General features: G+C 46.5%; 95 protein-coding genes and 1 riboswitch (1 of these 96 running past the window's edge). Of the genes, 69 read left to right on the plus strand and 26 right to left on the minus strand.

The window, feature by feature from the left end; all coding sequences use genetic code 11:
* Positions 1 to 296: 296 nt before the first annotated feature.
* Complete coding sequence (locus tag BLS69_RS29340; RefSeq protein ID WP_091038770.1) at positions 297 to 1,802, plus strand: alpha/beta hydrolase family protein; 1,506 nt, start codon at positions 297 to 299, stop codon at positions 1,800 to 1,802.
* 339 nt (positions 1,803 to 2,141) lie between these two features.
* Positions 2,142 to 3,149 (plus strand): ketoacyl-ACP synthase III, encoded by a 1,008-nt coding sequence (locus BLS69_RS29345; protein ID WP_091038771.1) that lies wholly within the window; start codon positions 2,142 to 2,144, stop codon positions 3,147 to 3,149.
* Between the two features lie 173 nt (positions 3,150 to 3,322).
* Here the strand turns inward: BLS69_RS29345 and BLS69_RS29350 are convergent, their stop codons facing one another.
* Positions 3,323 to 5,257: an amidase family protein gene (locus BLS69_RS29350; RefSeq protein ID WP_091038772.1), complete on the minus strand. Its 1,935-nt coding sequence runs from the start codon at positions 5,255 to 5,257 to the stop codon at positions 3,323 to 3,325.
* Between the two features lie 372 nt (positions 5,258 to 5,629).
* On the opposite strand from BLS69_RS29350, the gene BLS69_RS29355 reads away from it, so the two are divergent.
* The 25 genes from BLS69_RS29355 to BLS69_RS29470 all read left to right on the plus strand — a co-directional run bounded on the left by BLS69_RS29355 (position 5,630) and on the right by BLS69_RS29470 (position 35,254).
* Positions 5,630 to 7,759: a DNA topoisomerase III gene (locus BLS69_RS29355; RefSeq protein WP_091038773.1), complete on the plus strand. Its 2,130-nt coding sequence runs from the start codon at positions 5,630 to 5,632 to the stop codon at positions 7,757 to 7,759.
* A gap of 165 nt (positions 7,760 to 7,924) precedes the next feature.
* On the plus strand, positions 7,925 to 8,062 hold the full coding sequence (locus BLS69_RS32355) for a hypothetical protein (RefSeq protein ID WP_017690703.1): 138 nt from the start codon (positions 7,925 to 7,927) through the stop codon (positions 8,060 to 8,062).
* Between the two features lie 125 nt (positions 8,063 to 8,187).
* Positions 8,188 to 8,451: a DUF1294 domain-containing protein gene (locus BLS69_RS29360; RefSeq protein ID WP_017690702.1), complete on the plus strand. Its 264-nt coding sequence runs from the start codon at positions 8,188 to 8,190 to the stop codon at positions 8,449 to 8,451.
* Between the two features lie 178 nt (positions 8,452 to 8,629).
* Positions 8,630 to 9,064 carry a universal stress protein gene (locus BLS69_RS29365; RefSeq protein ID WP_047840488.1) on the plus strand — a complete coding sequence of 145 codons (435 nt, stop codon included), beginning with the start codon at positions 8,630 to 8,632 and terminating at the stop codon, positions 9,062 to 9,064.
* Positions 9,065 to 9,334: 270 nt separating this feature from the next.
* A riboswitch (purine riboswitch) is annotated at positions 9,335 to 9,436 on the plus strand.
* Positions 9,437 to 9,629: 193 nt separating this feature from the next.
* On the plus strand, positions 9,630 to 10,115 hold the full coding sequence (gene purE / locus BLS69_RS29370) for a 5-(carboxyamino)imidazole ribonucleotide mutase (protein WP_017690699.1): 486 nt from the start codon (positions 9,630 to 9,632) through the stop codon (positions 10,113 to 10,115).
* On the plus strand, positions 10,112 to 11,314 hold the full coding sequence (purK, locus tag BLS69_RS29375; protein ID WP_091038775.1) for a 5-(carboxyamino)imidazole ribonucleotide synthase: 1,203 nt from the start codon (positions 10,112 to 10,114) through the stop codon (positions 11,312 to 11,314). Before purE ends, purK begins: the two co-directional genes overlap by 4 nt.
* A complete protein-coding gene (gene purB / locus BLS69_RS29380; protein ID WP_036668399.1) occupies positions 11,311 to 12,609 on the plus strand; it encodes an adenylosuccinate lyase in 1,299 nt (432 codons plus the stop codon). Before purK ends, purB begins: the two co-directional genes overlap by 4 nt.
* Positions 12,610 to 12,845: 236 nt before the next feature.
* The gene (locus BLS69_RS29385) at positions 12,846 to 13,718 is read left to right on the plus strand and encodes a phosphoribosylaminoimidazolesuccinocarboxamide synthase (protein WP_091038777.1); all 873 of its coding nucleotides are present in this window, start codon (positions 12,846 to 12,848) and stop codon (positions 13,716 to 13,718) included.
* Between the two features lie 562 nt (positions 13,719 to 14,280).
* Positions 14,281 to 14,526 (plus strand): phosphoribosylformylglycinamidine synthase subunit PurS, encoded by a 246-nt coding sequence (gene purS / locus BLS69_RS29395; RefSeq protein ID WP_017690695.1) that lies wholly within the window; start codon positions 14,281 to 14,283, stop codon positions 14,524 to 14,526.
* A gap of 4 nt (positions 14,527 to 14,530) precedes the next feature.
* On the plus strand, positions 14,531 to 15,220 hold the full coding sequence (gene purQ, locus BLS69_RS29400; RefSeq protein ID WP_036606071.1) for a phosphoribosylformylglycinamidine synthase subunit PurQ: 690 nt from the start codon (positions 14,531 to 14,533) through the stop codon (positions 15,218 to 15,220).
* The gene (gene purL / locus BLS69_RS29405) at positions 15,198 to 17,441 is read left to right on the plus strand and encodes a phosphoribosylformylglycinamidine synthase subunit PurL (protein ID WP_091038780.1); all 2,244 of its coding nucleotides are present in this window, start codon (positions 15,198 to 15,200) and stop codon (positions 17,439 to 17,441) included. The genes purQ and purL overlap by 23 nt, the downstream gene beginning before the upstream one ends.
* Entirely contained in the window at positions 17,426 to 18,904 is a 1,479-nt protein-coding gene (gene purF, locus BLS69_RS29410; RefSeq protein ID WP_091038782.1) for an amidophosphoribosyltransferase, read from the plus strand. Before purL ends, purF begins: the two co-directional genes overlap by 16 nt.
* Positions 18,905 to 19,193: 289 nt before the next feature.
* A complete protein-coding gene (purM, locus tag BLS69_RS29415; RefSeq protein WP_091038784.1) occupies positions 19,194 to 20,234 on the plus strand; it encodes a phosphoribosylformylglycinamidine cyclo-ligase in 1,041 nt (346 codons plus the stop codon).
* Positions 20,234 to 20,851: a phosphoribosylglycinamide formyltransferase gene (purN, locus tag BLS69_RS29420; protein ID WP_091038786.1), complete on the plus strand. Its 618-nt coding sequence runs from the start codon at positions 20,234 to 20,236 to the stop codon at positions 20,849 to 20,851. Before purM ends, purN begins: the two co-directional genes overlap by 1 nt.
* 294 nt (positions 20,852 to 21,145) lie before the next feature.
* Positions 21,146 to 22,693, plus strand: a complete 1,548-nt coding sequence (gene purH, locus BLS69_RS29425) for a bifunctional phosphoribosylaminoimidazolecarboxamide formyltransferase/IMP cyclohydrolase (protein WP_091038788.1) — start codon at positions 21,146 to 21,148, stop codon at positions 22,691 to 22,693.
* A gap of 129 nt (positions 22,694 to 22,822) precedes the next feature.
* Positions 22,823 to 24,088 (plus strand): phosphoribosylamine--glycine ligase, encoded by a 1,266-nt coding sequence (purD, locus tag BLS69_RS29430; protein ID WP_091038790.1) that lies wholly within the window; start codon positions 22,823 to 22,825, stop codon positions 24,086 to 24,088.
* Positions 24,089 to 24,587: 499 nt separating this feature from the next.
* On the plus strand, positions 24,588 to 24,740 hold the full coding sequence (locus BLS69_RS32360; RefSeq protein WP_176873155.1) for a hypothetical protein: 153 nt from the start codon (positions 24,588 to 24,590) through the stop codon (positions 24,738 to 24,740).
* A gap of 63 nt (positions 24,741 to 24,803) precedes the next feature.
* Complete coding sequence (locus BLS69_RS29435; RefSeq protein WP_091038792.1) at positions 24,804 to 26,141, plus strand: hemolysin family protein; 1,338 nt, start codon at positions 24,804 to 24,806, stop codon at positions 26,139 to 26,141.
* A 263-nt stretch (positions 26,142 to 26,404) separates the two neighbouring features.
* Positions 26,405 to 27,487: a hemolysin family protein gene (locus tag BLS69_RS29440; protein ID WP_091038793.1), complete on the plus strand. Its 1,083-nt coding sequence runs from the start codon at positions 26,405 to 26,407 to the stop codon at positions 27,485 to 27,487.
* A gap of 254 nt (positions 27,488 to 27,741) precedes the next feature.
* On the plus strand, positions 27,742 to 28,692 hold the full coding sequence (locus BLS69_RS29445) for a ring-cleaving dioxygenase (RefSeq protein ID WP_074093485.1): 951 nt from the start codon (positions 27,742 to 27,744) through the stop codon (positions 28,690 to 28,692).
* Positions 28,693 to 28,706: 14 nt separating this feature from the next.
* Positions 28,707 to 29,312, plus strand: coding sequence for an alpha/beta hydrolase (locus tag BLS69_RS29450; RefSeq protein WP_091038941.1), 606 nt, complete (start codon positions 28,707 to 28,709; stop codon positions 29,310 to 29,312).
* Positions 29,313 to 29,528: 216 nt separating this feature from the next.
* Positions 29,529 to 31,820, plus strand: coding sequence for a beta-glucosidase family protein (locus BLS69_RS29455; protein WP_091038796.1), 2,292 nt, complete (start codon positions 29,529 to 29,531; stop codon positions 31,818 to 31,820).
* Positions 31,821 to 32,184: 364 nt separating this feature from the next.
* Complete coding sequence (locus tag BLS69_RS29460) at positions 32,185 to 33,075, plus strand: alpha/beta fold hydrolase (RefSeq protein ID WP_091038942.1); 891 nt, start codon at positions 32,185 to 32,187, stop codon at positions 33,073 to 33,075.
* 293 nt (positions 33,076 to 33,368) lie between these two features.
* Entirely contained in the window at positions 33,369 to 34,652 is a 1,284-nt protein-coding gene (ilvA, locus tag BLS69_RS29465; protein WP_091038797.1) for a threonine ammonia-lyase IlvA, read from the plus strand.
* A 14-nt stretch (positions 34,653 to 34,666) separates the two neighbouring features.
* Positions 34,667 to 35,254, plus strand: a complete 588-nt coding sequence (locus BLS69_RS29470; RefSeq protein ID WP_091038799.1) for a GNAT family N-acetyltransferase — start codon at positions 34,667 to 34,669, stop codon at positions 35,252 to 35,254.
* A gap of 149 nt (positions 35,255 to 35,403) precedes the next feature.
* On the opposite strand, the gene BLS69_RS29475 is transcribed toward BLS69_RS29470, so the two are convergent.
* Complete coding sequence (locus BLS69_RS29475; RefSeq protein ID WP_091038800.1) at positions 35,404 to 36,375, minus strand: hypothetical protein; 972 nt, start codon at positions 36,373 to 36,375, stop codon at positions 35,404 to 35,406.
* A gap of 314 nt (positions 36,376 to 36,689) precedes the next feature.
* On the opposite strand from BLS69_RS29475, the gene BLS69_RS29480 reads away from it, so the two are divergent.
* Both BLS69_RS29480 and BLS69_RS29485 read left to right on the plus strand, forming a co-directional pair.
* A complete protein-coding gene (locus BLS69_RS29480; RefSeq protein ID WP_176873157.1) occupies positions 36,690 to 39,860 on the plus strand; it encodes a copper amine oxidase N-terminal domain-containing protein in 3,171 nt (1,056 codons plus the stop codon).
* A gap of 222 nt (positions 39,861 to 40,082) precedes the next feature.
* Positions 40,083 to 40,988 carry an AraC family transcriptional regulator gene (locus tag BLS69_RS29485; RefSeq protein ID WP_091038804.1) on the plus strand — a complete coding sequence of 302 codons (906 nt, stop codon included), beginning with the start codon at positions 40,083 to 40,085 and terminating at the stop codon, positions 40,986 to 40,988.
* A 103-nt stretch (positions 40,989 to 41,091) separates the two neighbouring features.
* On the opposite strand, the gene BLS69_RS29490 is transcribed toward BLS69_RS29485, so the two are convergent.
* Positions 41,092 to 41,904 (minus strand): DUF1129 domain-containing protein, encoded by an 813-nt coding sequence (locus BLS69_RS29490; protein ID WP_091038806.1) that lies wholly within the window; start codon positions 41,902 to 41,904, stop codon positions 41,092 to 41,094.
* Between the two features lie 412 nt (positions 41,905 to 42,316).
* Here BLS69_RS29490 and BLS69_RS29495 point away from each other — a divergent pair, with 412 nt between their 5' ends.
* The 3 genes from BLS69_RS29495 (at position 42,317) to BLS69_RS29505 (ending at position 44,524) form a co-directional block, all read left to right on the plus strand.
* Positions 42,317 to 42,550 (plus strand): hypothetical protein, encoded by a 234-nt coding sequence (locus BLS69_RS29495; protein WP_091038808.1) that lies wholly within the window; start codon positions 42,317 to 42,319, stop codon positions 42,548 to 42,550.
* Between the two features lie 254 nt (positions 42,551 to 42,804).
* Complete coding sequence (locus BLS69_RS29500; protein ID WP_091038809.1) at positions 42,805 to 43,635, plus strand: alpha/beta hydrolase; 831 nt, start codon at positions 42,805 to 42,807, stop codon at positions 43,633 to 43,635.
* A gap of 103 nt (positions 43,636 to 43,738) precedes the next feature.
* Positions 43,739 to 44,524 carry a DODA-type extradiol aromatic ring-opening family dioxygenase gene (locus BLS69_RS29505; protein WP_062836227.1) on the plus strand — a complete coding sequence of 262 codons (786 nt, stop codon included), beginning with the start codon at positions 43,739 to 43,741 and terminating at the stop codon, positions 44,522 to 44,524.
* 167 nt (positions 44,525 to 44,691) lie between these two features.
* Here BLS69_RS29505 and BLS69_RS29510 read toward each other — a convergent pair whose 3' ends face one another.
* A complete protein-coding gene (locus BLS69_RS29510) occupies positions 44,692 to 44,904 on the minus strand; it encodes a hypothetical protein (protein ID WP_017690673.1) in 213 nt (70 codons plus the stop codon).
* A 156-nt stretch (positions 44,905 to 45,060) separates the two neighbouring features.
* Positions 45,061 to 45,603 carry a DoxX family protein gene (locus BLS69_RS29515; RefSeq protein WP_091038811.1) on the minus strand — a complete coding sequence of 181 codons (543 nt, stop codon included), beginning with the start codon at positions 45,601 to 45,603 and terminating at the stop codon, positions 45,061 to 45,063.
* Positions 45,604 to 45,941: 338 nt separating this feature from the next.
* Here BLS69_RS29515 and BLS69_RS29520 point away from each other — a divergent pair, with 338 nt between their 5' ends.
* From BLS69_RS29520 to corA, 4 genes are all read left to right on the plus strand, one after another.
* Positions 45,942 to 47,018, plus strand: coding sequence for a DUF3048 domain-containing protein (locus BLS69_RS29520; protein WP_091038812.1), 1,077 nt, complete (start codon positions 45,942 to 45,944; stop codon positions 47,016 to 47,018).
* A gap of 317 nt (positions 47,019 to 47,335) precedes the next feature.
* Positions 47,336 to 47,953, plus strand: a complete 618-nt coding sequence (locus BLS69_RS29525; protein WP_076215091.1) for a DUF47 domain-containing protein — start codon at positions 47,336 to 47,338, stop codon at positions 47,951 to 47,953.
* Positions 47,954 to 47,967: 14 nt separating this feature from the next.
* Positions 47,968 to 48,957 (plus strand): inorganic phosphate transporter, encoded by a 990-nt coding sequence (locus tag BLS69_RS29530; protein WP_062836232.1) that lies wholly within the window; start codon positions 47,968 to 47,970, stop codon positions 48,955 to 48,957.
* A 307-nt stretch (positions 48,958 to 49,264) separates the two neighbouring features.
* Positions 49,265 to 50,224 carry a magnesium/cobalt transporter CorA gene (gene corA, locus BLS69_RS29535; protein WP_091038813.1) on the plus strand — a complete coding sequence of 320 codons (960 nt, stop codon included), beginning with the start codon at positions 49,265 to 49,267 and terminating at the stop codon, positions 50,222 to 50,224.
* 281 nt (positions 50,225 to 50,505) lie between these two features.
* Here the strand turns inward: corA and BLS69_RS29540 are convergent, their stop codons facing one another.
* On the minus strand, positions 50,506 to 51,594 hold the full coding sequence (locus BLS69_RS29540) for a DNA alkylation repair protein (protein ID WP_091038815.1): 1,089 nt from the start codon (positions 51,592 to 51,594) through the stop codon (positions 50,506 to 50,508).
* 132 nt (positions 51,595 to 51,726) lie between these two features.
* Complete coding sequence (locus BLS69_RS29545) at positions 51,727 to 52,365, minus strand: hypothetical protein (RefSeq protein WP_091038817.1); 639 nt, start codon at positions 52,363 to 52,365, stop codon at positions 51,727 to 51,729.
* A gap of 452 nt (positions 52,366 to 52,817) precedes the next feature.
* On the opposite strand from BLS69_RS29545, the gene BLS69_RS29550 reads away from it, so the two are divergent.
* Together BLS69_RS29550 and BLS69_RS29555 are read left to right on the plus strand one after the other, a co-directional pair.
* On the plus strand, positions 52,818 to 53,108 hold the full coding sequence (locus BLS69_RS29550; protein ID WP_017690665.1) for a YerC/YecD family TrpR-related protein: 291 nt from the start codon (positions 52,818 to 52,820) through the stop codon (positions 53,106 to 53,108).
* Position 53,109: 1 nt separating this feature from the next.
* The gene (locus BLS69_RS29555) at positions 53,110 to 53,895 is read left to right on the plus strand and encodes a sirohydrochlorin chelatase (RefSeq protein ID WP_091038818.1); all 786 of its coding nucleotides are present in this window, start codon (positions 53,110 to 53,112) and stop codon (positions 53,893 to 53,895) included.
* A gap of 143 nt (positions 53,896 to 54,038) precedes the next feature.
* On the opposite strand, the gene BLS69_RS29560 is transcribed toward BLS69_RS29555, so the two are convergent.
* On the minus strand, positions 54,039 to 54,608 hold the full coding sequence (locus BLS69_RS29560) for a TetR/AcrR family transcriptional regulator (protein WP_091038820.1): 570 nt from the start codon (positions 54,606 to 54,608) through the stop codon (positions 54,039 to 54,041).
* 168 nt (positions 54,609 to 54,776) lie between these two features.
* Here BLS69_RS29560 and BLS69_RS29565 point away from each other — a divergent pair, with 168 nt between their 5' ends.
* Both BLS69_RS29565 and BLS69_RS29570 read left to right on the plus strand, forming a co-directional pair.
* Positions 54,777 to 55,703 carry a ketopantoate reductase family protein gene (locus BLS69_RS29565; protein ID WP_091038822.1) on the plus strand — a complete coding sequence of 309 codons (927 nt, stop codon included), beginning with the start codon at positions 54,777 to 54,779 and terminating at the stop codon, positions 55,701 to 55,703.
* A gap of 71 nt (positions 55,704 to 55,774) precedes the next feature.
* On the plus strand, positions 55,775 to 56,191 hold the full coding sequence (locus tag BLS69_RS29570) for a DUF4395 domain-containing protein (RefSeq protein WP_091038824.1): 417 nt from the start codon (positions 55,775 to 55,777) through the stop codon (positions 56,189 to 56,191).
* Positions 56,192 to 56,295: 104 nt separating this feature from the next.
* Here BLS69_RS29570 and BLS69_RS29575 read toward each other — a convergent pair whose 3' ends face one another.
* On the minus strand, positions 56,296 to 57,012 hold the full coding sequence (locus tag BLS69_RS29575) for an NPP1 family protein (RefSeq protein WP_091038825.1): 717 nt from the start codon (positions 57,010 to 57,012) through the stop codon (positions 56,296 to 56,298).
* Between the two features lie 525 nt (positions 57,013 to 57,537).
* On the opposite strand from BLS69_RS29575, the gene BLS69_RS29580 reads away from it, so the two are divergent.
* The 6 genes from BLS69_RS29580 (at position 57,538) to BLS69_RS29605 (ending at position 65,218) form a co-directional block, all read left to right on the plus strand.
* Positions 57,538 to 58,419, plus strand: coding sequence for a diacylglycerol kinase (locus tag BLS69_RS29580; RefSeq protein ID WP_047840512.1), 882 nt, complete (start codon positions 57,538 to 57,540; stop codon positions 58,417 to 58,419).
* 462 nt (positions 58,420 to 58,881) lie between these two features.
* On the plus strand, positions 58,882 to 60,660 hold the full coding sequence (gene rlmD / locus BLS69_RS29585; protein ID WP_091038827.1) for a 23S rRNA (uracil(1939)-C(5))-methyltransferase RlmD: 1,779 nt from the start codon (positions 58,882 to 58,884) through the stop codon (positions 60,658 to 60,660).
* Between the two features lie 461 nt (positions 60,661 to 61,121).
* Positions 61,122 to 61,463, plus strand: coding sequence for an S-layer homology domain-containing protein (locus BLS69_RS29590; RefSeq protein WP_240768327.1), 342 nt, complete (start codon positions 61,122 to 61,124; stop codon positions 61,461 to 61,463).
* A gap of 291 nt (positions 61,464 to 61,754) precedes the next feature.
* The gene (gene cysD / locus BLS69_RS29595; protein ID WP_091038829.1) at positions 61,755 to 62,654 is read left to right on the plus strand and encodes a sulfate adenylyltransferase subunit CysD; all 900 of its coding nucleotides are present in this window, start codon (positions 61,755 to 61,757) and stop codon (positions 62,652 to 62,654) included.
* 1 nt (position 62,655) lies between these two features.
* Complete coding sequence (locus tag BLS69_RS29600) at positions 62,656 to 64,329, plus strand: GTP-binding protein (protein ID WP_091038831.1); 1,674 nt, start codon at positions 62,656 to 62,658, stop codon at positions 64,327 to 64,329.
* Between the two features lie 127 nt (positions 64,330 to 64,456).
* On the plus strand, positions 64,457 to 65,218 hold the full coding sequence (locus tag BLS69_RS29605; RefSeq protein WP_091038833.1) for an S-layer homology domain-containing protein: 762 nt from the start codon (positions 64,457 to 64,459) through the stop codon (positions 65,216 to 65,218).
* Between the two features lie 121 nt (positions 65,219 to 65,339).
* Here the strand turns inward: BLS69_RS29605 and BLS69_RS29610 are convergent, their stop codons facing one another.
* From BLS69_RS29610 to BLS69_RS29620, 3 genes are all read right to left on the minus strand, one after another.
* Positions 65,340 to 67,205, minus strand: coding sequence for a leucine-rich repeat domain-containing protein (locus tag BLS69_RS29610; protein ID WP_091038834.1), 1,866 nt, complete (start codon positions 67,203 to 67,205; stop codon positions 65,340 to 65,342).
* Between the two features lie 185 nt (positions 67,206 to 67,390).
* Positions 67,391 to 68,272, minus strand: a complete 882-nt coding sequence (locus tag BLS69_RS29615; protein WP_091038836.1) for a GNAT family N-acetyltransferase — start codon at positions 68,270 to 68,272, stop codon at positions 67,391 to 67,393.
* A 260-nt stretch (positions 68,273 to 68,532) separates the two neighbouring features.
* Positions 68,533 to 68,739, minus strand: coding sequence for a DUF2536 family protein (locus BLS69_RS29620; protein ID WP_076215046.1), 207 nt, complete (start codon positions 68,737 to 68,739; stop codon positions 68,533 to 68,535).
* A 388-nt stretch (positions 68,740 to 69,127) separates the two neighbouring features.
* Between BLS69_RS29620 and BLS69_RS29625 the strand changes: the two genes are divergently transcribed.
* Positions 69,128 to 70,102, plus strand: a complete 975-nt coding sequence (locus tag BLS69_RS29625) for a tRNA dihydrouridine synthase (RefSeq protein WP_091038837.1) — start codon at positions 69,128 to 69,130, stop codon at positions 70,100 to 70,102.
* A 94-nt stretch (positions 70,103 to 70,196) separates the two neighbouring features.
* On the opposite strand, the gene BLS69_RS29630 is transcribed toward BLS69_RS29625, so the two are convergent.
* Positions 70,197 to 71,252 (minus strand): ankyrin repeat domain-containing protein, encoded by a 1,056-nt coding sequence (locus BLS69_RS29630; protein ID WP_091038839.1) that lies wholly within the window; start codon positions 71,250 to 71,252, stop codon positions 70,197 to 70,199.
* A 253-nt stretch (positions 71,253 to 71,505) separates the two neighbouring features.
* Here BLS69_RS29630 and BLS69_RS29635 point away from each other — a divergent pair, with 253 nt between their 5' ends.
* Positions 71,506 to 72,075, plus strand: a complete 570-nt coding sequence (locus BLS69_RS29635) for an SF0329 family protein (protein WP_091038841.1) — start codon at positions 71,506 to 71,508, stop codon at positions 72,073 to 72,075.
* Positions 72,076 to 72,245: 170 nt separating this feature from the next.
* Entirely contained in the window at positions 72,246 to 73,412 is a 1,167-nt protein-coding gene (locus BLS69_RS29640; protein ID WP_076253801.1) for a cobalamin-independent methionine synthase II family protein, read from the plus strand.
* A gap of 195 nt (positions 73,413 to 73,607) precedes the next feature.
* On the opposite strand, the gene BLS69_RS29645 is transcribed toward BLS69_RS29640, so the two are convergent.
* Together BLS69_RS29645 and BLS69_RS29650 are read right to left on the minus strand one after the other, a co-directional pair.
* Positions 73,608 to 74,186: a GNAT family N-acetyltransferase gene (locus tag BLS69_RS29645; protein WP_091038843.1), complete on the minus strand. Its 579-nt coding sequence runs from the start codon at positions 74,184 to 74,186 to the stop codon at positions 73,608 to 73,610.
* A gap of 41 nt (positions 74,187 to 74,227) precedes the next feature.
* Positions 74,228 to 74,989, minus strand: a complete 762-nt coding sequence (locus tag BLS69_RS29650; RefSeq protein ID WP_091038845.1) for a TVP38/TMEM64 family protein — start codon at positions 74,987 to 74,989, stop codon at positions 74,228 to 74,230.
* 159 nt (positions 74,990 to 75,148) lie between these two features.
* Here BLS69_RS29650 and BLS69_RS29655 point away from each other — a divergent pair, with 159 nt between their 5' ends.
* Together BLS69_RS29655 and BLS69_RS29660 are read left to right on the plus strand one after the other, a co-directional pair.
* Positions 75,149 to 75,841: a response regulator transcription factor gene (locus BLS69_RS29655; RefSeq protein WP_017690627.1), complete on the plus strand. Its 693-nt coding sequence runs from the start codon at positions 75,149 to 75,151 to the stop codon at positions 75,839 to 75,841.
* On the plus strand, positions 75,834 to 77,177 hold the full coding sequence (locus tag BLS69_RS29660; protein WP_091038848.1) for a HAMP domain-containing sensor histidine kinase: 1,344 nt from the start codon (positions 75,834 to 75,836) through the stop codon (positions 77,175 to 77,177). Before BLS69_RS29655 ends, BLS69_RS29660 begins: the two co-directional genes overlap by 8 nt.
* Positions 77,178 to 77,376: 199 nt before the next feature.
* Here BLS69_RS29660 and BLS69_RS29665 read toward each other — a convergent pair whose 3' ends face one another.
* Positions 77,377 to 78,912 carry a carboxylesterase/lipase family protein gene (locus tag BLS69_RS29665; RefSeq protein WP_091038850.1) on the minus strand — a complete coding sequence of 512 codons (1,536 nt, stop codon included), beginning with the start codon at positions 78,910 to 78,912 and terminating at the stop codon, positions 77,377 to 77,379.
* Between the two features lie 81 nt (positions 78,913 to 78,993).
* On the opposite strand from BLS69_RS29665, the gene BLS69_RS29670 reads away from it, so the two are divergent.
* Positions 78,994 to 79,803, plus strand: coding sequence for a helix-turn-helix domain-containing protein (locus BLS69_RS29670; RefSeq protein WP_091038851.1), 810 nt, complete (start codon positions 78,994 to 78,996; stop codon positions 79,801 to 79,803).
* A gap of 2 nt (positions 79,804 to 79,805) precedes the next feature.
* Here the strand turns inward: BLS69_RS29670 and BLS69_RS29675 are convergent, their stop codons facing one another.
* Together BLS69_RS29675 and BLS69_RS29680 are read right to left on the minus strand one after the other, a co-directional pair.
* Positions 79,806 to 80,009 (minus strand): hypothetical protein, encoded by a 204-nt coding sequence (locus BLS69_RS29675; RefSeq protein WP_074093540.1) that lies wholly within the window; start codon positions 80,007 to 80,009, stop codon positions 79,806 to 79,808.
* On the minus strand, positions 80,010 to 81,173 hold the full coding sequence (locus tag BLS69_RS29680; protein ID WP_091038853.1) for a glycoside hydrolase family 27 protein: 1,164 nt from the start codon (positions 81,171 to 81,173) through the stop codon (positions 80,010 to 80,012).
* 516 nt (positions 81,174 to 81,689) lie between these two features.
* Between BLS69_RS29680 and BLS69_RS29685 the strand changes: the two genes are divergently transcribed.
* Together BLS69_RS29685 and BLS69_RS29690 are read left to right on the plus strand one after the other, a co-directional pair.
* Positions 81,690 to 82,397 (plus strand): DNA alkylation repair protein, encoded by a 708-nt coding sequence (locus BLS69_RS29685; RefSeq protein ID WP_091038855.1) that lies wholly within the window; start codon positions 81,690 to 81,692, stop codon positions 82,395 to 82,397.
* Between the two features lie 222 nt (positions 82,398 to 82,619).
* Positions 82,620 to 83,804 carry a DUF4317 domain-containing protein gene (locus BLS69_RS29690; RefSeq protein ID WP_091038856.1) on the plus strand — a complete coding sequence of 395 codons (1,185 nt, stop codon included), beginning with the start codon at positions 82,620 to 82,622 and terminating at the stop codon, positions 83,802 to 83,804.
* A 112-nt stretch (positions 83,805 to 83,916) separates the two neighbouring features.
* Here the strand turns inward: BLS69_RS29690 and BLS69_RS29695 are convergent, their stop codons facing one another.
* The 3 genes from BLS69_RS29695 to BLS69_RS29705 form a co-directional block, all read right to left on the minus strand.
* The gene (locus BLS69_RS29695; RefSeq protein WP_091038858.1) at positions 83,917 to 85,035 is read right to left on the minus strand and encodes a response regulator; all 1,119 of its coding nucleotides are present in this window, start codon (positions 85,033 to 85,035) and stop codon (positions 83,917 to 83,919) included.
* Positions 85,032 to 88,163 (minus strand): ATP-binding protein, encoded by a 3,132-nt coding sequence (locus BLS69_RS29700; RefSeq protein ID WP_176873160.1) that lies wholly within the window; start codon positions 88,161 to 88,163, stop codon positions 85,032 to 85,034. Before BLS69_RS29700 ends, BLS69_RS29695 begins: the two co-directional genes overlap by 4 nt.
* A 231-nt stretch (positions 88,164 to 88,394) precedes the next feature.
* Positions 88,395 to 89,342: an AraC family transcriptional regulator gene (locus tag BLS69_RS29705; protein WP_091038862.1), complete on the minus strand. Its 948-nt coding sequence runs from the start codon at positions 89,340 to 89,342 to the stop codon at positions 88,395 to 88,397.
* A 171-nt stretch (positions 89,343 to 89,513) separates the two neighbouring features.
* Here BLS69_RS29705 and BLS69_RS29710 point away from each other — a divergent pair, with 171 nt between their 5' ends.
* The 9 genes from BLS69_RS29710 (at position 89,514) to BLS69_RS29750 (ending at position 102,813) form a co-directional block, all read left to right on the plus strand.
* Positions 89,514 to 90,533, plus strand: a complete 1,020-nt coding sequence (locus BLS69_RS29710) for a glycoside hydrolase family 88/105 protein (RefSeq protein WP_091038864.1) — start codon at positions 89,514 to 89,516, stop codon at positions 90,531 to 90,533.
* Positions 90,534 to 90,546: 13 nt separating this feature from the next.
* Entirely contained in the window at positions 90,547 to 92,727 is a 2,181-nt protein-coding gene (gnpA, locus tag BLS69_RS29715) for a 1,3-beta-galactosyl-N-acetylhexosamine phosphorylase (protein ID WP_091038866.1), read from the plus strand.
* 199 nt (positions 92,728 to 92,926) lie between these two features.
* The gene (locus BLS69_RS29720; protein WP_091038867.1) at positions 92,927 to 93,775 is read left to right on the plus strand and encodes a GNAT family N-acetyltransferase; all 849 of its coding nucleotides are present in this window, start codon (positions 92,927 to 92,929) and stop codon (positions 93,773 to 93,775) included.
* 199 nt (positions 93,776 to 93,974) lie between these two features.
* Positions 93,975 to 95,777, plus strand: coding sequence for a cache domain-containing sensor histidine kinase (locus BLS69_RS29725; protein ID WP_091038869.1), 1,803 nt, complete (start codon positions 93,975 to 93,977; stop codon positions 95,775 to 95,777).
* Positions 95,778 to 95,788: 11 nt separating this feature from the next.
* Complete coding sequence (locus tag BLS69_RS29730) at positions 95,789 to 97,363, plus strand: response regulator (protein WP_091038870.1); 1,575 nt, start codon at positions 95,789 to 95,791, stop codon at positions 97,361 to 97,363.
* Positions 97,364 to 97,538: 175 nt separating this feature from the next.
* Complete coding sequence (locus BLS69_RS29735; RefSeq protein ID WP_256332455.1) at positions 97,539 to 99,212, plus strand: extracellular solute-binding protein; 1,674 nt, start codon at positions 97,539 to 97,541, stop codon at positions 99,210 to 99,212.
* A gap of 136 nt (positions 99,213 to 99,348) precedes the next feature.
* Positions 99,349 to 100,323 (plus strand): ABC transporter permease, encoded by a 975-nt coding sequence (locus BLS69_RS29740; protein WP_091038874.1) that lies wholly within the window; start codon positions 99,349 to 99,351, stop codon positions 100,321 to 100,323.
* A 16-nt stretch (positions 100,324 to 100,339) separates the two neighbouring features.
* Positions 100,340 to 101,239 carry a carbohydrate ABC transporter permease gene (locus BLS69_RS29745; protein ID WP_091038875.1) on the plus strand — a complete coding sequence of 300 codons (900 nt, stop codon included), beginning with the start codon at positions 100,340 to 100,342 and terminating at the stop codon, positions 101,237 to 101,239.
* A complete protein-coding gene (locus BLS69_RS29750; RefSeq protein ID WP_091038877.1) occupies positions 101,236 to 102,813 on the plus strand; it encodes a glycoside hydrolase family 43 protein in 1,578 nt (525 codons plus the stop codon). Before BLS69_RS29745 ends, BLS69_RS29750 begins: the two co-directional genes overlap by 4 nt.
* A gap of 124 nt (positions 102,814 to 102,937) precedes the next feature.
* Here BLS69_RS29750 and BLS69_RS29755 read toward each other — a convergent pair whose 3' ends face one another.
* On the minus strand, positions 102,938 to 103,882 hold the full coding sequence (locus tag BLS69_RS29755; RefSeq protein ID WP_091038879.1) for an alpha/beta hydrolase fold domain-containing protein: 945 nt from the start codon (positions 103,880 to 103,882) through the stop codon (positions 102,938 to 102,940).
* Positions 103,883 to 104,075: 193 nt separating this feature from the next.
* Between BLS69_RS29755 and BLS69_RS29760 the strand changes: the two genes are divergently transcribed.
* The 3 genes from BLS69_RS29760 to BLS69_RS29770 all read left to right on the plus strand — a co-directional run bounded on the left by BLS69_RS29760 (position 104,076) and on the right by BLS69_RS29770 (position 107,505).
* A complete protein-coding gene (locus BLS69_RS29760; RefSeq protein WP_091038881.1) occupies positions 104,076 to 104,405 on the plus strand; it encodes an ArsR/SmtB family transcription factor in 330 nt (109 codons plus the stop codon).
* Between the two features lie 165 nt (positions 104,406 to 104,570).
* On the plus strand, positions 104,571 to 106,346 hold the full coding sequence (locus BLS69_RS29765; RefSeq protein ID WP_091038882.1) for a SulP family inorganic anion transporter: 1,776 nt from the start codon (positions 104,571 to 104,573) through the stop codon (positions 106,344 to 106,346).
* 169 nt (positions 106,347 to 106,515) lie between these two features.
* On the plus strand, positions 106,516 to 107,505 hold the full coding sequence (locus BLS69_RS29770) for a phosphotransferase (RefSeq protein WP_091038884.1): 990 nt from the start codon (positions 106,516 to 106,518) through the stop codon (positions 107,503 to 107,505).
* Positions 107,506 to 107,618: 113 nt separating this feature from the next.
* Here BLS69_RS29770 and BLS69_RS29775 read toward each other — a convergent pair whose 3' ends face one another.
* Positions 107,619 to 108,611, minus strand: coding sequence for a DUF4003 family protein (locus tag BLS69_RS29775; protein WP_091038886.1), 993 nt, complete (start codon positions 108,609 to 108,611; stop codon positions 107,619 to 107,621).
* A gap of 205 nt (positions 108,612 to 108,816) precedes the next feature.
* Positions 108,817 to 109,182, minus strand: coding sequence for a DUF6713 family protein (locus tag BLS69_RS33055; RefSeq protein ID WP_091038887.1), 366 nt, complete (start codon positions 109,180 to 109,182; stop codon positions 108,817 to 108,819).
* A 378-nt stretch (positions 109,183 to 109,560) separates the two neighbouring features.
* Between BLS69_RS33055 and BLS69_RS29785 the strand changes: the two genes are divergently transcribed.
* Both BLS69_RS29785 and BLS69_RS29790 read left to right on the plus strand, forming a co-directional pair.
* Entirely contained in the window at positions 109,561 to 110,940 is a 1,380-nt protein-coding gene (locus BLS69_RS29785; protein WP_091038889.1) for an amino acid permease, read from the plus strand.
* Between the two features lie 181 nt (positions 110,941 to 111,121).
* Positions 111,122 to 112,651, plus strand: a complete 1,530-nt coding sequence (locus BLS69_RS29790) for an alpha/beta hydrolase family protein (RefSeq protein ID WP_091038891.1) — start codon at positions 111,122 to 111,124, stop codon at positions 112,649 to 112,651.
* Between the two features lie 26 nt (positions 112,652 to 112,677).
* Here BLS69_RS29790 and BLS69_RS29795 read toward each other — a convergent pair whose 3' ends face one another.
* Positions 112,678 to 113,682: a MerR family transcriptional regulator gene (locus BLS69_RS29795; protein ID WP_091038893.1), complete on the minus strand. Its 1,005-nt coding sequence runs from the start codon at positions 113,680 to 113,682 to the stop codon at positions 112,678 to 112,680.
* A 189-nt stretch (positions 113,683 to 113,871) separates the two neighbouring features.
* On the opposite strand from BLS69_RS29795, the gene BLS69_RS29800 reads away from it, so the two are divergent.
* Positions 113,872 to 114,774 (plus strand): SDR family oxidoreductase, encoded by a 903-nt coding sequence (locus BLS69_RS29800; RefSeq protein ID WP_091038895.1) that lies wholly within the window; start codon positions 113,872 to 113,874, stop codon positions 114,772 to 114,774.
* A 114-nt stretch (positions 114,775 to 114,888) separates the two neighbouring features.
* Here the strand turns inward: BLS69_RS29800 and BLS69_RS29805 are convergent, their stop codons facing one another.
* Positions 114,889 to 115,343, minus strand: the end of a protein-coding gene (locus BLS69_RS29805; protein WP_091038896.1) for a transglutaminase domain-containing protein. It continues 2,068 nt past the right edge of the window; 455 of the gene's 2,523 nt are visible here — the last part of the coding sequence; its start codon lies off the right edge, out of view — the gene reads right to left on this strand; its stop codon occupies positions 114,889 to 114,891.

The raw sequence follows: 115,343 nt of genomic DNA on the forward strand, positions 1-115,343 counted from the left end.
AACACGACCGTTAAGCCCTCTAGCGCCGATGGTACTTGGACCGCAGGGTCCTGGGAGAGTAGGACGCCGCCAAGCAATAGAAGACACACTTGATGTTATCGAGTGTGTCTTTTTTTATCTAATTTGATTTATGAAAGAGGAACAGCTCACATTTGTTGGGCTTTTTCTTATTATTGCCCTCTCACTTAACTTACACAGTTGTAAGGCAATTGTAAGTTAGATCAATACAATCAATCTAGTGGCTCCTGTATACTAACCCTATCCATCGATGGGGTTGATTTTCAGGGGGAGTTGGCGTGAGGTTTATTGAAATTTTATTATTCTTCTCAAGTGTTTGTTTATTGGCATTGTTGTTCATTCCCAATCAACGTATACGAAGAACAGCTTTGCTCCTGACAAGCGGAGTCGGATTCATTTTTTTAGTGATACATTTGCTTGTTGAAGGATACAGGATTCAGCTTGTATTTTTATACGGATTTGCGACCCTGATGTTTATGTTTTCTCTTATAAAAGTTGTTCGAACGCAGAAAGGCGTGCGGCCAGTCTCCCGAATTCCTAGAGTACTTGCTCCCCTTTTTATTGCAATTGGGCTGATTGCCACAGTCTGTTTCCACTATGTGTTTCCGGTTTTTGACCTTCCAGCACCAACTGGCAAGTTAAAAGTAGGCACGCAAGTCTTTCATTTCGTCGATCCAAACCGGGAGGAGACATTCGGGAAATCAGAGACAGGCAAGAGAGAATTGATGATTCAGGTATGGTATCCGGCTGAAGCTGGTACTGGAAAGTATACTCCGTTTATCCCTACTCCCCGAATCTTATCTTATATGGCGGAGAGTTATGGCCTTCCCGGGTTTACGTTTCAACACCTGAAGTATGTATCCAGTCATGCTTACTTGGCGACTGAAGTCTCATCGGCTCAGGCCTCGTACCCATTGATTCTTGCAAATCCCGGCTTTGGTTCCTCCAGGTTTCTTCACACGTCACAAGCCGAAAATCTTGCGAGTCATGGATATATCGTGGCAGTGATCGACCACACCTATAATACATTTGCAACCGAGTTTCCGGATGGTCAAATCACGACCAATACAACCAGCGATTTGTTTTCACCCGAACATGATTATAGAACAGAAAGAGAACAACGTGACGAGTTGGGAAAAGTGTTAACCGATGATGTGGTGTTTGCGCTGGACCAATTCGAACTGATCCAATCGGGGGAAATTCCAAGTCAGCTAAAAGGGAGGGTGGATCTGGGGCATATCGGAGTGTTCGGTCATTCCATTGGAGGAGCGACGGCCTATGATGCTTCTTACGATCCACGAATAACAGCTGGGATAGACCTTGATGGAGGACTTTATGGTCTGCATGACAAAGAGGGCTTGCGGAAGCCGATTTTGTTCATGAACTCGGAAAGTGTATACGAAAAATTAAAAATGTTGATCGATCACCGAGTCTACACGGATGCTGAACTTGAACGTATGGGTAATACAAGAGAGTGGGTGGATCAAGAAAGAAAAGACAAAAAGTTGGAGCTTGATCGGATGCGTAAAACAGTTGCCGCAGGGGGACAAGTTCTATATATCGATAATGCGGAGCATTTAAATTTTACAGACGTGCAGTTCATTTCTCCAATTTTCAAAATTCTGGGTATTACAGGGAAGGTTGCGCCCGATAGAGCGAATTTCATTATTAATTCCTATATGCTGGATTTCTTTGATATGTATCTGAAAGAAAAGGGCGGAATCTTAATGAACGGACCCAATAGTCGGTTCCCGGAAGTGAAGTTCATAACCCCACTATTATAATTATGGAACAGGTTGTCAATATTGCGACAACCTGTTTTTTTTATGTGATTTTGTATCCGTTTCTTCAAACGTAGCTAGCAGAAATGTCAATCTGCCGTCCCCGTTATTGAGGTTCACCTTAACTTGAAATTCTTAATTCGACTGATGTAACCCTTATATAAGGACTAAGTGTCTATAGAAAGCTCGTAAATAGGGTAATGGTTCAGAAACATCTCTTCACGCAGATAAAAGTAATGCTGATTCCAAGTATAAATCGAGTAAAGATTATAAAAAAAATTAGTACCAAGTACTAAGACTTAGTGCTATAATGGTAAAAAAACAAGTGAGGTGACTACCGGTATGAAGCATCAATCAAAGGCAACCATCACGGCAATGGGGACGTATGTACCGGATCGAATATTAACGAATGCTGATCTGGAGAAATTAGTCGAGACAAGTGACGAATGGATTGTGCAACGTACAGGCATGAGAGAACGGCGAATTGCAGCTGAAGATCAATTTGTATCTGACCTGGCCACGAAGGCTGTAGAAGATATGATACGTCGTTATGATGTAAGTGTAGAAGATGTGGATATGATCCTTGTGGCTACAAGTACACCTGAATATGCTTTCCCAAGTACGGCATCCAGAGTACAGGCTAATCTTAAGATCCCACACACGGGCGTACTGGATTTAAATGCTGCATGCGCAGGTTTTACCTACGGACTACAGCTAGCCGACAGTCTGGTGACCAGTGGAATGTACCGCAAAGTACTGGTTATTGGAGCAGAGACATTATCCAAAATTACAGATTACACAGACCGCACGACTTGTGTCCTGTTTGGTGATGGAGCGGGGGCCTTCTTGGTGGAGAGATCATCGGGTGCTGAAGGTGACTTTATGGCAGCCATATCAGGTACACATGGAGAAGGCGGTGTACATCTCTATAAGAGTGGCTTGTCTTCTGAGATGAATGGTGTGCCTTTACAGGGTGAGGGATGCCTTGTTCAGAATGGGCGAGAGATTTATAAGTGGGCTGTACGGACGATCCCAGAGCAATTGGATAAGCTGATAACGAAAGCTGAATTAAGCCCTGACCAGATTGACTGGTTTGTCCCGCATAGTGCCAATATGAGAATGATTGAGGCTGTTTGCGAACGTGGTCCGGTTCCTTTGGAACGAACCTTAACCAGTGTGGAGTATCGTGGGAACACATCTGCTGCTTCCATTCCGCTTGCTTTACAGCTTGCAGTGGATGAAGGGAAATTGAAAGAAGGACAGAGCGTAGCTCTCTTTGGCTTTGGTGGTGGTCTGACGTACGCAGGTCTGGTGCTGAAATGGGGCGTGCCTGACAAGGTTCAGGAATGAGTAACAAACGACGGTATGCAACACAAAAATAAATAGAGAAAAAAAAGAGACCACCCAAACTTCATGCAGTCATGAAGAGGGTGGTCTCTTTAGTAGGTTAACTCGTTTCAAAAAAGTGATATGATTGCATCTATTTTTTGTGTTAACTGGAATTGCTTAATCCCATAAATATTTTACGGCGTAAGCTTAGGCGCTTGGCGGTGATGAGTTCCTTGTTCGTAGCTGTAAGCCAGCTTGATCAAGGTTCCTTCATCAAAGGCACGACCTAGGAATTCCATGCCTACAGGCAAACCATCGGTTGTGAAACCAGCAGGGACCGTGATCGCCGGGAAGCCGGAGAATGGACTCAATCGGTTGTTACCACCGGAGTTTTGCCCTTCGCCAATAACACCAGCGGCTTGTGTGGACGTAGGATAGATGATGGCATCCAGCTTATTATCTGCCATAACTTTCAGCAGGGACTCACGTGTAACTTGGGTACGTTTCAGGACGATGTCCTTGTATTCCGTAGTCTCGAGGGTTTGGCGTGCATCTCGAGTCTTCATGGATTGTTCTTGTGACTTATCAAACTCTCCGGAAGCAATGATCTCGGACAGAGTGTGATATGGAGCATCTGCACCCAATGACTCCAGATAGTCATTCAGCTGGAACTTGAATTCATATCCACTAAGGCTTGGGTATTTGTTGATCTCAGCCAAGTTCGGGATAGAAATTGGAACTGCGGTAGCGCCAAGTGACTTCAGTTCTTCTACAGCTTTGTTGATGACGTCAGCAACGGCTTTTTCTTCAGCTTTGGTACTTGGGATGAGTTCTGTGGCCACACCGATGCGTGCACCTTTCAGTCCGTTAACATCCAAGAAGTCTGTATAGCTGGAAGGGATTTTTCCAACCGCGTAAGCTGTAGCGACGTCCTTTTTATCATATCCGGCTGTAGCATCCAACATGATTGCAGCGTCACTAACTGTACGAGCCATAGGTCCACCTACATCCTGTGTCAAAGCCAATGGGATAATGCCTTCACGGCTGGACAGTCCGATGGTTGGGCGGATACCCACAAGGCTGTTGAAGCTGGAAGGGATTCGGATCGAACCGCCAGTGTCTGTACCCATGCCGGCTGCGGCAAAGTTAGATGCAATGGCGGCACCTGTTCCGCCGCTTGAGCCACCTGGATAGTGGTCCAGAGCGTATGGGTTCAATGTTTGTCCGCCCAATGAGCTGGATGTTGTGATGCCAAATGCGAATTCATGCAGGTTTGTTTTGCCCAAAATAATGGCGCCAGCTGCTTTGAGTTTTTTCACTTGTTCAGCATCGTGAGCAGGGACTGAATCTTTCAGACAGATACAGCCTGCGGTTGTCGGCATATCGTTGGTATCGAAATTGTCTTTCACCAGAATCGGAACGCCATGCAGAGGTCCACGAGCACCTTGAGCTGCACGTTCTTCATCCAATTGCTCCGCAATTTGGAGTGCATCCGGGTTCAGGGTTAATACCGCGTTGATGCTTACACCTTGATCATCGTATTTTTCAATGCGGTCCAGATATTTCTGAACCAGTTCTTTTGATGTCAGTTTTCCTTGCGTCATTGCGGCCTGGAGATCCATAATGGTTGCTTCCTCCAGGACAAACGGTTTTATGTAGTTATAAATGCGGTCTTTCAGTATGGAGAGGTCATTCTCGGTAAGTACAGCGTTTGGAAGGAAGAGTGATTCCGTATAGCCTTTCATCAATCCGGCAGTGTTCAATGCACCAACAGCACCTGCGAAAGTGGCTTCATCAGGAACATCCTTGAATGATTCGGTAGTCGAATCCAGCTTGAGCCATTGTTGCAGGGCGACCGCAGCATCTTTACGTTGTACGGTTGTGCCGGAGAGCTTGTCCATGGTAAAAGGAACACCTGCAAGTGTAGCCGCTTCTTCCATGGCCTGAACAAATGCTGCCGGAGTAACAGGCGCTTTGCCTTTAGATACCGCAGCAACTGTTGTTTTACTCGTGGGCGTTGCCGTTGCGGCTGATGCCGAAGGCACCGTTCCTCCCCATGTTGTGGCAACAACAGCTCCTGCCAGTAACAAAGCCCCACTTTTTTTCAATACAGATCCATGATAAGTCATGCATCCACGCTCCCTTCCTGTGTCTCATTGATGTGTGTTAGCAGCGATTCTGTTTCTATGCTTTTGACACATTGTATAGTTATGTCAGGTAATCTTACAATGTTTATATTTATCCAAAAAAACGTATACATCAATACTGTACAGTGTTAATGCTTATTCATTCTTCTGTTTACATGTACTCAGAAAAACTATTACATATTTTAATGTGAAGAAATATAACATCAATTCGATATGTTGATTAAACATGAGGTTACAGGATGCAGGTAGATTAGGAGGTAGAGATGACAGAGCATACCTTTAGCATGAAATGATATAATGAAAAGATAGGGATAAAAGAGACATAACGTTCTACCAGAGAGGAAGAGATATGAAGTGAAGACATTGGTACTCGCAGAAAAACCATCTGTAGCACGCGAAATAGCTAGAGTCATGGGGGCGCGTGATAAACATAAAAGTTACATGGAAGGCCCGAAATATATCGTTACCTGGGCGCTTGGACATCTGGTTGGATTAGCTGAACCGGAGGATTACGACAAGAAGTATGCAACATGGAATCTGGAGGACCTGCCCATTCTGCCAGATCGTACGAAACTGAAGGTACTTAAAGAAACCAACCATCAATATAAAGCCGTGCAGCAGTTGATGAAGCGTCAGGATGTGGGTGAGCTTGTCATTGCTACGGATGCAGCACGTGAGGGAGAATTGCTGGCCCGTTGGATCATGCAGATGGCGGGGTGGAAAAAACCTTTTAAACGCCTGTGGATCTCATCCCAAACAGATAAGGCGATCAAAGACGGATTTGCTTCGCTGAAGCCAGGCAGTCAGTTCGACCGTCTTTATGAATCTGCACGTTGCCGTGCGGAGGCCGACTGGATGATTGGACTTAACGTGACCCGTGCGTTAACCGTTCGTTTCAATGCGCAGTTGTCTGCTGGACGGGTCCAAACGCCGACCTTGGGCATGATTATGGATAGAGAAAATGAAATTAATGGTTTCCGCTCGCAGGAGTATGAGACGTTAACGGCAGATTTGGGAGGTTTTCAGGCTGTGTGGCGGGCGGCTGGAGGAGATTCGCGAATCTTCAACCCTCAAGAAACTCAGGAATTAAAGAAACGGGTAGATGGACGCAAGGGCACGATTGCCCAAGTGAAGAAAAGCGAGAAGGTGGAGCCACATCCACTGGCATATGACCTGACGGAACTGCAACGGGATGCCAACCGGAAATATGGTTTCTCTGCAAAGCAAACATCAAATGTCCTGCAACGTCTGTATGAACAGCACAAACTTGTAACGTACCCACGTACGGACAGCAGGTACCTGACTTCCGATATGACAGCTACATTGAAAGAACGTCTGGACAGTGTGGCTATTGGACCTTATGCGTCTTTGGCACGTCCATTGCTGCGCAAAAATCTGAATATCACCAAACGTATTGTGGATGACAGTAAAGTGACTGATCACCATGCAATTATCCCCACGGAGCAAACGCTGCTTCTGAATCAATTGAACCCGGAGGAACGCAAATTGTACGATCTGATCGTACGTCGTTTTATCAGCCTGTTCTATCCAGCAGCGAAGTACGATTCGGTTGCGATCACGGTTCAAGTGGGGAATGATTCCTTCCATGTCAAAGGTACAACGGTGAAAGAAAGTGGATGGCGTGAAGTATACGGCGGCGATTACAGTGATGATGACGATGACCAGGCTGACGATGCAGCAGATCATGAGCGTGCGCTTTTGCCAGATGTGCAGCAAGGACAGTCCGTGACGGTTCAGCGTTGCCATATTAAAAGTGGACGGACGATGCCGCCCAAACGGTATACCGAAGCCGCTTTGCTTTCTCAGATGGAAAAGCATGGACTCGGGACGCCCGCTACACGGGCAGATATTATCGAGAAGCTGGTCAGTTCCGATACAATAGATCGTCAAGGCAACAGCATGCATCCAACCGGCAAAGGGAAACAGTTGATTGAACTGGCTGCCCCGCAGCTTCGTACACCGGATCTGACTGCTCGCTGGGAGGCTGAGTTGGAACGCATCGCTCGTGGGCAAGGGAAACCCGGACCGTTTCTGGATAGTATCCGATCCATGGCGAAAGAGCTGGTGTCTACGGTAAAAGGCAGCAAAGCAGACTACAAGCCACATAATGTGTCCAATAGCCATTGCCCGGACTGTAACGCACGATTACTGGAGAAGAAGGGCAAGCGCGGTAAATTCCTTGTATGTCCTACCGAGGACTGTGGATATCGTCGTTCGGCAGAGAAGAGACTGTCCAACCGACGTTGTGCCCAGTGCCACAAAAAGATGGAAATCAAAGAAGGTAAGGCGGGGTTATACGTACAATGTCTTCCTTGTGGTATTACAGAAACATTGGATAAGGACAAACAGCATGTGAACAAACGCGATCAGCAAAAGCTGGTGAAACAGTATGCTAAGCAGGAGTCCATCGGTTCCAATCTGGGTGAACTGCTGAAGGCGGCTATGGAGAAAAAGGGAGAGTAACACGCTTGAGGGTAGTTGAGGTAATACTTCGTGCGGTACGAGCTATGCGAATGATGTACTCATTTACTCCAAAGGGACTGATTATAACTTTTCTCTACTCATCTATGTGAAGTCGTATAAGATCCTCCGTTTTCAGGCAACGTAAGCCAAGGAGGTGATACCTATATGCCGCATAACAAACCAGAGAAAATCCATAACCAGCAAAACAAAGACAGTATTCGGGAAGAGAGTATCGCTGTGCGCCCGGACAAAGCAGCCAAAAGAGCACCAAGCCTGAACGGAATTCCAAAACAGGAGTCCTAAGTCAGAGTGAGGTAGCGTTTATGCACCAATTTCCGGTTCCCTACCCGGTGCGTTGAACATGTCTCTAATGAGGACTATAATGGAGACAGGGAGATGTCCCGGGACAGGGGGATCGCTAGAATTATATGCAAACCGGACTTATATTGTGGTTTTTATTTATTAATGTAGTTGGTTATCTGGTGATGTCGGATGATAAGAGGCGTGCACAACAGCGTCGTGACCGTACACCCGAACGGACGTTATTCTTGCTTGCGTTTATTGGCGGTGCTTTGGGAGTCTGGATCGCGATGTATCGGAAAAGGCATAAGACCAAACATCCCAGCTTCACCATTGGTATTCCGTTGTTGTTGTTCCTGAATGCGGTAATCTATGGTTACTTTATTCAATGAATGCATGGAACACATGCGTAACCGTTCATAGTAGGGTTTCATATGTAAATTCATTCGTATAAATGGTTCATTGTGGCTGCGGAACGTTTAAGGAGTTATATGGTTCTGTTAGTTAATTACATGTCAGACCGAAGCTTGCTTCGCGTGCTCTACATATAAAGGAAGGGACGGGATTCACATGTTATTTTCCAAAATATTAGTGGCTTATGATGGTTCCAAAGCTTCAAATAAAGCACTTGATCGTGCGATTGAGCTAGCTAAAGTGTCCCCAAATGCAGTACTGGATGTCATTCATGCTTTTGATTTCCCGCGTGTATTCATCGGTGAGGGGTTGGCTCCACTGCCACCTTCACTTAATAATGACTACTACAATCTGGCGGTACAGACGACAGATGAAGCAAAAGAGCGAATTCAGGCTGCTGGTGTAACGGCCAATGTGGATCTGATTCAAGGAGCGGCAGCGGAAGTATTGCTTGATTTTGCCAAAGAAAATGATTCTGATATCATTATTATTGGTAGCCGCGGACTGGGTGGTATTCGGGAATTTGTCCTGGGTAGTGTCAGTCACAATGTGGTGCAGCATGCTCAGGTTCCAGTACTGATCGTAAAATAATGGATAAAGTGTGTACGCACTGAAAAGCAGGAAGCCGGTTGTCTTCGAGAGATTGAAGAGGAGCCGGCTTTCTTTTATGGGATGAAATGGATGGCTAACCGAATTTAATGAAGCAATTCCCGAACATTATATTTGTCAATATGTTAAATGTTCGTCTTTAAGTTGACATTAGCTGTAGGGGATTGTTAGAATGTTAGATGTGTCGATCAGGTAAGAATAAGGTCGAGTAGGAACGAAATGTGTAATAAGAGATTACCAAAATGAACGAAAATAGTTTGATAGATATTTGCTCGTATAACGCCGGGAATAGGGCCCGGAAGTATCTACCCGGGAACCGTAAATTTCCGGACTACGAGGAGATACGGCTGAGAGTCGCATGCAACCAGATGCGGACAGCAAGCCCCCTTTTGGCATGCCCAAATGAGGGATACGTATTTCTTGGAGTCCGGTGTCCGGAGAAAATGTGATGTTTTCGCGGGTAGCGGATTTTTTCATTTCACACGTAAAATGAATTCATTAATACCAGATGTAATCAAAAAAGCTCAGACGGGAGTTGGATGTATTCATGTCACTGCAAGTCGCTGTAATTATGGGCAGCAAGTCGGATTGGGAAACGATGAAACATGCGTGCGAGGTGCTAGACGAGCTGGAGATTGGTTATGAGAAAAAGGTGGTCTCCGCCCATCGTACACCGGATTTGATGTTTGAATACGCAGAGCAAGCAATTGATCGAGGATTCAAGGTGATCATTGCAGGGGCAGGCGGGGCAGCACATCTACCCGGTATGGTTGCCGCCAAAACGATGCTTCCAGTCATTGGCGTTCCCGTTCAATCCAAAGCATTGAACGGTCTCGATTCCTTGTTGTCCATTGTTCAGATGCCTGGTGGTATTCCCGTCGCAACTGTGGCGATTGGCAAGGCAGGGGCAACCAATGCAGGATTGCTGGCAGCTCAAATGATCGGTGCTTTTGACCCGGATGTCCAACGTCGCTCTGAAGCTCGCCGAGAGCGCATCAAACAAGAAGTACTCGAAAGCAGTGAAGAACTATGAGTAGTACAGGGAACCAATCCGGTATAACAGGAGAGCTGAAAAATGTCCTGCTGCCAGGGAAAACAACCATCGGCATTCTAGGGGGCGGACAGCTCGGACGGATGATGACGCTCGCAGGAACGGCAATGGGGTATCGATTCGTTACTCTTGATCCGGCTGCGGATGCACCTTGTGGTCAAGTTGCTCGTCAGATTGAAGCTGGTTATGACGATGCCAAAGCTGCACTTGAACTGGCTCGGCAATGCGATGTCATTACGTATGAGTTCGAAAATGTGGATGCAGAAGTCGCTGGGCTGCTCGAGCGTGAGTCTTACGTTCCGCAAGGAAGTGCGTTACTGTACACCACACAACATCGGTTGCGTGAAAAACGTGCAATCGAAGCTGCTGGAGTAAGAGTCGCGCCTTATCGTGAGATCACAAGTGCGGATACGATGCTTGCTGCTGTTAGCGAACTTGGAGTGCCATGTGTACTGAAGACGGTGACTGGAGGCTACGATGGCAAAGGCCAGCGTGTAATTCGGGAAGCGAGTGGGGCGGTTGCCGCATATGAAGAGCTTGCAGCTACAGGTGCGGAACTGGTGCTGGAACAATTCATCAAGTTTTCATGCGAGATATCGGTCGTTGTAGCGCGTAGTACAAATGGGGAGATCAAAACGTTCCCGCCAGCGGAGAACATTCATGTGAATAACATTTTGCATGCTTCAATTGTACCGGTTAGAGTTGCCGCAGACATCCAGATTGAAGCGCAAAAGCTGGCAGCAGCGGTGGCAGAATCAATGAAGGCTGTTGGATTACTTGCTGTGGAACTGTTTGTAGCTGCGGATGGAAGACTGTACGTCAACGAACTGGCGCCAAGACCACATAATTCCGGTCACTATACGATGGAAGCTTGTGCGACTTCCCAGTTCGAACAACATATCCGTGCGATCTGCGGATTACCACTTGGGGACACTTCGTTATTGAGTCCGGTTGTTATGGTCAATGTGCTTGGAGAACATCTGGAAGGCATTATCGCCAGAACAGGGCAACCTGATGCAGAAGCGATAGAGCTCGGTGTGATTCCCAAGCTTCACATATATGGTAAAACCGAAGCGAAAACAGGACGTAAGATGGGGCATGTGAATCTGCTCTGTCAGGATGTTGAAGAAGGATTGCAATGGATTGAACAAACTAACCTCTGGAGGAATACAAATTCATGATTGAACGTTATAGCAGACCCGAAATGAGAGCCATCTGGACCGAAGAGAACAAATTCCAATCGTGGCTGGAAGTTGAAATTTGTGCATGTGAGGCGTGGGCTGAACTGGGTGTTATCCCTAAGGAAGAAGCAGCATTGCTTCGTCAGAACGCATCTTTTGACATCGACCGTATCTATGAGATTGAAAAGGAAACACGTCATGACGTTATCGCATTTACACGCACGGTATCTGAAAGTCTGGGTGCAGAGCGGAAATGGGTGCACTACGGTCTGACTTCCACGGATGTCGTGGATACGGCTCTGGGTTATGTACTGCGTCAAGCGAATGAGATTTTGGAAAAGGATATCGTAAATTTCATTGAAATTCTTCGTGAAAAAGCACTGGCTTATCAGCACACACCAATGATGGGACGTACGCACGGCGTGCATGCAGAGCCAACGACATTTGGACTGAAGATGGCATTGTGGCATGAAGAGATGAAACGGAACCTGGAGCGTTTCCGTCATGCAGCAGACAATGTACAATACGGAAAAATCTCAGGTGCAGTAGGAACGTACGCGAACATCGATCCGTTTGTTGAAGAGTTTGTATGCGAGAAGCTGGGCACGAAACCTGCGCCGATCTCGACTCAAACATTGCAACGTGACCGTCACGCGGAGTATATGGCTACACTGGCGTTGATCGCAACGTCCCTGGACAAGTTTGCTACAGAGGTACGTGCACTGCAGAAGAGTGAATTCCGTGAAGTGGAAGAAGCTTTTGCTAAAGGTCAAAAAGGATCTTCCGCGATGCCGCACAAGCGTAACCCGATCGGTAGCGAAAACATCTCCGGCCTGTCCCGCGTCATTCGCGGACATATGGTATCGGCATACGAGAACGTAACACTCTGGCATGAACGCGACATCTCGCACTCTTCCGTAGAACGTATCATTCTGCCAGATGCAACGATGCTGCTGAACTACATGCTGAACCGTTTTGGCAACATCGTGAAGAACCTGACGGTATTCCCTGAAAACATGAAACGCAACATGGAGCGTACCTACGGGGTACCATTCTCCGGTCGCATCATGACAAAGCTGATCGACAAAGGTTTCAGCCGCGAGCAAGCATACGATACGGTTCAACCACGTGCGATGCAAGCATGGGAAGAACAACGTCAGTTCCAGGATATCGTGAAATCCACACCGGAAATCACGGAAGTACTGAACGAAGAGGAAATCGCAGATGCGTTCAACCCGTCATGGCATCTGAAGCACGTAGACACCATCTTCAAAAAGCTCGGTCTGAACGACTAATATATAACTTCCATAAGGCTATAGCACAGAATGATGGTTCAGCGCTTGAACGCAGAGGACAGAAATAAGCTGAAGAAGCAAAGCGTTCGCCTTTATCCCCGGATTTTCACTTTGAAAAAGTGGTATCAAAAAATCTGGGGATAACAGCGATCGGAAGATTGTTCTGTCATCGGAGTGGAGTCCGCACCATCAGGATTCTGATCTTAGCCTTACATCTCCTGAAAGAAGGTGAGCCCATGGCACTGTCCACTGCGGCAGATCTCGTTAAAGCACCTCTGTTATATAAAGGAAAAGTACGTGAATTGTACGATCTGGGTGAACATTTTCTAATCGTGGTTACCGACCGAATCTCGGCATTTGATTATGTGCTGGACCCGGCAGTTCCCGAGAAAGGAAACGTACTGAACAAACTCAGCAGCTTCTGGTTTGAACTGACAGGTAGCATGATGGACAATCACGTGGTTCATACCGATGTGAATCAACTGGGTGACCTGATCACAGACCCTGAATTGCTCAAAGACCGCATCATGGTAACCCGCAAAGCAGAACGCATTGATATTGAATGTGTCGTGCGTGGATACATCACTGGTGGTGGATGGAGACAGTACGAAACGAGCGGTGAAGTGAATGGCATTAAACTGCCTGAAGGACTGCGCAAGAACGCCAAGCTCGAAGTTCCCATCTTCACCCCGGCTGCCAAAAATGATGTAGGGCACGACGAGGACATCTCAATGGATCGCATGAAAGAACTGGTGGGAGACGGACTTGCAATGGAGCTTCAGGAAAAAAGCCTGCGACTGTACGAATTCGCTCGCGATTACTGTGATCAGCGTGGCATCATTCTCGCAGACTGCAAATTCGAGTTCGGCATCGTGGATGGCAAGGTCATCCTGATTGACGAAATCTTCACTCCAGATGCTTCACGTTTCTGGGCCAAAGAGAATTATGAACTAGACATCGAGATCGACAGCATGGATAAAGAGCCAGTGCGCACCTATCTCGCTGGAACCGATTGGGACAAGAACAGCAAACCTGATCCACTCCCACAAGCGGTAGTTGAAGCAACAACCGCAAGATACGTCGATATTTATAATCGTTTAACGAAATAATAAAGTTTAACGTTTGAGGTGGGCTGCGGGAAAGTTTGGCTTTCGATCGCTGTTGCCCCCGGAATGTTCTGATTGGAATCCTTTTTTCAAAAGGAAACATTCCGGTTGCAAAGGCGAACGCTCCGCTTCTCCAGCTCAAATCTTTCCCTCCGCCAGTGTTCAAACTGGTGGGTGAGGCAATTAAGAGCGGTGGCTTCCCACAGGTAGGGGAAGCCTGAAAAATTAAGAGAATTAAATTTACTAATTACTAAAGTAACTTAAAGACCATTCACTGGTTTCACGTAATGGTCAGTCTCGACTATTGCACCCCGTGCAACGTAAAAGGTTTAGGCCTTTAAAAAACGTCGCATGGACTAGCGGAGGGGCGGAATTGTTCTTAAAGGAGCGATAGCATTCGCCTTTGTCCCCGGGTTTTGACCGCATAGCGGTTCAAAACAATCAAAAAACCTGGGGACAACAAGCGACCGGAAGAACAATCCGCCCCGGAGCAAGCACCAAAAGTAACTTTTTTAACAGCGTAAAGCATTTATCCCGTTCATTACTGAGGAGGAACATAAGGATCATGATCAAAGCAACCGTATATGTCACTATTAAGCAAAGCGTACTCGACCCGCAAGGCGTAGCTGTTCAAGGAGCCCTGCATTCAATGGGATTCAACGAAGTGGAAAGTGTACGGATCGGTAAAGTCATGGAACTGAACCTGGATACAACAGATCGTGCGGAAGCGGAGAAACGATTGAAAGTCATGTGTGAAAAGCTGCTGGCCAACACCGTTGTTGAAGATTACCGCTACGAATTGGAGGGTTAATCTCATGAAATTTGCAGTTCTTGTGTTCCCTGGCTCCAACTGCGACATCGACTGTTACAAGGCAGTGGAAGATGCGATTGGACAAGAGGTTGATTATGTATGGCACACGGCTACAGATCTATCGGCTTATGATTGTATTTTAGTTCCGGGTGGTTTCTCTTATGGTGACTACCTGCGTTGCGGAGCGATTTCCCGCTTTGCACCGGTAATGAACGAGGTAGCGAAAGCTGCTGAACAAGGTAAATATATTTTGGGTATTTGCAATGGATTCCAGATCCTGACCGAAGCGGGACTGCTTCCAGGTGCATTGATCCGTAACACTTCCCTGAAATTCCGTTGTCACGATACGGTATTGAAAGTGGCGAATGCAGATACACCATTTACCCGTGACTATGCACCCGGCGAAGAGATTATCATCCCGATTGCTCACGGTGAAGGCAACTATTATTGCGACGAGGAGACGCTCGCGAGTCTGCAAGCGAACAACCAGATCGTATTTACGTATGGTACCAACCCGAACGGTTCTCTGGGTGATATTGCAGGCGTCTGTAACGAGGCTGGCAACGTGGTCGGCATGATGCCGCATCCAGAGCGTGCAGTGGATTCACTGTTTGGTTCGGAAGACGGCAAACGTATGTTTACATCTATTTTGAAAGCATGGAGGGATCGGCATGACGCAGCAGCTATCCGCTAAGGAACCAACAGCAGAACAGGTCGCAGAACATAAACTTTACGCACAAATGGGCGTATCTGACAGCGAGTATGAGCTGATCTGTGAGTTCATGGGGCGCAAGCCAAACTACACGGAAATTGGTGTGTTCAGTGTAATGTGGTCCGAGCACTGTGCTTATAAAAACTCCAAGCCATTGCTGCGCCGTTTCCCAACCACTGGACCACGTGTCCTGATGGGACCTGGTGAAGGTGCCGGTATCGTGGATATCGGTGATAACCAGGCTGTTGTATTCAAAATTGAAAGCCATAACCATCCTTCCGCGGTTGAGCCTTATCAAGGTGCGGCAACAGGTGTGGGCGGCATTATCCGTGATATTTTCTCCATGGGCGCAAGACCGGTTGCATTGCTGAACTCCCTTCGTTTTGGCAAGCTGGAGAGCGATCGTGTTAAATATTTGTTCGAACATGTTGTAGCAGGTATCGCTGGATACGGGAACTGTATCGGTATTCCTACCGTTGCAGGCGAAGTGATGTTTGATGAGAGCTATGAAGGCAATCCGCTGGTTAACGCGATGTGTGTGGGTCTGATTGATCATGACAAAATTCAGCGCGGCGTAGCTAAAGGTGTAGGGAACCCGGTTTATTATGTAGGGCCACCAACAGGCCGAGATGGTATTCATGGAGCAACCTTTGCATCGGTTGAACTGACGGAAGAATCCGAGTCCCAACGGACAGCGGTTCAGGTCGGTGACCCGTTTATGGAGAAACTGGTAATGGAATCTTGTCTGGAATTGATCGACACGGGCATCGTGCTCGGAATTCAGGATATGGGTGCTGCGGGTCTGACATGTTCGAGTGCAGAGATGGCAAGTAAAGCGGGTAACGGTCTGGAATTGTATCTGGATCAGGTACCACAACGTGAAGAAGGCATGACGCCTTACGAGATGATGTTGTCTGAGTCCCAAGAACGCATGTTGTTCGTCGTTGAGCCGAAGGATGAGGCACAGGCGATGGAAATCTTTGAACGTTGGGGCGTAATCTGTGCCAAAGTTGGTAAAGTAACGGATGATGGTCGTCTGAAATTGATCCACCACGGCGAAGTGGTTGGAGATATGCCAGTAACGGCACTGGTTGACGAATGTCCAGTCTATGACAAACCTTCTTCTGTACCTGCATACTACGAGCAAAGTGCTTCCATCGACACGCTTCGTTACGACGAAGTGTCGGATCTCGGCGGAGCGCTGAAACAAGTGCTGGCTTCACCAACCGTAGCGAGTAAAAAATGGGTGTATGATCAATACGATTACATGGTGCGTACAAGCACTGCCGTTCGTCCTGGTTCGGATGCAGCCGTAGTTACGATTCGTGGCACACGCAAAGGTCTCGCAATGACAACAGACTGTAATGGACGTTATGTGTACCTTGATCCTGAAGTTGGTGGACGGATTGCCGTAAGTGAAGCAGCGCGTAACATTGTATGTTCTGGTGCTGAGCCACTGGCGATCACGGACAACCTGAACTTCGGTAACCCGGAGAAGCCGGATATTTTCTGGCAAATGGAGAAAGCGGTAGACGGTATGGCAGAAGCTTGCCGTGTGCTGGATACGCCGGTTATCGGTGGTAACGTAAGTCTGTATAACGAAAACGCCAAAGGCTCCATCTATCCAACGCCAGTTGTCGGTATGGTAGGTCTCGTTCATGATACGGATCATATCACGACACAAGCATTCAAATCCGAAGGTGATGTCATCATCCTCCTCGGTGAAACAAAAGCTGAACTGGGTGGCAGCGAGCTGCAATATGCGGTTCATGGTCAGACGGAAGGTCGTCCGCCAGAACTGAATTTGCAAACGGAAAAAGCGTTGCTCAGCACGGTGCTGGAAGCTATTCAATCTGGTCTCGTTCGCTCTGCACATGACTTGTCTGAAGGCGGCTTGGCTGTTGCACTCGCAGAGTCTTGTATCAGCGGTAACGTAGGAGCACAGGTGAATGTGGAGACTGCACTGCGTGCAGATCACGCCCTGTTCAGTGAGAGTCAATCCCGTATCTTGTTGTCGGCTACGCCAGAGAAAGCGGGTAAACTTGAAGCATTTGTACGTGAGCGCGGTGTACCTGTAGCTGTGATTGGACGTGTAGAAGGAAGTAACCTGACGATTGAATTGAACGGAACATCAGCCGTGAGCGAACCTGTAGGAGGTTTGGCTCAGGTCTGGGAGGATGCGATTCCATGTCTCATGAACTGACGACAGGACCGTTGTGGACAGGCGATTATTATAATGAAGGGTCCGGCAAGGAAGGACTCGACAAATTGAAGGAAGAATGCGGTGTGTTCGGGGTGTTCAGACACCCTGACGCGGCTTCGCTCTCCTATTATGGACTGCATGCGTTGCAACATCGGGGCGAAGAAAGTGCAGGCATGTGTGTGAGTGATGGCAGCCAGTTTAACTATCATCGCGGCATGGGTCTGGTGAAAGAAGTGTTCACCAAAGACCTGATGCAGACGTTAACCGGGGATATTTCCATTGGACATGTCCGGTATTCAACAAGTGGTGACAGTAAACTGACGAACGCACAGCCACTGGTATTTAAATACCGTGATGGCGATTTGGCAGTAGCGACCAACGGAAACATCGTGAATGCACCAACGATCCGGCGTGAGCTGGAGCAGAGCGGTTCCATTTTCCAAACAACGAGTGATACCGAGGTCATTGCGCATCTGATTGCACGATCCTCCAAAGGGCTTGTGGAAGCGGCAAAAGAGGCATTCCAGCGCATTGTGGGCGGTTATGCATTTCTGATCATGACCAATGACAAGCTGCTCGTGGCTTCCGATCCGCACGGACTTCGTCCGCTGACGATGGGTAAGCTGGGAGATGCGTATCTGTTTGCATCCGAGACGTGTGCACTGGAAACAATCGGCGCAGAGTTAATTCGTGATATTGAACCGGGTGAACTGCTCGTGCTTGATGCAGATGGTCTGCACGAAGATCGCTTTGATCATCACAAACACCGCAAGGCATTATGTGCGATGGAATATATTTATTTTGCTCGTCCGGATAGTGATATGAATGGTGCGAATCAGCATGCTGCCCGTAAACGGATGGGAAGCCGGATGGCGATTGAGTCGTTTGTGGATGCGGACTTGGTTACGGGGGTACCAGATTCCAGCATCTCGGCGGCGATTGGATACGCTGAACAGACAGGCATTCCGTATGAGATGGGTATGATCAAAAATAAATACACTGGACGTACGTTTATCCAGCCAAGCCAGGAATTGCGGGAGCAGGGCGTGAAGATGAAGCTGAGCGCTGTGCGTCGCGTTGTGGAAGGAAAACGTGTGGTTATGATTGACGACTCCATTGTACGGGGAACAACCTCCCGTCGGATCGTTAACATGCTGCGTGATGCAGGAGCTACCGAAGTCCATGTACGCATTACATCACCACCTTTCAAAAACCCGTGTTTCTATGGCATCGATACACCGGACAGCCGTGAATTGATCGCCTCACAGCTGTCGGTGGAAGAAATCTGCCGTGAAATCAATGCGGATTCCCTGTCGTTCCTCAGTCCGGATGGACTGATAGCATCGATTCAGGGAGATAATCAGGATGATCCCAAAGGCGGGCTTTGCCTCGCATGTTTTGATAATGATTACCCAACCCGCCTCGACTTTGGTGGCGAAGAAAAATTCGGCTGCAGCTGTTAGCCCTCAAGCCCCGCTTTGCGGAGCAACAGGGGCTAGGCAGCCAGGCGAAGCAGCTGCCCAGCGGACTTGCCCGCAGCGTAGCTGAGCGGGGTTCGCTGACCGATGGCTTGCAGCCAACGGAATCGGCGAACAATCCCGCGAGATCACGCACGAATCAACCATAGCAAGATCACACCAGCCACCTCTGCACCGCTTTTTTGGCGGGTGTCCAGAGGGCCTGCCAAGGTCCTATGGGGTCCTCCCGGGCGGGAGGATTTAGGTGGGGCGAAAAAAAAGGAGATGATTCCACTTGTCTGAAGCATATAAAAAGGCCGGCGTCGATATCGCGGCAGGTAATGAAGCGGTTGAACGGATGAAAAAACACGTGAAGCGTACCTTCCGTCCGGAAGTGATGACAGATCTGGGTGGATTCGGTGCCCTGTTCGGTTTGAACAAAGATAAATACGATGAGCCTGTGCTTGTATCCGGTACGGATGGCGTAGGCACCAAGCTGAAAATTGCATTTGCCATGGACCGTCACGATACCATCGGAATCGACGCGGTAGCGATGTGTGTGAACGACATTGTGGTACAGGGTGCAGAACCACTCTTCTTCCTTGACTATCTGGCATGTGACAAAGTTATTCCTGAGAAGATCGAAGCTATTGTTGCTGGTATCGCTGAAGGCTGTTATCAATCTGGTTGTGCGCTGATCGGTGGCGAGACGGCGGAGATGCCGGGCATGTACAGTGAAGGCGAATACGATATTGCCGGATTCACGGTGGGTATCGTAGACAAAGCTAAGATCATCAACGGTACAACCATCGCCCCTGGCGACACAGTGATTGGACTGGCCTCCAGCGGTGTGCATAGTAACGGATTCTCGCTGGTACGCAGACTTTTGTTGGAAGATGCGGGACTTGATCTGCATGATGAAGTAGCGGAACTGGGCGGTAAGCTGGGTGATTCCCTGCTGGAACCTACGAAGATCTACGTTAAACCTCTGTTGTCCCTGCTGGAAAAGGTAAAAGTAAAAGGCATGGCACACATTACAGGTGGTGGCTTCATCGAGAATATCCCACGTATGTTGCCGAGCAACGTGAATGTGGATATTGACTACGGCTCTTGGCCGATCCTGCCGATCTTCAACCTGTTACAGGAAAAAGGTGCTGTCTCGAACCGTGACATGTTCACCACATTTAACATGGGTGTTGGGCTTGTACTGGTGGTTAATGAAGCAGATGCAACGGAAGCGCTGGAACAACTGAAAGCATCTGGTGAAGAAGCGTACATCATTGGCCGTGTTACTGAAGGAGATGCGCGAGTAACCTTCACGGGAGCGGATGTTTAATGGCGAACTACCGCATAGCTGTATTTGCCTCGGGTGAAGGGACCAACTTTCAGTCATTGGTCGATGCAGTACGGAACGGTGGGTTGGATGCATCTGTAGATCTGCTCGTGTGTGATAAACCGGCTGCACGCGTTGTGCAGCGGGCACAGGATGCAGGCGTGGATTGTCATCTGTTTACTCCAAAAAATTATGCTTCCCGTGAAGCCTATGAGGCAGAGATCGTGGAAGTGCTTGAATCCAAAAAAATCGACTTGGTTGTTCTTGCGGGATATATGAGATTGTTGACTTCGGTTGTGGTAGATCGTTACGCAGGGCGGTTGATTAATATTCATCCGTCCTTGCTACCAGCATTTGCAGGCAAGGATGCGATTGGACAGGCTCTCGAATATGGCGTGAAAGTTACAGGCGTGACGGTGCACTTTGTGGACGGTGGCATGGATACAGGGCCGATTATTGCCCAGCATCCGGTTCCCATTTTGCCAGAGGATACGCCTGAGTCAATCAGCCGCTCCATCCATGCAGCCGAACAGCAACTTTACCCTGAAGTGGTATCCTGGTTCGCTCAAGGTCTGGTTCAATTAGACGGACGTCACGTCACAGTACAGAAACCGGTTTGATATAAGTTGAAATTTTTTTACACATTAACGGAGAGGACAGAAAAAACCTGAAAAAGCAAAGCGTTCGCCTTTATCACCGGATTTTCCCTTTAAGAAAAGGGAATCAAAAAATCTGGGGATAACAGCGATTAGAAGGTTGTTCTGTCATCGGAGTGTCCCGTGTAAACATCTTAGTTCCACTTATATAACAGAAGTCGAATATTGGTACGCATTTTGTGATATTTCTCGGGAAATAAATCGGCTGTGTTTCGTCAGGAAACGCGAAGCCATGGGACATTAAAGGAGGAGCATATTGTGAGTATCAAAAGAGCGCTGGTCAGCGTATGGGATAAAACAGGCATCGTGGACTTTTGCCGCGAGCTGTCGCAAATGGGTGTGGAGATTATTTCGACAGGAGGTACAAGCAGCCTGTTGTCGAAGGAAGGCGTACCTGTCATCGGAATTTCGGATGTGACCGGGTTCCCGGAAATCATGGACGGACGTGTTAAAACATTGCATCCAGCAGTTCATGGTGGGTTGCTGGCTGTTCGTGACAGCGAAGAGCATAAGCGCCAGATGGAAGAGAACGGATTGGGTTATATTGACCTCGTTGTCGTAAACCTGTATCCCTTCCAAGATACTATCGCCAAACCGGATGTGACGTACGAAGACGCAATCGAGAACATCGATATCGGTGGTCCAACGATGCTTCGTTCTGCTGCCAAAAACCATGCCTTTGTCAGTGTTGTTGTTGACACAGCGGATTACGGCAAGGTGCTTGAAGAAGTTCGCAGTAATGGAGATACCACACTCGAAACACGCAAACGGCTTGCGGCAAAAGTGTTCCGCCATACAGCGGCTTACGATGCAGTTATTTCTGACTATCTCTCTAACCTGAACGGCGATCCGTTGCCAGAGCGTCTGACGGTTACTTACGAAAAACTCCAGGATTTGCGTTACGGCGAAAATCCACACCAGCAGGCGGCATTCTACCGCAAACCGCTGGCTGCACAAGATACGTTGACAACAGCCGAGCAATTGCATGGCAAAGAGTTGTCTTACAATAACATCAACGATGCGAACGCAGCATTGCAGATTGTCAAAGAATTTGAAGAACCGGCGGTTGTTGCGGTTAAACATATGAACCCATGCGGCGTAGGTATTGGTGCAAGTATCTATGAAGCTTACAGCAAGGCATATGCTGCAGATCCAACGTCTATCTTTGGTGGCATCGTGGCTGCGAACCGCATTATCGATAGTGATACAGCAGGCAAATTGAGCGAGATTTTCCTGGAAATCGTACTTGCCCCTGACTTTACACAAGAGGCACTCGATATCCTGACGAAGAAGAAAAACATTCGTTTGCTGAAAACTGGTGAATTGAATGCTGCTCGTAAACGGGAGAGCCAATTCGTGGTAACGTCCATCGACGGTGGTATGATCGTGCAACAGTCCGATGTTCACTCCATTGAAGCGAGCGAGTTGAATGTTGTAACCGATCGTGCGCCATCGGAAGAAGAACTGAAACAGCTGTTGTTTGGCTGGAAAGTAGTTAAACATGTGAAATCCAACGCGATTGTACTTGCTGCAAATGACATGACGGTGGGTGTAGGCGCTGGACAAATGAATCGTGTGGGTGCAGCCAAAATTGCGATTGAGCAAGCTGGCGAGCAAGCAAAAGGTGCTATTCTGGCATCCGATGCGTTCTTCCCAATGGGTGATACGCTGGAACTGGCAGCAAAAGCCGGAATTACAGCGGTAATTCAACCTGGTGGTTCGATCAAAGATGAAGAATCCATCAAAGTAGCCAATGAATATGGAATTGCCATGGTCTTCACAGGCATTCGTCACTTCAAACACTAGAGCAAAAAAGATTTAATAAGGGGTGTCGCCAGTCATACTTATGACTTATGGTACACCCCCTCTTTTTTAGGTTTTTTAACACGCATTAGCGTAACAAATCCAGATATGTACGGAGGGGGAACAGAACGAATGGATATTCTGGTAGTAGGCGGCGGTGGCCGGGAGCATGCAATCATCTGGGCACTGGCTAAGAGTCCAAAGGTAGACAAGATTCACTGTGCACCGGGAAATGCAGGTATTGCTCAGCTCGCTGAGTGTCATGCCATTGCGGTAAATGAATTCGATAAACTAACGGCTCTTGCTGTAGAGCTTAAAGTGGGATTAGTGGTTATTGGTCCGGATGATCCGCTGGCGGATGGGATCGTGGATGCATTTGATTCGACAGGTATTCCGGTATTCGGACCCCGTCGTAATGCAGCAGAGATCGAAGGAAGTAAAACGTTCATGAAGGACCTGCTGCACAAATATAACATTCCAACCGCAGCCTATGAAAAATTCGACAACTACGAACAGGCTCAAACATATCTGAATGAGCAAGCAATTCCGGTTGTCATCAAGGCAGATGGACTGGCAGCGGGCAAAGGTGTGACGGTAGCTTATTCGCGTGAAGAGGCTGATCAGGCACTTCGCAGCATCATGGTGGAGAAGGTATTTGGTGATGCAGGAGCCAAAGTGATCATCGAGGAATTCCTCGCAGGGCAGGAAATGTCCATTCTGGCTTTTGTCGATGGGGAGACGGTTCGTCCGATGGCCGCAGCACAGGATCACAAACCTGTATTCGATAATGACCAGGGGCCAAACACAGGCGGTATGGGTACATATTCACCATTGCCACATATCCCTGCTTCTATTATTGAGGAAGCCGTGGAGACGATCATTAAACCAACGGCTAAAGCGATGGTGTCCGAGGGACGTCCATTCCAAGGTGTATTGTTTGCCGGTCTGATGATATCGCCGGATGGCAAACCCAAAACGATTGAGTTTAACGCACGTTTTGGTGATCCGGAAACACAGGTCGTATTGCCACGTCTGAAGAGTGACCTGTTCGATATCTTCTGGGCAACCGTTCATGGCAAGCTGGCAGACATTGAAATTGAATGGAGTGATGAATCCGCGGTATGTGTGGTGCTTGCTTCAGGTGGGTATCCGGGTCCTTATGCCAAAGGTGTAGTCATTGAAGGACTGGATCAAGTAGATGATGCCATGGTATTCCACGCAGGTACAGCGCGTAGTGAAGCAGGAGATTGGGTCACCAATGGTGGACGGATCCTGGGCGTAGTTGGCCTTGGTGCAGATATTGCCGAAGCTAGAAACAAAGCCTACGCAGAGGCGGAGCGTATCCGATTTGATGGCAAACATCAGCGGACGGATATAGCTGCTAAAGCACTGGTATAGAATAAATACAAGAGCCCGTAAAGATGTATACCGGAAAGGTATTTGCATCCTGCGGGCTCTTTGCTGCGTATATAGATGTATCTTGTGCAAACGGCCGAACTTGTCCATACGGGAAAGACATGGGAAAGATACGAAACAGGATTAAATCTGGGTGTTTAGGCATGTTTAATGTCCTAAAGTAAGGGGTAGTATTTTTATAAATTGGACTATACTAAACATGTGAAGATTATCACATTACAAGGTAATATCAATCATATTATATAAAGTACGTAACATACATAGAGACTAATTTGTGAACATTATACTGTAAGCTTGTGGCAAACCATAACGTGCAACTGGATGGTTGAGCGGGAAACATGGTATACTTTTCGGAAACAGGAATGAGTACGAGGGGAGGTGGATATCTATTGGGTAGGCGATATTGTAAATTGTCCAAATGGCGAATCTAGGTGGAGTTAAGCGAGGAACAATTGACAGCATGAGGGGTAACCCGATTTGAATGAAGAAGTTTCTGCAAGTCATTGACTTCATCTTGAATTCCTGTTTTGTATTTTACAAGGTCAAACAGTACGACATATACAAATATGATCATTATTCGATTTCATATAAGGCATACGCCATGATGAACGACAAACAGCGCATGAATGGTTAACCTAGTTAACGGATCACGCTGTAACTATCTCTGGAGGTGAATCCCTGAGAACCGGGGAAATCATTGGACATAATTACCATATTGAATATCGCTTTACTTATTATCTTGATTGCATTGACTGCATTTTTCGTAGCATCGGAGTTCGCTGTAGTCAAAATTCGTACATCAAGAGTGGATCAACTGGTTGCCGAAGGCAATAAAAAGGCAGTACTTGCCAAAAAAGTTGTCTCGGACCTGGATTATTATCTGTCAGCCTGTCAGCTCGGTATCACGGTTACTGCTCTAGGACTGGGAGCGCTCGGCAAACCGACGGTTGAGAGATTGTTATACCCGGTATTCAATTATTTAGATGTACCTGCTTCGATCTCATCAATTGCTTCCTATGCGATTGCCTTTATCCTCGTCACGTTTTTGCATGTGGTTGTTGGTGAGATGGCACCGAAAACGCTGGCGATTCAATTTTCAGAAAAACTGACATTAATGCTTGCCCCATCACTATACTGGTTCGGTAAAATCATGTATCCGTTCATATGGGCGCTTAATGGAACCTCTCGTGTTCTTCTGCGAGGATTCGGTGTGAAGCCTGCCAAACATGATCAAGCCTACTCGGAGGACGAGATCAAGATCATCATGAACCAGAGTTATGAAGGTGACGAGAACAACAAGACCAAGCTTTCATATCTGGAAAATGTATTTGTGTTCGACGAACGTGATGCCAAAGACATCATGGTACCACGTACGGAACTGGTGACATTAGATCAGGATATGACCTATGACGATATTATTCCTATATTGGATGAACATAACTATTCACGTTACCCTGTCATCGAGAATGGGGACAAGGACCGCATTATCGGTGTTGTGAATGTGAAGAAGATTTTGCCTGACATGGTAGCCGCAAGATCATATCAACTAAGCGAGTTCGTTCGTGAGATCCCATTTGTTTCCGAAGTTACACGTATCCAGGATGCGATGATTAAAATGCAGCAGGAACGTGTACACATGGCCGTGGTTGTGGATGAATACGGCGGTACTTCGGGAATTATTACGATGGAGGATATTCTGGAGGAGCTGGTCGGTGAGATTCGTGATGAATTCGATGCCGATGAGGTGGCTGATATCCAGGAGACCGGAGAGAATCAATATCTCATTAATGGTCGGGTACTTTTGGATGAAGTGGAGCGGCAGTTCGGGCTTAGCTTTGAAGGAAATGAAGAGATGGATACCGTAGCCGGATGGATTCAGTACCAGAAGGGTGTAGGTGTGGAAAAAGGCGACACAGTAGAACACGGCGATTATGTCTGGACCGTTGTTGATACCGAAAATTATCACATCAAGCAAGTTCTTCTGGAGCGGGTAAACGGCGCGCAGGTTGAGGAAGCTGCTAGCGATCTGGCGTAATGTTGGTTCGATCATAACTGTAATCTAGGGTCGACGGCCCTCAGAATTTAAATGTTTTGGCAACGTAACAGTGTAGGGGACGGAATCGATTCTAAAGAAGCGTAGCGTTCGCGTTTGCAAACCAATTCTATACCTTTGAAAACAACAATCAGGGAAATTTGGAGGCAATGGCGATCGGAAGAACGAGCCGTCACCGGAACGTCACTCGTGCAACCTTATTTTAAATTTTAATGGAGGTGAATCCCTCAGGTTGAGGGAAATCATTGGACGGAATAATAGCCTTGAATTTATTTTTAGTAGCCGTATTTATAGGTCTGACAGCCTTTTTCGTTGGAGCCGAATTTGCAATTCTTAAAGTACGGATGTCCCGAATCGATCAATTGATCTCGGAAGGTAACAAAAAGGCAGTACTGGCCAAAAAAGTGGCGCACAACCTGGATTATTATCTGTCAGCATGTCAATTGGGGATTACCATCACGGCGCTGGTATTGGGAGCCTTGGGTGAACCTACCGTTGAGAAAATGCTTCATCCGCTCTTTGAGCGCATGGAAGTGCCGGCGGCATTGTCTACCGTGCTTTCCTATGGTATTGCTCTGGCGATCATTACCTTCCTGCACGTGGTTATTGGTGAATTGGCACCGAAAACGCTGGCGATTCAGTTTGCAGAGAGAATGACGCTGTTGTTGGCACCACCACTGTACTGGTTCGGTAAAATCATGAATCCGTTCATCTATGCGCTGAATGGAGCTGCTCGTCTGTTGCTTGGTATCTTTGGTGTAAAACCTGCCGGGCATGATACCGTTCACTCCGAAGAAGAGCTGAAGCTGATTATGGCACAGAGCTACGAGAGTGGCGAGATCAACCAGACGGAGCTGGACTATCTCAAAAACATTTTTGCTTTTGATGAACGTTTGCTTCAGGAGATCATGATTCCACGAGATAAAATTGTTACGTTGAATAAGGAAATGCCGCTTGATCAGATCATTGAAACGCTGAATCGACACGAATACACCAGATACCCTGTTATTGCGAATGGGGATCAGGCGCACTTTGTGGGCTTTATTAACACAAAAGAAATGTTGACGAGTGTCGCTGCGGGCAGAGACTTTAATATGGAGACATTTGTCCATAATACGCCGAGTTTCTCCGAGCGTTCTCCAATCAAGGATGTGCTGATCCAGATGCAGCAAAGCCGTGTACACATTGCAACCGTGAAAAATGAGACAGGTGCTACGGTAGGTATGGTTACGATGGAGGATATCCTTGAAGAGATTGTCGGAGATATCAAGGATGAATACGAGCATAAAGATTTGGTGAATCCACCAAAAAGAATGAAACTGGTTTAAGAAGCAGTGATACAAACGTAATACAGGAATACGAAACAACCTAATCAATCGTTATAACGCTAAGCAGGTTCCCGGAGTGATCGGGGCCTGCTTTTTGTATTAAATCTTAATTTTAAAATAAAAGCTTGCATATTGTGGTCCAATGGATTAATATAAATTTAAAGAATCTTAATTTAAAGATAAATAACGAAAAGCAATAAATAAAAGAAGCAAAAATAACCTATGATACAACTAAAACCAAGGGAGTGGAGATTATGTTCAGAACTTCAGGAATTCATCATATTACAGCTTTTGTTGACGATGCGCAGAAAAACGTTGATTTTTATGCAGGTGTGTTGGCGCTCAGACTGGTGAAAAAAACAATTAACTTTGATGCACCAGACGTGTATCACTTGTATTACGGGAATGAGCAGGGTGCACCGGGCACAATCATTACCTTTTTCCCACAGCAAAATTCAAGAAGAGGTGTCATTGGTTCCGGTCAGACTGGAGTTACCGTATATGCGGTTCCTGTAGGAAGCCTGCCTTTCTGGAAAGAACGTCTTGCTTCCTTCGATATTCCATATGAAAATAAAACCAGATTTGGTGAGCAGTACATTCGTTTCTTCGACAAAGGCGGTCTGTTGCTTGAACTGGTTGAGCGTGAAGGCGGTCAGCCAAGCAACTGGAGTTTCAACGGTGTGACACCGGAGCATGCCATCAAAGGATTTGGTGGAGCCGTATTGTTCAGCCACGTTCCTGAGAAAACCATGGACGTCTTGGTGAGCAAACTGGGTCTGGAGCAAGTCGGTGAAGAGAACGGACTCCTTCGTCTTCAGGCAAGCGGCGATATTGGTCAGATCATCGATATTCAGTCAACAGGTATCCAGCGCGGGATTGGTGGAGCTGGAACGGTTCACCACATTGCATGGCGTGCCAAAGATTACGTGGAGCATGAACAAATTCAGCAGGATCTTGAACAATCCGGGTATCATCCAACGCCAGTCATTGACCGTCAATACTTCAACGCTGTGTATTTCCGGGAGCCGGGAGGTATATTGTTCGAACTGGCTACGGATCCTCCGGGATTTGCACGGGATGAACCAGCAGAGAGCATGGGTGAGAAACTGATGTTGCCTGAATGGTATGAACCACAGCGTGAGCAGATTGAACAATTGTTGCCACGAATTGAAGTACGTGAATGGAAAGGAGAGTCCAAATCATGACCACAACCAATACAATGAAACATATCTATAAAGCAGGTGCTCAGCCGGATGCTCCAACAATCCTGTTGCTTCATGGCACAGGCGGAACCGAGAATGATCTGATCGGTCTGGCGGAGATGATCGCACCAGGAGCTGGCATACTTGGGGTGCGGGGTAATGTATCGGAGAACGGGATGCCCCGTTTCTTCCGCCGTCTGGCCGAAGGCATTTTTGACGAAGAAGATTTGATTGCTCGTACGGCTGAGCTGGGATCTTTTGTCGATGCAGCTGCGGTGGAATACGGTTTTGATCGGTCCAACGTGTATGCACTGGGTTACTCTAACGGTGCCAACATTGCGGCAAGCTTGATCTTCCATCAAGCAGATGTATTCAAAGGTGCAATTCTGCATCACCCGATGGTACCGCTGCGCGGACTCGAACTGCCGGATCTGAAAGGTCTGCCTGTGTTCATTGGTGCGGGCGAGAATGATCCGATTGTACCCAGACGTGAAACGGAGGAACTTGCTTCGTTGCTGAGCGGTGCAGGTGCCGATTTAAACACACATTGGGAGCGTCAGGGTCATCAATTGACTCGTACCGAAGCAGAAGCCGCGGCAGCTTGGTTTAAGACTCAGGCGTAAATTGGGTGGATAGACGGTTATGAAACGTATAGAGACAGCCTGATCGTGAAGATCGGGCTGTTTTTTCTTTTTATTTAGTCATCGTCAGAAAGAGGAAATGATGGACTGGTGTTATGTAACCGTTACTAACCGGGTAAACATTTGAATGTGTGGTAGATAACCTTGTATGCTTAGTGATATAGCTATGTATCAACATCATGAACTGGAGGGGTTAATGTGGAACGTAACATCAAGGAACTGGTACAGCGGATGACACTGGAAGAAAAAGCGGGTATGTGCTCGGGACTGGACTTTTGGCATCTGAAAGGGGTGGAGCGTCTTGGCATTCCGTCCATCATGGTGACGGACGGACCTCATGGGCTGCGGAAGCAGGATGGGAGTGCAGATCATCTAGGACTTACGTCGAGCGTACCTGCAACCTGTTTCCCGTCTGCGGCAGGACTGGCTAGTTCATGGGACAAGGAGCTGGCGCGTCAGGTCGGGGTAGCCTTGGGTGAGGAATGTCAGGCCGAGGATGTAGCGGTACTGCTTGGTCCGGGTGTAAATATTAAACGTTCCCCATTGGGCGGACGTAACTTTGAATACTTTTCCGAAGATCCGTTGTTATCTACGCAGATGGCTACCGGTCATATTCAGGGTGTGCAGAGCCAGGGTGTGGGTACATCTCTCAAACACTTTGCAGTCAATAATCAGGAAGAACGGCGCATGTCGATTGATGCGGTAGTAGATGAACGGACACTGCGTGAGATCTATCTGGCGAGCTTCGAAGGTGCAGTGAAGGATGGACAACCATGGACAGTAATGTGTTCCTACAACAAGGTGAACGGTACGTATGCAGGTGAGAATGAATGGTTGCTTACGGATATTCTGAAGGACGAATGGGGTCACGAAGGCCTTGTGGTATCAGACTGGGGCGCGGTCAATGAACGTGCAGACGCCCTTGCAGCGGGATTGGAATTGGAGATGCCAACAAGCGGTGGAATTGGTGAGCGTAAAGTGATTGATGCCGTAGAGAGCGGACAATTGTCGCTGGACAAGCTGGATCGGGCGGTGGAGCGTCTGCTTACGCTGATCTTCAATGCTGTTGATCAAAAGCAAGACGGGGCTACATATAACAAGGATGAGCATCACCAACTTGCGCGCAAGGTGGCAGCCGAGAGTATGGTTTTGCTGAAAAATGAAGAAGGTATCCTGCCGCTGGGACGTGAAGGCGAAGTGGCGTTAATCGGGGCATTTGCTCGCAAACCTCGCTTCCAGGGCGGCGGCAGTTCCCATATTAATCCGACCAAAGTGGATGATATTGTGGAAGAGATGACCCAGGTGGCTGGCGAAGGTGTAACCTTCTCGTATGCCCCAGGTTATCGGATTGAAGCGGATGATGTGGATGAGACATTAATGCATGAGGCTGTTCAGGCAGCGCAGTCGGCGGATACCGCTGTTGTGTTTGTTGGATTGCCAGATCGTTATGAATCCGAAGGGTATGATCGTGCCCATCTGCGTCTGCCTGACAATCATATTCGGCTGATCGAAGAGATTGCGAAGGTTCAATCACGTGTCGTCGTTGTGCTGAGCAACGGATCTCCAGTAGAGATGCCTTGGCTACCGCAGGTGCAAGCCGTGCTCGAAGCTTATCTTGGTGGACAGGCTGTTGGTGGAGCGATAGCTGATCTGTTGTACGGAGAGGTGAATCCGTCCGGTAAACTGGCAGAGACATTCCCTGCCAAACTCAGTCATAATCCATCTTATCTGAATTTCCCGGGTGAAGGGGATCATGTCGATTACCGTGAAGGCATCTTTGTTGGTTACCGCTATTATGACAAAAAAGAGCTGGAGCCACTGTTCCCGTTTGGCTATGGACTGAGTTATACGACATTTGAATATGCTGATCTGAAGGTAGATCGCACAGAACTGACAGATCAGGATGAGGTGAACGTGCAAGTTAGGGTCACCAATACCGGAGACAGAGCGGGTAAGGAGATTATACAGCTGTATGTCAGCGATGTAGAGAGCACAGTTATTCGTCCGGTGAGAGAATTGAAAGCTTTTGCCAAGGTGGCTCTTGAACCTGGAGAATCAAAAGTAGTGAGCTTTACACTAAACAAGCGTTCATTCGCCTATTACAACGTAAATATGAAAGACTGGCATGTGGAGACCGGAGAGTTCGATATTCAGGTAGGCAGTTCCTCAAGGGATATTCATGTGCACACACGTGTGAACGTAGAGTCTACAGCGACATTCCTTCCAACCTATACGCGTAATAGTACATTGGGGGATATCCAGCGTGATCCGGCCCATAAAAAGCTGCTGGACCAGGCTTTGCAACAATTCCAGGAAGCCAGTGGGTTCGGCGGTGATGATGCCGGGGATCATGCAGATATGATGGATGCGATGATGAAATATATGCCGCTGCGTGCACTTGTTGCGTTTAGCGGTGGGGCCATGACGGAAGAAGCGATGAATGAACTTCTGGAGCAGTTGAACAACAAGGATCATGGTATTCGGGGATAAGGGGCTGCGGCCTTAAACCGAGTAGGAGCCCATCCTTGGATTAAGCGATTACGATTATGCGATCGTGCAGGAACTGCGCACGAAGCAACAAGAAGGTGTATGTGATAGCCAGCCGCATATTGGCTGGTACAGTTACCCGATCCGATTATGGATCGGGTTTTCTTTTTGCATAAGGAAAAAGTGGTGAAAGGAACGGTGGGATGGGGGATGATCCTAGTAACGTGACAGAGGTGACAGGACTGCTCTAACTTGCTGAAGCAACATGGTTGTCGTAAAGCATGGATTATTCTATAATGAAGTAATTGATAATCATTTTCAATTAGATTCGGTGAAAGATGACTATGCTTGTAATCAGGAGGGGAATATGAATCCTAACCCTAGCTCACATACATTTGGTTCAAGTGCGTTTGTTCAGACCCGCGATGGTCGCAAAATACATTATATGTCCAGGGGAACAGGAGAGCTGACGGTTGTATTTGAGTCCGGTATGGGCGCCTCCAGATCGAACTGGGGACTGGTTGCACCAGCCATTGCTGAGCATGCACGTGCTGTCGTGTATGACAGGGCAGGGGCAGGACGAAGTGATGTCGACTCGGCTCCCCGCAGCCTTGAACGCATTGCAGGGGATCTTGGAGAACTGCTGACCGCTCTGGGCCAGGGCCCATTCATTCTGGTTGGACATAGCTGGGGAGGTCCGATTGTACGGGCTGCGGCAGCTGCACATCTATCTCGATTACGTGGCATTATCCTGGTAGATCCATCAGATGAGCATTGCGAAATGTATTTTTCCAAGCTTACTAGAAAGAGCTTTGCCATCAATGGTTTCATTATTCCAATCATGGCGCGGACTGGCTTATATAAGTTGCTTGGCAGCAAAGCTGGAAGCATTCAGCCTGCTGATGTGGCGGCGGATCACCTCAAGGAGGATTTCACTGTACGGGCAGCCAGCACGATGCTTGCGGAAGGTAAGACATTCCTGAATGACATGGCAGCGCTGCTGGAACATCCTCCGTCTCTCAGTGATCTGGAAGTCAGCGTAATCTCGGGTACGAAACCGGGCAAGGGAGAGGGAAAAATCAGACCTGCCCTCATCACGGCGCATCGCCAGACGGTGAGCCAGCTATCCAATGCGAGATGGATTGGGGCGGATCAATCGGGACATATGGTTATGTATACAGACCCTCAGGTCATTATTGATGAAATTGTACGAATGATAAATGAAGTGAGCTCAGGCGCAAGAACAGAACAAAAGTGATACAATACAAAGAAAAGCAGTGCGCGACATTGCTAGATAAGTTGAATTAATGATTTACACGATAACGGAGAGGACAGAAAGAACCTGAAAAAGCGAAGCGTTCGCCTAAAAGCTTTCTGAAAGAAAGCTGCATCGGAAGCATACGCTATCACCGGATTTTTCCCTTGGGAAAAGGGAATCGAAAAAATCTGGGGATAACAGCGATTGGAGGGTTATTCTGTCATCGTAGTGTCAGTGTAAATGAACTTTTAGTTCAACTTATATAGACCATAAAAGCGGAGTGTGGAGACAACATGAAACCAGTTGAACAAGAACCAACGGGAACCAGCCGTGCCAGTGTTGGCATGGAAGATATCGTGCGCGCACATCATGTGCTGCGTGAGGTCATTGTAAGAACGCCGTTACAGCGGGACGCTGTATTGTCGGCCAAATATAACTGTAATGTGTATCTGAAAAGGGAAGACCTTCAAGTGGTGCGTTCGTTCAAAATCCGAGGCGCCTATAATATGATTCGCAGTCTGACACCAGCTGAGATGGAGAAAGGAATTGTCTGTGCGAGTGCAGGCAACCATGCTCAGGGTGTTGCTTTTAGCTGTAATGCCCTCGGAATTAACGGCAAAATCTTCATGCCGAGTACAACACCCAACCAGAAGGTGAAGCAAGTGAGACGCTTTGGCGGCAGCAACGTTGAAGTGGTGCTGATCGGAGATACGTATGATGATGCTTATGCAGAAGCAATGCGTGCATGTGACGAACAGGGCATGACGTTCATCCATCCTTTTGATCAACCGAAGATTATTGCAGGTAATGGTACGGTAGCGATGGAAATTATGGAAAGTCTCGATGAGAATGCCGACTATGTATTCGTGACGATTGGTGGCGGAGGGTTGGCAGCCGGCGTGGGAACCTACATGAAGACCGTGAGTCCAGAGACACGCATCATTGGAGTTGAGCCACTTGGGGCAGCTTCCATGAGTGAGGCGATGTTCCGCAAACAGGTTGTGACGTTGGATGATATTGATAAATTTGTGGATGGCGCAGCGGTGAAACGTGTTGGTGATCTCACCTTTGATATCTGCAATAGTATACTTGATGACATTGTGAAAGTGCCAGAAGGCAAAGCCTGCACAACTATTCTGGAGCTCTATAATGAAAATGCGATTGTGGTTGAGCCTGCCGGTTCCTTGGCTGTTGCGGCGCTGGAGCAGTATCGTGAGCAAATTGTGGGCAAGACAGTGGTTTGCGTCATTAGTGGCGGGAACAATGATATTGATCGGATGCAGGAGATCAAGGAACGTTCCCTCATCTATGAAGGTCTGAAGTATTATTTCATGGTTAATTTCCCGCAGCGTGCAGGAGCTTTACGTGAATTCCTGGAGGAAGTTCTAGGGAAGAATGATGATATCACCCGATTTGAATATACGAAAAAGCATGATAAGGAAAATGGTCCTGCCTTGGTGGGCATCGAGCTGATGTACAAGGAAGATTACCAACCACTCATTGAACGTATGAACCGCAAAGGTATCGCCTATACCGAGCTTAACAAAAATCTGAATCTGTTCAACATGTTAATCTGATGAAACATTCCAGTATGCAATCAGATCACCAAGAAAAATCTCCTCTGATCAGACCTGCGCGTATGGAAGATGCAGATCAGGTCATTCCTTTGCTGTACCAGGCGATAGGAGACATTGCATATGCGCTAGCGGGTGAGGCGGATCATGAGAAGGCGATGCAGATTTTGCAGGCGTTTTATGTGCAGGAAGACAACCGGATTAGCTATCGTCATGTGACAGTGATGGAGCAGGATGGGCTGATTGCGGGGATTCTGGTGGCCTATGATGGCGGTGAAGCAGATCGTCTGGACCAGCCGATTCTGGATCGCCCTGGACGAAGCCAGGAAGAGAAGTATGCATTGGTCAAAGAAACCCGTCCGGGCGAGTATTATCTGGATACTCTCTCGGTAAGTGAAGCATATCAGGGGCAGGGCATCGGCCGGGCACTGATGGCTGCTTTTGAGCAGCAGGGCAGAGATCTGGGTCACTCGCAGGTATCCCTGATTGTAGAACGGGACAACGGCCGTGCGCTAATGCTGTACGAACGGCAGGGATATGTCAAAGACGATGTGATTGTCATCGCAGGACATGAGTATAATCATATGGTCAAACCGATTCAGTAGCACAGGGAGCTGACGGATTGAGTCAGTTTTGATGATAGAAGCTTGAAGAAAACCGCCACAGGAGCGAATCCTGTGGCGGTTTTTGTTGTGGTTATCTGTTGGAATTCAGCCTGAATTTGAAACGGATGTTAACCTGGGAACAGATTAACTTAATAATTCGCATAGTCGCTGACCGGCACATTCTGTTCCAGCCATTTCTCGACAGTAGCGGTTTTCTCGAATTTGGCTTCGGTTACGATGTCCATGAACTTTTCGAGTTTCGTCAGGAAGGCACTGTCTTCGGATGAGTTACGTTGTAAGACAGCTTTGTAACCTTTCTGGGCATTGGCTGTCATTTTGTTCGTTTCATAGTCAAATAAAGGCGTATTATTCAGGCCATAAAACGTATACAAGGTATAGTTATTCATCAGGTTCTTCACCTGTTGTAATCGATTGGACTTCGGATATTCGTTCAGGAATCGTTCCTGATTCAAAGCGCGATTGAGTATCTCCTGATAGCCAATGACCAGTGCACCATCATCGGCGGCAAGGTTGCTGGTTTCAACTGCCATGATATTAATGTATTGTTTGATGTCTGGTTTCACGTACGAGATATATTTCTGAAAAGCCATATAATTCATGATCGGATAGAGGGAACCTTCCAGCATAACCAGGCGATAGCCGCTATCCCGTGCCTGTTGAAGTAGTGCACGCAGACTGGTGTCGTTGGTGCGGGACATGAGTTGAGTGAAGCTATCATTCAACTTGTATGCCTTGATCATCTTGTCCTGAACATTAGGAACAAGCAGGCGGTCCGTCATGGCTGTTAACGCCTTGTTGCGGGCATTCTCCAGCTGTAAGACCATCAGGGTTGCATGATGAGTCGTAACTTGATCGATATGAGATTCGAGATAAGTATCCGCGGCAGGCAAGCCGTTCTTTTTGTAGAGCATGGACTGAAATGTTTTATATATGGTTGTTGTACTGGCAGTCGTGACTTTGTTGGTATCTGTACTGGAAGATGCGGCAGCAGCGACTCCAGATAATGGAGCGATAGCCGTTTGTAGCAGCATGAGGATAGCGGTGGCTGTAATGAAGGTGCGCATGCTTTTACGTGTGGCAGATTGGAACGATGATGTCATAGATATGAACCTCCCGTAGTTAAGAAAATGATAGGTGTTGTTCACTAGTCACTATACATTAACGCAATTGGGGCAGGATGTGGTTGCGGAATGGTGACAAATTCTTCTGTTATTTTTAACTTTTGGAGGGTGGAAGATAGAGGAATATTTCTGCGAAAATATTTTTTGTACAACTGGAAACTTTTGAGCTGATCGGAACGTCTTAGTTGTGCATAGGTAAATACAGGAATTAATGAAAAGAACAGCGAATCTATTTCGATTAACTAAATGTGAGAATGGGGATATGGGATATGAGGAAAGCGGGAGGAAAACAAGTGAAGAAGGTAATGTCAGCGCTGGCTGTATCGGCCATGCTGATGTCCGCACTTCCAACGTCGGTTATGGATGCAGCTGCGAGAATCAGCATATATATTAATGATGCAGAGTTATCATCTGCTCAGGCACCTGTGATGAAAGGTGGACGCGTACTGGTTCCGCTTCGGTCGATTTTTGAAGGATTGGATGCGAAGGTACAGTACACGAACAGAACCAAAACGATTGTTGCAACTCGCGACGATCAGGAAGTTACTTTGACACTCGGTTCCAAAACGGCATACATCAACGGGGAAGCGATCTCGCTGGATGTACCTGCAAACACGATTAAGGGCAACACAATGGTTCCCATTCGTTTTGTCAGTGAAGCTTTTGGAGAGAAAGTATTCTGGAACTCGCGCAATCAACGTGTAGATATCAAGACAACGGCAACGCCACCAGTGGATGAGACACAATATGCTGCATGGAACATCTATGGTTCGGTATCCGGAAGTAACGGAGATGGTCGTGACCTGACGGTGAGCTTCACACGTCCAACTTCAGAGAAGGCGGTATCTGCTTACCGGATTATGCTGGTAAAAACTCGCGATGTGAATAGCTTCACGGAGTCCTCAGCAACTGCTGTACCTTCTGCGAACTATACATCTGTTACACCGAATGGCAGCAACCCGAAACTGACACTTAGTGCACAGACACGTGACGTAAACGGGGATTTGCTTAACAGCAATGAAACGTATCGCCTGTATGTACTGACTGTTGGTAACAGCAGCAATAATTATAAAAATGCATTGAACTGGTCTTCCCAAGCATTGAAGCTCAATAATGTGAAATCCACAGTACAGGCGGTTACAAGCCTGCGTGCTGCAGATATTAGTGACTATGGCGATGGCCGCGATCTGGAGATTAACTTCACGCAGCCGAGCACGACATCGAACATTACGTATTATCGTGCTTTTGTTGTTAAAGCAAAGGACTCTTCTGCGTTCAATCTGGCTGCGGCGAACAAAGTATCCAGTGCTAACTCCACGATCATATACAAAGGAAATAGTACCGCAGTGAAAAGCCAGCTGACTTCTTCAACACGGGATACGTCCGGCGAATTGATCAAAAGCGGCACAGCGTATGTGGTCTACATCTTGTCGGTAAGCACTAATACAACAACAGACAGCAAGTTGTCCGCGGCATCCTCTTCACTTACGTTGTCCGTGAACACAGCAACATCTCCGGTAATTACGCAAGTGAGAGATAACTCGGATTATGGAGATGGTCGTGATATCCAGGTGAGTTTCAACCGTTCATCGGATGAGTCCAAGGTGGCGAATTATCGCGTCTTTGTGGTGCGCAACTCGGTTGCCAGCAGCTTTAATCTGACAACAGCAAGCAACCTGTCCTCCAGTCTGTACTATACGGTGAACAAAACAGGCAACAACATTACAACGACATTGCCTTCATCCATGAAGGACACAAGTGGTTATAACGTAACGAATCTGCAAGATTATCGCATCTTTGTGATGGCGGTGGGCAACCAGCAAAATAGATACACCAATGCGCTGTCAGCTTCCTCCACTGTGCTGAGACTGACAACGAACGGTAACGCGGGAGTTATCAGCAACCTGGCTGTTGCGGATATCGGCGACTACAGTGATGGTCGTGATCTGCGGGTTTCTTTCAACAAAGCTGCGGATGAATCCAGAATCTCTGCCTACCGAGTATATGTAGTTCGTTCCGCTAATGTGGGCAGTTTCACACTAAGCGCAGCTAATGCGTCGAACAACTATACGCAGGTGAACAAAACGGGTGGTAACCTGTCCGTTACGCTTCAAAACTATTCGGTAGATACCAATGGATATACCATTACGAATAATGTTGCTTACCGGGTATTCGTACTGTCGGTGAATAACAACGGAAACTCCAGTCAAAATGCTTTGTCTGGTTACTCTTCCCAAATTACGTTGACACAGAACGCGGCTGTAACGGCTCCGAGTAATGTGGCTGCAACGGACATTGGGGATAATGGAGATGGTCGCGATATTCAGGTAACCTTCAATAAATCCGCAGATGAGACGAATGTAAGAGAATATCGAGTGTTCGTAGTGAAGGCGAATAGTACGTTGAGCCTGTCTACGGCGAGTGCTTTAAACAGTGCATACTATACGTCAGTGGGTAAAACGGGAAATAACCGATCGTTCACATTGCCGAGTGGGACAATAGCGACGGATGGTAGCAAGATTATCAACGGTGTAGAATATCGTGTATACGTTTTAGCTGTAAATAACAACGGGTCCCTGTCAAATGCGCTTTCTTCAGCATCAGGCATAATCAAATTAAACACTACGTCTACAGTGGAAGCAGTGAGCAGTGTTAAGGCAGCTGTGAAAGAGGCATCGCAAGCAACAGGGGATGCAACAGATATTTTGATTACTTTCACGAAGCCCCGGAATGACACTGGAATTTCCAATTATGCAATAATGATAGTGCCTTCAAGTCAGGTTGATGTGTTTAACTTAAGTACAGCTAAAGCAGTTTTGAAATTAAATAACTACTTGAGTGTATCTAAGAATGGGTCAAGTACCGACGTCCAGCCTTTTGCGGTTACAACTGATGTTAATGGAGCTCCAATCGACTCAAGCAAATCCTATCAGGTCTTTGTCTTATCCGTGTCTGACAGCAACACACGTGAATCAAGTCTTTCTGGAGCGTCTAATATCATTAAGGTGAATCCGAAACAGCAACAACCGGTCGAAGTGAAGGCCGCAAGCCTTACTGCAACCGATGCAACTGGAGCTCAAGGACCTGCAATAAAAATTAATCTTACTCCGAATGCAACTGAACAAGGAATATCTCAATATAAAGTTTTTGTTGTGAAAAACGGTTCTAACTTTACTTTACCTGTAGCAAACGGTGTAAACAATACTGATCGATTCCAAATTTTAGTAACAGGATCTAAAGAAGACCTGACACTGACCCTTTCAAAAGATACAGATGGCGATGCAATTGTTGCTGGAACGTCTTATCAAGTGTATGTCTTGTCTGTTGCGGATCAACAGCAAGCGACGATTAACGCTTTATCCAGTCCTGCACCAGTTACATTGGCAGCTGCTCAGCAGCCAGCAACAGGTAGTCCAGCTTCTGATACCCCAGTGGTAGATCCAAATAATACAACATCACCATAAATTTGTGGCTCACGTGTTTCAAACTATGAATTACTGTTTATCTACTCAAACTCCCTTTTCATTTGAAAAGGGAGTTTTTTTATTATCCTAGCGCAACTGCCTCACTTACTAATTGAAAATCTTGTCGCTAAAAAGGTTCCTTAGACCATTGTTGGAACAGGACAAACGGATGGATAATAGAAGGAATAAGCTAGAAGCCTATGAGCCGAAAGGAATGATGGAATGCTTGCATTTCGTTTGACGGGCCTGCCGGATTCCCGGTTGCCGCTGTACCTGTATTGTGTGGGGACGCAGGAAGAGAAAGTTCTGCATAGACCGGATGGATTTCCGGTGTATCAGTTGTTTTTGTCACGCGATGGTGAAGGGCAGTTCAAGGTAACGGGAAAAGGGACATGGACGATGGGAGCAGGACAGTTATTCATCGTGGAACCCGAAGTTGCGCATGAGTATGTGCCTCATTCCAAATCCAAAGGAGAACTGGGTTATATCGGTATTGGCGGTACATCGGCTGGATCGGTACTACAATCCGCGGGTTTACTTCAGAACGAGCCGTGTCATATCTCTGGTTTTGAAATCATCTGGTCACGGATGACCAATCTCTGGCATGGGCTGGATCGAGGAGCAACGGAGATGTGGAACACATCAGCCCTTATCTACCAGCTTATTTTAGATATAGCACAATCGAAAATTCCATCTGATGTCGGTATTGGAGGTGCTGGATCATCGATGGCCCGTGACGTAGCTGTAAAACACTCTAATCGGGAGCCCGATCCGAGCAAGGATGCACTGATCCGAGCAGTATCATTGATGCATACGCACTATCAGGACGATCTGTTATTGAAGCATGTTGCTGACGCAGTGGGTTATTCGGTGCAGCATCTCAACCGACTATTTCATCATCATTATGGCGTGACAGGACATCAATATATGCAACGATTACGTTTAAAGAAGGCTTCGGACTGGATGGACAAGCATCCACGAGCAAGTGTGCGAGAGGCGGCAGAGACCGTAGGAATGGAAGTGAACTATTTTATCCGGATGTTCAAGCGGGAGTTTGGAGAGACACCAGGCAAAGGAATCAAACATCGGAACCAGCTCCAAATGGAAAAAGACCTCACGAATTCGTGAGCGTTCCCGTGCCCATGTTACGTGTACCTAATATCAGAAGGGGTTAAATTCGTCAGAACATGAAAAAGGGACCCTCAAGGCCCCTTAATCGCTTATATACGTGTTATGCTGTTTTCTTTTGTCCAAATAAAGGCCTTAACGTTGCAAGCCCCACAATGCCGATCACCGCACTTACCCACGGAGCAAGTGCAAAGACCGGAAGTTTATCACGCAGTGGATACCCTACAAACAGCACGAGTACTACGATGAAGATGTAGATGATGATTCCCTTGAGGTTAACCTTAGGTACGGTGTTCTTGTCCGCTCCTTCATCGTCCGGTCGCTCAGCAAGGCGGCGAAGCATCTCCACCAATGCGATACCGCCAACTGCCGCAACGATTAGAGAGAACAGACTGATGTGTTGGAACGGCTCCGTATCTCCGCCAGTCCAACCCACGAACAATCCCACACATCCTTGAATCAACATGACAAAAGACAAAGCCGCCCAAGCAATCATGGCATACCACTTTGGTGTCCGTTTCACAGGCTCTGGATTCTCCGTTGACTGTGGTTCTACAGCGTTGGCTTTCTTTTTCGATGAAGCTGATGGACTATTACCACGGGTTGGGCTGGATTTACCCACCTCAACGGCATTTGTCTTCTCCGGTGCTGTATTTGTTATCCCGAGCTGTGCATGGATGTCTTGTTCCAGATCAGGTCCGTATAACTCGCGAGCGGGTTTGTTATCCCGCTGAGCCTGTACGATCGCTTTTCCTGCGGAGAGAATCCATTCTTCCTGTGTTCTCTCGTCCGCTGGCGCATGACGCGCAATTGTGCTGATCTCGTCATACAATTTCACATGTTCAGGTGTCATTCGACTCATCTCAGTTATTTGCCGATTCTGTATTTCTTTAAGCTTCTTATAGGAAATCCCCAATGATTGCTCCCCCTGTCTACACACGTTCTGATCTTCCAATTGACTGAAGACCCTGACGGTATTTTAGTATACGGGAAGGGCTCTCGTTTCGCAAAGTCATTCCTTATAAAAAAGCTGCTCATGGTGGACCCATATCCATACACAGGCCAGTATAACGCAGGTGCATAACAGCACCAGTTTACCGTGATGTTGAATCCATTCCAGTAGATGTTCCATGAATTCATTCCTTTCGGCATAAGGACTCCGAGGCATATGCTGCCAATGATTGTTCGTTTATTTTCCCCCGTTCATGTGAAAAAAATCCCTCACGCCTCCCAGATCTAACGATTGTGTGAAGTATGCATAAAGAGCAGCCGTTTCCATCACAATAGTAGCATTTCCAACAGAAATCCAAGATTGGAGTGTGCTTGTTATGGATAAACAAACAGAATTGACGCGGAAGCTGCTAATGAACAGCAACTCCCGTGGAGTCGTGGACGAGGTTGTATCCTTTGAAGAGAACCTTGAAGATACGGAGTATGCAGAAGAACTAACAGATGGCAATTTGAGGGGAAGAAGTTTCTGGGACAATAGTGATTCGGGGCATGAGCATGAGTGGAACGGACGGGTGGAGACCCACGAGATGTTCCGTAGAAGCTACGAATAACGATCCTGCAACACTTGGTTTGAATTCCAAATGATATCGGGGCCAGCTGTCACCAGCTTGGCTCATTTTTTTGCGCTTATCAACCGATAAAATGTAGATTAGCAGTCAACGTAGAAAGGGTTCTTACTTACGTTGACTTGCAGGGTACGGGATGATAATATATGAATAACATCTTAATACACACTAAACTTATCGGATTATATATATTTAATAAATGGAACTCAACAGGCTAAGCGTGGAAAGGGGAAATCGGTATGGAACGTCAGATCAGTATCCGTCATGGACAGGAAGAATTAACAGCCACCATTCATTATCCGGTTGTGAAAGATATCAAGGAGGGGAAGAGTCAGCAGCGCGTACCTCTGGCAGTCATCTGCCACGGCTTCGTTGGTAGCCGGATCGGCGTGGACCGTTTGTTTGTAAAGACTGCACGGGAGCTGGCTGAAGACGGTTATCTGGTCCTGCGTTTCGATTATATCGGTTGCGGAGAGAGCAGTGGGGAGTATGGAGCGGAGGGACTGGAGTCCATGGTGCTGCAGACCCGTTCGGTGCTGGATTACGCGGTGAATTGCAGTGATGTAGATCCTACGCGTGTTACGCTGATTGGTCATAGTCTGGGTGGTGCCGTTGCATTGCTAACTGCTGTACGTGACAAACGTGTTAAGAACCTGGTGATGTGGTCCTCCGTGGGTTATCCATTCAATGATATCGTGAAGATTACGGGACGGGAAGTATACGATGAAGGCGTGAAACTGGGTGCGGCTGATTATCTCGGATACAAATTCACACCAACATTCTTCGAGTCTCTTGCTGAACAACAGCCATTCCAGGAAGCAGTTAAGTTTAGCGGAGATGTTCTCGTCGTGCATGGTACATCAGATGAGATTATCCCTGTAGACTACGCCTTTCTGTATCAAAAGGTATTCTGGATGCGTCAGGAAGGTCGTTGCGACAAGGAGATCATCTTCCAGGGCGATCACACCTTCTCTTCAGGTAAAGAGCGGGAACAGCTCATTACGCGTACGAGAGAGTGGCTGGGCGAACGTCAGAAGATCGAGCAGGATTGGCAGCACTGGATGATATAAGTGGCAGGATTACAACTGTTTGGGGATGTCAGCTTGGAAAAGCGCCTTCTTAAGGGTAAAATAGAGGAGTAAGCATTCTATCCGTGTCTGGAGGTTGGCAGCAATGACATTACCCGCACTTTTCATTGCGCATGGTTCTCCCGCTCTGGCGGTGGAGAGCAATGACTACACTCACTTCTTGAACCAGCTTGGAGACAGGCTGCCGGCTCCGAAAGCCATTGTTGTATTTACGGCGCATTGGGATTGTCCTGAACCGTCCGTGACGATGGATGATACACATCAGACCTTGCATGATTTTTACGGATTTCCTTCTACGATGTATACGATGGAATACCCTGCATCTGGGCAGCCAGATTTAGCGAACGAGATATGTGCGTTGTTCACCCGCAGCAATCTGGCACATCAGCCGATTCGAGGCAGAGGGCTGGATCATGGCGTATGGGTACCGTTACTCCATATGTATCCAGAGGCTAACATTCCTGTGATTGCTGTATCTGTAGACTCGCTGCGTACGCCGCAGGAACAGTATGATATTGGCCGAATGCTGGAACAGCTGCGTCATGATGATGTGCTGATCATTGGCAGTGGTGGAACGGTTCACAATTTACGATTGCTTGGCAATACAGATGAACCGCAAGAGTGGGCGGTGGAATTTGATAACTGGATCGGGGAGCGCTTGGAGCAGTGGAACACGAGAGAGCTGTTTCAATATGAGAAAAAAGCCCCTCACGCACGCACGGCAGTTCCGTCGTATGGCACAGAACACCTTGCGCCTTTGTTCTACGCCATGGGTACAGCGGATATGTCCCGATCAGCGAAGCGTTTATTCCAGTCTTATCCTTATGGAACGCTCAGTTTGAACTGCTGGCAGTTTGGAGACGGCGTGTAACTTGGAACAGACAACAGCCTGATTATGGTGTTTGAAGCCAGTTTCGTACGGATAACGTGTATTAATGCATACAATTACAATATATAAACAAAAGAAGGTTCCTGTACACCCTTGGTGGGATACAGTAACCTTTTTTCAATACGAGGACTTATTCATGCAATAGATCTTTATTTGCGGATTTCGAACAATTCACAGTCTGTACGCGAATGATAAGCGAGCTCACTGACACTGGATTGTACCACTACGGTGTTGCTGTCAAAACGGATAATGATGCCACCCGAGTCAATCTGGTGATTATCTTTAAAAACTCGAACCTTATACTTCATATTCATGGCTTCCTGAAAATCCGCATCGGTCTCAAGACGTCGCTGGGTCGGCATATCGTGTACTCCTTTGAAGTTCAACTTTATTTCATCATAATACGATTTTCTGTGGCTGAGCAAGTCAGGCAGAGCATCCAGGCCATTTTTGAAAAGTAAAAAGCCCTGCTCTCCAGGGGGATTGGGAGCAGGGCCGAGAATTCTATGAATGATTGCTTAAGCTGTTTTGTGAGTTGGGCTAATCGTTGGTGTGTCTTTAGGCTGATTGCCTTTGTTGTTACGAGTGAACAATCCGCGAAGGTAAGGCAGTACCCAGTGATCCAGACCGATTTTACCTGCATTTGCACCAGCAACGACAAGGAAGATTTCCATTACAACCAGTTGAGCATTTGTGCTTACTGTTCCCGAGAAGAGGAACGCGAAGTTCATGACCATAGCCATCAGTGCTGCCAGTGTAGTGAAGCAGCCGAGGATGAGACCCAAACCTACAAGGAATTCACCCAATGGGATAACGAAGTCGAACAGTCCTGCGTTTGGTACTGCGAATTTCTCAAGGAACGTTCCCCACCATGCTTGAACTGCTGGATGATCACCCGTTGTTTTTTCCAATGCCCCTGCAAGGAACCCGCCAGCTTCGAATCCGCCAGTCAATTTGCTCCATCCGTGAGTCATCCAATCATAACCGATATACACCCGAAGTACTGTCAAAATCCACATTGCTACTTTGTTTTCTCTAAGCCATTGGTTGAAGCTGAACATATGAACCACTCCTTCATGGAATTTAGTGTGTGTTGTTTTTGTTTTTTCTAAGTGATCACCTTTGATGTCTTTATTGTATAGTTCAAAAGTCGTTTTGTTTGTGATTAAAATCACAATCTAGTTCAAATTTTAAGTAAGGTTTGAGAAGTTCACATTTAGGACATATTTTTCTTCCAAATCGCTGTTTCAAATGTAAATTTCAAGCTGTATCAAGGCCTTCTAGGCGCAGACAAATCGGATGGGGTGTGATTAAATGGAAAGAAATACGTGAAATGGTTGCCTACATGAGACATATATCACAACTTAGAACCAGGCCATATCGTTCAGGAGGTCCTATATTGAAGCTTTTTAAATGGAACAAAGCAGCATCGGCTGCATCTCTGTTTATTCTCTCATTAAGTCTTGTTGCCTGCCAAAACCAGGAGGTGGCGCAGATGCCAGTTCAGCCAGAACCGACACCTGCACCTGTACAAGAAGAACAGACTGTGGAAGAGTCCAATACATCTCTCTATACAGCACCTTTGACGGGTCTGCCTGTAGATGAAGCGATTACGCGTCGACCACTCGCCGTAATGATTAATAATGCACCAGCAGCTCGGCCCCAATCGGGTCTAAGTTCAGCCGATATCATTCTTGAAGTCCTCGCAGAGGGTGGCATTACCCGTTTCATAGCCATCTTCCAGAGTGAAGGCGGTGCGGAGACGGTTGGACCTGTTCGCAGTATACGTCCATATCTGATTGAGATCGGTGAGAGTTATGATGGGGTACTTGTTCATGCCGGAGGCAGTCCGGAGGCGTATTCCATTTTGCAAAGGCAGCAGAAACAGCATATGGATGAAATCTCGAATGGTGGACCTTACTTCTGGCGTTCCTCGGATCGTAAAGCCCCACATAATCTGTATACTTCAGCGGACAAGCTGAGAGAAGGGGCAGATATCAAGGGGTATAGCCATGATTTCAAGTCTCCCGTATACATCTATAACGAAGAAGGCGCGACATCCACAGGAGAGGCAGTGAAGCAATTCGATATCCATTATTTATTGGATAGTTACCGGGTGACGTATGATTATGATGAAGTTAGCGGACGATATATGAGAATGGTGAATGGTAAGGCAGATCAGGATCTGGATAATGGAACTCAACTTGGCGCAGCGAACATCATTGTGGCAGGTGCAGATCACAAAGTGCTTGATAGTGTAGGGCGGTTGTCCGTTAATTTGGAACAGGGCGGGGAAGCCATGTTGTTTCAGAAGGGCAAGATGATTCGTGGGCAGTGGGTGAAGAAGCAGGGGGATATTATACGGTTTGTTCAGGGTGGCAGTGAAGTTGCTCTTGTGCCTGGTAAAACCTTTATCAGCATTGTTCCCAATCAACCGGAATTTTCTAGTCATGTGAAGCTGGCTGTGCAGCAATAAAAGGATGTAATGAAAGAAAACGATGAAACATGTATCCATTTTGTCGTCGAAAAGGCATGATATTGTACCTTGGCGTGAAAAGTAGAATCGTGTCGATTTTGAAATTTGATGTCGAATTGTAAACGCAGTGTAAAATCTTGACTTGAATTTACCATTATTCCAAATAATTAAGATTCATTTCAGATTAATGTGATAAGAATATAAAAAAGGATCACACCTTTTGTACAAACCATGAAACAAATATGATAAGATATCAAAGGTTGTCATTTCATGTTTCATCGGTTATCGGCAATTTTTCTCGTAAAGGGGATAGAGCTATGAAGCTTAAGAAGAAGAAGGATATATTTTTTGAGACACTGGAGAATATGGCAGATACGGTTGTTCAAGCGGCAGATTATTTCTCCCAGCATGTTTCCAACCTTCAGGATGTGACTCTTTTTGCCAATGAAATGAAGAAGTACGAGTCGAAATGTGATGATTACGTGCATACGATCATTACAGAACTCAACAAAACATTTATCACGCCGATCGAACGCGATGATATTATGGAGCTGACAACAACACTTGATGACGTATTGGACGGACTCGAAGCAACGGCTTCCCGTTTCTATATGTACCAACTGACGGATCCGGACGAATTTATCGTTCAGTTCTCTGAAATTTTGCGCCAATCGGCTTACGAAATTCAGAAGGCGATCCATCTGCTGTCACAGAAAAAATTGCTGGCCATCCGTGAATACACCATTCGTTTGAATGATCTGGAAAACCAGGGCGACGAAGTGCTGCGCATGTGTATCAAACATCTCTTCGCTACCGTGTCTGATCCGATTGAACTGATCAAGCGTAAGGAAATTTACGAACGTCTTGAGACAACAACGGATGCTTGTGAAGACGTGGCGAATGTGCTCGAATCCATCATTATGCGTAATTCTTAAGGAGCCAGAGAATAATGGAAACAACGATTTGGGTATTAGGTATAGTCGTCTTCCTTGCACTGGCGTTTGACTTCATCAACGGTTTTCACGACACGGCGAATGCCATTGCCACTTCGGTATCAACACGGGCACTGACGCCACGTCGTGCGATCCTTCTTGCAGCGGTGATGAACTTTGTCGGTGCGATGATGTTTACAGGCGTTGCGAAGACGATTGGGGGGAGTGTGACCGACCCCACCACGCTGGATAACGGGATCGAGGTCGTCATAGTCACCTTGATCGCAGCGATTATCTGGAACCTGGTTACATGGTGGTTTGGTATTCCGTCTTCCTCATCACATGCACTTATCGGAGCCCTTGCAGGTGCCGTGCTTGTTGGCGCAGGATCTGATAAAGTGAAATGGAGCGGATTCATTGATATCGTCGGAGGTTTGCTATTATCACCTCTGATTGCGTTTGCCATCGGTTATGTGGTCATGACGATTCTCAAATATATTTTCGCCAAACGCAGTCCGCATAACGTGAATAAAGGTTTCCGTACGGTACAGATTTTCACGGCTGCACTGCAAGCATTCACACATGGTACGAATGATGCACAGAAAGCGATGGGTATTATTACGTTTGCTTTGGTTGCAGCAGGTGTACAAGATCATCTGGAAGTGCCGCTGTGGGTTAAAATCTCAGCAGCAACCGCGATGGCTCTGGGTACATCCATTGGTGGTTGGAAAATCATCAAAACGATGGGTACCAAAATCTTTAAAATTGAACCGATCAACGGATTCGCCGCCGATCTGTCAGCTGCTTCCGTTATTTTCACAGCAACGTTGCTTCACCTTCCAGTTAGTACGACGCACGCGATCACATCAGCTATTCTGGGTGTAGGTTCCGCGAAACGTTTCTCTGCTGTGAAATGGGGACTAGCTGGACGTATCATTATTACGTGGTTCATTACGATTCCGATTACTGCGGGACTGGCAGGATTGCTCTACTGGATTATTTTCTAAAAAGAGAAGTTATCCCGAACGAATTCGGGGTTACCAGACAATCTGTTCATAACTGTGTGAATATCGGGATATGTGGATAATTATACAACCAAAATCAAGAGACGCCTGTGCATGAACGTGTGGACAGGCTGGATATGTGGATAGCCATCCGTGGAATGATAAACCAAAAGAAGATATTCCTGTGGATACAGGGAACTGTGGATAGGGAAATGAGAGAAGCCAACAGGGTTGGCTTTTTTTGTTGTCGAGTTTGAAGGTACCTGTGTACAATAACGTATAGATACAGGACAAGGATGTGATCTGATTTATGATTCGTACACTCGCCATTACACGAGAACATCAAGTCTCCGTTAACGTACCACTTACACAGCTGGATCTGAACGATTACGCCTGGGTATGGGCCGATTTTAACCAGCCAACGGAAGAGGAAAGCTGTTTGCTGGATACATATTTTCATTTTCATCCATTAGCCATAGAGGACTGTCTGCATGTGTTGCAGCGGCCCAAGCTCGATTATTATGATAATCTGCAGTTTCTTGTGCTGCATGCACTGAACCCGTCCACACTGGAAGCCGAGGAGGTTGACTTGTTTCTCGGATCTAACTTCCTAGTGTCTTTTCATCATGGTGTATTGGAGGAAGTGGATGAAGCGTGGGAACGCTTGTTGCACCATGCACATGAACGAACCATCTGGGCGCGAGGTCCAGTGGCGGCGGCCTATACCGTGATGGACAAGTTGGTGGATCATTATTTTCCGTCTTTATTTGCGATTGAGGATGAACTGGCTGAACTGGAGAACCGGGGTGGACAAGAGTCGGTTGAAGACTTGATGAACCAGGTGTTTGATCTGCGGACTCGATTGCTGAAGCTCAGACGAACGGTAGTACCGATGCGGGATCTGCTCTATCGGGTGGTCAATTCCCAGCATGTGCAGCGAACAGGCGAACATACGGCTTATTTTACCGATATCTATGACCATTTATTGAAGCTGACAGACATGATCGAAGCCGATCGGGAGATGACCGCTGACCTGCGCGACAGTTATATTTCCCTGAACTCCAACCGGATGAATCAGATCATGAAGACACTCACGGTGATTACGACCGTATTTATGCCGCTCACACTGATTGCGGGTATATATGGCATGAACTTTGCCTATATGCCTGAGCTTCAATGGAAGTTTGGGTATTGTGCGGTGCTTCTGTTAATGTTTGTGCTTGGCGGGAGTATGGTGGCTTGGTTTGTGAAGCGGGGATGGTTTAAGTAGAAATTTTATACCTTACTACTCCGTATGCAGTTCCATCCTTTCGGTGATAAGCGCAAGCTATTGCGAGCAGATCATCAGAAGAAGATTGCATAGTTGAAGCAACGTTTGTTACATATGAAAAGGGCCACTGGACAAGGATCTCGAGCAGGATTAACTGTCGGGAGATGATGCTTGCCAGGTGGCCTTTCTGATTCTTCTATAGAAGTTTTGAAAAAAAATGTATCCACATGTGAATAAGTTCTCGCTGGAACGAGCTGTGTATAACTTACGACGATTTCCTGTTACTCCATTTCAAGGACAAAAGAAGTCGTTGCTGCCGCTTTACCATTCACAACAATTGTTAGCGTATGCAGACCGGCATAATATTTTCTCGTTGTGATGACTTTGAAAGATTGTTTGGTGGCTACCTTGGTTCTTCCTGTCGGGTACACTTTATCAGAGCATTTGAATCGTTTGGGAGCCTGCTTGCCGTTTGCTTTCATATAACCAATCTCATATTCAATTCGCAGCATCTGTGACTCACCGCTCTCATTAACGACAGCAAACGAGAAATGAAGATCCTCGCCAATGCTAATCGTATCCTGGACAAGCTGAAGCTGCTCAATGTGAATCGAATCCTGCTCGTTATAACCAAAAAGACTTAGTGCTTTGCTATGTCCTTTCTTCAGTAATGACCTGCTGGCATGCCGGACAATCCAGTCGGTGTGTACATGTTGTCCGTACCAGGTCGTGGCCAGATCCATAACCAGTTCAGGGTGGTCCTTGGAGATGTCATTCAGATGATTGGCGACACTTTTGCGAACATAGAGGGACTCGTCCTGTTTCAATGCATGCAGAATCGGAAGTACAGGTGTTGGATCAGTGATAAAGTTCTGGAGTTTGGCACCCCATGGCAAACGTGGCCGGCTGCCTTCACTGGCAAGTCTGCGGATATGCTCGTTGTTGCTCTCTGCCCACGCCATCATATGTTTCATCGTTTGGATTGGATAATGTTTAATAAACGGGCGTACCACGAACTCGGAGCTGGAATAAGGTGTGAAGAGGGTCAGATACTTCATGGATAACTCGTAATCCTCTGGGTCAAGTCCGTTCACTTCGATAAAATCCGGTACAAACAGATATTCAACGCCTCTCATATTCGGAGCGGCTTGTTCAATAATATGTAATGCTTCCTCATAATTGTCGGGCAGTACTGCAGTCAGGGCCAGTGTGATTCGGCGAATGCGCGCTTTGAATTCCAACTGTTCCCAGCCTTCAGCAAAAACCAATTCATGAAATTGCTGTGTATCCAGCTTAGGGTAGAATTGACGCAACTGTTCGCCGGTCCGATCGATTAATGCGGGAGTGTATTTGTCTTTGATAAGTTCCATGGTCCGCCTCCTTTAGTTATTATCAAGTATACCTCAAATTGCAGAAATAAGAACATAAGTTCCTGAAATTTTTGATATATTAATGAACGGTGTTAAGGCACCCACCTTCTGTAAGGGGGTGCCTGGATGAATTTAACCTTTGCGACTTTTGGGACGGCGCTTGGTGGTATTGGATTTGCGGCGGACTGGAGTTGTATTGCGGCGACGTGTAGCATTCGTTGTTTTGTTCCGACGTTTGCTTTTACGTTTCCGGGGCGGCGTATATTCTTCATAGTCTGCATCAGCTGCGCTGTTATTCGATTTTCCTTTTCCAAAAGGCAGAATGCCCATAACGAGTTTCATCATCGGAGCCATCTGCTGGATGCCACCAACGACCTTTTGCATTTTGCCTATTCCACTCATGATTCCATCAATACCGCCGAAGCGGTCGATCATTCCTTTTAACTCACCGATGTTGGCTAACGAAAACCCGGAACTGCCTGTAGCAGCAGGCGCCTGTACCGGAGCAGGGGGAACCACCTGAGCTCCACCTCCATAAAAGTTCCCGCCAGCCAAACCTTGCCCATAGGGTACGACTGCAGAAGCTTCGACTTCACCGAAGCCCGGGTAATGGGGTTCTACGCCAGGATACATCGGTTGAATCTGAGTTTCATTTAAAGACCGCGGAACCACACCGGGCGGCATATAGGCAGAAGTATGTGCCTGCCGATGAGCATGAGAAGACGGACGCTGCCTTGGTGCTGGCTGGCGGTGATAATAATGCTGTGGCATGAACGATCACGTTCCTTCTATTGGATTTCGGAATTGCGTTCCATGAGTTGCATGACAGATGTACATCATAGACCCTTGTGGAACTCCCTTTTGTTATACTGTATGTCATTCGCGGAGAGACGGCGTAGGCGGGTATCCCGGAAAACGGGATATTTGCGGATTTGGGCGCATCTATGATGGCAGGTTCACGAAGAGTAAAATGAAGTTTAGACACAAAATTGTAACATTTAGGAGGATTGAAATCCTACATAAGTAATCGGATATATACAGGTGAAAACTGGGAAATAGCGCGTTAAATTCGCCCGATGTACGCGAGGGGAGGACAATAGTACCTTTTGTAAGCGGTAACATGTATTTTTATTCTGTAGTGCGTGAAATCGGTAACGCTTGAAATACCAACTCAGGGTGAGTACAATGTAGGTACACAGTAACCGCTAGGGGATGATGATGAAATGCAGCTGAAAAAGCTAAATGATAAAAGCATTGAACAACTATTCGAGGCTATTTTGACGCTAAAAGATATTGAAGAGTGTTATGTTTTCTTTGATGACCTCTGCACAGTTAACGAGATCCAATCCATGTCCCAGCGGCTGGAAGTGGCTCGTATGTTGGGTAAAGGCAATACGTATAACCAGATTGAAGCAGAGACAGGTGCGAGTACAGCTACAATTTCACGTGTGAAACGCTGCCTGAATTACGGCAATGATGGTTATAAAATGACGCTGGAACGCCTGGGACGCTAACATGAAGAAGCCGGGTGTACTCATCATCAGTCACGGTTCACAGGAGCAGACCTGGGTGGAATCCGTCGATGACGCGATCTCCCGGTTGAATCTGCCTGTTCCATTACCGGTTGAAGCCGGTTTTCTTGAACTTGTGGAAGGACGCCTGATCCAGGACGGTATCGACCGACTGGAAGCACAAGGCGTAACCGATATTCTGGTCGTACCTCTATTTGTTTCGTCCGGGAGTACACATGTGGATGAAATTGAATATGCCATTGGTGCAAAGGAAACACCTGATCGCGAAACGGATCTGGAACCGTTCGATGTGAAGGCTCGGGTTCACTTTGGTTATCCAGTGGATAACGATCCGGATATTGCCGTGATGGTGTGGGACAAAGTCCGATTATTGTCGCAGCAACCGGAGAAGGAAACGATTTTGCTGGTAGGCCATGGGAGTATTCATGATGGTTTTCGCGAGCGTTGGGAAGCCGGAATTTCTTCCCTTGCAGAGCGTGTGCAGGAAGTTAGTGGTTTAGCCCATACGGATTATGCATTGCTGAATCCGGAGAGTGTGTACAACAAAGTGAAGTACTGGAGCGAAGAGCGGGGGAACCGAGTCATTGTGGCGCCGCTGTTTTTGAGTGCCGGTTATTTCACGAGGAACGTTATTCCGGATCGGCTGCAGGAACTGAACTATGTGTACAGCGGTGAGACACTGTTACCACATCCATACCTTGTGCAGTGGCTGGAGCGCCAGATCCAGATTTTGCTGGAGAGATGTAATGAAGTTAAAGTTTCTTCTTGAAATGATTGCTTTGGCATAGGTGTAATCACATCGCTCGCAGTAATGTCGCACCAATTGATTTGAACTCCATAGCTTCATAAACAATCAAACCACGTCGAAGGACGTGGTTTTTGTTTGTTGTAGATCACTTGAAAGAGATTGGGCTATCCATTAATGGGTGCGTGCAATTGCAAATGTAGCTCCAGTAAACTTATTAATTGGTCAACGATCTCCTCGGCCGGATAAGGCATGGAATTCATAATCCACCACTCCAGGAGGCCCACAGCAGCGGAAGCAAGAAACTGTATGGTGATCTCTTTTTTCATACCCTCCTGAATGCCACAGGCATCCATCTGTTCCTCCACTCCCTGGACCAACAATCCCATCAACTTACTACGGAATGCCGGAATACCTTTTTTGGTTAGAAGTGTAGTATAGGTAGAGGCATGCTGTTCCAGATAACGGAAAGTTCTGAGCAGCGCATCCTTGGCTGTAACGGGTGTTGTAGTAGAGCTTTCGATCATACAGGCATCCAACAACTGCTGCAAATAGGTCTCAATGCATTGATCCAACAGGTCGAACTTGTCAGCGTAATGCAAATAGATGGTTCCTCGATTTACATTAGCCCGATCAGCAATATCGTTTATCGTAATTTGCTCAAAATCCTGTTCCTCCAGTAACCCCACAAAAGCTTCAATTATCGCCTTTCGTGTCTTGAGTACTCGTCTGTCCATGGCCCCTCCTATGATGGTTTTCAACAATAAGGAATCATTCGTTGATTATTCAACAAAAACGGATATTTTAACGATTGAAGCACAGTAGGTGCTTTGTTACTCTTATTTTATCAACAAATGTTCATAAAGCAACGAATATTGATAAAATATGAAATAGAGGGATAACCAATGAAGATATTAGTGTATGGGGCAGGTGTTTTGGGCAGTCAACTGGCGCACATTCTGGTACGCGGCGGCAATGATGTTACTATTCTGGCTAGAGGGAAGCGGGCAGAGGAGCTGGAGAAGGATGGAATCGTCATCCGGCATATGTTTCAATTCAAAACGACAGTTGATCAGGTTCGGGTAGCCAGAACGTTGGAAGTGGATGACCAATATGATCTTATTTTTGTAGTCATGAAATATAATGATTTTCCTTCTGTGTTACCTATTCTGGCAGACAATCAGAGCAGCAATATTGTAATTGTGGGAAACAACGCAGATGCGCGAAGCATGCAAAACTATTTGGTGGAAAACAGTAAGGTGGCAAAACAGGTCGCATTTGGATTCCAGGTGAGTGGAGGAAGGCGGGAGAAGGACCGCATGTTATCGGTCGGTGGAGGCAGCGGACAAATGGTGATTGGAAGTCTGGACGGAGAGATAAGCTTTAAACCTTTGCTGGATCAAGCTTTCCAACATGTAAAATACAAGTTGAATGTTCTAAGTGATATTGATGCCTGGCTGAAAAGCCATATCATCCCCATTCTGATGCTTAATGCGGTGAGCTTTAATGAGGAGCGTGAGTTGATCAAGTTGGACGGGAACAGAAAGCAAATCCAACATATGATTAGGGCGATGGATGAGGGCTTCAGCGTGCTTGAGGCTATGGGCATAACGATTATACCGGAGATTCAGGCTAAAATGATACGCAAGCATCAACGGATGTTGTACCTTCTGTTGAAGATCTATAGTGTGCTTCCAATTCATAAGCTGATTGCGGGTTCTTTTGGAGAGATTGAAGCGTTGAATAATGCATTTAATGATTGGAAAAAGACAACAGGTATCCGGACTCCCCATTGGGACGTGCTGAAAAGAGATTATACTATCCTTAAATGAAGTGTTGCTCATTCCCTGCATACCGACTACAATAAAACCAACTAATAAAATGGGGATAAGGAGATATACAAATGCGAGAAGTGCCCATGCGCTATGTGAAAGCGAATCAGGTTGGTATTGTGTTGTTTGTTATACTCTCGTTTTTGTTCAATCCGCTGGTAGTTCTGGGCTTGCTGTGGATCATTCAGGTAGTTGGGCTGGCTTCTGGTGGCAAGCTTAATCTGTTTGTGCAGATTGGGAAAGTTGTGTTGACTGGTAAAGGGACAGAGACGCAGGCGGTTGAGCTGCAGCGATTCAACAATATTCTGGCGGTGCTCTTCCTGACTCTGGCACTCATCTCGTTCTCGCTTGGCTGGGTAGCCGCAGGTTATGTATTCTCCGTTATGCTTCTCGCGGCTGCAAGCGCGGCTCTGCTGGGTTATTGTGTGGGTTGCACGGTGTATTTCTGGTACAAACAGCTACGTGCAGGACGAAAAATCGGATTTTGAGGTTGGCTGAAGAAGTGATACAGGTATCCGGGATACTACGATAACTTCATAACGAAATCCCCCTCAAGTGAGTTGTTCACTTGAAGGGGATTTTCTTTTTTATCTTATCTGAACCAGGCTTTGTTTAAATTGTTGGTGAAATTGTTATCGTTGAAAGGCACGTTGGCGCTACCAAAGTTTGTCGTATTGAGCGCATTTCTTGCCGCAGAAGTCAGATCGTCCCATCCGATTAAAGGTTGTGTTCCCCCAACAGCGTTGGTAACGCCAAGCTCATGGTTCAGCGGCCAGGTACTATTATAGGAAATCAACGGATGGCTACCTTGTGTATTGGTATTGCTAGGTGTGACGTTGGTGAACTGGCCGTGACCGGAATAGGCAATGGAGAGAATTTGGGGATTGGCTGCTGCCGGATTATCTACCCACACGACGATTCCTTCCCAATCATGACGATGGCCGAGTCCAGAGGAAGGGGAGTCTTTGGGAAAATACCACGAATACATGATGGCCCACACCCCATTGTGCCAGGCGGAACGGGAGTAGATCTGTCCTGTACTTGAGCTACAGTTTCCATTCGATGACCCGGATGTATTCAAGCCAGCGCTGGTATTGCCCTGTTGATCCACTGCGGGGAAAGGTACGCATCCATGATAGACTTTTAGAAATGGCTGAAAACGCTTGGCCGTTTGTTGTGTCACGGTGACTGGTGAGACTTCCTGAAATCCGACAACCTGATCATGGTTAATTTCTGCTGCTTCAACAACGGTGACCCAAGGAATACAGGCCATAATCGAAACCATGAACATTAACACGATTTTTTTCATTTACACTTCTCCTTCAAGGGTATGATGTGGTGCTAAGTAGAGGGTGCACTAAAACTATATTGGAAAAAGATTTATATTATTTATCTTTTTATCTTAAGATTTGTAAATTTGTAGCATATCTATGTCATAATCATATGAAGATCATCGAAATCGAAGACTAATTCCTGTCCAAGCGGGCAGAATGGTTGATTAATGAGACTATTTTACATAAAAGGTAGTGGGGAAGATTCAGGATCGGTGCGTGAGGTTTATTGGGTAATGGATGGATTAGTAGGCACCTATATGAAAAAATATACTTATGGATTACAGGCTAGGACATCTTTACATTTGATGATATGATAGGAGTTAAAGGCTTTGGAATGAGACGGAATTCCTGATGCATAGATATAGGTAAGACGAAAGATTAGAGCAGAATGAACGGAAGTTCATTATTGTGTAAAAAATATGCCCTTTTGTGGACTGATGCAACGTAAGAATATGAGGTCGTATAGACTCATGGATAATGTGGAATAGGTGGCGTATGAGATGAAAAAAGCTCGCTTAATATATAATCCGACCTCAGGCCGGGAAGAAATGAAGAAACGTCTGGCTGATATTTTGCAGCGTTTGGATCAAGGTGGTATTGAAGCTTCATGTCACGCAACAACGGGTGAAGGTGACGCAACCCGGGAAGCTGAACTTGCGATTGAACGCGGATATGACATGATTATTGCTGCTGGTGGCGATGGCACGTTGTACGAAGTGATTAACGGTATGGCCGAGCGGGAGAACCGTCCTCCGCTGGGTGTGTTCCCTTTGGGAACAACGAATGATTTTGCGCGTGCACTCGGCATTCCGAGACAGTGGGAAGATTACGTGGATCTGGTCATTAACCAGCAACTTCGTCCGCTCGATCTGGGCAAAGCAAATGATAAATATTTTATCAACATCGCCGGTGGCGGATCATTGACTGAACTGACCTATGAAGTACCGAGTCGTCTGAAAACGATGATTGGGCAACTGGCCTATTATATGAAGGGTATTGAGAAAATGGCGAGTCTGTCTCCTCAGGAGCTGATTATTCGCGCCGACGGTCAGGAAGAGATTCATGATGAATTCATGTTATTCCTCATCGCCAATACCAATTCGGTCGGGGGATTTGAGAAATTGGCTCCGGGTGCAACCATTGATGATGGTCTGTTCGATGTCATTTGCGTGAGGAAATGTAATTTGGCTGATATGATCCGCCTCGTAACGCTTGCGCTGCGTGGGGAACATCTGAACGACAAGAAAGTGGTTCATTTCCAGACGAGTCATATGGAAGTTACGTCACCGGGATATGTCCAACTGAACCTTGATGGAGAGTTGGGCGGCACGCTGCCAGCTACGTTTACGAATTTGCGTCATCACTTGATGCTCTATCGTTAAACTTGGGCGGAGAATGTTGGCCGCTTGTGGAAAGCAATGATGCCCGGGCAGTGATTGCAAAGCATCGCACAAGTGATGAGAAGAGTTAGATTCAGCTCTGAGGTAAGGTGAGATGGAAGTGTATTTTCCAGTTGCTGTGTACGGTGGGATCGCGTATAATCTCATGTGGTCACCAAGCGCTTAGCTTAACGAACTCAGAAAGTCTTAATGTGGCGAAATGGTCGAAGCTGCGAATCTAACGAATCTCAGCATCGTTATTTTGGAGAAAATGACCGGAAAAGATCGGAAAACACCATCTTAGGATGATATAACGTTTCTGAAGTTCATTAGAAATTCGGAACGTTATTTTTGATGTGAATAAGGTGTGCTAGGTTCGTTAGAATCGGGAACAAAATGAAAAAAAGAGATTTCTCCTCCCTGCACAGGCAGGGTACTATATAAGAAGAAAGAAGTGAATGTACGTTGTCTAATACGAACCGCAGCGGTCGTGGAAAAAACCGCCGGAATTCGGCTGCCTCTCAGGGGCAAGGGAACGCTTCAGCGTCCCGTCAGCCAAGTCAATCATCTCGTCCATCTACACGTCAGCAGGGAAAAGAGGTGCGGCCACAAGGCGCATCTCTTTCTGCCGTTCGTCCAAAGGGGAGAACGCGTGAATCTGCACCAATCGAAGGACTGCCCGTTAGCAAAAATGAAGAGACCGTCATCGACATCATTGGCATGAACCATGACGGTGAGGGTGTAGGTCGTGCGAATGGATACACGCTCTTTGTACAGGGGGCGCTTCCAGGTGAAACCGTGCGTGTGCGCGTGATGAAAACCAAGAAGCAGTACGGCTACGCCAAACTGCTGGAGATCGTGAAGGCAAGCCCGGATCGAGTGTCCGCGCCTTGCCCGATCTACGATCAGTGCGGCGGCTGCCAGATCCAGCATATGAGCTATGCCGGACAGCTTGCGTGGAAACGCCAGTTGGTGGTAGATAATTTGCAACGGATTGGCAAGTTGAACGTGATGGTGGAGGATGCAGAGACATTGGCATCCAACGTGCAGGATGATAAAGAGGGCGCCGAACAGCGTGTGCATGATGATGCTTCAGTTGGTGAGGCTAATCAGACAACTGAATTGGCTACATCTGAAGTGCAAAAGAATGGCAGCAATCGTATTCGCCTTCGCCTTGAAGGTGTCATGAACGAAGAGGATACGGAGCAAGGCATTCGTGTACTCCCTACGATGGGTATGGACGAGCCATGGCGCTATCGGAATAAAGCACAGGTGCCAATTGGAGCTGCCGAGGGTGGTCTGGTAGGTGGTTTTTACGCTAAAGGAAGTCACCGGATCATTGATATGGAGAGCTGCCTTATTCAGCATGAACACAATGACGAAGTGGTTGCGAAGGTCAAGGAGATCGGCAGCCATTTTGGAATTAGCGTATACAACGAAGAGACAGGTCGCGGTTTATTGCGTCATGTCGTTGTGAAGAAAGCGTTCCGTACAGGCGAGATGATGCTTGTTCTGGTTACGAATGGTCGAGACATTCCGTACAAAGACGAATGGATTGGCAGTATTCGTGAAGCGATTCCGCATGTGGCGAGTATCTGCCAGAACGTGAACAAAAAACAGACCAACGTCATCTTTGGCGATGAGACCCTTGTCCTGTGGGGACGTGATGTAATTTATGATTACATCGGTGATGTGCAGTTTGCGATCTCAGCGCGTTCGTTCTATCAGGTGAATCCGGTACAGACGGAAGTACTGTATGGGAAAACGGTAGAGTACGCTGGACTGAGCGGCAAAGAGACCGTGATTGATGCCTATTGTGGCATCGGTACGATTTCTCTTTTCCTCGCGCAACATGCGGATCAGGTGTACGGGGTAGAGATTGTGCCTGAAGCCATCGAAGATGCTCGTAGCAATGCGCTCTTGAACGACATGAAGAACGTGAAGTTCGAAGTTGGTGCCTCAGAGGACGTTATTCCACGCTGGAAAGAACAAGGCATCGAAGCTGATGTGATCGTAGTTGATCCACCGCGGAAGGGCTGCGATCCACGTTTGCTGGAAACGATCCTGGAGATGAAGCCAGAGCGGGTTGTGTACGTGAGTTGTAATCCGAGTACGTTGGCACGTGATTTAAGAGTGCTGGAGGATGGCGGGTATCGCACGGTAGAGGTCACGCCTGTGGATATGTTCCCGCATACGGTGCATGTGGAGTCGGTTGCGATGTTGGTGAGGGATAATTACAGATAATAAGAACAATTGATATCTAAGAGATTATCGTCTGATGCAAATATCCTTGGTTTATATAACAGAGTACTCGAAGCAGAATTACCGCAAATATGCTTAAGGCTCTAAACCGAAGAAGACTAACAGATGATAAAGAAATGAAAGACGCTGGGAAGAAATTTACCCAGCGTCTTTTTTGTCAGTTTGTCTTTTAATCTATTCTAAATCGATTCTTGAATTTATCTGCCGAGGCCTGATCAGCGGGATGAAGAGCATGTCCATACTAGCATCAGACTTGGTATAGTGCTGTAAAAAACTAAGATTCCCCTTTAATTTGGAGTAAGAATTCTCTTCCATAAAAAATTTGGTGTGGGGGGAATGCTTCGAATGAGGAAATCATTTAAGCAGGTCGTTTCCGGGTTACTCGCAGCGGCTCTGCTTCTTCCGGGCGGCTTGATAGCCTATCGGCATCTAATTCACAAATTGTGTATCAGGAAACATTCCAGAATAGCCAAGGCAAGGTAACTCAATCAGGTGGTGCTGGATTCGAAGACAACACGTTCAAACCCAGCAGCAGCATTTCCCGTCAAGACATGATGGTTCTAACGGCGAAAGCCCTGAAAGCAGCAGGTAAGCCATCTGCCGGCAGCGGGAATCTGGCTCCTTATTCCGATGCTGCAACCATTTCCACTTACGCTGTGGATAGTGTAACTTCCCTTGTAGGAAGCGGAATCGTCAACGGAAAAGGTGGCAAAATCGCACCAACTGAATCATTGACCCGCGCTGAAGCAGCGGTGATTCTGTCCCGGATCTGGGCAACTCATTGAAGCTGCTGTCTGTACTTTACAGGCGGCAGCTTTTTCAAATTCCATGGCCCTCAATCATGATTGTAATAGAGATCGTTAACCAACCGATTCCATTTGTAGCTCAGCACAAATCATTCGTTCAGGCGATTTTATTATAGGAGGGAACCGCTACTCAATGCTGAATATTGTCGATCCAATACATAGACATCATAAATTTTACTTTTTTCCACTTTGCAATAAAGATGGAATCTGATAGGATAAGTTTATAAATACGATGGTTTTAGTGAGGATTAAAAAGGAGGCCGCCTTGCCATGCAAGAATTAACACATCTGGATCAACTTGAGGCTGAAGCGATATACATTATCAGAGAAGTAGCAGCGGAGTGCGAGAAACCGGTCATGTTGTATTCCATCGGCAAGGACAGCTCGGTCATGCTGCACTTGGCCCTAAAGGCTTTCTACCCCGAGAAGCCGCCGTTCCCATTCATGCATATCGATACAACCTGGAAATTCAAGGAAATGATTGAGTTCCGCGACCGAAAGGCGAAGGAATTTGGTATCGAAATGATCGTGCACTCTAATGAAGAGGCTATTCAACAAGGAATTAACCCCTTCGACCATGGTTCCGCATATACCGACATTATGAAAACCACAGCCCTGAAGCAGGGATTGGATAAATACGGATTCACGGTTGCGTTCGGTGGCGGAAGACGTGATGAGGAGAAGTCGCGTGCGAAGGAGCGGATTTTCTCGTTCCGGAACAAGAATCACTCGTGGGACCCGAAAAACCAACGTCCGGAGATGTGGAAGCTGTTCAACACGCGAATCAACAAGGGAGAGAGCATTCGAGTCTTTCCGCTGTCCAACTGGACTGAGAAGGATATCTGGCAATACATTCGTCGGGAGAACATCGATATCGTTCCGCTTTACTCCGCGGACGTAAGACCGATCATTAATCGTGACGGGCATATCATCATGGTGGATGACGATCGGATAAAGCTTGAGCCTGGCGAGAAGGTAGAGATGAAGAAGATTCGCTTCCGCACGTTGGGTTGTTACCCGCTCACGGGCGGAGTCGAGTCCGATGCCGTTACGCTGGATGAGATCATTGAGGAGACATTGGGTGCGTTATCTTCCGAACGGACCAGTCGGGTTATCGATCAAGAAGCGGCGGGAAGCATGGAACGACGCAAACGGGAGGGCTATTTCTAACATGAAGAGTCTACTTAAATTCATTACCTGCGGAAGTGTGGATGATGGCAAGTCCACGCTGATCGGACATATGCTCTATGAGGCTAAGCTGCTGTTTGCCGATCAAGAACGCGCGCTTGAGCTCGATAGTCGATTGGGAAGCCGAGGCGGCAAAATCGACTACTCGCTGCTCCTCGATGGTTTGCTGGCCGAACGCGAACAAGGGATTACCATTGATGTGGCATATCGTTATTTTACGACGTCTCATCGTTCCTTCATCGTGGCGGACACACCGGGACACGAAGAGTATACGCGCAACATGGCTGTAGGCGCTTCCTTTGCCGATCTAGCCATCATTCTGGTGGACGCTACCAAAGGCATCATTACCCAGACCAAACGCCATGCCCGGATCTGCGCCCTGATGGGGATCAAGCATCTCGTACTGGCTGTGAACAAGATGGATCTGGTCGGCTTCGATCAGAGGACGTTCGAGGCAATCAAGGAAGAGTTCATCCAAACGACGGCCGAATTCCAAATCAAGAGCATCCAGGTCATTCCCGTGTCCGCTACGGAAGGGGACAACATTACAACCCAGTCGCCGAATGCTCCCTGGTACGAGGGGTTAGCATTATTGCCGTATTTGGAAAGTATAGATGTTCATACTACCGATGATACGAAGCCTTTCATGATGCCGGTTCAGCGTGTAAGCAGACCGGACCATACGTTCCGTGGGTTCCAGGGCCAGATCGAGGCTGGAAAGATTTCGGTCGGAGACGAACTCATGACTCTGCCAAGTCGGGAGAAAGCCAAGGTTAAGCGGATTTTGGTGACGGACCAAGCTCAGGATTCGGCTTATGCTGGCCAACCGGTTACGATACAACTGGACCGCGAAGTTGATGTCTCGCGGGGCTGCGTGCTCACGATAGACAATCAAGTCCAAGAAGCTGACAGCTTTGCTTCTACGATCCTGTGGATGGACGATTCCGTCCTGACTCCGGGCAAGCATTATTGGGTAAAAGTCGGAACGAAGACTCTTCCAGGCACTGTAACGGCGATTACCCATAAAATTGACATTAACACGGGCCATACCGTTCCGGCCGATCAAATTGTTAAGAACGAATTGGCCAAGTGTGAATTCACGCTGTCGGATCAGATCGTCTTCGATTCCTTTGAGCACAATAAGAGCATCGGAGGTTTTATCCTCATTGATCGTGTCACTAACATGACGTCTGCTTGCGGAGTCATCGATCAAGCTCTGAAGGGAGAAAGCCGATTTGCCACGCTGGATACGGGGATCACGAGAGATGTTCGCGCCCAGCAGAAAGGACAATCTCCGCTTACGCTCTGGTTTGCTGGCTCGGATACGGTAGCTCTCGCCAAGGAAGTGGAGAAGCGACTAATGTCATCCGGTTACCATACGATGCTGCTTGAGAGCATCAGTGGAGAAACGCTCCGCGGTACGGCGGAGATGGCAAAGGTGTTGAACGACGCCGGCCTGATCTCACTGGTATCCCATGATTCTATCAGTGCGGGCGAACTTGAGACAGCTCGAGAGATCATCGGGGGTAAAGGATTTATCGAAGTTAACGCGGACGAGATCGGCGGAATGTCCACCCAGGATGCCGCGAAATCCGTGGTTAAACGAGTCGTGCAATCCGTTATCGATCACAGTCCTTCGAATAACTACGACATATAATAAGCATGTCCGATAAAAGCGGTTGCCGATCAGGCAGCCGCTTGTTTGTTTCGTCAAGATCCCTTTATATGGGGAGACTGATCTCTGGATTTGCTTTATCCTGTGGAAGGAGATCTGTATATAACCTATGTTATACTTTCTTGATGGCATAAAACCAGAATCAGCAAGGAACGGGACGTTGGATCTGAAAGGTATCGTCACAGATCCGGACGGATCAGTTCGTCATGTTCCAACTAAAGTTACGGAGGAAGATGGCAAGTTTTACGCCAAAATTAACATCTTAACGAACAGTCTGTATTCAGTGGTATGGCACCCGTTGATGTTCAAAGATGTAGAAAATCATTGGGCTAAGGATGCTGTCAATGATATGGGCTCTCGCCTCATTGTGAATGGCATTGGTAACGATCTATACAATCCAAATACGGATATGACACGTGCTGAATTCGCAGCGATTATGATGAAAGGTTTGGGACTGAAGCCAGTTGATGGAAAGGCGCCTTTTGCAGATGTGGATGCTTCCGATTGGTATAATTCCAATTCCGCTGTTCTGACGGCCTATGAGTACAAGCTGATTGAGGGCTTTGAGGATGGAAACTTCCGCCCGCAAGAGAAGATTACTCGTGAGCAAGCCATGGTGATCTTGTCCAAAGCTATGGCAATTACAGGTCTTCAGGAGAAGCTGGCGACGAAGGACAGCGATGAGATGCTGAAGCCGTATACAGTTACAATTGCTGTGTCGGAATGGGCGAAAGCCGCTGTTGCTGCAAGTATTGAGGCAGGTGTGATCAGCGGCAGAGGAGCACATGAACTGGCTTCGAAAGCCAACATCACCCGTGCTGAGGTTGCAGCTATCGTCCAAAGAATATTGAAGGCTTCGGACTTGATTTAAAGCACCAAAAGGGTTCCCCCATGCAGGAAGAACTGCATAAGGGGAGCCCCTTTTTGTCTTTGTTTCAATACCACCCATTAACTACAGTATTCTAAGTACTCCCCACCTTTCCAGGCGGTCATTAATACACATGCACACCCGTACCAAGCACGGATTTGTTTTGTACGGAATTACCGGATAGATATACCTTTTGCAGATCAGGCAGCTGGCTCAGGGTCTCTATATTGGAAATGGCATTGTTCTCGAGATGAAGCTCTTCTATGGCCTGCCAGTTACTCATGAACTCGAGAGAAGCCAAATTGCTGTCTTGCAGAGTGAAGGAACGTAGAGCGGACAGTTTGGCAAAGTAAGGCATCATTTGGTCAACTTCAGTAACAGAGGTATTGTTGATGCTGAAATATGGCTGCTCTAAGGTCAAATGTTCAAGCACGCTGTTCTCCGTGGCCGTCTTTTGTTCAAAGTTCAGCCTACACTCGGAGCACATCAGAGATTTGACCTGCTTCAAACGAAATAAGGCATCGCTTTCCTTGAACAGTGACGAGTCGTAAATGTTTAAGGTCTCTAGGCGGGACAAGCCGTCCAGGGCACCAAGTTGGGTTATTTCATCAATCTCCCAGAGCGAGAGTTGTTCCAATTTCGGGAATTTCCCCAGCGCAGCCAAGTTCAACTCGCCACTTCCGCCACGGAGCGTCAGACTGGTTGTAGCCGCGGCCTCTAGCCCGGTGAGAAAGGAGCTTGGAATTTCCACTCGCTCTACTTTAGGCAGTGTCAGCGCTTCTGCATTCTCGTAGTAGCCGGACAACGTTAATTCCCGCAGAGAGGGCAGACTGTTTATGGCTTTTACCGAACCAAGCTGACTTAGAGAAGCCAAGCGTAGCGTAGTAATGGAGTTTTTACCGGTCAAGTGCTCCAGATTGGAAAAGTTCACATTTTCGATATCTAGCGTTTGTAGAGCAGGCATATTTTGCACAAAGTCGATGGACTTTACATTCGATAAATAGGACAACTGAAGCTCCTGAAGCTGGGTCAGGGCGTACAGCGGCTGCAGGTCTGTGGCTTCGCTGTAATGTATGGACAAGGATGACAGCCCGGTCATGGACGATAACCATCCGAGTTCATCGACAAAGGTGAGCGACAGGGACTTGAGCGGCAGTTTATTCAATAGATAAAAATCCGTTACGGACTCATCCACATAGGTAATGGATAAAGAACTCAGATTAGGAAATTCCAGCAGCAGGGCCAATTCCTGATTGCTGCGAAGCTGAGTGGTAAGCTCCGTGATTTTAGACTTGTCGCCAAAGTAGCCCGAAAATGTACTAAAGGATTCGTTAAAAGCGCCTCCATAACTTTTTAATCCGGGCATATGGGCCAAAGTGGTTTGGTCCGTCTGGGAGATTTCATAGGTATTCGTCAGGTCCAATGCGGTCAGTCCCTTAAAAGCTTCAAAATCTCGCTGATCAATCCGCTGGCTATTCAGTTTCTTGTCCTGAGTAATATAAGTGATCTTCTCGGCCTGTTCATCGCTGAAGGGATCGGAGAGACTGTATGTAAACTTCCACTGATCATTCTTCGAATGCTCTACGGTCAAGTAGCGAATACGAGCCAGTTCCTCCTCTGTAGGCAAGGCAGATCCTTTATCAAAGATATCTCGCAAAAAGGAGAGCAGAACCTCGCTTTCGGGCATCGTTCGCACAGGCAGATTGGCTTCTGTTTTTGAATATGTGGAGCTGTTGCTATAATAAAAATATGTACCGATGGCGCCAGCCAGGACTAACATCAGTATCAGCATTACCTTTATGGAGGCAGTCTGCTTCAGCGGTGCTTTAGGGGGCGTTCCGTGGTAATGATTAATGGTCTGGTCTACGTAATAGACATGATTTTGCTTCAATAAAAGCTCTGTTTCACAATAGGGACACTTTAAAACCTCATCCTTCTTGTATTCAATTCTTCCGTTGCAATTGGGGCAGTTTAGCGGGATAAACGCCACGAATGTCCCCTCCTTCATTATGATGGTCATAAGATCATGCTGAACGGTCATCTGATTTCATTATACCTTGTGAATTTACGTTTGATGAGAGAAAGAAGTTTCACATAGCGAAGGAGCAGGGGAATCCTGCTCCTTTTTGGTCTTATTTAAAGTGTGGCTGGTGATAGGCATTATTAAATCAATCATTAAGCGATCGAAGTAATCGGATGTTTAACGTGCACAGGGTAGAGATGTTCACCATGGGTTCTTACAAATAAACCTTCATTGGTGATTATACTTTTTAGAACGATATGATCTGTTGCATCTGGCGTGAAATGGAAAGTTATTTTCTCCGTATCATCATCTGCGATCTTATCCAAAATATCGTTCATATTCATTTCGTTTAAGCTAACAACGTCGAAGAGCTCAATATGATTGTCTTCTTTCTGATAAATAACAATGACGTTTTCGTTTTCCAAGTAATAAATATCATCACTAAAGACATTCAGGCAATAAAACATGAGTATTCCTTGAGCATGATGGGTTGCGAAATGCTGAGAAACAGGTAATCTTTCCGATGCCAATTTTTGAATAAGACGTAAATCCTCCGCGTTAGTTACATTTAGTTTACGGATATTCGCAGGTTCGGGTGATTTTTTTGCCGTATAATCCATTGAAAAAAGATGTTCTTCCACAGGTTTAAACCCAAACTTGGGGTAAAAATCGAGCACCGATTCATTGGCAAAAAGGTACATGTAATCGTATTTGTTCTCGTATTCCTCTAAAACTTTATTCATTAAACGTGTAGAGAGTCCTTTCCCCCGATAATCAGGATGTGTCATCACCGTGCCGATTTGAATCGCTTTTTTCTTCTCACCGTGAATGATGAGCTCAAGGATGTTAACAGAAACGTTGGCAATAACCTGGTTTCCATCGACATATGAATAAGGAATGTAACGCTCGCCCCAGTATCCTTGTTGATACCAATTTTCAAAATTGATCTCAAACGTGTTGACAGCAAGCTCGAAAAAACTTTTGCGCAGTACTTCATTGTTTTTATAATTCTTCATAAATATTAATTCTTGCATGGTATTACCCCCTTAATCCTCAAAAATGACTGTTTGTATAGTGGTACGATCCCGTATTTAACTATGTAAAATATGATTGCAGGTGACAATTCTGCTTATAAGTTGTTGTTGGTTAAGCAAGATTTGTAACAAGAGAAAGTGGAGTATGATACGGAAAGAGACGCGAGCGAATTCGCGTCTTCTTTTTTGCATGCTTTATAGGATATGCTTAAATGCAATTGCGTCAGTGAACTGTTTTTCACTATTCAAATCTTGGTCCATTAATCTACGTTAAAATGCACGATTGCACTATATAACATCTTGTTGCGAAAAGGGTCAAACGTTACTTGATGTTGAACTTGCTTCACGCGTAACATTAATGCTTTGTTCATTCCGATTCGTTCTTCGATCGCTCGTTCCAGTTCACGGAAGTCATAAGCCTGCAAGCATTCGACTTTGTCTTTGATCATATCCAGTGAAATTTCCATATATAATTCAGGCCTCCTTAAAATCTCGATTTGCAGGTTAAAAGCCTGTCGAGCTTCATTTTAGAGGAGCTTTTCCAGTTCGGCAAGAGCAATCGGGCTGAAAATCTAATAAAGACGTGATAAAATCGGGAAAGGGCAATTTCGAGATCATCGAACTTTCAATAATTTGAAGATCCAATGGAAGGAATAACAGATACTGCTGTTTGAACGAAGTTACATTTGCATGGTATAAGTGAAGAAGAAGCTAGGACACCATGATGTGAATTGCAACGAAACTGCGAATGATCATGTAAATGATAGGCAAGCAGATGAATGAGTTACGAGTTTTACTATTTTAACTATTAATGAGGACATGGACTGTCCTGGAATGTATAGAGGAGTTTTTGAGATGACAAAGGAAAACTTTTGGCGTGAATTGCCACGACCATTTTTTATACTGGCACCTATGGAAGATGTGACGGATGTTGTGTTTCGGCATGTCGTAAGTGAAGCGGGCAGACCGGATGTGTTTTTTACGGAGTTTGCGAATACAGAGAGTTATTGTCACCCTGAGGGGCACCATAGTGTGCGTGGACGGTTGACGTTTACAACGGACGAACAGCCGATTGTGGCTCATATCTGGGGAGATAAACCGGAATTCTTTCGTGAGATGAGTATCGGTATGGCGAAAGAAGGATTTAAAGGCATCGATATTAATATGGGTTGTCCGGTAGCGAATGTAGCCGAGAATGGAAAAGGAAGTGGATTGATCTGCCGGCCAGCCCTTGCGGCGGAGATTATTCAGGCGGCTAAAGCCGGGGGGCTGCCGGTCAGTGTGAAAACGCGTCTCGGATTTACTGAGGTCGGCGAATGGCGCGACTGGTTGACCCATATTTTGCAACAGGACATTGTGAACCTGTCCATTCATCTGCGGACGAGAGAAGAAATGAGCAAAGTAGACGCTCACTGGGAACTGATTCCGGAGATTAAAAAACTTCGTGATGAGATAGCTCCTAATACACTGCTGACGATTAATGGGGATATTCCTGACCGTGAGACAGGCCTGAGACTCGTGGAGCAATATGGTGTGGATGGTATTATGATTGGACGCGGTATTTTCCAGAATCCGTTTGCTTTTGAGAAGGAGCCGAAGGAACACAGCAGTAAGGAATTGCTTGATCTGCTACGGCTGCATTTGGATCTCCATGATCAATATTCCGAGCTTGAACCGCGTTCGTTCAGCCCGCTGGCCCGTTTTTTCAAAATCTATGTTCGTGGCTTCCGCGGTGCTAGTGAGCTGAGAAACAGCTTGATGAACGCCAAGACCACTTCTAAAGTACGCGAATTGCTCAATGAGTTTGAAAGAAATGAACAGGCGGAGTAGAGTAAGGCGTTAATCATGGATACGGAGTATAATTTAGATAGATTTAATAGAAAAAAGAAGCGGTAACTTTTCCGCTTCTTTTTTGCTTTGCTGTTTAACGCGTATACTCTGGCTTCTCTATAGTGACCGGCTGAGGATTGGCAAGCACCCATAATACCGCCAACTCGGATAATCTGGCAGGCGCATCAAAATCGTATCCATTATGAAGCCTGCTGGCCAAATCTGCTGCCTCTTGGAGAAGTGCGGGGGCGAGTGGCGCTCCAGTGCCCAGATAACGAATTAGCGCATCCAGCATTTTGCGATACTCCGCATCCCAGTTTCCTCCGCCATTATCCAATACTTCATGGGACACACGTCCTGTGATGCGAATGACCTCTCCCTGCACCGTTTGAGCGTGGCCCTGAGCCGGGATGAGATATTCCCACAGCTCTTGGTGCTGCTTGGGCCAGGTGGTTGCCTTTACCTGAATGGGTGCAGTTCCATCGTGCATGATCCGATTCGCTACCGGCTCGACATCAAATAACTGGTACAGTTTGATCAGCGCGTCTGAAACTCCATCGACCTTGTCCTTATTGAACTTCTCACGGACGAATTCAAAATCCTTACCGATCCGCTTCACCGATTCTTTCATATCCGGGGTGACCGATGCTCCGGCATCCAGAAGAATTGCGGCAATCTCTGCCAGATTAACTATATCGCTATTCCTACAATTGACTAACCCCTTAGCTAATGGCGTATTACCCTGTTTATTTTCTACGTTAATCGTAGCGCCCTGGTTTACCAACTCTTGAACCACTTTGGTTCGATACCCACTGACCGCTGCATGTAACGGAGTTTCATTTTGGTAATCCACAGCGTCCAGATCCGCACCTAATTCAAGGAACAGGGGTACATTTCCTGACCAGTGTGAGGCATGGGCATGTAAAGGCGTGCGTTGATATTTGTCGGGTGCATTAATATCTGCCCCGTGCTCTACCAGCCAGCGAACCAATTCATCCGAAATATGCCGAAAGCTGAGGGTCGTACCTTTGCTATAGCCCCCACGTGCATCCCATTCGCATTGCTCGAAAATTTCTTTTACGGTTGCGATATCATTATCTTTAACGAGTTTTTCCATATGAGCAGGTAAGGTTGCTTTCTTCGTAGCCATTACACTCTTCCTCTCTTTTGTGAATAACAACGTATGTTCCAATGGTAGGCTATAACGATTTAATAGTAAGTAGATAATTTTGTGCAATTTTATCACATAGGGGAATTTAAAACCAATAACTGGGTTTCTTCCATCGTCAATTTGGTTTGCTATGTTATAATTTAAATGAATGTTGATACTGGAGACGGATTGAAAAGATATTTGATATAATCGCCGCAATTCATGCGGTAGGCTTTTGATAATAGGAGGATTTATGTCCTGGAGTAAATTGAAGCAACAACTGGAGAGTTTTCTTAGTCCTGCGTTAGTTGGAAGGGTGGAGTACCGTGCCACCAGCTATCGCTATTCACTTGATAAATCAGGCAATTGTTATATTACTGTAGATAAAAAGAATGTACTCAACATGAGCGATGCAACAACCCCAATCCGATGGTATCAGTCAGAGCAGGAGATCAAGAGCGACCCGGAGATCATGATTCCTGTGAGCGATGAAGAGATTGAAGCTATTCGAAAAGATTCCAAAGGACCCATTCCCGAAGATCGCCTTCAAGTCATGGCAAGAAGTAGAAAAATCTCCGTACATGCCAAAGAGCTTTTGTTGGCTCAGACCGCACTAAGTAAATCAAATTTTACCGTTGCAGCCACGACGTATTTATCAACTTCTATAGAGAATAATCTGGATAGCAAGGATATCTTATTTAATATTCTGGCTTTAATGGACAGACGAGTTGGCAAAAAGCGAATTCTGAACATGTCTGAGCAGGTCAAATTAAAGCATCCAGCGGTACAATATTTTTATGAACTGCGTCGTCGTACGTTGTGAAATTTAATAACATTCATGGATAGAGGTACACTGTGTCGGTGACGGTTTCACTGAAATCTGCCTAACAAGTGGATATAGCTTTTAACTATAACCAGTTATGGTATTTTAGTATCCCTTCTAACTGCTCTCGGCGTGATATGATCATTGTATACAACGAGGGGGTTTTTTACATGACTGATAAGTTCCAGATCGTAGGAAGTTTATTGCGGCCGGATGAGCTGCTGAAATATAAAACGCAAATTGAACATAACGATGATATCCAATATCCATTCTATGAAAACTACGAAGGATATGAGAAGTGTGAGACGGAGGCAATTAAACAAGTTGTGGCTAAGGAAATCGAACATAACTTGTCCGTGGTTACCGATGGCGAATTTTCGAAATCGATGTGGCATTTGGACTTTGTATGGGGATTTGGCGGAGTGAAGCGTTACATCGCGGATCATGGCTATTTTTTCAGAGATGTGGATGGAACTTCGAAGTATGAAACACGCAAAGATATCGGACTGCGCATCACTGATAAATTGAGTGGAAAGAACCATCATTTCATTCAACTGTTCCAACAACTGCAAGACACGGCTGGCGAGCAACAAACGAAGCTTTGTGTACCATCGCCTTCCCATATTTTCGGTGAGCTTTCCTGGTCGGATAACATTGGTGGAACGGATGCTGTATATCAAAACATACAGGAGCTCAAAGAGGGTCTTGTGATCGCGTATAAGGAATTCGTGGAGGAATTCGCTGCAGTGGGCGGTAAAATTCTGCAATTCGATGATTGCTTGTGGGAACTTTTTGCAGACGACAACCCGAACTCTCCTTTTACAGGGGAAAATATTAATCAAGATGAAGTAAAGGGTCTCGCTACCGAATTCATTGATATTAATAATACCGTGATTGACTTTGGTCATAGCCTTGGCTTGAAAATGTGGACACATAACTGCCGCGGCAATTATGATTCCCGCAACATGGGTGGTGGATCGTATGCCAAAATTGCGAATCTGTTCCTGAAGCAATTGAAGTATGACCGTTTCTTCCTGGAGTGGGATGATGATCGTGCGGGTTCAATTGAAGCTCTGGAAGTGTTCAAGGACAGACCTGAAACGGAAATTGTACTGGGTCTGTTGTCATCCAAAACGAGTACACTCGATGATGAAGCACGTGTTGTCCGTTTGCTGGACGAAGCTTCCAAAATCATCGATAAGGATCGGCTGCTGCTGTCTCACCAATGCGGATTTGCATCTTGTGATGGCGGTAACGAATTAAGCGAAGCTCAGCAATGGGCGAAGATTGATCAAGGGCAGAAGATTGCAAAGCAATATTGGGGCAGCACCGTCTAGGATTTAAGCTGAATGTATTGTGACCTTATAAACACATTGCTCGATCAATAGTGTTCTGTGCAATAATGAAACGGCGACTTTTCCTCTGGAATCTATCCAGGGAGAAGCCGCCGTATTTGTTGTGGAACGTACACATGGGTACGTGCTCATTTCTATAACTTTTTTTAACTAATGATGAGGCAGGCATGTCATTCTTTATTTCTGCGATTCACGCTGTGCCAGCCATTCCTTTTTCAACAAAGCATATTGATACGTATTCTCGTATTTCGGTGTGCCGTCCTCATTTTTGACAAATGAAATGAACTCCATAAAAAGACCTTCCCGACGCATGCCCAGCTTCTCACACAGTTTCTGAGAACGGAAGTTATCATCCTCGACATAGGCGTACAGTCTTCTTATTCCCTGTTCCATAAAGAGATTTTCGATGAAAGCATTGGCGCTCTCACTGGCGTACCCTTTTCCTTCATATCTGCCATTAAAATTCCAACCAATACTATACGTATCTGAATTCGAATCTTTATCCGTATCGGAATCCCGATCTTCCCTCATACCAAACAGCTCACCGATCAACTCGTTACTGTCTTTCAGGCAAACCGCGATGTGGGAATCGTCACTGCTTCTTTTTGCAACCTCTGCCACCGCGTCTTCCAACGTTGAAATTCGTTGCTCCATAAAACAATTCACTCTGGGATTTGCGGTGTATTCCAACAGTCCGGCAGCGTCCGTTACGGTGAAATTTCGCAGGATTAATCGATTGGTTTTAAGTATTTGCATAAGATATACCTCCGGTTTTCATATCAATAGATTGGCTTTGTTCATGTTGTATCTCTTTTTATTTTACGAGACTCCCTATTCGTACTATAACTAGGTATAGCCTTGGGTTTGGCTTTGGTACTGTCTGACCGGGAGAACAATCCCACCAATTTCTCCCTATAGATATAACCGAGTACAAACCCGATCACAGCGATAACAGAAATAATAATGGCGATCGTGTATTGTTGCATATGAATTGTGGACCCCACAGCAGCAGATGCAATGATCCACGGCAGACGACCGACAATAAGGATCGTGAAGAACCTAAACGAACTAATCGATGTAAGTGCGGCGACAAATACAAGCATGTCTTTGGGCAAGCCGGGAATCACGAAAAAGATGAATAAAAAAGCGGAGAACTTCTGCTCATCATGAATTAACGACATCCACTTATTATTTTTCTTTTGCATTAGCCGTGAAATATAGGCGCGACCGATGTAACGAGTGAAATAAAAGGCGATCGCTGAGCCTAATATCAAACCTACAGTTGTATACAATGAACCAATGGCTGTACCATAAATATATCCGCCTGCGACTTGTACAACTTCTCCTGGGATAGGTGCAACCACGATCTGAAGAATCTGGAATAAAATAAACATGACCGGACCCCAATGGCCTGTTGAATGAATATACGCTCTGAAATTGTCCATGGAAGACATGATTTTAATAATGGCAGGAGAATAATACACCAGTAGACCAATGGACAACATGATGAACAGACCCAACAATATGTTAATCATTACTTTTTTCGAAGTTTGTGGCATTCCTGACGACCCCTTTGTGTAATAACTTCTACATATTTACAGTATAAGACGAAATTATTAAGAGATACCTACATAACTTCTGAAGAATTCTTAAGTCGATTGTATTTGCTGGTAGTCGCTAATAGCGCATATTATACTGAAATTAGACGGGGGGATCAGATGAGCAAGAAAATTCTAATTGCTGATGATAACAGTGAAATTCGTGAAATTGTAAGGATTCTGTTAGAGAGTGAGAATTATGAAGTGATTGAAGCGATAGATGGTCAAGATGCGATTGATAAAGTGAACGAAGAGACGGATCTCATTATTTTGGATATGATGATGCCCAATAAATCGGGGCTGAAGGCTTGTCTGGAGATTCGTGAAAAAACAAGCGCACCGATCCTGTTTCTCACGGCGAAAACGCAGGATTCAGACAAACAATTGGCCTTTTCCTCAGGCAGTGATGACTTTTTGTCCAAACCCTTTTCCTATACAGAACTTGTTTCGCGGGTGAAGGCTTTACTGCGGAGGTATTATGTTTATCGGGGAAAGGAAAAGACCGAAGAACAGGACCAAATTATCGTTAAGGATCTTACCGTCCATCAGGATTCAAAAGCCGTGTTTGTTGGGGAGAAGGAGATTGCTCTGACTGAAATTGAATACCAGATCTTGCTGCTATTGGCTAAGAAGCGACGAAAGGTATTCTCGGCAGAAAATATATATGAGAGTGTTTGGGGGCAACCCTACTTTTATACGTGTAATAACACGGTGATGGTTCATATTCGTAATTTGAGAGGCAAACTGGAGGATGACCCGCAGAACCCTAAATATGTGAAGACCGTTTGGGGGAAGGGGTACAAAATTGAATAGATTATTAATCGGAAAAAAGCTGAAGATAAAACTGGTTCTGGCGGTTGTCATTTCTTTGGTCATTTCCATAAGTGCACTCGTTATTTTACAAGTTGTTGGCGAGACTGTATTGGATAGTTATTTAAGCAAATCCACTTTTGTAGAGAACAGGCAGCAAGATGCGCTCGATCGATTCGAAGCATTTGTGGACAACCAGAACGTGTCAACCCGTGATCATGAGCAATTGTCTGCTTGGATAAGACATGAGCGCTACTTAAATCTGTATATTTTTGCAAAAGACAAATTGATATTTTCCTCCAACACGGAAATTGATCCTGCCATTAATGAAGAGTTGTTAACTCAAATCGTGCCATCAAAAATACCCATCACCACCATCCATTTTGCGGATCAGGATGCCCAGATATACTTGGTTAGCTTTTATGAGTATCAATACTACAACCTCATTCTGATTATTGGTGTTTTCATAGCGGCCATTGTGTTCCTTGTTTCCTTTCTACTGATGATTAATAAGAAAACATCTTATATTGGCGTGCTTGAACAAGAGATCAAAATACTCGAAGGTGGAAATTTGGATTATTCGATTACGATATCGGGAAAGGATGAACTGTCATCTCTGGCCCAGAGTATTGATGAGATGAGGAAATCATTTGTGGAGCGGCTGGGCAGCGAGGAGAGGGTCAGGATGGCCAACCGTGAATTGATCACGGCGATTTCCCATGATTTGCGAACGCCACTCACAATTCTATTAGGATATATGGATATCATAGAGCTCAACAAATATAAGACACATGAGGATCTGTTGCAGTATATTCATAATAGCCGGGAGAAGGCCTATCAGATCAAAGTGCTGTCGGACAAACTATTCGAATATTTTACGGTATCCTCTGCCGCTGAAGAAGAGGAAGTAGAATTTGAAATGTATGAGGGCAGAGCGCTTATCGATCAACTCATAGATGAGCAATTAGTGGTTTTGGACGATATAGATGTGCAGGTTCAGACAGATGCACATCATGAGGAGTTTTTGCTGGAAATTAATCTGGTCGCCATGCGTCGCGTAATGGATAATATATTTTCAAATATTCGAAAATACGCCGATCCAGGGCACCCCGTTCATATCCAGATTTCTTTGAAGCAACAATGGGTGATTCTTGAGGTGAAGAATAAGATTAAACGTGTTGGCAAAAAGAATGATAGCAACGAAATCGGGCTCGTTAGTTGTCAGAAAATGATTCAGCAGCATAACGGGACGTTGACGGTGTCGCAGGAAAAGGATATCTTTTCACTACAGATTACGTTACCTGTCATCTTCAATAAACCAACACAGACTCATATTTAACGGATCTCTTGAAATGATGCTGATTGTCTTCCGTGGGATCCCTCTGGCTGTCTAATTTTGTTACCTTAGGCTTCTGTAGTGGGGTAACTTGCTAAATAGACATAGGCGAAAGAACATCGCTCTACCATTCACACTATACAAAAAGAGCCATGCGACAGCATGGCTCTTACATATATCGTGAGAGGGCAAGCCTCATGTTTTAAACAACAGGTGCATTCTGTTTCTTGAAATATTGTTCAATTAGAAACGCGAGCATCGGTCCGGGCTCAGCCTTCTGTAATTGAGCTTGATCGCCAAATTCCATGAGATACGGCTGTTCCGTAGTACAAGGAGTCCAATGAGGCATCAGCTTTCCGTTGGAGTCCGGACCGTTTGGATCACCTGTAGCAATAAAATTGGATAGATAATTACACATCTGGCGAGCCAGATCATAATGCTTGCCTGTGAAAGGCCGCCAGCATTTGGCGAGTGTTTCGAAGAAAAACCACAGATCGACGGAGTGAAAAGTGCCCGGCTGGTCCCAGCCCGGAATCTCGGCGTCGAAGTTATAATAGTAGAGAGGCGTTTCAGACGGATGACCGCTGTTCGCGCGGATGGCGAGCAGAATGGCATGTTGGATCATGGGGACCGATGCTTGTTGCAGAGCATGTTCGATTTGGCCGGTATCAGCCTCACATAGCTGCAAAAAGGCAGGAGCATTCTCGCCAAACAACTCCACAGCCATCTGCTTCAGTTCTTCCAGATTGGCTGCGGCGGGACGGGTCCAAAATTCGGAAGACGTATGCCCCAGCATTACGGGTATCGCCTCGCGCTCCTGCTGAACAAAACGAGTAAACGGATCGCCTGCGCAGAATTGTTCGTCGATGACGGTTCCCCAGAAGCTTTTGTATTCAAGTGCTTTGTCACGGAGATATTCAGCATCCAGTTGTCTCGCCTCAGCCAGGGAAGATACGCCCAGGAAGCCAAAAAACTCAACCCCTGCTTGCTCTGCATCCCTTAGTGTGGAACGAACAGAAGGCACGCGGACCTTCGGGTACAACTCGGTAGCTATACCGCTCATGATGACGGCTCGCTGGAACAAGCCTTTATTTTGCGGAGAGGTCATCTGGCTGAGTACACTTCCTCCGCCTGCCGACTGTCCGCCGATGGTGATCTGGTCTGGATCACCGCCAAAGGCGGCAATGTTGCGTTTGACCCACTGGGTACCTGCTTGTTGATCGAGATGACCGAAGTTGGCGGGTGCATGGGGGGATTCGGCACTAATCTCAGGATGGCACAGGAAGCCAAAGGCATTCAGTCGATAATTAATCGTCACAACGATGATACCTCTACGAGCGATTCGCTCGCCATCAAATTCCATTTCGGCCGTATGGCCGACTTGCAGGCCCCCGCCAAAATACCAGACAAAAACAGGCAGCTTCTCGTCCGTGCGTTTGGCTGGTGTCCAGACATTCAGATACAGACAATCCTCGTTCATAGGCAGGTCAGGATCAACGGCCCATTCGCGGGTATAGATATTGTTATCATCGATGACTGTTGGGGCTTGCATGGAGATGGGGGCAAAATCAAAAGCTTGCAGTACACCTTCCCAGCTCGACTGCGGCTGCGGAGCGCGCCAGCGGTTCTCACCTACAGGAGGTGCGGCAAAAGGAACTCCCTTAAAGCTGGTAATTCGCGGGTCCGCCGCGGGCAGTCCTTGCACTTGTCCATGTTCTACCGTAACCAATCTAAGCATACAACATTCTCCTCTCTGGATTTAGCTTGTAAGCGTTACCGAACATCTGATCAACGTGGCATTAGAAAGGGGGAATCTAGGTTGAATCCGATTTGGCATGAGAGCAGTAGAGCCAGTAATTTGTATTTTATCAGCGGTGGTCACAAGCCGGCCAACGCTCACCAATGGGGGCCAGGCGTGCGTGACGTTTATGCGCTGCACTATATTATCCGTGGTCAAGGGACGCTGGAGACGGGCGGCCGCGTTTTTCGGCTCGTTACCGGGGAAAGCTTTATCATATTTCCGCAAAAAGAGATTTACTATTATCCAGACCCGCAAGATCCATGGGAGTACGTCTGGGTGGAGTTTAGCGGTGAGGACGCCGGGCGGTTGCTGGGGCTCACGCAGCTTTCAGAGGTACAACCCGTGGTGTCGGTCTCGCCGGAGACACTGCAGCCTTTTTTCCATCTTGCCTGGAACGCGGGTGCATCATCCTATGAATTACTGCGGGCGGATGCCCGTTTGCGTCTGCTGCTTTCCTACTATATGGAACATTATCCGAGCGAGCCGCAGGTGGACGCCAAGGATTATGTCTGGCTGGCGAGAAAGTACATCGAGCAGAACTACTGGAAGCCGACATTGACCGTCACGGAGATCGTAAAGGCAGTTAATCTGGAGCGCAGTTATTTGTTTCGTCTGTTTAAGGCAACAACCGGCAAGTCTGTTTTGGAGTATATTACATCCTGCCGAATCGGGCGCGCCTGTGAACTGCTGAAGACGTCGGGTCTACCGATTCAATCGGTAGCCTATTCTGTCGGCTACAATGATCCGTTATATTTTTCCAAAGTATTCAAGAAAGTAACTTCACACACGCCAACATCTTATATGATGCTGCATCGGACGAAGGCATAACGTTAACGGAACAGGGCGCAGTTCCCGGACTCTCGAAAATAACGGATCAGCTTCTCAATAGGCTCGCGTCCACAGTTCAGCTTAACTCCTATACAATCGATGCACAGAAATTGCTGGGCAGAGCGCGAGATCAATTTGAGGTAGATGCCCACATCATCTGAAGAGAGCGGAACCTGACAGGAGGTGCACAGGCGATGTTGAGCCATTTATTTCACCAGTTTGGCACGCACAATTAAACAATCATGTGCTGCGACAACGGGAGCGAAGCGTTCGCGGAACACGCCAAGCTCTTGATGTTCCCAGCAGTCATACAGGGACAGCGCATAACCGGCAGCGTAAGGCAGACCCATATCCCAAAATTGCAAAGACAATTCCCGCTGGCTGTCACTCAGGTTGAAGAAACCAATAGCTAGATCACCATCTGTGAGTACCTTCACCAGCATAAATACATCGTCTGTGTGAAACCATTGCGGCTCTGGTTTAATGCGGTAAGCTCCGCGCGCTTCTACATCCTGATTGATGGCAAGCAGGTCAGGATTCAGGAGAATATTTTTTGTGATCTGGTTAGCCTTGCGCACGTCACATCCGATCATTAATGGGGAACCCATCATGGACCAGAGTGAGAAGTGGGTTTTATATTCGATGTCGTTGCATCCGCCGATGCTGCCAATATAATCATTGTTGCTTCCACCGTACATACCAACGATTAGCATATCCATGTCGTTATGACAGAAAGAGCCGGTGTATCTTTGTTTCCCCAATTGAGACAAGGCAAGTTCCTTCACTGAATCCCAATTGTCACGGATATCACCGGTAGAGCGGTACATATGAGCACCCGATTCCCGAATCCAATCGTATACATCGTCGGCCCCCCAGTTGCAGGCGGAGAACAGGATATCGCGTCCGCAGTTTTTGAGCGCAAGGCTCATCCGTTTGTACAGTAGCTCTCCTGAGATATGACGCGGCTTGAAGCAGTAATCATACTTCAAATAATCAACGCCCCATTCGGCAAAAAGGGCAGCATCCTGGAATTCATGCTCGAAGCTGCCTGGATACCCGGCACATGTATGCGTACCTACGCATGAATACATGCCGAACTTTAGTCCTTTGCTATGGATATAGTCAGAGAGCGCTTTCATTCCACTCGGGAATTTCTCCGGGTCAGCCACCAGGTTGCCGTTTGCATCACGTTCCTTCAGGCTCCAGCAATCATCAATGACAATATACTCGTAACCTGCGGCCAGATAACCTTCTGATACAAACACATCAGCGACATCCCGAATTAATTGTTCGTTAATATCCCACGTAAAGGTATTCCACGAATTCCAGCCCAGTGCAGGGGCAAAGCCTAACACTTGATTGTTGCTCATGCTCTCGCATCCTTCCTCATCTCGGTTTTGTTAACAACACTAAACTGAACATAAACGATGAGCGACGTTTCCTGCCATAGCTTAACGTTGCTTGGACATGGACATATGTTGCTTTGCTTGTGCTGGGGGAATTAGCTCTTCCAATCAGGCTCTCGGCAGGTATTCAGAAGTTGTCGGTAGAAGCATAAGAAAGGAAAAATGTCAGTCTGCGAAGAAGTTATATCTATCTTTTCAGGGATCTGTGCGAAACAAGGGTATAGATGTTATGATCGGTGATAATGCTCGAACAGGTTGTCAGAGCCATAGGGAAATTTGAATAGTCTTCAGTATTATTAGGAAAAATACTCCAGTGAGGAGTCCCCCATACGAAAGGAAATAATCTCGTCGGAATGATTATGCATATGGCAGAATGGTTCGAATTGGATAATGTGCGATTGTCCATCGGTTTTTCGTTAAACATAAGTGTCTGTTTGATATGATCAGATATATAATTTATAGGATTGGGAGTGTTGCCAAATGAATCTAGATGAAGTGATGCAGGAGCTTGAAGCGTTGGGCAAAGAACGAACGAAAAAAATCTATATCTCCAATGGTGCGCATGAACCGTTATTTGGCGTGGCAACCGGGGCGATGAAACCAATGGCGAAGCGGATCAACAAGGATCAACCTTTGGCAGAGCAACTATATGCAACGGGGAATTATGATGCGATGTACTTTGCGGGCGTGATTGCCGATCCTCAAGCGATGACGGAAGCTGATTTTGACCGTTGGATTGACGCTGCTTATTTTTACATGATCTCTGACTTTATCGTTGCTGTGACGTTAGCCGAGACAGACATTGCGCAAGAGGTTTCCGATGCGTGGATTGCTAGTGGGGATGAACTGAGAATGTCAGCGGGATGGAGCTGTTACTGTTGGTTGCTCGGCAGTCGAAAGGATGCTGAGTTTTCGGAGAATAAACTGATGGAGATGCTGGAACAGGTGAAAAAGACGATTCACGAATCTCCGGAACGAACGAAATATTCGATGAACAACTTCCTGTATACGGTCGCGACATCCTATCAACCGTTGCACGATCAGGCAGTGGAGACAGCCGAGGCTGTGGGACCTGTCGAAGTGAACAAGGACAAGCCCAAAAGCAAATTGCTGAATGCCTCCGAAAATATCCAAAAGGCAGTGGAAAAAGGTCGGACGGGGTTCAAGCGTAAATATGTAAGGTGTTAATGGGAATCACTGTAATAGACTAGAACATCAGGAGATGTAACACATGCAGGAGGTGCTCGTATGGACGTAGAGAGTGTCTCCCTTTTTGTGTTGTTGTGAGTATCACGTACTTGGGTAACTGAAATCTAGTAACCGTCAAGCTACAAGTTAGTCAACAAATTTTCTGTCGATCCTTTATACTAATAAAGCCAGAAACATATCTAAGGAGTTGCCAAATCCAATATGAATAAAAAAGAAGTCGCGCATATACGCAAGCAGTTTAAACTCGATCACGATCTACTGAATATTTACGATATTCTCAACGTGTATATTACGAAGGAAACCAATGAGGTCTATCACTGGGAGCGTCACCCGTTCGAACTGGTGGACAGAGAGAAGCAGGAGCTGTACATGGGCAATTTCAAAAAATTGCTGACAGGTGATTTGGATCAGAAGTTGTTTGAATTGAAGTTCCAGGAAGCGGCGGAGGACCCGGCTCAGGTACTGCTTCACCAGGCGCTGGTAACAGGTGATCCGGATGAATGGCAGGATCTGATGCTGCTGCTCGTGGATCGAATGCTGGTAGATACAAAGTTTGAGCGGGATATGGTAGCTACGTTCGTGCGTGGACAGTATTATCTGCCAACCAAGGCTAGAAACGAAGCCACGGAAGAGAGTGAGAAGAATGAGGTGTTCGCCCATCCGTTCATTCTGTGCAGCGTAAATTCCACGGAGAAACAGCGGAAGACACTCTTGTTTGATTACGTGGAGAGAGAATTCAAATACAACATTATTGTCGATCCGATTATCAAATTAAGCACACCAGAGCAAGGATTCCTGTACCCTAGCGTAACGGACAACTACTCCGATGTGAATCGTGTTCTATATTGTACAGGGAAATCGAATTTCCCGGACCCGCATTTTGTTGAAAATGTATTGAATGGAGAAAGATCCGTAACCGCACTGGAAGAACGGGCGATCTTCGAAGATATCGTCAAGGAAGTGGCCGGTGAACAGCTTGACTCAGCCACTATTGCACATGTATATGAGGAGATCAACCGAGTCATCGAGATTAACGAAGAGTCCCATGAGGAAGAACCTCCGAAGCTGGATTATAAAGATCTGGAACGTGTACTGACCGCAAGCGGTATAGAGGATCTGACAACGGAGAAAGTAGAACGTGCCTTCGAAACGATCGTTGATAACAAGAACTATGAGATGAAGGCAACCAGTGTTATGCCGAAATTCACGTCCAAGTCTATTAAAATCGAAACCAAGGTTGCTACGATTTCGGTTAGCCCACAAGACCTGCGATATGTAAAACAGGTGAACTATCAAGGCAGACGTTGCATCATGATTGAAGTGGATGAAGATGTCGTGATTGAAGGGTTTACGCTCAATACCGAAAAACTTATAAATGAGGATTGATTGTAGACCATGATGATGTAAAATCATCAGACCATGACGAATGAACGTCCATATATGTTGAAAAAAAGCCCAAGCCTAGGCATTATGCCAAAGCTTGGGCTTTCTTGATATTTCATGATTGACGCAACAATTGTTTGATATCCGCTGCCGGACTGGAGCCAAGCTCCTCTTGGAGCAATTCCTCCAGTACCAGATACTGGCGCTGCGCTTCGGTTCTTCGTCCAAGCGACAGATACAAGAGGATGATCTCGCGATGAATATCTTCCCGAATCGAATCAATCTGGAGGATACGTTCAAAATAATACAACGCCCGTAACGGCTCGCCTGCCTTCGCGTGATAGTGCGCCGCGGTTTCCATCGTCATGATGAAATCCAGCTCCAGCTGTCTGGACCACGCGAAAGCCCACTCATAATGCCTTCCTCTCAGGAGTTCACCCGTATACAACGTGTCCATCCGCTCAAAGAGCTCGGGGCGATGTGCCGATGCCTGACGCATCTGCCGGAACAAAGCCTCGAACTCGTACAGATCACAGTTAATGGCTTCCCGGTCGATACGGATACCGTTTCTGTCCTTGAGAATGATCGGCACGTCACTGTTATCACCGATGGCACGTCGCACGTAGTACAGTGTGGAGTTGATGTTGGTCCAGGCTTTCTGCGGACTGAGGTCTTTCCACAACGTATCGGCCAAGGCATCGCGGGTGGTCGATTTGGTATACAGCAAGAATGCCAGCAATTCTTCCGTCTTGGGCGTTCTAAGCTTGATGGGACTGTCTGCTCCGGCTCCACCAAACACGGTGAATTCACCGAACAGACGAACGTTCAGTTTGGGTTCCGGCACCGCTGGTTCAGGTGTTGGCATGGACTCGTGAAGCTTTTCCTGCAACCGCTTGATGCTGCGGTTCAGTCGCTCTGCCGTGACAGGCTTGATGACGTAATCGATCACCTCTTTGTCGAAGGCCTGCACGGCATATTCCTCATATCCAGTCACCAGCACGATTGGAAGTGAAGGATGATGTTTACGCAATTCACCAATGAGTTGCATACCCGAGATGCGAGGCATCGTAATGTCCAGAAATGCCGCATCGAAGCTATTCTCTGCTGCATATTCACAGGCTTCCTCCGGGTCGTGAAATGCGCGAGACACCTCAACTTCTCCACTTTCTGTCAAAATGCGATTCAGTCGCTTCAGCGACAAATCCTCATCATCCACGATGATGACTTTCATCATGTTTCATAACCCCCATTCCCATCTATGCTTTGACGTTGATTTGGAAGATCAAATGTAATCCGCGTTCCCTCGCCGTCCAGACTTTCTATCTGAAGGTGTCTGCCATACAGCAGATTCAACCGGCTGGAGATATTCCATAGTCCAACGCCGTTACTGCCGTCCGTGGATTGCCGAATTTCGTCCATCCGTTGCTTGGTTATGCCGATTCCGTTGTCCTCAATGGTGAAACGTGTTTCCGTATCATTCAGATTGCGGATAGACAACATGACGCGACCACCGCGAATGCTGGACATCAGGCCGTGCCGGATCGCGTTTTCGATCAGAGGCTGCAACGTGAGGGGCGGAATGTCCATGTTCCGGTTCACATCCGCATCCACATCGATAATGACCTCCAACCTTGACCCAAAGCGGGCTTGCTCAATCGCTACGTATGCCTCGATCATCTCCAGTTCGTTCATCAGGCTGGTTTTTGAGTCCAGATGTTTGAAGTGCACACTGCGTCTTAAATAACTCGATAATTGCAAAATCAATTGTTCTGCCCGATTCGGCGCATCCATGCACAATTCGGCAATGGCGTTCAGAGCGTTATACAGAAAGTGTGGGTTCATCTGTGACCGCAAAAAAGATATTTCCGCATCTCGCGCAGCTTGGACGGATGTTTTCATCCGAGTCAAACCGCCGATCCGTGCCAGCAGTTCCTCCGATTCGAACGGCTTGGATACAAAATCATTGGCGCCTTTCTCCAAGGCCAACTTCAATTGATTAGCTTTATTACTCGCTGTCAGCATGAGTACAGGCAACTCGGAAGGAGAGAAGCGCTCCCTGATCCGTTCCAGCAATTCGTAACCCGACATGTCGGGCATCATGATATCAGCAATGACAAGATGCACGGCGGGAAGCTGGTCGAGTAGCTCCAGTACCGAAGGTGAGCGTGAAGTGACCGCGTAACTGTATCCTTCCAGCTTCAAGAGATTTACTATTGTTTGCAAATTAGCCGAGTCGTCATCCACAACGATGATCCATTCGTCTTTATTCCCTTCTACAATTGTTGGTTCTTCGAACCGGAGTAGCCGATTACCAGGACCTGTAGGAGCGATGGTAAGCGGCATAACGTTGGAACGTTTCTCTCCTTTTTTCTCTGCCAGCGGAAAGGTCAGGATGAACGTAGCACCCATGCCGGGTGCTGATTCCGCATGAATGGTTCCTCCGTGCAGTTCGACCAACTTGCGCGTAATGCTTAGTCCAAGACCGGTGCCTCCAGCAACGGCTGGACCGGTATCTGCTTCCTGCTCGAATGGCAGGAAGATGTGCTCCAGCTTGTCCTTGCCGATGCCACGACCAGTATCCACAATGCGCATTTCCGCTTTGCCTTGCACAACTGTAGCTTTGATGCTTACCGTGCCACGTTCCGTGAACTTAACTGCATTGCCAATCAGATTATGCAAAATCTGAATTAGTCGGTTGCCGTCTGCATAGATCGGTGGGAAATGCGCCGGGATACGGTTGATAAGCTCCACCTTTTTCGTGCCAAGCAGGAAGGAGTGCATACGCATGACCGATTCTACAAACGAGTACAGATCGGTCGAAGACCGGTGGAGCGGGATGTCGCCATGTTTCATTTTCGAATAATCCAGCAATTCATCGACTAGATAGGTTAATCGTCTTCCACTTCCCGTCACGATCGCCAGATTGTGCGCTTGCTCATCGGTAAGGGGACCCTCTGCGCCTTTAAGCAGGCTTTCACTGATGTTGACAATCGCGTTCAGCGGTGTTTTGAGCTCATGCGAAGTATTGGACAGGAAGTCATCCTTCACTTTGTCGAGTAAGAGCAACTGATCTTTGAGGGTGCGAACCGTACGATAGGCCTCGAAGAACCGAAGCACCGCCAGAAACAGCATCAGGATGCTGAACAGGACAATGGAAGCCTGCCCGATATTCATGTTTTCCTTGAGCGAGATCGAGAAGAGATTAATGTCCAGACAGTACAGCATGATGCTTAAGAGAGCTGCGTACCACAGAAAAGTAGACAGCCGTTCGCCCTTCTCACTGGTTAGGAACTGTTTTGCACATTGATACAGCAACCACAGCAGCAGCAACGTGTACATAACGACGACGTAAGGTGCAGCCAGCCCATAGATGGAAATAGGCAGGAGCGCGACCATGCATAAGTATGCTCCGAAGATGATGAGGATCACCGCTGTGAGCATACTGGACAGGATGCCTGTTTTGAATCGGTAGAAGTAAAAGGTTAACAGACCCAGACATGCCACAGAGCAGAAATCTTTTAATTTATAGAGTGTGCTAAAGGAGATTTCCGTGCCCGCCATGGATAACACACGTTCGCTGATCATGCCGTTATAGAGTGCATATAACAGACAGATTAGACCAATCAGCAGCAGGGAATCGTCCCTGTTTCGGTAGAGTGCAGACCCTAGGTAACTGATGAGGAATATGATCGAAATGGTACCCAGTACAGCAAGCGTGCCAAATTCGATAGCTGTGTTGAATTGATGTTTTTTCAGCATGGCTGCTTGTTCGCCGAAAAAGAGTGGCCCTGGAATGCCAGAGTCCGTGTAATCGTAATTAGCCACCCGGATCAAAATCTCAATGTCACCGCCATGATAGGGGAAAAAGCCAATCTGGGGGGAGTTTCCTGGTCGGTAACCTGCGGATTTTGCCACGGCATGCCCGTCTTCCAGCAGCTTGTTGCCATTGATGTAGATTTCGCTGGCAAAACGAATGTTCATTTTTTTGATCGCCAGTGTTCCTTCAACAGGTGCATTACGCAGCACCAGTCGATACGTGGCGAAGCCGTGGGTTGGCAGTCGTTCGCCATCCACTTTAAGTCGATTCCAGGAGCCGGGAACGGTTGCATAGGTATCGGGTGCTTTCGTTGGACCAGCCTGATTCGGAGTTGCAGATTCGTCAGGAAGCAATCGCTCCCAGTAAAATTCCCACTCCCCGTCTAGCTTGATCCGCTTGTCCTGTTCTGGGTTCCAGTCCGATAGGTCCATAACACCTTGACGGGCATGAAGAGCCGCAGATTGGGGTTCTCTGATCGTTGACAGGAGCAGTACGGTAATAGCGAGTACAACAGTCAGGACAACACCTGAAATTTTTAATAACACGAAATGCTGCTCCTTTAGAGTTTGTTCAAAACCTTTGGTAGATTCGGACAAAATCTCTTGTATTCTATCGGCATTGTAGCGAATATCTCTAGGGGGCGCAATCAAATTTCGACATTTTTTTCTGTTTATTATTTGTTTATTGTGAGTAAAAAGCCCGAAAGTCATCACGACTTTTGGGCTTTTTTGTACCTTTTTTATGAGAAAGGTTATTTCAATATGTTGTACTTGAATTCACACCCAGCCCGTGAATTCCAATATCGACGCTTTTGCAGACTGTGCTTCTGTATGAGCCCCTTTGCGCCAGGCTTTAGGTGATTCGCCCATCAGTTTGGCGAAGCAGCGGTTAAAGCTGGAGATGGATCGGAAGCCAACTTGCTCGGAGATGGACAGGATGGAGGCCTCCGTACTTTTTAATCGTTTGCATGCCTCTTCAATCCGGGTACTGTTCAGAAAATCAAGCGGCGTGGTTCCCATAATTTCATGGAACTTGCGGCGAAAATGCGTTGTACTCAGATGACACAGATCAGCGAGATAATCGATGGTTACGGGCATCATGTAATTTTGGGTGATAAACTCCAGCACGGGTGAGATGACCAAGTCCCCTTGGAGGTCTCGTTCCCGTTCCTGATCCTGAGATGACAAGCGCTCGCTGCTCGCATGAATTCGAAGCAGTTCGATATATAGAGACATCAACAAGCCGTACGCGCTCTCCCGATAATAGGGAGACTGCTGCTTGATCTCTTCTACCACTGATGTTGCGAGCATGTGAATTTTGGGATACTGTTCCTTATTCAGAATACAATTGGCTCCCTGAATCGCCCATAAATTCGGTTCAATGTGAGTTTGTGCTGTTTTGAGCGAATGATGGAAGAGTTCTTCCGGTGAAAAAAAGATATAAGCCCACAGGCTGGCGTTATTAGGTGAACTGTATGTGGTATGCGGAAGGTATCGGGGAATGAAGGTGATGTCGCCTGCCCGAAAAGGCACAGATTCTCCCTTTATCTCCATGATTCCTCCATCGGAATAACAGATGCCAATCTCCATGTGGTTATGGAAATGAAGATGCTCACTCTTGATATCGGATATTCTCCAGCGGTCTCCACTGAGTAACAGGACAGGGAAATCAATGGGCAGGCTGTAGTGACGATATTCAATGACCGGTTTCTTCGGTTTGGGCATTTTCGAGGACTCCTATGTATAAATGATTGAAATTGCACAGTTTTGTTGCGAATATGCTTAGATTGAGACTATTTTACTGCGTACAATGGAATAAGTAAAGCGTTTACAAAAATGGACGGACACCTCTCAGGGCGCACTTGGGGGCGTGTGCGCAGGGAGAGGGGAATAACAATGCTTCAAGTGAAATATGACAGGGAACAGATTCTAAACGTAATCGACAGCGTTACCAAGAAAACACTGGATATGGATCTGACATGGGATTGGCCCGGCGGTGTGGCTTATTATGGCGTATCCAGAGCCTATCAGACGACAGGTAACCAAGAGATTCTGGACAGGCTGGTGAAATGGGCGGACGAATATATCGAGCTGGGTCTGCCAAGTTGGACGGTAAATACATGTGCCATGGGTCATGTGCTCATCACTTTATATGAAGAAACCGGAGATCAGAAATATTGGGATATTGTCCTCAGCAAGGTCGATTATCTCCAGAATCATGCGCTTCGCTTTGGAGACAATGTGCTTCAGCATACGGTATCCGTTTCCAATGATTTTCCAGAACAGGCTTGGGCGGATACCTTGTTTATGGCGGCATTTTTCCTGCTCCGTGTAGGTAGTAAATTAAAAGATGAAGCCATGATTCAGGATGCGCTGAATCAGTACTATTGGCATATCAAATACCTGCAAGATCCGACCAGCAGTCTGTGGTATCACGGTTATAACAATATCAACAAGGACCACATGTCCGGATTTTACTGGGGAAGAGCGAACGCTTGGGGAGCCTATACCATGTCTCAGGTGAAACCTCAGCTCAACGACTGGTACTTGTATCCCCAATGTATGGATGTAGAGTGTGCACTTCGCGATCAGTTGGCGGCTCTCAAGCTGGTGCAGACCGAGAATGGCTTGTGGCGTACGGTTTTGGATGACGAAGAATCATATGAAGAGGTGTCGGCTTCCGCGGGTATTGCAGCAGCCATGATCAATAACGGCAATCCACTGCATACCAAATACGTGCAAAAGGCACTGGAGGGCATCCTGAACAATATTAGCGAAGATGGACGCGTGCTTGGTGTCTCTGGCGGTACGGCGGTGATGAAAGATCGGGATGGTTATCGCAATATTCCAAAAGACTGGATTCAGGGCTGGGGTCAGGGCCTGGCACTCGCTTTTCTGTCCGATATGTTGAGATAGGGAGGGAACCACATTGTCCAAACCAACCAAAGGCTCCTTTACACTACCGGGAGAATCCGGTTATGAAGCACTGACGCTGGAACTTGCCGATCGCTGGGGTGCCGATGTGATCCGTGACAGTGACGGTACAAAATTGTCCGATGAGATTATCAATGCCGGATACGGCATCTATTCAACCATTTGCATTATTCGTGATCATAATGAGTGGGCATCCCGTAATCTGGATAAACTGCAGCAATGTTTTCTCATTACGAATCCCAAGGTCGCTGTGCAAGATTATGTCTCCATCTATCTGATGGAGGACTTCTTCGCTGAACAATTCAGGGTGAATGATTCCAAAGAAGCGTTTAAATATTGGCAGGTGTATGACCGAACGACTGGGGAAGAGGTACCTAGAGGACAGTGGAATTATGAAAGGGAATCTGGCAATGTTGTCATTACCGGCGTTGCTCCTTGGCATAAATACACGGTGAGTTTCATGGTTTATCGGATATGGGAAGAGATTTCCATGTACAACCATACGACGAATAACTGGGACAAAGAGCATCTGATGCAGATTGACCCGATCTATACCGACACACAAACCTATTTGCTGGATTGGATGGAAAAGTGGTGCCAAGACCACCCGGAAACAACGGTTGTACGTTTTACGTCCCTATTTTATAACTTCGCCTGGATCTGGGGCAGTGATGAGCGGAATCGCCATCTGTTCTCGGATTGGGGTTCATACGATTTCACAGTAAGTTCGAGAGCGCTGGATCTGTTTGCTCAAAAATTTGGGTATTCACTCTCAGCCGAGGATTTTGTAAATGGCGGTAAATATCAGGTCACTCATATGCCTGCGGATCAGCGCAAACTGGTCTGGATGGCATTTATTAATGATTTTGTAATTGAACTCGGTAAGAAATTAATTGATATTGTCCACAAACATAACAAGCTGGCGTATGTCTTCTATGATGACAGCTGGGTGGGCATGGAGCCTTACAATGATCGCTTTGAGGAATTTGGATTTGACGGCATGATCAAATGTGTGTTCTCCGGTTATGAGGCAAGAATGTGCTCAGGCGTTAAGGCTGATACCCATGAGATTCGCTTGCATCCATACTTGTTTCCGGTTGCCTTAGGCGGGCTTCCTACCTTCAAAGAGGGAGGCGACCCTACCCTGGATGCCAAGAAATATTGGATTAATATCCGGCGTGCTCTGCTGCGTGAGTCGATTGACCGGATTGGACTGGGTGGATATTTGCATCTGGTTGAGCCTTATCCGGACTTTGTGGATTATATCGAGAAGATTGCCCATGAATTCAGGGAAATGAAAGAGCTGCATCAAGAGGGAAAACCGTATCAGATCAAGACAAAGGTAGCCGTGCTGCATAGCTGGGGCAAGTTAAGATCGTGGACCTTGTCAGGTCATTTTCATGAAACTCATATGCATGATCTGATTCATGTGAATGAGGCATTAGCCGGGTTGCCTGTTGACGTACAGTTTATTGATTTTGAGGATGTTCGTCAGGGCGTATTGAAGGATGTAGATGTTGTCATCAATGCCGGCTCTGCAGGTTCAGCATGGAGCGGTGGAGAGCACTGGAGTGACCACAAGTCTGTGGACTTATTGACCCAATGGGTATATGAGGGTGGGACCTTTATTGGCATTAACCAGCCTTCGGCATTGGACGGGTATGACAGCTATTTTAGAATGGCTCATGTGCTTGGGGTGGATGAGGATACAGGCGCCAGAGTTGTTCATGGAAAATGGTCGTATGAGGTTAGTGATGAGTATGGTTTGGTGCCTGAGGGGGCCAGCATACTTTCGAAAAATAACATTTATCTTACTGATGGATCAGCAGCTGTAGTGAGTGAAACGGATGGTCAGATCACACTGTCCACACATGCTTTTGGAAAAGGAAAAGGGATCTATTTACCTTCCTTCGAATTCAGCTGGGAAAATACAAGACTGCTTCTGAATCTGATTCGATTCGCGGGCAATGAATTCCATGAAACAAAGTACATCACGGATAACTTGTATACCGAGTGCGCCTACTACCCTGAAAGCAACATATTGGTTGTGATCAATAATAGCAATCAGGTTCAGTCCACGACGATCAATACAGAGCATGGAAAACAGACCGTGGTATTGGAGCCGTATGATACGGTGATCACCAAAATTGGTTTAACAAAATCGGTATCCCCATAGAATGATGACTCGATAGACCGTATTCCTTAACCAGGAAGCGGTCTATTTTATTTATGAGTTGAATCAATTTCATTAACGTATATATTGCGGATCTTACTGTATAGTGTTAACACTATCTGGTAGAATATGTATATAAAGATAGGGATCATGAGCTCTACTATATTATTATTTTCATCTGTTCAAAGGAGAGAGTGCCCTAATGTACAGTTATAAAATGTTGGACAAAATAAGCATGGAGACACTTCACGAGGCTTTTGTGGATGCGTTCTCCGACTACCAGGTTAAAATGGATTTGCCTTTTTGGAAGTTTCAACAAATGCTCCAACGACGGGGTTATCACCCCGAAATATCTATGGGAGCCTTTAAGGATGAGAGAATGGTCGGATTTGTTATCAATGGACTTCGAAGCTGGAATGGAAAGCCAACGGCATACGACCTTGGTACAGGCGTTGTAAAAGATTGCAGACGGCAGGGCATTACAAGTGATCTGCTCTTAAATATTCAAAAGCTGTTAAAAGAAAAAAATGTAGAGCAATATTTGCTGGAAGTCATCCAATCCAACGAATCTGCAGTTCAGCTGTACAGTAAACAAAACTTCAAAATTCAAAGGGAATTTTCATGTTTCCAGTTGCAAAAAGATCAATTCATACCGCAAACGACCTCCACGGTGGAATGTGTGGAGAGAATCGATGTGGAACAGTTTAAGGAATTTTGGGATGTGGAGCCCTCCTGGCAAAATTCAATTGATTCCATCTACGCTGTACCGGAGGCTTTTATCTATGTGGTAGCACGTCAGGATCACAGCATTGTTGGTTATGGCATTATAGATCAAAAAACAGGTGATATTCCACAGCTTGCAGTGAACCAAAATTACCGGGGCAAAGGTATTGCAAGCAGCATCCTGACAGAGATGGTCCAACGCACAGAATCGCCTAGAATCAGTGTCCTCAATGTGGAATCTCATCTAAAACCGATGGAAGATTTCCTCCTGGTCAAATCAGGTTTTGAATATCATGTGGGCCAGTACGAAATGCTCTTGAAATTATAACGTGATACCCGTTTCGACGTAGGATCAGATCGGGTTCATACGAAAATATGTGGGGTGTTAGTGTCTGTCTTGTTGGGTCTGTCTATCGGGAGGTTGATTAAGGGCTTCCCGGAAATCCTGGATTGCAGTATCCAACCCTTCCTGTACTCGTTATAATAATGTTGATATATGACATGGTTAGAGGAGACAAAGACATAACATGAGCCGCAAGACATACTGTAAGCGCATTCAGTTTCTAGATGATTGGAGTCTCAAAACCAAGTTGTACATATTGTTCATTTTTTGTGTGCTGGTCCCGGTCCTGGTCACAAATACCGTGTTTTACCAAAGTATCAAAGGTAACATTGAAGAGAAGGAGCATAGCCGATTTAATGAAATGCAGCAAAGGATCAAGTTCAACCTGCGGAACAGTATAGACAATAGCTTGTATGTGTCCAATTTTCTCTATACCGATGGAACGCTGAACCGGTTCATGGAGTTCAAGTATCGCGATCAGGAAGACTATTACTCTGCCTACTATGATATGCTTAGCAACAACAATCTGGTCAGGTACTACTACAGCTACCAGCAGGTGAATCAAATTACGTTTTATGTTGGCAATGATACCTTCGTCAATGGAGGAAACTTCATTAAGCTGGATGATGAGGTGAAGAAAAGTGATTGGTATCAAGCGTTGATGAACACAAGTGACCATATCATGATCTATTCGTATTTTGACAAACAACAGGCGGAGATGTCGCAAAGTCAGGGAGGACGCAAAGTAAGCATTATTCGTAAGCTGGATTACTTTGGGGAGCAACAGGTTGAAAAGGTGTTAAAGGTAGATCTGGACTACGCTTTCATCAACAAATCGCTTAAAAATGAGGGAGCAAATGGGAAGGTGTATGTCGTTTCGGATGGCAGGGTCATTTTCTCGAACGATTCAAAAATGAATCAGACGCGCAAGCCATTTAATCTGATTGCAAACAGTCCAATTGACCCTGTTCAATCCATGCAATCGATTCCCGTCGTATCCGAGGATTGGCAAATTATTGTCAGTACGGAGAAACTGGACGTTCTGTCGGAGATCATTAATTCCAAGTTTAATTTGACGTTGCTGATCATTCTTAATCTGTTGGTGCCGACACTGCTAATCTGGTTGATATCCAGATCACTGGTCATCAGAGTTGATCGGATAGCGAAACACCTGGATCAAGTAAAGCATGAGAAATTTGAGGTGATATCGGGACCTGTGGGCAAGGACGAGATCGGCAGCCTGACCCATAGTTATAACATGATGGTCATCAAGATCAAGAACCTGATTGAGATTGTGTTTAAGGGCCAGGTGGAGCGGCAAGCCCTTGAACTTTCCAAGAAACAGGCGGAGCTGAAAGCCCTTCAGAGTCAGGTGAATCCCCATTTCATGTTCAACACGCTTGAAACGATCCGTATGCGGAGTTTGATCAAGGACGAGCTTGAAACCTCCGATGTCATTCATAAACTGGCACTGCTGTTACGTCAGACGATCAATTGGGGCGACGATCTGATTACAATTGCAGAAGAAATCAATTTTGTGGAGAGTTATCTGAGTATCCAGCAGTATCGCTTTGGCGAAAAGCTGCAATTCGCAATCCGGATCACAGACGAATCCATAGCTGCCATGATGATACCAAAGCTCACCGTCCTCACCTTTGTGGAGAATGCTTGTATCCATGGCATTGAGGGGACGTCGAATGATGGGGTCGTGGAGGTATTATTCGAAATTCGAAGCAAGGATCTGTACATTTCCATTCGAGATACCGGAGTCGGTATGGATCAGGACAAGCTGGCCTCGCTCCGCAAAATGATGCAAGACCCGAGTATGGATCGGATGAGCGAGCTTAGCAGCATTGGTATGATGAATGCATATATTCGGCTGCGGATGTATTTTGATGATTTCGTTCAGGTGCACATATTCAGTGAAAAGGGGAAGGGGACAACGATTGGCATTCAAATTCCTCTTATGCAGGCATCTCAAGAATAAGGAGCGAGGATATGATCAACGTGCTGATTGTGGACGATGAGCCATTTATTCGCCAAGGACTTCTATTGTTAATTGATTGGGAGTCTTACGGATTTCAGATTTGCGGTCAGGCTTCCAATGGCATACAGGCATTGGAGTGTATACGCGCTGTACAGCCTGATCTGGTTATTTCCGACATCAAGATGCCGGAAATGGACGGAATGCAGCTTGCCCAAACCTTGTACGAGCAATATAGCGGTGACATCAAACTGATTCTTCTAAGTGGATTCTATGAGTTCGGATATGCCAAGCAGGCAATTAAATACCAGGTAGATGACTATATTCTCAAGCCTATTGTGAAGACCGAACTGGTTCAGGTGCTTGAGGAGTTCAGGGTCGCATTTAATGCGCGGACGGAAGAGAAGCGATATCAGCAAAAAAAAGATCGGATTATTATGGCTCAGCATATGCAGTCAATCTTGCTTGGGGTGGCTGAGGAGGATGCTGTTACGAGTCTGCAGCCCCACTATCAAGATGCCGGCATACTGCGTTGCATCCTGATTGAGGCGGAAGCTGGTCCAGAACAGGGAACGGATTGGTGTGCTCGGGTTGAGGCATGGGTGGGCAAGCCCTTTCCGGGACAAATTTTGAAGCCATTTACAGGCGATAAAAATGCGGTTCTGCTCATTGTTACAGACCTGATGGTGAGCCGTGAGGCAGTGACCTTGGAGCAATATTTGACCCGGTTACATGCCGATCTGAGCCATGGTCAAGAGGCGGCTATTGCTTGTTATGTCGGGAAGGAAGTACATGAGTTGGAGGCGCTGCAAGAGTCTTATCAATCCTGCGGCATAATGAAAAGCTTACGTTTCTTCACCACTTGCAGGCCCATTTATTACTTCGAACTTATGGATACGACTTTATTTGTTAATCGGCCGGGACAGTTCGAAAAACAATTGTTTGATGGGCTAGTTAAGTCTATTGAGGAACAGCAGACGGATGAGTTATACAGTCATGCAACGGCGATTTTTCAATTTTTTCTGGATGAGCGAATCGAGCCTGGTATTGTCCGCATCCACTTGCATTATTTGGCATACACATTGCTGGATCTCGTGAATAACGATACGGTTACTCCAGATTCCACGCTGATGGAATCGACTTTTCTGAAGGTGAACTACGCGATGTTATCCATGGAGGAAAACATTGAACATTTATGCGAATTTTCGCTCATGTGCGCAGAGAAACTGAAGGAGCAGCAAAAGTCGAATGCAATGGGCGTATTAGCCAAAATTGAGGCTTTCATTCACGAGCATTACAGAGAAAATATCAGCCTGAAATTGCTCGGGGAGCAGTTTTACATGAATAGTGCATATCTGGGTCAGATTTTCAAAAAGCATTTCTCAATCAGCTTCAGTGATTATTTGAATCAATTGCGTATTGAGGAAGCCGCCCGGCTGTTGCGCAGAACAGATCAAAGAGTATACGAAATCGCAACAATGGTGGGATATCGGGATTCCGATTACTTTATTAGCCGGTTCGAGAAACTCATGGGGGAGACTCCTGCACAATATCGTAAAAGTGCCCATGCTGCGTACTCTCTTGATTAACATCCTGCACTCCTTGACGGAGCGGCGGGATATTTTTTTTCGCAGATGCTGGAATTAGTGGGATTCCATCTATAGTTTATCCCGTTGAGAGGGGCATGGAAGCATGATAATTTTAAGTCAGCCTTTGGAAAGCGCTTTCCAAAAAGCTTCTGTCAATATAATCGATGGAGGGGTCATGATGAAAAAGGTTGTTAGAAAAAGAATCAAGTATAGTGCTCTGTTAGCTTTAATACTGGTCATCGCACTCGCTGGATGTACACCGGGATCGTCCTCGAAAGGGGAAAAGACAGCAGATGGAAGGGAATTGAAACAATTTTCCGCATTTTTTGCCGTACCGGGAAAAATTGCGCCTGACGATAATCGGGTATTAAAGGCTATTGAGGAGAAAACAGGCGTCAGAGTAACGATGGACTGGCTTACGGGCCAAACAGCCAAAGAGCGGATTGGTGTACTCATTGCAGGCGGCGAATATCCCGATTTTATCGATGGGAGTGATGGTACTCAGCAACTAGTAGCAGCAGGGGCGTTAGTACCACTTGAGGATTACATCGATAAATATCCCAACATCAAAAATTACCTGGGCGAAGACTGGAAGAAGATGAAAAATACGACGGATGGACATATCTACTTCATTCCTCAATTCGGCAATATACAAGAGAAATCGATGAAAGTATCCCATGACGGAGAAGCATTCTGGATTCAGAAGGCCGTACTGGAGTGGGATAATTATCCGACAATCAAAACGCTTGACCAATACTTTGACTTGATTGAACGGTACAAAGCAGCTCACCCGACCGTTGATGGTCAGCCAACAATTGGATTTGAAATTATCTCCTATGACTGGCGTTATTTCGCATTGGAGAACCCTCCGCTCTTCATGGCTGGTTATCCGAACGAAGGCGCAGCCATCGTTGATAAAGAAACGCTGACGGCCAAAAACTACAATACCATTCCTGAAGCGAAAGCATATTTCAAGAAGATCAATGAGGTATATCATCAAGGCCTGGTTGATAACGAAACCTTTACAGCAAACTATGATCAATATATATCCAAAATTTCTACCGGACGTGTGCTGGGTATGGTGGATCAAGGATGGCAGTTCCTTGACGCCGAGGCATCACTCGTGAAGCAAAAATTGTATGACAAAACCTATGTACCGTTGTCCATTACACTTTCCGAGGATGTTAAAGGGCGTTATCAGAACAATCCAATCCTTAACGTGAATGGCGGCTTGGCCATTACAAAGAGCTGCGAGGATATCGAGGGAGCACTTCAATATATTAATGATTTGCTGGACCCTGAGATGGAGGTATTGAGAACCTGGGGACAGGAAGGCGTGGATTATCAAGTCGATGACAAAGGCGTGTTCTCCAGAAATGAGGAGCAACGTGCGAATTCCAAAGATCCGGACTGGGTGCTGGCAAACACGGGAAGCCCGTTGGTCTATTTCCCGCATCATGAGGGCATGACCGCTGACGGGAAGAATGCACTTGACCCTAAGGAGCAGCCGGAGGAGTACCTTGCCACATTGAATGACATCGACAAAAAAGTGCTGAAGGCCTACGGATTCACGAAATTTACCGACTTCCTTGAGCCTGCGGAGGAAAATGAACCGTGGTTCCCAATCTATACCTATAATTTCGAACCAAATAAACCGGAGACCATCGCCAGACAGAAGATGGACGATGTAAAACGCAAATGGCTGCCAAAAGTGATTATGACTTCACCAGCCGAATTTGATAAAGCCTGGGAAGAGTATCAAGCCACACTCAAGGAAAGTGCAGATATTAAAGCGTATGAAGATGCGCTGACGGAAGAAGTCCGCAGACGCATGGAACTGTGGGGATAAAGGCCTGTCACACAGAAAGGCTATGGGGGACCCCGTAGCCTTTCTTACACGCTAAATTCGGAGATTGGATAGGAATGGAATCGATTCATCCAGACTGGGTGATATAGATAAACTCGTAAGCAAGGAGAGAAAAAACATGGCCAAAAAGGAGTTGCAGCCTTCGTTTAAAACCAGCCATATCCCAGCGGGAACAAGCTGGATCGGGTACAACCTGTCCAGAATGAAAAGTCAGCGACAATTAATGTGGATGTCATTTCCGTTTATTGCGTTTATCGCTATTTTTGCATATGGACCATTATGGGGCTGGTTGATGGCGTTTCAGAATTATAGACCGGGCATTGGTTTTATGGAGCAGGATTGGGTGGGGCTGGATCATTTTCGAACGTTATTCACGGACCCTACATTTTTACGTGTCATTCGCAACACGCTGGCGATGAGCCTGATCAGTCTGTTTTTGGGATTTGTCGGCTCGATTGGTCTGGCGCTCTTATTAAATGAACTGCGGATGATATTGTTCAAACGTGTGGTACAGACGGTTTCCTACCTTCCACATTTCCTGTCGTGGATCATCGTAACAGGTATCGTTGCGAATGTATTGTCAACGGAAACAGGGATTGTGAATGTACTGCTGACCAAATTGGGTCTGATTGATGCACCGATCAATTTTTTTGCTGAACCAAAATACTTCTGGGGGATTGTGGGCCTGTCCAGCATGTGGAAGGAAATTGGCTGGGGCACGATTATTTATCTGGCGGCCATGGCGTCGATTAATCCAAGCTTGTACGAGGCAGCTTCCATCGACGGAGCCGGCCGCTTTCGCAAAATGTTCAATGTCACGCTTCCAAGCATCAAACCAACGATCATTATCCTGCTTATCATCAACGTTGGTAACGTACTGAACGCAGGTTTTGAGATTCAATACTTGCTGGGGAACGGACTTGTGCAGGATGTATCCGAGACAATCGACATTTTTGTTTTGAAATACGGGATTAATCTTGGTAACTACTCACTTGCCACCGCAGCAGGCATTTTCAAAAGTGTGGTCAGTCTGGTGCTCATATTCATTGCCAACGGGATTGCCAAGTCTCTTGGTGAAGAGCGATTGATATGATAAGGGGGGGAGAGCTGTGAAGCGATTTAGTAGAAAACAAAACTTGGGAGATTCTATTTTTTCCATCACCAATGGCATATTTATGTTGCTTGTCATGGTTGTTACGTTATATCCTTTTTTAAACACTATTGCCGTATCTTTCAATAACGGGCTGGATACGATCCGCGGGGGGATCTATCTCTGGCCGAGGGAATGGACACTGCAAAATTACGTCTCCGTATTCCAGAATCCGAATCTGACACAAGCCGCATTTATTTCGGTTGCCAGAACTGTAGTTGGAACGGTGGTACAGCTATTCTGTACAGCCATGCTGGCCTATGTGCTGAGCCGCAAGGAGTATATGTTTAACAAATTGGTCACGACGCTGTTCGTAATGACGATGTATTTCAGCGGCGGCTTGATTCCGGGATACATGCTGATCAAACAAGTGGGGCTGCTGAACAGCTTCTGGGTATACATTATTCCCGGCTTGATCGGGGTGTTCAACATGATCGTCATTCGTACCTACATTCAGGGACTGTCGGAGGGATTGATTGAATCCGCGAAGATGGATGGAGCCGGAGATTTTCGGATTTTCATGCGTATCGTGCTTCCCTTATCCAAGCCGGTTCTGGCTACGGTTGCACTGTTTATTGCTGTAGGTCAGTGGAACTCCTGGTTTGACTCCATGTTGTACACGGCGGGAAATCGGAATTTGACCACCTTGCAGTATGAGCTGATGAAATTGTTATCCTCTGCGACCTCACAGGGGGGAACCGTCAACGTGGATTCATTCAAAAATGTAACCAACATGGTGACGCCTGTATCCATTCGGGCAGCAATCACGGTTGTGACGGCAATGCCGATCGTTTTACTGTATCCGTTCTTGCAAAAATACTTTGTGACTGGACTAACCATTGGAGGGGTAAAAGAATGAAGAATGCAAATCAAGGCGAACAATGCACGTTTAACAATCCGATTATGCCCGGGTTTTATCCAGATCCATCCGTATGCCGGGTGGGTGAAGATTTTTATCTGGTGACATCAACATTTGCCTATTTTCCTGGCGTTCCAATCTTTCAGAGCCGTGATCTTGTAAATTGGAAACAGATTGGCAATGTGCTGGACCGCCCTTCGCAATTAAATCTTCAGGGAGCAGGCCATTCACAGGGGATATTCGCTCCAACGCTTCGGTATCATGAAGGCACTTTCTATATGATTACAACCAATGTATCACATGGCGGTAATTTTGTTGTAACCGCTACCGACCCTGCTGGGCCATGGTCAGATCCTTATTTTATTGAAGACGCAGAAGGCATAGACCCTACGATTTTCTTCGATGACGGCAAAGCGTATTACCTTGGTACACGTCCTTGCTCTGAGGGAGTTCGTTATAATGGCAATTGGGAAGTTTGGCTACGGGAGTTGGATCTGGGCAGTATGAAGCTGGTGGGAGACAGTTACGTTCTGTGGCGCGGGGCGATGGTGGATGTCATCTGGCCGGAAGGCCCGCATCTGTATAAGATCGATGAATATTACTATTTATTGATTGCAGAGGGAGGCACAGGGCCAAACCATGCGGTGACCATTGCTCGTAGCAAAAGTTTGACCGAAGGATACGTCGGGAATCCGAATAATCCAATCATTACACATCGCCATTTGGGTAAACGTTACCCTGTTGTTAATGTAGGACATGCCGACTTGGTGCAGGCTGAGAACGGTCAATGGTTCATGGTCATGCTGGCTTCGCGTCCATATGGAGGGAGCTTTAGTAATCTGGGGCGGGAGACGTTCCTTGCTTCTGTCGTTTGGGAGGACGGATGGCCTGTTGTCAATGAGGGCCGCGGAATCCTGGAGGAGCAGGGCACGTTGGATTTGAAGCCTGTTCCGGTAGAGCCGCAACTGCGTTTTGACCATTTTGACAGTGATCGTCTGGGCTTGCAATGGATGTTCCTGCGCAATCCTCAGGAAGATCTCTATTCATTAACCGAACGCAAAGGATACTTGCGGCTGAAGCTGAAACCGCAAACATTGAAGGAAAAAGAAAACTCCAGCTTTGTTTGTCTGCGTCAAAGGCATATGGATTATGTCGCAGCTACAGCGATGGAATTTGTGCCCGGGAATGCAAACGAAACTGCTGGTCTTGTCGTCATTCAGAACGATCTGTATCACATACGGATTGAGCGTGCTCTGACCGAGAACCAGCAAGTGCTGCGTGTGGTGACCGTTATAGATGGTCAGGATACCCACATTGCGCAAGTCGCGCTGGATGATGAAGTATCACGAGTGTATATCAAACTGGCCGCGACAGGTCAGCAACTAAGCTTCTACTACAGCACGGATGGAAGTCAGTATCATCTGGTGGCGGAACAGGTGGATACAAGCAGCTTGAGCACTGAAGTAGCTGGCGGCTTTGTTGGCTGCTGTATCGGAATGTTTAGCAGCAGCAACGGTACTTCATCTGATCAGGTGGCTGACTTTGACTGGTTTGAATATGGTTCATATAAATAATATTTAGATGACAGAATAACAGTAAGAAAGCTCAATCCAGTGGCGGTATTCCAGGGATTGAGCTTTTTTTCGTTTTTTTTTTGCTAAAGGGAAAACTGCGGGAGAGTAGGGGACGCGTTACAGCTTATTGATTAGTTTCATATGTTGAGTTTTTAATGATGTTAACTATTTTACGCTGAGCATCCTTGGCCTCCGGAATTGGATAGAGGACAAAGACATGGTTCATTTTGGGGTAAACGTACGTTTGGTGATCGATTCTTTGATCCGTCAGCAGTTTGTCGAGCTTCATATTATCAGGAAACAAGCCCTCGTGAGTCCCGATAAAGATGCTGATTTTGCCCAGACCGGCGAAATCTCCGTAGATTGGACTGATTAGCGGATCGTTCAACGGTTTGTCAGCTGCCCAGATCCGCCGGATGACATCATACCCTTCCACAGCGAGCATAGGGTCGCGGGTCTCGTAATCGAATATGACCGGATTGTCCAGCACCATATCCACACAAGGTGATAACAAGATGATATCTTTGGGCTGCGGGAGATTATGCATCTTCAGATAATGGGCCAAGGCAAGGGAGATGTTCCCGCCTGCGGAATCGCCCATAATGGTGAGTTGTGCCGAGTCGTTCACGGAGGCAAGGAGATTCCGATATAGATTGAGCAATTTCGGATATGTGTGTTGATAATTAAAATGCGGAACCTTTGGATAGATGGGAGCAACAACTTTGGCATTCAGAGCCTGAGCTATGCGGTCCATGAATTTCCAGTGTAAAGACAGCGGCTGGTGTGTGTGCGCCCCGCCATGAATGTAGAGAATGACCCTCTGTTCACGTGAGTGCCGATCGTTTAAGGTGAACACCTGCATGTCTTCATGGGAGCGCTCTTTGATGGAAGATGACAGTTTGGTTTTACCCAAGGTATAAGGTTTAATGTTTTCCAAGCCCATATGATCCAGGTGTTTGCGGGTAAGCTCGCGTGTTGAAAAAAATTTCTTGGTATCTAACGTTCCGATATATTTCTCGAATAGAAAGCTCGTCAACGAGCGTTTGTGATTATGGATATACATGTTCATTGAGGAATCACCCTTCCTGATGGAGTTCAGATATACGGTCTGTGGAGACTATAAGTAAAGTATAAAGGTTGAAGTGTACTTCAAGGTCAATCTTAATTTTTCCATCAAACCGTTATGGTTAGAGTAAAGCATGGTACCCGTTCTATGTTATGATATTTGCATCTTCAAAAGTTCGATTGAAGGGGCATAGCGTATGAATCAGAGCATACAACAGTTTAAAGCGGATTTTTTCAAAGCATTGGCACACCCGATGCGGATTCAGATTCTGGAACTGCTGAGTGAAGGAGCCAAAAACGTGAATGAACTGCAAAGCATTCTGGGATCGGAAGGTTCTGCCGTTTCACAGCAACTGGCTGTATTGCGCAGCAAAAATGTTGTTCAGGGAATCAAAGAAGGGACAACCGTCACCTATTCGCTGCGTGATCCGCTGATTAAGGACCTGCTGGCAGTCACCAAACAGATTTTTGACAATCATCTGGTTGATGCCATTTCCATGCTGGAAGATATTCGTAAAGAGTCCTGACACAATAAACAAGAGCAACTGGTTGTAATCACCGGAGGTTCTTGTTTTTTGTGTTAGGTTCCCGTTGGAATTGTGCGTAAGCCGATTGACAGGACGTATGCAGGGGAGTAGTCTTTTAAATATATTCAAATATTCAAATATATGAAGAAAAGAAGGTTTTTGTACATGAGATGGATGGGGAGATATGCAGGGTATAATGCTGCCGCTTTTCGCAAGGATCTGTTATCGGGACTGATTGTAGGTATCATTGCGATTCCACTCGGTATGGCCTTTGCCATCGCTTCCGGGGTCAAACCGGAGTATGGATTGTATACCACAGTAATCGCAGGGATTCTCATTTCCTTGCTGGGTGGGTCCAAGTTCCAGATTGGCGGGCCAACGGGGGCATTCATTCCAATCCTCTTTGCCATTGTGATGCAGTATGGATATGAGAATCTGCTGATTGCCGGAATGATGGCCGGCTTGATGCTTGTACTTATGGGCGTATTCAAGCTTGGGGCATTAATCAAGTTTATTCCAAGGCCGGTGACTATCGGTTTTACGGCAGGGATCGCCGTCATTATTTTTAGCGGACAAATTACGAACTTCCTGGGACTTCGGGGCATCGAGAAACACGAGGATTTCTGGTCTAATATGAAAGAAATCGGGATGCATATCTCAACAATTAATATATACAGTGTGCTTACAGCTGGAATCTGTCTGGCTGTTCTTCTGCTTGTGCCCAGGTTTGCACCAAAGGTGCCTGCATCACTGGTGGGGCTGGTTCTTTCGACGGTAGTCGCAGCGTTCTTTTTTGAAGGGCAGGTGGCTACGATCGGTTCGTCCTTTGGCGCCATACCTAACGCTTTGCCTCAGTTTCATATGCCTGAGATCACTTGGGAGCGTATCGTGAACTTGCTGCAACCCGCTTTTGTCATTGCCATGCTGGGTGGAATTGAATCGCTGCTGTCGGCTGTTGTTGCCGATGGCATGACCGGAAGTCGGCATAACAGCAATCGAGAGTTGATTGGGCAGGGAATTGCTAATATGGTGACGCCGTTATTTGGTGGTATTCCTGCAACAGGAGCGATTGCACGTACAGCAACAAATATCAAATCCGGCGCAGTATCGCCGTGGTCTGGCGTGATTCACGGTGTAGTGGTTTTGCTGGTACTTGTTCTCTTTGCGCCATATGCATCCCACATTCCTCTTGCCAGTATGGCTCCCGTTCTCATGCTGGTTGCTTGGAATATGAGTGAACGAAGATCCTTCATACATGTCATGAAAACCAAAACGAGCGATTCACTCGTTCTGCTTATTACCTTTTTGCTGACCGTATTTACAAGTTTAACAACGGCTGTAGAGGTTGGGTTGATTCTGGCTGTCCTTTTATTTGTTAAGCGGATGAGTGAGATGTTGAAGGTTGCCAAAGTACTGCCCGATCCCGAGCATAAACATGAGAAAGTCATGGCCCACATGGTTCGGGAAGGACATGACTGTCCGCAAATAAGTCTGTATACAATTGAAGGGCCACTTTTTTTCGGCGCAGCGGATATGTTCGAGAAGTCAGTCATGGATTCGATTCATCGGCGCCCAGGCACTCTGCTGTTGCGCATGGGCAAGGTGCCTTTTATGGATACGACAGGTGAATCCAATCTGGCCCGTGTTGTCAAACATATGGAGAGATCCGGGGGCAGGGTTTTACTTTCAGGCATTCAGGCGCAACCGTTGGAGATGCTGAAGAGAACAGGATTGATTGAATGGATTGGTTCGGATCATATGTTTGAGCACACGGGTGAAGCCATCAATTATGCATTAGTGCATCTGGATGTTCAAAAATGTAGGGGGTGCAAACATTTTGCCTTTCGTGAATGTGCTGCATTGTCGAGTACTGGCACCGACCCAGAGTGTAATAACCTGCTGAAATCTGGAAATCGAGTCAATGCAAATAGCCCTATCTAACCTGCTGATGAGAGAGAGGGAGCTATAGGAGTCTACAGAGTATTTGTTTATCAAAATATATATTCTGGAAAATAAACGAAAAATATACTATGTTATAGGTTGATAGGTGAAAAGGATTACATCGTTCATCAGATGAGAAATAATCATATTAAACCGAAGGAGCATACATATGTCCATTCAACCGACTGCTTTACGTTCAGTGCTTAACCCCAGGTACCTGGAGTCTGCATTGAGTAATCAATATGACATTGGAACATGGGAAGAATGTTTGTTTTGGCTTAGAGGATTAAATGATACTTACCGGGTTCGCACGTCCAGTGGCATGTACATTCTCCGTATCTACCGTACTGAAATCACGGAGGCAGATGTTCAGTATGAGCTTTCATTATTGTCTCAACTCAAGAACGTTCTAGGTTCTGCGGAACATACAGACATTGGAGAATACATCAAGAAGAAAGATTATACGGGATATACGGTGTTGGAGGCTGCGGAAGGCAAGCGGGTTGCTGTAATGTTTCGGTATATCGAGGGTACGGAGAACAACCTGGAGGATGAGGAGTCTTGTTATGCCTTTGGCCAATCTGCCGCTGAATTGCATGAGGCTATGGATCAGGTGAACATGGAGCTGCCACGATATGAGCTGGATCTGGAGTTACTTATTGACGAACCCCTTGAGCGAATTATCCACTATATCGGTGAGAACAATGAAGCAGCAGCATTTCTCCATACGTTTGCCACAACGCTAAAAGAACGCATCGTTGCTACTTCCAGACAAGACCTGGACTTTGGTCTGTGCCATGGCGATATGCATGGGAATAACAATGTGTTTCAACAGGAACATCAGTTCATCCATTATGACTTCGAGTGGGCAGCCAAAGGCTGGCGTGCCTATGATTTAGCTCAAGTGAAAGTTCGAAAAAGACAGTCTGATGAGCGAAAGGCAGTATTATGGGATGCGCTCATGGCAGGATATCGTTCAGTCAGAAGCTTTTCCTCGGAAGATGAACAGGCGGTTGATCTCTTTATTGTTGCTCGCCGATTCTGGGTGATGGGACTAGATGTTGCTTTTATTGAGAGTGATATGGGTGCGCTGGACTATGGTTCGGATTGGCTGGATAGTTTCGTGGAAGAATTCCGAGATACGGGGATTATATCCTAGCGAATGATGAACATTATTTTAGGTGTAGGTTTGAATGTTTTAAGACCCTTCCGAGTCAACTTGAACTCGGGAGGGTCTTTTTCATCTTATATTGAAGGTAACAGGGTCACTTATTAGTTAGATGATGATGAAGAAGCAGCAGCAGCCGATGCTGCGGCAGTTGCGGCCATGGCTGCTTGTTGAGCGATGATAATATTTGTGATACTGGTTGAGATTGCTGTCGTAAGCACACCGTTCCGCAGATTCTCCACATGTTGAATGGCTACCAGAGCAGACGAGAACAGGAGCAACTCCTGTTTGTCGATTGACCAGGCACCAAAGCCTTTTTGAGTCCGTAACCAGTCATTTGTTTCCGCGACTTCATCCACTAATGAGTCTCTGTCCGAAGGCAGTAGAGAAAGTATTCCGAGAGAGGCTAACGTATACGTTTTGTCCATTCGGAGATTCCTTTTGCGAAAAGCTTCATTTAAAGCAATCACACGAGTACCTGCATCCGGGACATCCTCTCCAAGAACCAGGACCTGTGTTAACGCCTGCACACTGTTTCTGGAAGAGAACTCTGGTTTTAATTCCCCGTAGAGTTGTTCCATACGTGCCACACCGGTATCTACTTCGAGATCGGAAAGGGCCAACATGGCAGCGAAAATGTAGTCATCCTGTCCAGTGAGGAAACGATGCTCTGCTTTCATGCCATCATAAAATAATTTGGCCCGCTCCACCGTAGGTTGAAACTGGTCAGGTGATGTCTGAGTAGCGATCTGATAGGCGGCAATAACCAGATAATCGGAGTTGCGAAATTTGATCTCTTTCATCAAGTCATAGACATGCAGGGTGTCTGCCAGCTTCGTCTCTTCATCTGTTGTAAGGGAGAGCATGGCAGCAATGCTAATGGCCGAATTACCTCTGAATGCAGAGAATAGTTTTGTGTTTTGCTTAATCAACTCATGGCTTTGACGAATAGCTTCCCCATCCGCTGTTTTATTCTCCGCTGTATAGAGTAGGGCAACCAGACGTTGCATCATCGCATGTTGCCATTTGAACGACTTCTTGATGATCTGGGTGTTGGAAACGAATAATTCAACTCGTACTGCATGATGTTGCTGCATAGGCACACCTCCATTTTTACTTTTATTTTACAATACCCTATTTCATGATCAGATTACCTTTACGCTGCAACATGACCTCTTCCAACGCCTTGAAGCTTCTCCGTCTACGATGGCATATTTTGATTTGGCGTAATCCATTGTATTACCTCCATTTTCAGAATAGATGAATAGGCTGTCAGTCCTTCATTCGGTCGTTGTAAAGAGATTAGATAATTAGGAATATCAAATGAATTAAAGCGATTATTCCCATAGGGTAGATCAATGATCTGGAGAACCCGTTTTTAAATTCATTTCGAGGATGTTTTTCGAAAAAGAAGTGTAATACGGTATGTATGATGAAAAAGATATCCAGCACCCAAAATGTAATGGTCTGATACGAGCTAAAAAGAAGAGAGAGGATAATGGTATACATTGGCAGGTGAATCCAAGTGAAATACCTATACGCTTTATCATCTTCCATATCTTTTAACACAATAAACAATTTCCACTCGGATCGCCTGATGGCATCCATTTCGTGAAGCAGAAAGAGAGACAGGTTAAACAAAAATAAAACCAGTAAAAAGTTAGGCATGTAAAGTCTCCCATTTTTCAATTTTATACAAGCAGGTCAATAGCGAACAAGTCACTTACGGTATTGCGACCCACATATACAATACGTGAGTTGTCCTTTGGGGGTTCCAGCAACCTCCCTGTCGAGTCATGTATTAGAAAGTCTCTGTCACTTTGTTTACACAACGCTGCAGTGAATTGTTTATTGAACTGTCTGCCATATTCATTAAGCGGTTATCCTATACCTATATGTGTAGTGAATCCGTTTCCTCACATTCCTTGTTGTATTTCTGCGGCACATCTCGTACAATTTGGTGAAGTAATTCTGCATTGCGTTAATGTGAATGTGAAAATTAAAGATTACATCAGGAAGCTGTACACAAGAAAAGGGGAGAATCGTTTGGAATCAAAGCAACTATCTAGAGGGCTAAAGCCCCGCCATGTAGAGCTGATTGCACTAGGAGGTACAATCGGCGTTGGTTTGTTCATGGGATCGGCAAGTACGATCAAATGGGCAGGTCCATCCGTGCTGCTGGCTTATTTACTGGCTGGTATCGTTATCTTTTTTGTCATGCGTATTATGGGTGAAATGTTGATTCAGGAGCCGGTCACGGGTTCGTTTGCAACATTTGCTCACAAATATATTAGTCCGCTTGCCGGATTTCTGACCGCCTGGAGCTATTGGTTCCTGTGGGTTACGGTTGGTATGGCGGAAGTTACGGCGATTGGCATCTATGTCGGGTATTGGTTCCCGGATATTCCGCAGTGGCTGCCTGCACTTGCTGGGGTGCTGATCATTGCAGCAGCGAATCTGGCGGCGGTGAAGTTCTATGGGGAATTTGAATTCTGGTTTGCGATGATCAAAGTGACGGCTATTGTGGCGATGATTGTGATCGGAACGGGTCTCATTTTCTTCGGCTGGGGGAATGGGGGTCAGGCCATTGGCCTGTCGAATCTGTTCAGTCATGGTGGCTTCTTCCCTGGAGGCATCAAAGGTTTCCTCTTTGCGCTGTGTATCGTAACGGCTGCGTATCAAGGGGTGGAGATGGTCGGCATTACAGCAGGCGAAGCGGAGAATCCGAAATACACCTTGCGTAAAGCGATCAAAAATATCGTGTGGCGTATTCTTATTTTCTACGTTGGGGCCATATTCGTTATCGTAACTCTGTACCCTTGGAACGAAGTAGGCGAGACGGGCAGCCCGTTTGTGCTCACCTTTGCCAAAGTTGGTATTGTTGCTGCAGCGGGGATCATCAACTTTGTGGTGCTGACGGCGGCCATGTCGGGATGCAACAGCGGGATCTACAGTGCAGGGCGGATGTTATATACGCTGGCTGAGAATGGGCAGGCACCTGCCTTTTTCAAAAAGCTGTCCAAAGGCGGGGTTCCCCGCAATAGTATCGTCATCACAATCTCCTTGCTGCTGATTGGAGTTGTGCTGAACTACCTGATGCCGGACTCCAAGTTGTTCCTGTACATCTACAGTGCAAGTGTTCTTCCGGGTATGGTTCCATGGTTCGCGCTGGCGTTCAGCCAGTTCCGATTCAGAAAGCGTTGGGCCAACGAGATGGCGGATCATAACTTTAAGTCCAAATGGTTCCCGATCAGCAATTACATTATTATTGTGTATCTGATCCTCGTCATTATCGGTATGGCGTTTAACCCGGATACGCGCTTGCCTCTGATTGTTGGAGCTACGTTCATGGCCATTGTGGTGGCTGGATATTTTGCATTTGGCATCGGCAAAAGACAACGGATAAATGGCGGCGAAGATCGCTAGTCTAATATTCAAAAATCAACTTATATCGTAATATCATACATGCATTCCTTGAAACGATTGGAGAACCTGAGGGTGATTCAGCGTCATTCAGGGAGTGCATTTTTTATCCGCAAAATTCATGCTTGAATCTCCTGTAACTGGAGGTTTTAAGATTGGAGGCAGACAAGGGGGCATACATCTTATGAGGACAGTAGAATGGATTTATCTTATTTTCAACCTGCTTATATTAGTGGGGGTAATCGGGATTGGGAGACAGAGTCAACATTTTCGGAAAATGGTATGGGGCGGATTTGCCATATCGGGTGTGCTGCTGATTATCCATGGTGTGGTCGAAGGACTTCGTTGGCCGATGATTCCGGCGTATCTGCTCACGTTGGTTCCACTGGTTGTGTTATTTACAAAGGCAAGACGCCAGCAACAGTCAGGTGTAACCTCGCTGAACAGCAAAGGTTCCGGGGCATCTGCTTCGAAATCACCTGTGGCGGGGAAATTCGGACGTGTTCGAATCATCGTAACGTCTCTTCTGGTGTTGGTATACGCTATTGTGAGCATTGGTTTGCCGCTGCTGTTCCCGGTGTTTTCGTTTGCCAAGCCAGCAGGTCCTTATGGAATTGGAACGGTATCCTACGATTGGATAGATAACAGCCGGGAGGAGTTGCTGACGAGTGACGCCGGAGATAAACGGGAGCTGATGGTACAGATCTGGTATCCAACAAATCCAGAAGCAGAGGGAGCAACAGCCCCTTATGTTAATAAGCCGGAGATCTACGGGACAGCCTTCAATGAAGTGCTGAAACTGCCAAAGCTTTTATTTTCCAGTCTGATTCAGGTCAAAACACATGCGATTCAGGAAGCTCAATTATCAGATGCCGAAGCCAAGTATCCGGTTGTTCTTTTCTCTCATGGTCTACATGGCTATGAAAATCAGAATACGTTCCAGGTCGAGCAGCTGGTCAGTCAAGGTTACATTGTGGTGGGCATTAATCACACGTATAGCAGTCTGGTGTCTGTATTCCCGGATGGACGTGTGGCGCAGTTTGAATCGGAAGGGAAAGAAGGCTTTGAGCAGCTGCAATTCAGTTACATGGACAAGTTGAATGAGACATGGGTGAAGGATGCACAGTTTGTACTGGATGAGGTAGAGAAGTTGGGAACGGGAGATCCGAGCGGACGCTTTACAGGACATATGGATCTGGACAACATCGGCATGTTTGGGCATTCATTTGGCGGAGCAACGACAGTACAGATGTTAATGGATGATCCGCGTGTGAAAGCAGGCATGAATATGGACGGTGTATTGTTTGGCGAGAAACGTATCCCTGCGGAAGGCGTGGGCAAGCCGTTCCTGATGATGAGTGCAGACTCAACCGTTGCAGGTACAAGTGTGATGAGTGACGAGGAAATTGCTGCGATGGGCACGACCCGTCCGGAAGCCGAGAAATATTACGAGGAAGTGTACGCTCGGTATGAGCCGGTAACCGCAGGAGGGAACTTCTGGATGGAGCTGACCAACACCAAACATCTGAGTTTCTCCGACCTCTACCTGATCTCTCCACTGCTCGAATGGATGCAGGGTGTAGATGCGCGGGGGACGCAACAGTTGGTCAACGATACAACGATTGATTTCTTCAACCACTACTTGAAAGGGCAACCGCTCCATATGGACAAGGAAGTGGGAGAACATGAGTCCTACTCGTTGAAAAAAGGCTGAACATAAAAATGGAAGGAGACTGAAGTTCAGTCTTCTTCCATTTGTTTTAAACGTAACCGCATGCCCTCCTGCAGCAGGTTAATGCCATCTACAATCTGGCTCCATTCGGGATTCATCACCTTGCATAGCTTGTTAAAACGCAGAATACGTTCAGTCACGGAGTCCAGCATATATCGGGCCTGATTGCGAAAAAATACTTCAGGTGTTTCGGCATGCTCGACACTTGCATACATCAACACAAAGTCCCACACCATGCTTTGTACAGCAGGGCTATCGATTGCCCAACGCTTGTCCAGAGCTTCAGTAGTGCGAATGCGAATAGCCTCCATTTTTTTCACCCAGACATCCGCTTCGACTTGTGGCTGATTCGCCATAATGAAGAAGGGAACCTCCAACCTAGCCAGATCAGCCCAATAGGCCGGATCATTGATCAGTTCCTGAATTTCCTTCCAGGCCAGTGTTTGCTGAGCCGTCAGTTTGGTATCTTTCATCATGTATTTATCGAAAAAGTGCAGAAACGACACTCTCCAATCCTGCGGAATGCTGTCCAGCAGATGGGATTCATCCATCTTGGCAGCAACAAATTGTTTTCGCCTGCTTGCATTGGCCGATAGCGATTCTACCAGATTGGAGATATACGTGAGAGACTGTTCCGAGCGCAGTGAAGTTTCTTCTTCATGCTGCCTCGCTTGCTGCAAAACAGAGAGCATGGAATTCATCGTGCCGATCTGGGTTTCCAACGCTTCAATCTGCAGATCCAGCGCCTGTGCTACCGCCAGTTCACCCGACATGAGTTTTCGAATATCCGGTATGCTGAAATTCAAATAACGTAGTGTTGTAATGAGTTCGAGTTGCCACAGGTCTTGCGTTGTATAGAGTCGATGCCCACCTTCCGTATGACTGGAGGGCTGTAACAGTTCAATCTCATCGTAATAACGGATCGTTTTCACCGTGGAGCCGATCAGTTTGGCTGCTTCACCGATGGAATAGGGTTCTTTGTTTGCATTCAACGAGATCACCTCATGATTCATTATACAATCTCCAGTTAGGGGAGATTCAATATGTGACAGTTGTCTGGGAATCCGGTTAGCTTAGTTTAAATAACGCCCAACTCGGTTACAAAGGAAAGAGTGCAACTTTTACGCAAATTAAATTCACAACAAATAAAAAAATACGTTTATACGATGGATATCGTGTAAATAACCAAGGAGGAATTGAACATGGCTAATCAAGACCAGCACACCATGCAAGACCCAACGACACAATATCCGAAGGCTACACCGGAGTGGAAACAGCAACAGGATGAGCCGGGGCTCCAGCGTGAGATGACCCCTGTTCCCGATGCGGGTGAGAAAAGTTATAAAGGTAGCGGACGTTTAACTGGACGCAAAGCAGTTGTTACCGGGGCCGACAGCGGAATTGGCCGGGCGGCAGCGATTGCGTTTGCCCGTGAAGGTGCAGATGTCGTTCTGGCATATCTGCCGGAAGAGGAAGCAGATGCGCAGGAAGTTGTGAAGCTGATTGAGGAAGCTGGGCGCAAAGCAATTACGATGCCAGGTGACCTGAAGGATGAGAAATACTGTGAAGAACTCATTGAATCTGCGGTAAAAGAGCTTGGCGGGATTGATATCCTTGCTAACGTGGCAGGTAAACAGCAGTTTGTAGAGCAGATTGCGGATCTGACTACCGAGCAATTCGATGCAACGTTCAAAACAAATGTCTATTCCATGTTCTGGCTCTGCAAAGCAGCTGTGAAACACATGAAACCGGGCAGCTCCATTATTAACACATCATCGATTCAGGCATACAAACCTTCGCCAATCCTTCTGGATTATGCAACAACGAAGGCAGCGATTAACACGTTCAGCAAAGCGCTGGCCCAACAGGTGGGTAGCAAAGGGATTCGTGTCAATGTGGTTGCACCAGGACCGGTATGGACTCCGCTTCAGGTCGTGGGTGGACAACCTGTCGAGAAGCTGGCCGAGTTTGGCTCCAACACACCGCTTGGTCGGGCAGGACAACCTGCCGAGATGGCTCCGGCATTTGTGTTCCTGGCAAGCCAGGAATCCAGCTATGTGAGCGGCGAGACACTGAATGCAAATGGCGGTACGGTTAGTCCGTAAACGTTGAATATAAAAAGCCTGTGGATCATGACCAGCGATTATAGGCCAGTTAAACAAAGAACTCCATTCCCGATAAAGGTAAATGGAGTTCTTTATTATTTTGTGACTATGGATTTACTTCTGATCTGGTTTCGGGTCCAGGATGGCATAACTGCCCAGCGTAGCCAATTGTGCCGTATTCAGAAGGGCTTCATCCACTGCAGCGAGGGCTTCGCCAGCAGCTGTCATCAGCTCATCAGAGTCAACAGGGGAGGCAAAACGGAGAATGACCCGGTTCTCTCCTTTTTTAAGTTCACTCTCCGCCTTTGTTTTGTACTCATTAAGGGATGCGACTTCGAGATCATTCTGCACATAATAATCATTGGCATCGCTCTCGCCATTAAACATCGCGAGCTCGGAATCAAGCCAGTAATCCTTATCTGCTATTGTTTTCTGACTTGCAGCAGTCTCATCGTTGGCATTGTACAAGAAGTAGGGGATGCCGGAGTTTGTCAGGTTGTTGGTGGCATCCACATGGAACCATTCGTTCCCGATTTTGACCTTGTTCCATGCATGTGGTACACCGCTGG

This window comes from Paenibacillus sp. CF095 (assembly GCF_900101225.1).
Taxonomy (GTDB): Bacteria; Bacillota; Bacilli; order Paenibacillales; family Paenibacillaceae; genus Paenibacillus.

What these genes read in the sequence shown, in the direction of transcription:
- BLS69_RS29345 (WP_091038771.1), top strand. Translation starts at nt 2,142, where the DNA reads ATGAAGCATCAATCAAAGGCAACCATCACGGCAATGGGGACGTATGTA.
- BLS69_RS29350 (WP_091038772.1), bottom strand. Translation starts at nt 5,257, where the DNA reads ATGACTTATCATGGATCTGTATTGAAAAAAAGTGGGGCTTTGTTACTG.
- BLS69_RS32355 (WP_017690703.1), top strand. Translation starts at nt 7,925, where the DNA reads ATGCCGCATAACAAACCAGAGAAAATCCATAACCAGCAAAACAAAGAC.
- BLS69_RS29360 (WP_017690702.1), top strand. Translation starts at nt 8,188, where the DNA reads ATGCAAACCGGACTTATATTGTGGTTTTTATTTATTAATGTAGTTGGT.
- BLS69_RS29365 (WP_047840488.1), top strand. Translation starts at nt 8,630, where the DNA reads ATGTTATTTTCCAAAATATTAGTGGCTTATGATGGTTCCAAAGCTTCA.
- purE (WP_017690699.1), top strand. Translation starts at nt 9,630, where the DNA reads ATGTCACTGCAAGTCGCTGTAATTATGGGCAGCAAGTCGGATTGGGAA.
- purK (WP_091038775.1), top strand. Translation starts at nt 10,112, where the DNA reads ATGAGTAGTACAGGGAACCAATCCGGTATAACAGGAGAGCTGAAAAAT.
- purB (WP_036668399.1), top strand. Translation starts at nt 11,311, where the DNA reads ATGATTGAACGTTATAGCAGACCCGAAATGAGAGCCATCTGGACCGAA.
- BLS69_RS29385 (WP_091038777.1), top strand. Translation starts at nt 12,846, where the DNA reads ATGGCACTGTCCACTGCGGCAGATCTCGTTAAAGCACCTCTGTTATAT.
- purS (WP_017690695.1), top strand. Translation starts at nt 14,281, where the DNA reads ATGATCAAAGCAACCGTATATGTCACTATTAAGCAAAGCGTACTCGAC.
- purQ (WP_036606071.1), top strand. Translation starts at nt 14,531, where the DNA reads ATGAAATTTGCAGTTCTTGTGTTCCCTGGCTCCAACTGCGACATCGAC.
- purL (WP_091038780.1), top strand. Translation starts at nt 15,198, where the DNA reads ATGACGCAGCAGCTATCCGCTAAGGAACCAACAGCAGAACAGGTCGCA.
- purF (WP_091038782.1), top strand. Translation starts at nt 17,426, where the DNA reads ATGTCTCATGAACTGACGACAGGACCGTTGTGGACAGGCGATTATTAT.
- purN (WP_091038786.1), top strand. Translation starts at nt 20,234, where the DNA reads ATGGCGAACTACCGCATAGCTGTATTTGCCTCGGGTGAAGGGACCAAC.
- purD (WP_091038790.1), top strand. Translation starts at nt 22,823, where the DNA reads ATGGATATTCTGGTAGTAGGCGGCGGTGGCCGGGAGCATGCAATCATC.
- BLS69_RS32360 (WP_176873155.1), top strand. Translation starts at nt 24,588, where the DNA reads ATGAAGAAGTTTCTGCAAGTCATTGACTTCATCTTGAATTCCTGTTTT.
- BLS69_RS29445 (WP_074093485.1), top strand. Translation starts at nt 27,742, where the DNA reads ATGTTCAGAACTTCAGGAATTCATCATATTACAGCTTTTGTTGACGAT.
- BLS69_RS29450 (WP_091038941.1), top strand. Translation starts at nt 28,707, where the DNA reads ATGAAACATATCTATAAAGCAGGTGCTCAGCCGGATGCTCCAACAATC.
- BLS69_RS29460 (WP_091038942.1), top strand. Translation starts at nt 32,185, where the DNA reads ATGAATCCTAACCCTAGCTCACATACATTTGGTTCAAGTGCGTTTGTT.
- ilvA (WP_091038797.1), top strand. Translation starts at nt 33,369, where the DNA reads ATGAAACCAGTTGAACAAGAACCAACGGGAACCAGCCGTGCCAGTGTT.
- BLS69_RS29470 (WP_091038799.1), top strand. Translation starts at nt 34,667, where the DNA reads ATGCAATCAGATCACCAAGAAAAATCTCCTCTGATCAGACCTGCGCGT.
- BLS69_RS29475 (WP_091038800.1), bottom strand. Translation starts at nt 36,375, where the DNA reads ATGACATCATCGTTCCAATCTGCCACACGTAAAAGCATGCGCACCTTC.
- BLS69_RS29485 (WP_091038804.1), top strand. Translation starts at nt 40,083, where the DNA reads ATGCTTGCATTTCGTTTGACGGGCCTGCCGGATTCCCGGTTGCCGCTG.
- BLS69_RS29495 (WP_091038808.1), top strand. Translation starts at nt 42,317, where the DNA reads ATGGATAAACAAACAGAATTGACGCGGAAGCTGCTAATGAACAGCAAC.
- BLS69_RS29500 (WP_091038809.1), top strand. Translation starts at nt 42,805, where the DNA reads ATGGAACGTCAGATCAGTATCCGTCATGGACAGGAAGAATTAACAGCC.
- BLS69_RS29505 (WP_062836227.1), top strand. Translation starts at nt 43,739, where the DNA reads ATGACATTACCCGCACTTTTCATTGCGCATGGTTCTCCCGCTCTGGCG.
- BLS69_RS29510 (WP_017690673.1), bottom strand. Translation starts at nt 44,904, where the DNA reads ATGCCGACCCAGCGACGTCTTGAGACCGATGCGGATTTTCAGGAAGCC.
- BLS69_RS29515 (WP_091038811.1), bottom strand. Translation starts at nt 45,603, where the DNA reads ATGTTCAGCTTCAACCAATGGCTTAGAGAAAACAAAGTAGCAATGTGG.
- BLS69_RS29525 (WP_076215091.1), top strand. Translation starts at nt 47,336, where the DNA reads ATGAAGCTTAAGAAGAAGAAGGATATATTTTTTGAGACACTGGAGAAT.
- BLS69_RS29530 (WP_062836232.1), top strand. Translation starts at nt 47,968, where the DNA reads ATGGAAACAACGATTTGGGTATTAGGTATAGTCGTCTTCCTTGCACTG.
- corA (WP_091038813.1), top strand. Translation starts at nt 49,265, where the DNA reads ATGATTCGTACACTCGCCATTACACGAGAACATCAAGTCTCCGTTAAC.
- BLS69_RS29540 (WP_091038815.1), bottom strand. Translation starts at nt 51,594, where the DNA reads ATGGAACTTATCAAAGACAAATACACTCCCGCATTAATCGATCGGACC.
- BLS69_RS29545 (WP_091038817.1), bottom strand. Translation starts at nt 52,365, where the DNA reads ATGCCACAGCATTATTATCACCGCCAGCCAGCACCAAGGCAGCGTCCG.
- BLS69_RS29550 (WP_017690665.1), top strand. Translation starts at nt 52,818, where the DNA reads ATGCAGCTGAAAAAGCTAAATGATAAAAGCATTGAACAACTATTCGAG.
- BLS69_RS29555 (WP_091038818.1), top strand. Translation starts at nt 53,110, where the DNA reads ATGAAGAAGCCGGGTGTACTCATCATCAGTCACGGTTCACAGGAGCAG.
- BLS69_RS29560 (WP_091038820.1), bottom strand. Translation starts at nt 54,608, where the DNA reads ATGGACAGACGAGTACTCAAGACACGAAAGGCGATAATTGAAGCTTTT.
- BLS69_RS29565 (WP_091038822.1), top strand. Translation starts at nt 54,777, where the DNA reads ATGAAGATATTAGTGTATGGGGCAGGTGTTTTGGGCAGTCAACTGGCG.
- BLS69_RS29570 (WP_091038824.1), top strand. Translation starts at nt 55,775, where the DNA reads ATGCGAGAAGTGCCCATGCGCTATGTGAAAGCGAATCAGGTTGGTATT.
- BLS69_RS29575 (WP_091038825.1), bottom strand. Translation starts at nt 57,012, where the DNA reads ATGAAAAAAATCGTGTTAATGTTCATGGTTTCGATTATGGCCTGTATT.
- BLS69_RS29580 (WP_047840512.1), top strand. Translation starts at nt 57,538, where the DNA reads ATGAAAAAAGCTCGCTTAATATATAATCCGACCTCAGGCCGGGAAGAA.
- cysD (WP_091038829.1), top strand. Translation starts at nt 61,755, where the DNA reads ATGCAAGAATTAACACATCTGGATCAACTTGAGGCTGAAGCGATATAC.
- BLS69_RS29600 (WP_091038831.1), top strand. Translation starts at nt 62,656, where the DNA reads ATGAAGAGTCTACTTAAATTCATTACCTGCGGAAGTGTGGATGATGGC.
- BLS69_RS29605 (WP_091038833.1), top strand. Translation starts at nt 64,457, where the DNA reads ATGTTATACTTTCTTGATGGCATAAAACCAGAATCAGCAAGGAACGGG.
- BLS69_RS29615 (WP_091038836.1), bottom strand. Translation starts at nt 68,272, where the DNA reads ATGCAAGAATTAATATTTATGAAGAATTATAAAAACAATGAAGTACTG.
- BLS69_RS29620 (WP_076215046.1), bottom strand. Translation starts at nt 68,739, where the DNA reads ATGGAAATTTCACTGGATATGATCAAAGACAAAGTCGAATGCTTGCAG.
- BLS69_RS29625 (WP_091038837.1), top strand. Translation starts at nt 69,128, where the DNA reads ATGACAAAGGAAAACTTTTGGCGTGAATTGCCACGACCATTTTTTATA.
- BLS69_RS29630 (WP_091038839.1), bottom strand. Translation starts at nt 71,252, where the DNA reads ATGGCTACGAAGAAAGCAACCTTACCTGCTCATATGGAAAAACTCGTT.
- BLS69_RS29635 (WP_091038841.1), top strand. Translation starts at nt 71,506, where the DNA reads ATGTCCTGGAGTAAATTGAAGCAACAACTGGAGAGTTTTCTTAGTCCT.
- BLS69_RS29640 (WP_076253801.1), top strand. Translation starts at nt 72,246, where the DNA reads ATGACTGATAAGTTCCAGATCGTAGGAAGTTTATTGCGGCCGGATGAG.
- BLS69_RS29645 (WP_091038843.1), bottom strand. Translation starts at nt 74,186, where the DNA reads ATGCAAATACTTAAAACCAATCGATTAATCCTGCGAAATTTCACCGTA.
- BLS69_RS29650 (WP_091038845.1), bottom strand. Translation starts at nt 74,989, where the DNA reads ATGCCACAAACTTCGAAAAAAGTAATGATTAACATATTGTTGGGTCTG.
- BLS69_RS29655 (WP_017690627.1), top strand. Translation starts at nt 75,149, where the DNA reads ATGAGCAAGAAAATTCTAATTGCTGATGATAACAGTGAAATTCGTGAA.
- BLS69_RS29665 (WP_091038850.1), bottom strand. Translation starts at nt 78,912, where the DNA reads ATGCTTAGATTGGTTACGGTAGAACATGGACAAGTGCAAGGACTGCCC.
- BLS69_RS29675 (WP_074093540.1), bottom strand. Translation starts at nt 80,009, where the DNA reads ATGGCTCAACATCGCCTGTGCACCTCCTGTCAGGTTCCGCTCTCTTCA.
- BLS69_RS29680 (WP_091038853.1), bottom strand. Translation starts at nt 81,173, where the DNA reads ATGAGCAACAATCAAGTGTTAGGCTTTGCCCCTGCACTGGGCTGGAAT.
- BLS69_RS29685 (WP_091038855.1), top strand. Translation starts at nt 81,690, where the DNA reads ATGAATCTAGATGAAGTGATGCAGGAGCTTGAAGCGTTGGGCAAAGAA.
- BLS69_RS29690 (WP_091038856.1), top strand. Translation starts at nt 82,620, where the DNA reads ATGAATAAAAAAGAAGTCGCGCATATACGCAAGCAGTTTAAACTCGAT.
- BLS69_RS29695 (WP_091038858.1), bottom strand. Translation starts at nt 85,035, where the DNA reads ATGATGAAAGTCATCATCGTGGATGATGAGGATTTGTCGCTGAAGCGA.
- BLS69_RS29705 (WP_091038862.1), bottom strand. Translation starts at nt 89,342, where the DNA reads ATGCCCAAACCGAAGAAACCGGTCATTGAATATCGTCACTACAGCCTG.
- BLS69_RS29710 (WP_091038864.1), top strand. Translation starts at nt 89,514, where the DNA reads ATGCTTCAAGTGAAATATGACAGGGAACAGATTCTAAACGTAATCGAC.
- BLS69_RS29720 (WP_091038867.1), top strand. Translation starts at nt 92,927, where the DNA reads ATGTACAGTTATAAAATGTTGGACAAAATAAGCATGGAGACACTTCAC.
- BLS69_RS29725 (WP_091038869.1), top strand. Translation starts at nt 93,975, where the DNA reads ATGAGCCGCAAGACATACTGTAAGCGCATTCAGTTTCTAGATGATTGG.
- BLS69_RS29730 (WP_091038870.1), top strand. Translation starts at nt 95,789, where the DNA reads ATGATCAACGTGCTGATTGTGGACGATGAGCCATTTATTCGCCAAGGA.
- BLS69_RS29735 (WP_256332455.1), top strand. Translation starts at nt 97,539, where the DNA reads ATGATGAAAAAGGTTGTTAGAAAAAGAATCAAGTATAGTGCTCTGTTA.
- BLS69_RS29740 (WP_091038874.1), top strand. Translation starts at nt 99,349, where the DNA reads ATGGCCAAAAAGGAGTTGCAGCCTTCGTTTAAAACCAGCCATATCCCA.
- BLS69_RS29750 (WP_091038877.1), top strand. Translation starts at nt 101,236, where the DNA reads ATGAAGAATGCAAATCAAGGCGAACAATGCACGTTTAACAATCCGATT.
- BLS69_RS29755 (WP_091038879.1), bottom strand. Translation starts at nt 103,882, where the DNA reads ATGAACATGTATATCCATAATCACAAACGCTCGTTGACGAGCTTTCTA.
- BLS69_RS29760 (WP_091038881.1), top strand. Translation starts at nt 104,076, where the DNA reads ATGAATCAGAGCATACAACAGTTTAAAGCGGATTTTTTCAAAGCATTG.
- BLS69_RS29765 (WP_091038882.1), top strand. Translation starts at nt 104,571, where the DNA reads ATGAGATGGATGGGGAGATATGCAGGGTATAATGCTGCCGCTTTTCGC.
- BLS69_RS29770 (WP_091038884.1), top strand. Translation starts at nt 106,516, where the DNA reads ATGTCCATTCAACCGACTGCTTTACGTTCAGTGCTTAACCCCAGGTAC.
- BLS69_RS29775 (WP_091038886.1), bottom strand. Translation starts at nt 108,611, where the DNA reads ATGCAGCAACATCATGCAGTACGAGTTGAATTATTCGTTTCCAACACC.
- BLS69_RS33055 (WP_091038887.1), bottom strand. Translation starts at nt 109,182, where the DNA reads ATGCCTAACTTTTTACTGGTTTTATTTTTGTTTAACCTGTCTCTCTTT.
- BLS69_RS29790 (WP_091038891.1), top strand. Translation starts at nt 111,122, where the DNA reads ATGAGGACAGTAGAATGGATTTATCTTATTTTCAACCTGCTTATATTA.
- BLS69_RS29795 (WP_091038893.1), bottom strand. Translation starts at nt 113,682, where the DNA reads ATGAATCATGAGGTGATCTCGTTGAATGCAAACAAAGAACCCTATTCC.
- BLS69_RS29800 (WP_091038895.1), top strand. Translation starts at nt 113,872, where the DNA reads ATGGCTAATCAAGACCAGCACACCATGCAAGACCCAACGACACAATAT.